The organism is Agromyces sp. GXQ0307 (assembly GCF_044769845.1).
GTDB lineage: Bacteria > Actinomycetota > Actinomycetes > Actinomycetales > Microbacteriaceae > Agromyces.
Genome location: NZ_JBIZVY010000004.1, coordinates 389,775 through 501,553, shown reverse-complemented (window position 1 = coordinate 501,553; position 111,779 = coordinate 389,775). Strand labels below are relative to the sequence as shown.

Here is a 111,779-nt window from a genome sequence, read left to right as displayed (position 1 = left end):
GCCGGCAATGGCGCAGGCTCTCGACGCCTCAGCCGCGCAAATGCAATGGACCCTCGCGGGAACGACTGTGGGCTTCGCCGCCGGGCAGGCTGTCGTCGGACCGTTAAGCGACCGCCATGGCCGACGGCGGCCACTCCTGGCTTCAATTACGCTTCATCTGTTCGCCAGCGCCCTGGTGGCTGCGTCGCCGACCATCACCCTCCTGCTCCTCGGGCGGGTGCTACAAGGCTTCGGCGCGGCCGCGGGCGTCGTGGTCGCTCTGGCCATAGCCAGAGACCTATACGGCGGCCCGCCGCTCGTCGTGCTGCTATCCAAGCTCGCGCTGGTTACCGGCCTCGCGCCCATCATCGCTCCCGTCGTCGGTGCCCAGATCCAGCAGTTGAGCGGATGGCGCGCCATCTTCGCCGTCCTCACCGGGTTCAGTCTTATCGTCCTCGTCGCGCTGGCAGCGACGGTGCCTGAAACATCGCGTCTGCGGTTCCCCGATGGCCACGCGGTCGTCCTTACGTACCGTGCACGATACATCGCCGTCTTCCGGGATCGACGCTTCTGGGGCGCGGCACTCATCGGTGGGATGAACTTCACCGCTCTGTTCGCCTACCTCGCCTCAAGCCCGTTCCTAGTGCAGACGGTGTTCGGATTCGCACCCGCGCAGTTCGGACTGGTCTTCGCCGCGAACTCGGTCGGCGTTGTCATTGGCATACAGTCCGCGGCACGCCTGGCACAGCGTATCGATCCGCAGAGAATCCTGCTCGTCGCACTGCCGCTCATGGCTGCAGCGCTGGTCTCCATCCTTGTCTGGGGCCATAACGACAATCCGGCATTCGTTCTCGGATCCGTCTTCCTGTACATCACGTTCGGAGGGCTCTGCGTTCCTTGTGTACAACTCATCGCCCTTCGAGATCACGCCCGACAGAGCGGAACCGCCGCATCCGTGCTCGGGATACTGAACTACGGGCTGGCGGGACTGCTTTCACCCATTCTGGGGCTCTTCCCCATCACCAGTGCTGCCCCAATGTCCGCGTACATGCTGACCGCAACGTGCGTGAGCATCGGGGCACTCATGTATCTCCTACGACCGTGGCAACCTGCTCAACGCCAATAGCGCCAGCCGGGACCGCGCATGTGAGCGCCGCAGGGTTTCTCAACCGGATGTCGCACCGAGGCCGAGGCCGAGGCCGTCAACCGCTACTACCGCACGTTCGACGCTGCGCCACTTCGACGTGCTCGGCATTAGCGAGTTCAGCCTCTGGAGGGACAACTGCGTGACCCATAGCGGACGAAGCGCGCGCTCGAGCTGTTCATCGAGCACGTGGTAAGGGCGTTCCGGGACTGACCGCGGCGGATATTCCCGGTGCCCGCGCTGACGCGCGTGCCGTTGGGCCGCGATCTGCGACGCGCTCTGGGTGCGGCTTGCCGACTGACGCGAGCCTGACTCTGGAGCGCGGTCGTGCATCGGGGTACAGAAGGTCCGCCTGCGCATCTCCTGGCGCCTGCAAAGACCTGCGCCGCTTCCCGGATACGAGACGGCGGGCGCCCCGCCAGGGCACCCGCAGCCTCAGGATGGCCGAACACTCGTCAGTCGGCGTAGCCGAGCCCGAAGCCGAAGGGGTAAAGCGCCGGCGCGATCGTGCCGGTGGACGGTGGCCAGCTGGTCAGCTGAGGTCCGGTCCCGCGGCAGCGCCAGCGCGGAACACGTCGATCGCGGTCCAGGCCATGAGCGTCGCGGCGTCGAGCAGGGCCCGCTCGGCCGTGGGCCCGATGCAGGCGGCCGCGAACTCCTTCTGATGGTTGCCGTAGGGCAGCGAGTCCAGGCCGATGTACGGATGGATCGCCGGCACCAGTTGCGACACGTTCCCCATGTCGGTCGAAGCTCGGTTCATGCGGCCGGCGGTCCGCGGGTCCGCGAACGCGCGACCGCGGGCGATCGCGCTGGCGCGGTATGCGGCGAGCGCGCGTTCGTCCGTGCGGAACTCGGCGTACGGCTTGCTCTCGGGGGTGATCGTGAGCGTCGCGCCCGACGCGAGCGCTCCGGCCTCGAAGCACCGGCGCACGCGGTTCTCGAGCGCCTCGAGCTCGGCCAGGGTTCCGGCGCGCACGTACCAGCGCCCCTCGGTGCGTTCGGGGATCGCGTTGGGCGCGAAGCCGCCGAGCGTCTGGATGCCGTGCACCCGGGTGTCCTCCGGCAGCTGCTGTCGGAGCAGGCCGAGCGCCACCTGCGCGACCACGAACGCGTCGTTGGCGTTCACGCCCTGGTCGGGATAGGCCGCGGCGTGCGCCGAGACGCCGTCGTAGGCGATGTGGCTGTGCGTGACGGCGAACGGTCGGGCCTCGGCGACGTCGACCGGCGCGGGGTGCACCATCATGGCGAGGTCCAGGTCGTGGAAGGCCCCCGCCTCGATCAGCTCGATCTTGCCGCCGCCCCCCTCCTCCGCCGGGGTGCCGTAGACGCGGACCGTGATCCCGAGCTCGTCGGCGACGCGGGCGAGGGCGAGGCCCGCGCCGACGGCGCTCGCGGCGATGAGGTTGTGCCCGCAGGCGTGGCCGAGCCCTGGCAGGGCGTCGTACTCGGCCATGATGCCGATGACCGTCGGCCCGCTTCCGGCCTCGGCCAGCAGCGCGGTATCGAATCCGAGGTAACCGGGGGTGACGCGGAAGCCCCCGACCGACAGCGCCTCGCCCACCCAGGCCGCCGCGCGGTGCTCCTCCCACGCCGTCTCGGGGTTGGCGTGCAGCACCTCGGAGAGCGCGATGAGGCGCGCGGCGGCTGCATCGACGACCTCCTCCGCTGCGGACTTCATCGTGCGCTCACTCATCGCCGGGCACGCCGTACGACGGCGCGGCCGCGGGGCTGAGCCCGCGGGAGACGTAGTCGTCGCGCTGCGGCATCCACAGGCCGAGCAGGTCGGCCAGTTCGCCGATCGGGTCCGCATCGGTCCAGTCCACGCGCAGGTCGGTGACCCGCCAGCCGGCGTCGCGCACGACGGACAGCCCGGCGGAGTGCACGTCGCCGGCCTCGCCGCCGGCATCCATCGCCGCGGTCATGGCGGCGAGCAGCCGCTCCTCGAGGTCGCCCTCGGTCGCGAGGAAGCGGTCGACCATGATCCGCGGGATGTCGGCCGAGGCGAGCAGGTTCCCGCCTGCGGCGACCCCCGGGCCGGTCGCGTCGGCGAACACGCCGAGCGCGCGCGCCCCGGAGAAGACGACGCCGTCGCCGACCCGGCCGACGACCAGCAGCTGGCGGTACTCGACATCCTCAGCGCGGTCGACGACGGCGCCGAGCGCGTCGGCAGCGGATCCCCCCTGCCGGAGCCGCTCCAGCACCGCGGTGCCGAGGCGCGGGTCGGTGACGTTCTGCGAGTTCACCGCGCCGGCGCCGTCGAGCAGGTGGGAGCAGCGGGCGGCAACGGCGGGCGAGGACGAGCACACCGCCGAGCCGAAGGCACCGGTGTCGTCGCGGGCCACGATCGAGAACGTCATCGGCCCCGCTCCGGTGCGGAGTCGCGACCGCTCCGGTCGCTGATCACCGCGGTCGCGTCGATTTCGACCAGCCATTCCGGTCGTGCCAGTGCGCTGACCACGAGGCCGGTCGAGACCGGGAACACGCCGGTGAGCCAGCGGCCCATGACGCGGTACACGGTCTCGCGGTAGCGCGGGTCGATGATGTAGACGACGACCTTCACGATGTCGTCGAGCGACGAGCCCGCCTCCTCGAGCAGCATCGCGATGTTCGCCATCGCCTGCTCCGCCTGGGCCTCGACGTCGCCGATGCCGACGGACTCGCGCGTGTCGAGGTCCTGGCCGATCTGGCCGCGCAGGTAGACGACGCCGCCGGCGACGACGGCCTGGCAGAGGTCGTTGTCGAGGTTCTGCTCCGGGTAGGTCTCACGCGTGTTGAACGGGCGGATCCGGGTGTGCGTGGGCATCAGGCGACCTTCGTCGCGAGGATCTCGCGTGCGGCGTCGTGCGCGAGGTAGTCGCGCTGGATGCCGATCTGGTCGGCGATGAACTTCGCGTCGTGCCAGACGCCCCAGATGAAGCTGGAACCGCGGCGCGACAGCCACGGCAGCCCGAGGAAGTAGACGCCGGGCTCGGACGAGATGCCGCGACGGTGGTCGGGGCGGCCGTCCTCGTCGAACGCGTCGACCTGCAGCCAGCCGTAGTCGGCGGCGTAGCCGGTCGCCCAGACGATCGACGTGATGCCCGCCTCGGCGAAGTCGATCTCGAGGATCGGGTCGGTGACGCAGTCGGGGTCGGGGCCGAACACGTGCGCCTCGGGCTCCTCCGGCAGGTCGAGTCCGTTCCTGGCGACGTACTCGTCGGCCTCGTTCAGCATCGCGAGGTAGTTCGCGTCGCCGTGGGCGATGCTCTCGGCGAGCCCCGGCTCGAAGCGCATCGCACCGCCTGCGAAGGCGCCGGCGCGCCCGACCAACGTGATGCCGGAGGCGGCGAGCTCGCGGAAGTCGACGGTCCGGCCGCCGTCGGCCCCGCTGACGGCGATCGTGACGTGCTCGGCGCCGGCCCGCGGCGTCGTGATCTCCCACTTGCCGAGGACGCCCAGCCACCAGCAGAAGTCGCGCTGGCGGTAGCTGCGCGGGGGTCGATCGTGCGGCCCCACGGCGAGCACGACCTCGCGCCCCGAACGACGGAGCTCATCGGCGATCTGAACACCGGACGAGCCGGCGCCGACGACGAGCACCGCCCCGTCGGGGAGCTGCCCGGGATTGCGGTACGACATCGAGTGGAGCTGGTGGATGCCGGCGTCCTCCGGCACGACGGCGGGGATCACCGGGCGCTGGAACGGGCCGGTGGCCGCGACGACGAATCGCGCGTCCCACGTCCCATCCGTGGTCTCGACGAGGAAGCCGGGGCGACCGTCGTGGCGACGCACCGAGGTCACCTCGACGCCGGTCCGCACCGGGGCGCCGATGTGCGCGGCGTAGCGCACGAAGTAGTCGGCGACCTGCTCCTTCGGTGCGAACGAGTCCGGGTCGAGGTCGAACTCGAGCTCGGGGAAGCGGTCGTGCCACGCGGGCCCGTTGGCCACGAGCGAGTCCCACCGCGCCGAACGCCAGCGTTCGGCGATGCGATCCCGCTCGATCACGACGTGCGACACGCCCTGAGCGCTCAGGTGTCCGCTCATCGCCAATCCGGCCTGGCCGCCGCCGACGACGACGACCTCGATCTCCTGGCTCGACATTCCCATACCTCCCGTGCGGCGATGACGACGCCGACAGGAGTCAGGCTATGAACGGCAGGCACATCCGTAAACCGTTGAGTTTCGCTGTAGTGCATCTAGAGAATTGATAAAATGGCGGGATGGCACGGTTCAACCGCCCCGACATGACACTGGTCCAGCTGCAGTACTTCGTCGCCGCGGCCTCGAAGCACTCGATGACCGAGGCCTCGATCGACCTCCACGTCGCGCAGTCCGCCGTCTCGACCGCCATCGGCCAGCTCGAACGATCGCTGGGCGTGCAGCTGTTCATCCGCCAGCGCAGCAAGGGACTCGCCCTGACGGATGCCGGGGAGCAGCTGCTGCGCGACTCGCGCGCGCTCCTCGCCCAGGTCGACGAGATGACCGACACGGTGCGCGGTCGCCACTACGACCTCCGCGGCACGCTCCGGATCGCCTGCTTCGTGACCCTGGCCCCGTTCGTCCTGCCGAAGCTGATCTCGCACGTCCAGGAGCAGCATCCCGCGCTCAGCATCGACGTGATCGAGGCCGATCTCGACGGCACGGTCGAACTGCTCATGACCGGTGCCGTCGAGGGGGCGATCGCGTACGACTTCGGCGAGTTGCACGACCTCACGTTCGACCACCTGTACACCGCGGCGCCGCACGTGATCCTGCCCGCCCACCACCCGCTCGCGCGCCGCAAGCGCCTGAAGCTCACCGAGCTCGCCGACCACGACTTCGTCCTGCTCGACATCCCGCATTCGCGCGAGTACTTCCTCGGCATGCTCCGCGAAGCCGGAATCGACCCTCGCATCCGCTACAGCTCGCGCAGCTACGAGACCGTGCGATCGCTCGTGGCCCGGGGCCACGGGTTCTCGATCCTCAACAACGTCCCGATGTCGCCGCGCACCTACGACGGCGGCGAGCTGCGCTCGATCGCCATCGCCCCACCCGCACCCGCGCTCGACGTGTCGTTCGTCCGGGTGTCGAACGTGCGACCGACCACCAGGACGCGGGTGTTCGCGACGCTCGCACGCGAGCTGTTCGGTGCCACGGCGACGGACGGCTGAGGCGCCGGCCCGGAGGCATCCGCTTCGGCGATGCGCGCCATCGCGCATCGAGACCCTCCCCTCCCACCGATCCCGGCACAATGGAGCCCTACCCGAAGGGACCCTCGCATGACCTCGCAGATCGCCGTCCTCGGCAGCGCCAACATGGACCTCGTGGTGACGCTCGCCCGGAGGCCCGAGCCTGGCGAGACGGTGTCCGGGACGCACTTCGCGATGGGGCCGGGCGGCAAGGGGCTGAACCAGGCCGCGGCCGCCGCCCGCGCAGGCGGGCGCGTCCGCATGCTCGCGGCCGTCGGCGACGACGACTTCGGCGCCGAGCTGGTGCGCCGCATGGCTGCCGAGGGCATCGACACGGGCGGGGTGACGCGCCGTTCGACCGCGACCGGGACCGCGCACATCGCGGTCACCGACGACGGGGAGAACAGCATCGTCGTCGTCCCCGGCGCGAACGCCGCGAACGAGTTGAGCGACGTCGACCGGGCGTCGATCGCGGGCTCCGCCTACCTCGTGGTCCAGCTGGAGCGGCCGTCCGCGCTGCTGCGGGAGGCGATGGGCTTCGCCCGGGCGAACGGCGTGGCCACCGTGCTCACGCCGGCACCCGTCGACGGGCACGCCGCCTCGCTCGTCGAGCTCGCCGACATCCTCGTCCCCAACGAGGGCGAGGCGAAGGAGCTCGCCGGAACGGACGACGCCGAATCGGCGGCGATCGCACTCAGCCGGACTGCGGGGACCGTGATCGTCACCCTCGGCGCCAGGGGCGCGATCGTCGCGCAACAGGGCCGGATCACCGGACACGTGCCGGCGCGACCGGTGACGCCGGTCGACACGACCGCCGCGGGCGACACGTTCGTGGGCGTGCTCGTCGCCGCGCTCGCCGACGGCGTCGAGCTCCTCGACGCGCTGTCGACGGCGACGGCCGCCGCCGCGATCACCGTCACGAGGAGCGGCGCGGTCGACGCGATGCCCTCGCTGGCGGAGATCCGGGCCATCACGGCCGGGAGGCGATAGCCCCCGTGCGACCAGCAAGACGCGACGCGACCGACGGTGCCTGGAGCTCATCCCCGCGCACCGTCAACGAGGTCGCCTTCGATCGGCTGCGCGAACTCATCTCCTCCGGAGAGATCGAGATGGGCTCACGCCTGGACGAACGCACGCTGTCCGACCGGATCGGCGTCAGCCGGACGCCGCTGCGCGACGCCATCGGCCATCTCGTCGCCCTCGGCGTCGCCGAGCACCGGGTGTACCGGGGGACCTTCCTGCGATCGTTCACGCCGAAGCAGGTCACCGAGCTGTACGAGGTGCGCACGGCGCTCGAGGGACTCGCCGCGTACACGGCCGCCGGGTCCGCCGAGCCGGCCGACTGCGATCGGCTCGAGGCGATCATCGAACGCGGGACCGACGCCTTCGAGCGCGTCGACCTGACCGCGTTCGAACGTGCGGACCGCGAGTTCCACGCACTCGTCGCCGAGCTGTCGGGCAACGACCTCCTCGTGGAGGAGCTCGATCGGCTCGCGCTGCGGATCCAGCTCGTGCGGCGGATCGCGAACCTCGAGGCCACGGTGGCCGCCGAGACGATCGGCGACCGTCGCGAGGTCCTCGACGCGATCCGCCGGCGCGACCCGGCCGCAGCCAGGGCGGCGATGGCACGGCACATCGGCGCCGTGCAGGATGTCGCGGTGCGCCGCCTTATCGCGCGCGACTGACGGTGGGCTCGCACCCACCGCCAGTCGTGCGATCAGGACTCGGCGCGTCGTGCGATCAGGACTCGGCGCCCTCGGCCGTGCGGTGCGCGCTCGAGAACGCGATGGCCAGTTCGGCCTGCGTGTCGCCGACGTTGCGGGCGTTGTGGATCACGCCGCGCGGGATGGAGATGACGTCGCCGGCCTCCATCGGGAACTCCTCGTCGTTCCAGGTGTGCACTATGCTGCCCGTGAGCACCATGAGGATCTCGTCGCAGTCCGGATGCCAGTGCCGGCCGTTCGCCTGCCCGGGATCGAGCACGCACTTGCCGGTGGTCATCGTCTCCGAGTTCCCGATCGCACCGGAGACATACCACTCCAGCCGGCCCCAGGGCTGGGGCTCGATGACGTGCTGCGCCGCGGTGCGGAGCGTGCGGGGTCGTGTGTTCTCGGTCATTCCTTCTCCTTCGTGATGTCGACCAGGTCGCCGTCGGAACGCACGGCGGCCTCGAATACCTGCATGACCTGACGGGCGAACGCCAGTCCGCTCACCTCGGCCGGCCGGCCGGCGAGCACGCAGTCGAGGAAGTACTTCAGCTCGCCGTACATGCCCTGTGTGAACACGGCCTTGTTCTCGAGCGTGTTCATGCCGTCCTGGGCCTCCCAGGTGATGCCGCCCGAGTCCAGGCCCTCGGGAGCGAACGTCGTCCCGGTGGCGTACGAGAACGGGATGCCGCGCTGGTACGTGATCGAGCGGGAGTTGCGGATCTCCACGCTCCTGCCCTGCCCGACCATGAAGTAGCGCTCGACGGGCTGGAACGCCGGAGCGCTGTCCGCGAGGTGCAGCGAGGTCACCGTGCCGCTCTCGTGGCGGATGACGAGCACGCCCGAGTCGTCGTCGGCGCGGTGCACGGCGACCTGGGCTGCCGGACCCGCGAGCGAGAGGAGGAGCGCGGTCGGGTGGCATCCGTCGATCAGCCAGCGGTTCTTCCCGCCACGGGCGATGGACTCGTCGTCGCCGCGCGGGATGTTCATCGGGTAGATCCCCGACATCGTGTGCAGCGGACCGAACTCGTCCAGCGCGAGCAGCTCGCGCGCCTTCGTCGCGGCGGGCATGAACACCTTCTTGTAGCCGACGACCGCGATCCGGTCGCCCTGCGCGGCGATCATCGAGTCGACGTCGGCGACGCTCGTGCCGACCGGCTTCTCGAGCCAGACGTGCAGCCCCGCGGCGAACGCCTCGCGCGCCAGTTGCGGATGCAGCTGCGGCGACACGCACAGCAGCACCGCGTCGAGCTCCTCGGCGGCGTACATCTCGGCGGCGCTGCGGTACGAACGCTGGAGCCCGTACTGCCGCGCGGTCGCGTCGCCGAGCTCGCGGTCGAGGTCGGCGATCGCGACGAGGTCCGCCGGAAGGTAGGTCAGGGTCGGCAGGAGGTTGCGGTAGGAGTGGGAGCCGACGCCCACGACGCCCAGGCGCACGCGCCGGTCGAAATCCCGCTGGTACGTCATCGGATGCTCCTCGAGAAGGTGGACTGCAGGTAGCGGAGGTCGCGCAGCGCGAGATCGGCGTAGTCGTAGCCGGGCTTGGGGCGACCGTGCTGCGACGGGTTCAGGCAGATGACCGGGGACACGCCGTCGTCGATCACGCGACGCGTGATCTCCTCGACGGCGAAGTCCGAGTCCTCCAGCGCGCTGTTCCACGCGAGCGCGTCGGAGCCCCCGTTGGTCTGCCCGCCCTTCAGGTGGTAGTAGCTGATCAGCGGTCGGAGCGCCTCGTAGTCGTCGATCGTCGGGAACACGCCCGTCGCCCACTGGTTGTTGACGTCCCACGTGAGCGTGACCGACGGGCGGTCCAGCCAGGCGAAGAAGTCGACGAAGTCGCGGGTCTCCGAGAGGAAGCAGCTGAAGGCCTCGTTCTCGATCGTCGGCGTCGCCCCGGAGGCCGCGACCCGGTCGATCGCCTCCCGGTAGACCTCGACGACCCACGGATACCGCTCCTTCAGGATCGCGACGGCGCTCCGTCCCTGCTCGCGCTCGGGCAGCTGCGCGGCGATGAGGCGGAAGAACCGGGGGCGCAGCACCGCTGAGATCTCGAGCAGGTGGTCGAGCCGACCGAGGTGGTCCCGGCGGAAGGCCTCCTCCCCGTTCGCGACGTCCTCGAAGAACACCCCCGTCGAGAGGCACACGACCTCGAGGCCGGCCTCGTCGATGGCGGCGCGCGCCCGGATCGCCTCCTCGATCGTCAGGTCCGCGATCCGCTTGCCGTAGATCTGGTCGCGCAGGTCGACCCAGCGGATCCCCCACTCGCGGTGACGTTCCAGCGCGGCGTCGAAGTCGGCGTCCGCCATCGAGTTGAGCATCGTGAAGTCCACGTCGGTCATGCCCCGCTCCCGACCTTCAGCTGCTTGAAGCTGCGCAGCTGCTCGGTGATCGCCTGCTCCGTCGGGAGCCGCTCCATGCTCGACGCGCCGAAGAAGCCGTCGACGCCGCGGGTGCGCTGCAGCACGAACTCGGCATCCGCCCGTTCGGCGATCGGGCCGCCGTGGCACAGCACGATGACGTCGTCGCGGACGCCGGCCGCGGCATCCCGGATCGACTGCACCCGGCCCACCGATTCCTCCAGGGTGATCGCGGTCCGGGCGCCGATCGACCCGTTGGTGGTGAGGCCGACGTGCACGACGATGATGTCGGCGCCGGCGTCGGTCATGGCCTGCGCCTGCTCCTCGTCGAACACGTACGGCGACGTGAGCAGGTCCTGCCGACGGGCCTCGCGCACGGCATCGACCTCGAGCGAGTAGCCCATCCCGGTCTCCTCGATGTTCTGCCGGAACACGCCGTCGTACAGGCCGACGGTGGGGAAGTTCTGGATGCCGGTGAACCCGAGCTCCTTCAGCTCGGCGATGAATCGCGGCATCGAGCGGAACGGGTCCGTGGCGCAGACGCCGGCGAGGACGGGCGTGTCCTCGACGATCGTGAGCACCTCGGCCGCCATGTCGACGACGATCGCGTTGGCGTCGCCGAACGGCAGCAGGCCCGCCAGGGATCCGCGCCCCGCCATCCGGAAGCGACCGGAGTTGTAGATGATGATGAGGTCGGCGCCGCCCGCTTCGGCGCACTTGGCGGAGAGTCCCGTCCCCGCCCCGGCGCCGATCACGGCCCGCCCTGATTCGACCTGTCCTCGGATGCGCTCGAGCGCTGTCTCCCGGTTCACCGGGTACCGCCTTTCTCCTGGGATGCGATGGCTTCGTGGAGGGCGTTCGCCATCGCGCGGGCGAAGTCCTCGTCGTTGACGGGCACGTCCCGGCGGACGACGGCGATGTCGTCGTGCAGCTCGTCGACGAGCGTGTCGATGAAGGCCCGGTCGGCCACCGGGTCGAAGAACGGGCCGCTCTCGACGTCGATGCCGGAGAATCCGGCCTCGGGGAGGAACACCATAGTGGTCGACCGGTCCTCCCGTGCGTTCAGGCGAGCCGCCATCCGTCGCGCGATCTCCGTCGACTCCTCGGGCGAGGTGCGCATGAGGGTCACCGAGTCGTTGTGGTGGTACAGCGTCCGGGTCCGGTACTCCTCGGGAACGGTGTCCGGCGCCCCGAAGTTGACCATGTCGAGCGCCCCGGCGCTCACGAGGTGCGGCACCCCCGCCCGGGCCGGCGCGGTCAGGCGCCTCGGGCCCGCGGCGAAGACCCCGCCGACCAGCTCGTCGGCGAGCTCGGTCGTGGTGATGTCGAGCACGCCCACCGTGAGGCCGGCGTCGATGATCGCCTCCATCGAGTCGCCGCCCGCGCCCGTGGCGTGGAACACGAGCACCTCGTATCCGTGCTCCTCCAGGACTTGGCGGGCGGCGGTGACCGCGGGCGTGGTGAGCCCGAACATCGTTGCCGCGATCACCGGCCTGGTCCGGATCGCCGGGACGGTGGCGTGGGCCATGCCGGCGATGGCGCCGGCGGCGTTGGTCAGGATGCGCGCGGAGATCGCGTTGATCCCGGCGATGTCGACGATCGAGTACATCATCGTGATGTCTGTCGAGCCGACGTACTGGCGGGTGTCTCCCGAGGCGACGGTCGAGACGATCAGCTTCGGGAAGCCGACCGGGAGCGCGCGCATGACCTGCGAGGCGAGCGTGGTGCCGCCGGTTCCGCCGAGGGCGAGGATGCCGTCGATCTCACCGGCTTCGACGAGTCGGGTGACGACGGCCGTGGCGCCCTGCGCCATCCGGGAGATCGCCGTGCCCCGATCGGGTTCGGCGCGGACGTCCTCGATGGTCATCCCGATCGCGCCGGCGACGGCCCCGTTCGAGACCGCGGCGACGGTCGGGCTCGAGCCGCGGACGCCGACGTCGATCAGGTACGGGGTGACCTCGAGCTCGGCGAGCGCTTCGGCGACGAACGCGTACTCGTCCGCCTTCGTGTCGAGGGTGCCCAGCAGGGCGACGGTCGGCATGTCGACTCCTAGATTGTTCGTTGTATACCAGAGTGAGGGAAGGGATGCGGCGCCCTCATGAGGGAGGGCGCCGCATCGGCGCGGGGTCACTTCATGCCGGTCGTGGCGAGACCCTTCACGAAGTAGCGCTGCAGGAACAGGAACAGGATCAGTACCGGGACCACCGCGACCGTCGCGCCGGCGAAGGTCAGACCCCAGTTGGGCAGCTCGTTCGGGGACACCTCGTGGGCGACCGCGACCTGGATGAGCTTGTTCTCGGGGCTCTGGATCGCCACCAGCGGCCACAGGAACGCGTTCCACGAGAACAGGAACTTGATCAGGATGAGGGTGGCGAGGGCGGTCTTCACGTTCGGCAGGATCACCGAGAAGAAGATCCGGAAGTGGCCGGCACCGTCCAGGCGGGCCGCCTCGTCGAGCTCTCGCGGGATGTCCTCGAACGCCTGCTTGAGCAGGAACAGCCCGAACACGCTCGCGACCCCGGGCAGTGCGACGCCCCACAGAGTGTCGCCGAGCCCGATGCCGGAGACGACGCGGTAGAGGGGGACGAACATGGCCTCGACCGGCAGCATGAACGTCGCGAGGATGATCGCGAAGACCGCACCGCGCCCCTTCCACTGCATGCGGGTCAGCGCGTAGGCGGCGAGCGAGCAGACGACCAGCGCCCCGGCGACCTCGATCGAGGCGACGATGAAGGAGTTCAGCAGGCTCTGCCCGACGCCCTTCTCGACGAAGAGCTGCTCGAAGTTCGACAGCGTGGGGTTCAGCGGGAAGAACGCCTCCCAGCTGAACGGGATCAGGCCGGCGAAGATGTCCTCGGCGTCCTTGAATCCCGAGGAGATGATCCACATGAACGGGAGGAGGAACACGATCGCGATGACGACGAGCATGAGCAGCCCGAAGATCCGGGCGACCCAGGTGCCGCCGGTGCGCTCGCGCTCGTCGGTCCCGTGCTGGATGAGTGCTTCGGTGGCGGTCATCAGTAGCTCCAGGTGGTTCGGAGGAGTCGCATCTCGATCCAGCTGATCAGCAGTGCGAACAGCAGCAGGATCACCGACAGCGCGGACGCGAATCCGGGCTGCTGCAGGAAGAACGCGGTCCGGTAGATGTCGAAGACGAACAGGTTCGTCGAGCCCTCGGGTCCGCCCGACGTGATGACGTAGGCCGGCGCGAAGGCCTGGATCGAGAAGACCGTCATCACCACGACGACCAGCACGGTCGTCCGCGACACGAGCGGGATGGTGATCGAGATCAGCCGGCGGAACGGGCCCGCCCCGTCGACGCTCGCCGCCTCCTTGATCTCCTCGGGGATCGCCTGCAGCCCGCCGAGGAAGATCACCGCCGCGAGACCGACCTGCTGCCAGACCGACAGCAGGATGATCGACGGCAGTGCGAGCGAGGTGTTGGTCAGGAAGTTGACCGGACCGAGCCCGGCCGATGCGAGCGCCGAGTTGAGCAGGCCGCTCTGGTTCAGGATGAAGCCCCACATGGTCGCCACCACGACCGCCGAGGTGACGACGGGCAGGAACACCATGGTGCGGATCAGTCCGCGGGCCGGGAGCTTCGCGTTCAGGTAGACCGCCAGCAGGAAGCCGAGCGGGACCGTGAACACCAGGAAGCCGGCCATGAAGACGAGCGTGACGAGCATCGACTGCAGCGTCGTCGGGTTCGTGAAGGCCCTGACGAAGTTCTCCCCGCCGACGAACCCCGCCATGTCCGGGTTGTAGAGCGTGAACTCGTACAGGCTGTCCCGCGCCATCACCGCGAGCGGGACGTACTGGAACAGGAGGATCAGCAGCATGAACGGCGCCAGGAAGATCGCGGCCGTCCGGATCTCGTGCCGTCCCCGCTTCCGCCTGGGTGCCCGCTGCGCCTGACCTGCCCGGATGCGGGCGGGCGCAGGGAGTCCTGCGCCCGCCCCGTCCGAGGCGCGATCGGTCAGCGTGTTCGTGACCGTCATCATGTGCCTACCTCGTGTGTCTTTCCGTGGATCGTTACTTCAGGTGATCCGCGAGCTGGTCGACCGCCTGGTTCAGCCGGTCCTCGGGGTCAGCGCCGTACGCGATGTCGGCGAGCGCGTCCGTCACGTACTGGTCGTACGCGAAGAACCCGGTGGTCTGCGGACGGGGCACGCCCCATTCGCGCAGCTGCTCGACCGCGACCGCCAGCGGGAACTCGTGCATGGCGGGCATCTCGTCGATGACCGAGTTCAGGACGGGGACGATGTTCGTCTCCTCCGCGTAGCGCATGAGCGCGTCGTGCTCGCTGATCGCGACCACGAACTCCGCAGCCGCGTCGGCGTGCTTGCTCTTGGACGCCACGCCGATCGTGATCGAGCCGGTGTGGACGGTCGGGGTCGTGAAGTACGGGACCGTGGTGACGCCCCACTCGAAGTCGACGTTCGCCTCGTTCAGGTCGTTCGCGAGGTACGGGATGTCGATGTCGAAGCACGCCGTCTGGTTGAGGAACGAGTCCGGGATCGGGGTCTGCGGGCTCACGGCCGTGTCGCCGTTGAACATCTTCTGGTAGAAGGTCGCCGCCTCGATCGCGCTCGGCGTGTTGAGGTAGCCGTCGGCGGTCGTGCCGTCCTCGGAGATGGCGTAGTAGGTGTTGTACGCCTCCGAGCCCTCCTTGGCGTCCGGGTCCCCGGCACTGCGCAGGATCGGGAGCGCGGTGTTGATGGCGCCGGTGCCGTAGCGCGTGCCGGCCAGACCCCAGACCGTCGGCGACGACGCCGGACCCTGCTGGCAGGTCTGGAACGCCTCGTACGCCTCCGGCCAGGTCCAGCCGTCCTCGAGGGTCTGCGGGACCTCGATGCCGGCGGCATCGGTCATCGTCTTGTTGTAGTACATCATCATCGCGCTGGTCTGGATGCCGGTCGAGTAGAGCGCGCCCTCCCAGCTGTGCTCGGTCAGCGTCGACTCGAGCACGTCGTCCAGCCACTCCTCGGACACGTAGTCGTCGAGGGGGAGCAGCACGCCCTGCGATGCGAGGTTCTTCGTCCACGGGCCGTCGTAGCCGATGAGGTCGAGCGGGGCGCTGCCCGACGCCTGCACCGAGATCGTCTCGGCCAGCTGGTCGAACGGCACCCGCTGGATCTCGACGTTGACGCAGGAGTGGGTCTCCTGGAACTCCGCGACCTGCGAGTCGGACGGGTAGCCGGCGGACGAGGAGATGCCGTTCAGCGTGATGACGCCGTCGGGGCATTCGTCGGTGACGGTGTCGGGGTCGGCGCCGCCGCCGGCCGCGCAGCCGCTGAGTGCGAGCGCGGCGACGAGCGGGATGCCGACGATGGCAGACCTCCGCCACCGGTTGCGAGGTGAGTTCATGTGATCGTTCCTTTCACTGCAGGGGAAGGTGCTCATGCTCGGAGGGACTCGAGCACGGTGCGGTCGAATCGCGCCTGATCGGCTGAGAATCCCCACCACACATTCGGTGCCGCGTTGCCGCGGTGGTTGACATCGACCGTGGTGCGGCCGAAGTTCTGGAAGCCCGTGGTGTCGACGCTGACGGCGACGTGACGGAGGTCGACGACCTCCGGGTCCATCAGGTACGACACGCAGAGCGCGTCATGGACCGGGGCCGATGCCGGCGAGTCCATCGGGTGCGATGCGTCGTGCCCGGCGATGTAGAAGTCGAGCACCGCGGCGACGGCGGCGGCGCCGTCCGTGCCGAGCGCGCGGATCTGCTCGATCATCGCCCGGTCCGTGACGACGTCGTGCGTGGCATCCAGCGGCATCACGGTGACCCGCTGGAACCCCGCCTGGAAGACCACGTCGGCGGCGATCGGGTCTGCGTAGATGTTGAACTCCGCCGCGGGGGTGCGGTTGCCGAACTCATGGCCGCCGCCCATGATCACGATCTCGTCGATCGCGTCGACGATCTCCGGCGCGGCGGTCGCGGCGGCCGCGATGTTGGTCAGCGGCGCCAGCGCGACGATCGTGATGGGCTGCGTGGTCGCGCGCAGCGTGGCGATGAGCCAGTCGATCGCCGAGGTGGACTCCGCGGTGCGGGTGCTCGGGGGCAGCGGCAGGACGGACTCGTGCATGAGCCCGGCGGAGCGCCCCGGCGCGAACGGGTACGGGCGAGGCGCGAAGGGGCGACCGAGTCCCGCGTACACGGGGATGTCCGGCCTGCCGATGGCACCCAGCATCCGCAGCGTGTTGTCGGTGGTCTCCTCCAGGGGGAGGTTCCCGCGCACGGTCGTGCACGCGAGCACGTCCAGCCCCGAGCGACCTGCTGCCATGGCGATGGCGACTGCGTCGTCATTGCCGGTGTCGACATCGAGCACGATCTGCCGGTTCATCATCACCATCGATTTCCTCGGGTTCCGGAGTGGTTCTTCGAGTTCCTGAGCGGTCCTCTCGAACCGATGCCGCTACCGTAAGCGCGCCGGTTCATGTTCCGCCAATAGAAGGATTGGGCCTAGCGCATCAAGAGAACTGATGCAGCGACCCGTTGCCGACCGGTGCGCAACGCCGATGTCACACTTCCCGTCCTGCGTCGACTTTCCCTCTAGAGACCCGCGATCGGCCGGCCTCGCAGCGAAACGTCACGGCCACCGCGGTCTTCTAGGATCGGCGACGCGGGGTCGGTTCGATCCGCCCAACATCACCGACATCGCGTAGGCAGTGGAGCACCTCCTTGGCCCAGATTTCACTCCGCTGGACGGGGAGACGCGGTCGTATTCGGACTGATCGGACTTTCACGCATAACGCCGGACACCCGGGCGTGCTCACGAACGCGTACTCCGCCACCCGTCGCCAACTCGCCGATCTCGTGGCACGTGCGCATCCGTGGGGAGCTATACCTGACAGGCGCCTACGGGGTTCACCGGTGAGGTGAGTGTCGGGTTCGCTCTTTCAGTTTGAGCCGGATCCGGCTCGACTGGCGCGGACGCACGCCGCCGCTGTCGAATCGTTGCTCGCCAGGCTCCGCCGGACGGGCCGGGGCGACCGCGCTGCTCACGATTAGCTCACGGTTTTGCCGAGTTCACCAGAACCCACTACGTTTCACATTCCGCGTGATCTCGCGGCTCGTGAACCCGAGTGAGCCACCGTGAACCGGCACTTAGGAACTTCTGCTTCCCAAGCAGACAGCGCGGGTTCGATTCCCGTCATCGGCTCTTCGCGAATTTTCCCTGATCAGGCCATGTTTTCGACGAAGTATCGACGTTCATGAATTCGATTTGTTTTCGTCGCGTCACGGTTAACTCACGGAAAATGATTCAACTTGCTTTCGTAAGCGGAACCGCGATGACCCCTGCCGCCGGGCACCCAAGTGTTCTGAGCCGGCCCTCGGACCGCGGCGGCCACGGCCAACGGTGAGTACGGAGCGTTGCGACGGCCCGTTCCCCGGCTCGCTGGCCGCGGCCTGCTTCGCATCCTCGACACTTCGGGCGACGGGGTCGAACTCGAACGTTTCATGGACGAGTGGCTCGGCGCGCTCGTCGAGCACCACGAGGATCACCGCTCCGAGGTTGTCTGCACGCTCGGCGATTGTCTCGACTCACGCGGCAACTACGATCACACGGCGGACGCGCTGATCATCCACCGGAGTGCGCTGCGGTACCTCTCGGCCGCATCCGCGAGGTGAGCGGCCGGGACCTCGCCGACCCGAACTCCCGGCTGATCTGCACATCGCCGCGCGGATCCGGTCAGCTCTGCAGGACAACCTCCGGTGAGGCCACCGCCCGCATCTCAGCGTGACCTGGCGAGCCGCGGATTCTGCCGGTTCGGCACTCCACGGGGCCAAGACTCGCGGACGCATACTTCTGCCAAATCGAGGCACCCGGGTGCGACCACGGCTCCACCCCGTGGCCGCATCCGGATGGTTCAGGGGAGCCCGCGGACGAGACTCCAGCCGCGAGTTCGCCTGCGACCCGGTCGGCCCGACCAACAGCGCTACGAATCGAGAACGGCGGACGGGTCGGGCACACCGGCGGCTTCCGCGAGGTCGAAGACCAGGGCGAGGCTACGGCTGTTGTCGGCAGGCGTCACCCCGGTGGCCTGGTCACCGTCCATCGCGCGTACGAAGTCGCGCCACGCGAGCGCGAGGTCCTCGTCCGCGACGGGCGGGTGGGTCGTCGCCACGCGGCGCGGGCCGTCGCCGGTGTCAACGTCTACCGCGAGGTCGCGCACTGTCAGGGTGCCGCGGTCGCCGACGAATACCCAGTCGCCATCCCATGGTGTGGTCGTTTCGCGTGCCGCCCAGGTCCCGTCGTACGTAACCTCGGCACCCCCCTCGAGCGACAGCTCGGCTTCGAGATCCGTTACGCCGGCATAGGACGTGTCCGGCCGGCGCATTGCGGACGCCCGGAGCACGGTGGCTTCCTGGCCGGTGAGGTGGCGCAGCAGGTCGACGTGGTGGATCGCCATGTCGGCGAGAAGCGGATGGGCCAGTCGGTCCCGGCCTCCATCGGGGAACTCGGGTTGCGCGAAGGCGACCTCGATTCGGCGAAGTCGGCCGATGCTCGGCAGGTGGGCGCGCACCGACTCGGCCCAGGGTCGGAGTCGGTAGTTCTGGTTGATGCGCACCACCGCGCCATCGCCGGCCAGCTGCTCGAGTTCGGACAGCTCGGACCGGGTCGCCACTGCGGGCTTCTCGCACAGCACGGCGACGCCGCGGCTCACGGCTGCCCGGATCGCGTCGAGATGCAGCCCGACCGGCAAGGTCACGATCGCCGCGTCGAGTCCGTCGACATCGAGAGCCGAACCGAGGTCGTCGACGACGTGCACATCCGGCAGGTCGACCGTCGTCCCGCCCGGCCGGACCGCGACCGTGACGACGTCGACGTCGGATTCGCCATCGAGGACGCGACACCACGTGCGTCCCCAGCGGCCCATTCCGAGTACCGCGACCTTTCGAGGCATCGGCATCCCCTTCCCTGTGTGCGTCCACCGCGGATCGGACGAGCGGCCGGGCCCCACCCGTGGGACGGTTCCCGGCCGCTCGGTCCGAGCGCGCGATCAGCCCTTGTAGCCGGAGGGCGCGGTGAGCACACCCCGCTCGATGAGCTTTCGGATGTTCGCCGCCCGCGTCGCGTCCTCCCGCGCCAGCCAGCCCTCAGCCGGAGGAGCGTCGAGGTACTGGTTCTTGGGATAGATCGGCTCGTCGTAGATCGCGCGGTACTGCTCGGTGCGCAGGTCCTTGAACTGGTTGTACAGACCGTTGGCCACACGCGCACGACGCAGGGCCTCGATGTCGATCGTCGTGCAGACGAACGAGTCGCCGGACGTCCAGCCGCGCTGCTGCGTGAGGATCTGGCCGCGCGGGCCGACGATCATCGACTGGCCGCCGAAGAGGTCCTGCATGCTGCCGTCTTCACGGACCTCGGGGCCGAGGTTCGGCGCCACGACATAGGCCGAGTTGAACATGGCGTGGGCGCGGTTCTGCAGCTCCCACATGCCGTTCTGCACGGCCGGCTCGATGAGCGTCGGGCGGATGATGATCTCGGCGCCGTTCATCGCGAGACCGCGGGCGATTTCGGGGTACACACCCTCGTGGCAGATCGCGATGCCGATGTTGCCGATCTCCGTCTTCGCGACCGGGAAGATCGCGTCCATGACGTTGCCGTTGGCCTTCTTCTCGATGAACTCGTCCCACACGTCGTGCGGGTTCATGTTCCCGAGCATGCCGCCCTCGTAGGCGTCGGACGTCGCCTTGTACCGCTTGTAGACGATCTCGCCCTTGGGGTCGATGATGAAGGCCACGTTGAAGTGGCGGTCCGGGAAGTCGTCGTCCTTGACCATGTACAGCTCGGCCGCAATGTAGGTGTCGAGCTCGATCGCCTTCTTCGCGAGCTCGTCGGTCTCGGGGCCGGGGATCGTGACGGCGAAGTGCGCCTCACGTTCGCGGTTGCCGGGCGTGTTCGCGATCATGCCCTGGATCGCCATCTCGGGGAGGACGACGAGCTTGACCGGAGAGCCCTCCCACCGGCCGACCATCACGGCGGTGTCGATGAACTCGTTGATGCGCTTGACGTTCGCCACGCCATCGCCGGGGTTCTTCACGTTGATGGTTCGCGGCGAAACGGCCACGACGACGAAGGGGTCGATCATTGCTGTTCTCATTTCTTCTCTTCGGTGAGCAGATGCGGCTGCGGAAACTGGCGTCTCTGCCATCCGGACGCTGAGTTAGCGCTAACTCAGCATAGGCACATGATGCGAAAACAAGCAAGCAGTTTCTAGAAATACCCTGATCAACCGTCTTTTTGTTGCGCGCATTCATGGTCAACGCACTGAGAGAGCGCACTACCAAATGTCCACGCATCGGGCTCGCCGAGGCTGGACGCGATGCGCGTCCTGCCGTGCTGGTCCGATTCAGTGCGCGGGAGCCGCAGTGGTGTCGCGGAGCACGAATTCGGGCTGGATGTAGGGGATGTCCCCGTGCGACTCTCCGCGGATCATCTCGAGGATCCTGGTGACGGCCACATGTCCGATCGCCTCGAAGTCGAGCGTCACGGTGGTGAGAGCCGGCCGATAGTACGGCGACTCCTTGACGTCGTCGAAGCCGACCACACTGACATCGCCGGGCACCTCGAGCCCGGCCTCATCGAGCGCCTTGATGACGCCCAGCGCGAAGGGGTCATTCGCGGCGAACACCGCCGTCACTCCGGGCGTGCGCGCGAGCTCGCGGCCGACCCGGTACCCCTCCGCCGCCGACCAGTCGGCTGTCTCGAGCGGTGGCGGGCCCACCCGCCCTGCCGCCGCGAGCTCTTCAGCCCAGCCGCGCCGGCGCGCAGTCGTCGCCATCCATCCCTCGGGGCCCTGTACATGCCAGACCGTCTCATGGCCCAGGTCGAGCAGGTGGCGGACGGCCACCCGTGCGCCACGCACCTCATCGATCGAAACGCTCGTCGAGCTCGGCGGTGTTCCCTGCTGGAAGGTCACCACCGGCACGTCGATGTCGAGGGCTTCGAGCACGGCGATCGCCTCGTGGAGCGGTGCGAGCACGATCACGCCGTCCACCGCGTCCGACCCGACCGAGTCGAACGCGGCGCGGATCGCGGCCCGGTCGAGCGAATCGATCGTCACGAGGCGCGTGGAGTATCCGTGCTGACGGGCCTCTTCGGAGATGCCGTAGAGCGCGACGGACGGACCGAGCACCGAGAGCTCGAAACTCACCACGCCAATGGTCATCGTCCGATTGCTCGCGAGCGCCGCTGCGGCGGGGTTCCGCCGGTACCGAAGCTGCGTGATCGCGAGTTCGACGCGCTCACGGATGTCCGGTGCCACGTTGGTGGCCCCCCGCACGACGCGCGAGACGGTCTGCTGCGAGACGCCGGCGAGCCGGGCCACATCCACCATGCGAGGGCCCTTGGACCTCGACGCGAGCCGCTCTCCCCGGCCGTTCCCCCTGGGCTCCGGAGCGGCAGGTGTCGACGGCATCCCATCATTATGCCCGGCCCGCTGCACCCGAACCGGGAGCAGCGGGCCGGCATTCCCCGTCTCGATCAGGGCCGCCGATAGCGCAGGACCTCGGGATGCCGGTCGTACGGCCACTCCGCCCCCTCGACCATGTACTTGCGCGTCGTGTAGCTGCCGTCCATGGTCGATGCGAGGGAGGGCGGGCCGTCGAAGCCGATGACCCCCCACCCGATCCGATTCTCGTTGCCGCCGTAGACGGGGTCGCCGTAGAAGCCCTGCCGGGTGTTGAGGACGAGCAGCGGGAAGAACTCGAGGAAGTCCTCGTTCACCGGCTGGTTCCCCGCGGGCGCGCCGCCGAGGCCACCACCCTCGTCGTCGAGCGTGAATCCGCCCGGCTTTGCGGCGCCCGACAGCTTCTCGAGCACCGCGTCCTGGTCAGCCTCGCCGAGCTCGAGGAACGTGCCGCCCCCGAACTCCTGAGCGAGCCGGTCCATTTCCTTGATGCCCTCGCGGTAGAACTGCCGGCGCTGCTCGATGCGCTCCTGCCACACCTCGGCCTCGCGGCCTTCCATCCTGAGGAAACCCACCCCATCGGCGGCGGGGAAGATGAACAGCGTGCCGGCGAGCATCCGGTCGATGAAGCGCACCACCTTCGCCTCGCGGGCGCCCGGGTGGTGGTCGGTGGGGATGATCCGCGCCGTCGCAGCCTCGATCGTGTCCCACTCGTGCTGAGAGAAGAAGGTCGGCCCCTCGACGTCGCGCGTCGATACGGGCACGGTGACCCATTCCGCTTGTCCCATGGATTCTGTCCTTTCGTGTCGTCCAGCGGCTTCGGCCGCGATCAGTCCTCGGTCCAGCCGTGGCGGTCGACGTGGAGGATCCGGTCGGAGCAGCGCCAGGCGTTGGCCATGATCGTGAGCGCCGGATTGATACCCGTCGCCGTGGGGAAGAAACTCGCGTCGAAGACGTAGAGGTTCGGAACCTCATGCGACCGGCACCAGCGATCGACGACGGATGTCGCGGGGTCGTCGCCCATCCGTGCGGTGCCGAGCTCGTGGGAGGTGTTGCCGGTGATCCTCTCCATGTTCACGGGGATCACCTTCCGTGCCCCCGCAGCCTCGAGGATCTCGCCGTTCTTCGCGACCTGCCAGCGCTCGTGCGCGAAGTCGTTGGAGTGCGGCGTGTGCGTGATCCGGGCGACCGGAAGTCCCCACGCGTCCTTGACGTTCGGGTCGAGGTCGACCCGGTTGTTCTCCACGGGCATGTCATGGAGAAGCATCCCGATCTTCATGCTGTGGTTGAAGAACTCCCGGTCCGCGTCCTTCGATGCCTGGCCCCACGTCGGCCGTCCGGGGAAGCTCCAGTTCACCGGGTGCCCGATCATCGAAGGGAAGATCAGCGAGCCGAGGATGTGGCCGCGACTCTCGTCGGTCTCGTAGAAGTCGAACGAGCACAGGCTCATGTAGTGGCCGGCCCAGCCGTAGAGCGGGTCGGTCACCTCTCGGTCGAACAGGCCCACCGAGAACGAGTACTGGTGGAACGTCGCGTTCTTGCCCACCATGCCGTTGCCGTTGCCCAACCCGTCGGGGAAGAGCGCCGACTTCGACATGAGCAGCAGCCGCGGAGTCTCGATGCCGCCGCCGCAGACGATCACGGCCTTCGCATGCTGGACGAACTCGTCGCCGTCCTCGTCCTGATAGCGAACGCCGGTGGCCCGGCCGTCGTTGCCCACGAGGATCTCGCTGACGTACGACTCGGGGCGCAGGTCGTAGCGGCCGGTCGCGACCGCATCCGGGATGAAGCTGATCAGCGTGGACGACTTGCCCGTGCCGGGGTCGGGATACTGCTGCCAGAATCCGTTCTCGCTGAAGGGCTGCCGGCCACGATACGGCTCGGTCACCATCCCCTGGGGCATGGGGAACGTGCTGTGCCCCAGCTTCGCCATCGCGGTCGAGAACGTCCGGCCGATCTGGCTGAGCGGCGACGGCTTGGTCGGGTACCCCCGGCTTCGCCACGCCTCCCACTTGTTGGCGCCGGCGAGGCCGGACGTACCGAACTCCCATTCGACCCGCGTGTAGTACGGCTCGAGCTCGTCGTAGGTGATCGGCCAGTCGACCAGGCTGGCGCCCGGCACGTCACCGTGCAGCGAGCGGAGCTTGAAGTCGCTCTCGGCCATGCGCGGCACCATGCCACCCCAGTGGGTCGTGCCTCCGCCGACGACCTGCGGCGTCGCCGAGAAGTTCGTGACGACCGCCTCCTCCTGATCGTTCGGCCGGTAGGTGCGCGGCTTCAGCTTCGGGTCCTGCCAGATGAAATTCCGGTTCAGGAACTTCAACTCGTCGCCGGACGCGTGTTCGGGCTTGAGCCACGGGCCGCGTTCCAGGCCGACGACCCGAAGGCCCGCCTCTGAGAGGACCTTCGCGGCCGTTGCGCCGCCGGCTCCGGCACCGACGATCACGACGTCGACGGGCTCTGGCTGCTTCTTCCGGTTCATGGGAGTTCCTTTCATCTTCTCGAGGCCCGGTCTCGCGCTCACGCGGCCGAGGCCTCGATGCCGTCGCGTCCGACCTGCGCCAGCGGCAGCAGCTCGGCCCAAAGCTCATCCGGGATGTCGTGTGCGAGGAGCGCGATGGTCTCCTCGATTCGGCTCGGCTGCGACATCCCGACGATCGTCGATGCGATGCGCTGGTCACGGACCGAGAACTGCAGGGCTGCGGCCGCCAGCGGCACGCCATGGCGCTCGCACAGCGCCTCCATCTTGAGGACCCGGTCGATGGTCGCCTGCGCCACCGGCGCATAGCAGTACCGGGGCACGGCGCGCGGGCCCTTGACGAGCATGCCCCCGCCGAAGGGAGCCGCGTTCACGAACGCGACACCGCGACGCGCGGCATCCTCGATGAGCGGCTCGGCCGTCTGTTCGACGAGGGTGTACCGGTTGTGGCTGATGACCGCGTCGAACGCGTCCGTGGCGAGGTACTGCAGCTCGAGGTCGATCGGACCGCCTGCCACGCCGAGGTGTTCGATGACCCCTTGGTCGCGCAGCTCGATCAGCGCCTCGAGCGGACCACCGGGAGCGGTGCCCTCCTCGAAAGAGATCTTCTCCGGGTCGTGCAGGTAAACGAGCTGGAGTCGGTCGAGACCGAGCCGTTCCAAGCTCTCCTCGACCGAGCGGCGGACGCGGTCGCCCGAGAAGTCGGTCGACCCCGGAAGCGGGTCGACCTTCGTGGCCACGACGTACCCGTCGGGGATGCCTCCGCGCTCGGCGATCGCGCGGCCGATGCGCTCCTCGCTCGCCCCGCCGCCGTACTCGTTCGACGTGTCGATGAAGGTGAACGGACTGTCGAAGACCTGTCGGATCGTGGCGACTGCGGTGTCTTCGTCCACCTCGTAGCCATACTGGGCCGGGAAGCTGCCGAGGGCACTCGTGCCGACGCAGACGCCGGAGACGGTCAGGCCGGTGCGGCCGAATGGGCGATCAGACATGGGGTTCCTGCTTTCTGTGTTCTGGTCGTGGCTGCAAGTCAGCGCGAGCGCTTTCGCGGAGGAGGAAGGTCGGCTCGACAGGTGGAACGGGACCGGGCTCCTGCCCTGTCATTCGGAGGAGCAGCTGGTCGACCGCCCGCCGTCCGACCTCAGCGAAGTCGAATCCGATGGTCGTGAGGCCAGGTCGGTAGTAGGCGGACTCGGGAACGCCGTCGAAGCCCACGACGGAAACCTCCCCGGGCACCCGTACGCCCTCGTCGGCGAGCGCCTTCATGACCCCGAGGGCCATCTGGTCGTTCGCGGCGAAGACCGCCGTGACGCGAGGGTCGGCAGCGAGTGCTCGCCCCGCCACGTAACCTGACTCCGTTGTCCAGTCCCCCACGAGCGGTGGAGGCGCGACGAGCCCGCGCTCGGAGAGCTCGCCGGTCCAGCCCGCGATCCGCGCGCTCGTGCCCAGCCAGCCTTGCGGCCCGCTCACGTGGTGGACGGTCCGATGCCCTGTATCGACGAGGTGCGCGGTCGCCATGCGTGCGCCGGCGACCTCGTCGGTCGCGACCCGATCGACAGCAGGTGCGGCTCCCGGGTGGAACACCACGAGGGGAGTATCCGTCTCGACGCCCTCGAGCGCGGTGAGCGCGCCCTCCACCGGGGCCAGCACGATGATTCCATCCACGGACTCGCCGACGAGATGGTCGAGTGCGCGGCTCATGTTCGCCCGATCCGCTTCTACCATGCTCACGATGCTCGTGGCGTATCCAGCCCGTCGGCCTTCGTCGGCGATGCCCGTCAGTGCGGCCGATGGGCCGTACTCCGCTAGTCCGAAACCGACGATGCCGATACTCATGCTGCGGCTCGTCGCCAGCGCCCGCGCGGCCGGGTTGCGACGATAGCGCAACTGCCGGATCGCCTGCTCGACGCGATCTGCCAACTCCGGGTTCACGCTATCTGAGCCGTTGACCACACGGGAGACGGTCTGGTGCGATACTCCGGCGAGGCGGGCGACGTCGATCATCCTGGGCCCACGCCCGGGTCCTGCTTCTCGGCGCACGACTGACCTCCCTCCTGTGCGGGTAGTGGTGATGGGACTGGGATCTGTCGGTGGCGGCTTCGCCACCTTCCTGAGCTACGCAGCTCGCGGTCTCCGGCGCCCGAAATGTCTCGAGAAGAACGAGGAGATGCGGTGCACGCCGCCGGCGCTGGAGAGGAAGACGGCGATCACGATCACCGCGCCCTTGATCACGAGCTGGGGCTCGGACGAGATGCCGACGAGGTTCATGATGTTGATGATCGTTGCGAGCACGAACACGCCGACCACCGCGCTGAGCGGGTCGCCCTTGCCGCCCATGAGCGACGCGCCGCCGACGACGACGGCCGCGATGGCATCGAGCTCGTAGCCGACGCCGATCAGCGAGCTGCCCTGGCGCAGCTGCGCCGCGGCGATGAGGCCGGCGAGCCCGGCGAGGAACCCGGACATCGTGTAGACGATGAGCAGGTTGCGCGCGACCGGGAGGCCGGACAGACGCGCCGCTTCGGGGTTGCCGCCGATGGCGTAGAGGGAACGGCCGAAGGTCGTGAACTTCGCCACGAACGCGGCGATGAGCGCGACGACGATGAAGATGAGCACCGGATTCCGGACGCCGAGGACCGTGCCCGCCGAGAACCACTCGATGAACTGCTGGTCGAGGATCTGGATGAGGCTCGTCGACTGGATGATGTAGCTGAACCCCTTGACCGCGCTCATCATCGCAAGCGTCGCGATGAAGGGCGGGATGCGAAGCCACACCACCAGCAGGCCGTTGATGAGCCCGGCGATCGCGCATGCGGTGAGCGTGAACGCGACCGACAGGCCGGCCGACATGCCCGATTGCAGGGTGAGCGCCACGATGACCGTCGACATCGCGAGGATCGAACCCACTGACAGGTCGATGCCGCCGGTGAGGATGACGAAGAACTGGCCGACAGCGAGCACGGCGACGATGGATGCCGCCGCGATGACGTTCTCGGCGTTGCGGATGGTGAGGAAGTCGGCCGAGGCGTAGTAGCCGACGACGATGATCGCGAGGAGCACCAGGAGGAGGTAGCTCTTCGGCAGGGCGCGGCGGAGTGCGTCGCCGATCCGGCTCCGGGTCGAGCTCGCGGTCGCCGACTTCGGGCCGCCGCTCTGCTCGGGCGGGGTCTTGAGGATGGTGTTGGACATGATGTTCTCCTGTGGTGGAAGCCCGGTCGCCTAGGTCGGCGCGTCTCAGGCGAATCGTTCGAGGATGGCGTGACCGTGCGGGTCGATCTCGTCGTGCGTCAGTTCGGCGACGACCTTCCCGCGGGCCATGACGAGCACGCGGTCGCACATCATCGCCTCGGTGATCTCCGAGCTCGCGACCACGACGGTTCCGCCTTGGCGGGCGAACTCGCGGAGGAGCTCGTACATGTCCTCCTTGGCGCCGACGTCGACGCCGCGCGTCGGCTCGTCGCACACGAGGATCCGCGCATCCCGTACGAGCCAGCGGGCGAGGATCGCCTTCTGCTGCGTGCCGCCGCTCAGCGTGCGCAGGGGCTGGTTCACGCCGGAGACCCGCATGCCCAGTCTGTCGACCATGTCGGAAGCGACACGCCGCTCGCGGTTGGAGTCGATGACGCTGAGTCGGCTGAACATCGGGAGGCTTGCGAGCGTGATGTTCGCGGCGACGCCCATCTCGGGCACGAATCCCGCGGCCTTGCGGTCCTGCGGGAGCAGACCGATGCCGCGGCGGATGGCGTCGCGGGGGGCGGTGAAGTCGACGCGTCGGCCGTCGATGCTCATCTCGCCGGAGGTGTGCCGGCGGGCCCCGGCGAGGAGGCTGGCGAGCTCCGACTGACCGCTGCCGATGAGGCCCGACAGGCCGAGCACCTCGCCTTCGCGAAGCTCGAACGAGACGTCGTCGACGCTGCCCTCCTCGTCGGAGACGTGATCGACGGTGAGGATGACGCGGTCCTTCGCGCCAGGGCCGAGGCGTGGCGACCGCTCGCCGCGCAGCGCGGCATCGGCGATCGAGCCCTCGAGGCTCTTGCCGACCATCGCGGTGACGACGTCGGCGGGACGAGAGGACGAAGTCGCGAGATCTGCGGCGTTGACGCCGTCCCGCAAGACGGTGACCGCATCGCAGAGCGAGTAGACCTCGTCCATGCGGTGCGAGATGTACATGAGCGTGACACCCTGTTCCGCCAGTGAGCGGAGCACGGTGAAGAGTCGGTCGACGTCAGGCTGCGGCAGCGTCGAAGTCGGTTCGTCGAGGAGCAGCACTCGGGCGTCCTTGTGCAACGCCTTCGCGAGCTCGACCGCCTGCTGCTCCGCGGTCGAGAAGCTTCCCACCGGCCGCCGGACATCAAGGTCGAACCCGACCCGGTCGAGCGCGTCGCGCGCCTCCGTCTGCATCCGGCGCCAGTCCACCGCGGTGCCGCCGCGTCGGGGTAGCCGCCCGAGGAAGATGTTCTCGGCCACCGACAACGACGGGACGAGCGAGAGCTCCTGGTAGATCGTGTGGATCCCGGCGTGCTGGGCATCGAGCGGCTCCCGGAACCGCTGCACCTCGCCGCCGAGCCGGATCGTGCCGGCATCCGGCGTTTCGGCGCCGGAGAGGATCTTGACGAGGGTCGACTTGCCAGCGCCGTTCTGTCCGGCGAGGGCGTGGATCGAGCCGCGGCGAACGTCGAAGCTGACGCCCTTCAGGGCGTGCACTCCGGGGTAGGACTTCGTGATGCCCTCGAGCTGCAGCTCTGGCATCCGCTCGTCGCTGCCGGCGGCAGCCACGGCCCCCGCCGGGGTTTGCTGGTTCGCGAGCATCGGTGCTCCTTCGTTTGGTGAGGGGTGTGGGCCGGCTCCGGAGCTGCCGGAGCCGGCCCGCCGGTTCAGTCCTGTGCGCGGACGTAGGTGTCTTCGGCCACGTAGTACTCGGCCGCGTTCTCGGGAGTCACGACCGTCGTCTCGATGAACAGCGTCTTGTCGGGGCACTGCGACTGATCGTCGTTGAAGGCGGCCAAGGCCATCCGGACCGCGGTTGCGCCCTGGTCCCACGGCTGGTTGGACGCCGTCGCCTGGAGCGGACCGTCAGGATCGTCCAACATCTGCTTGACCGAGACCATGCCGCCGTCGTAGCTGGAGAGGATGACGCCGTCGCCCCAGACGCCGGCCTGCTGGAGGCCCTGCACGACGCCGCCGTTCATGACATCGCTCATGCTGTACACGACCTTGAGGTCGGGATTGGCCGTCGCGACATCGCGAATGGGGGCGAGCGCCTTGTCGGGCTTCCATTCGCCGTACTTGGTGTCGAGCTTCACCGTGGATACGCCGGGGTGATCGGCCATCACGCCGTCCCAGCCCTCCATGAAGCCGTTGAATCGAAGATCGCTGAGCACGTCGCCCGGGAAGCCGCCGATGCCGACGACCTTCACCTCACCTGCGTCGCCGAACTTCTCGAGCGCCTTCGTCGCCGCGACCTCCCCGGCGAGTGACCCGGTGTACTCCTGGTCCTCGGCGACGTAGCAGAACATGTCGGGCACGAGGCTCTCGTCGAGGTTCGAGTTCACGGTGACCAGCGGAATGCCCGCATCCTTCAGCGCCGCGACGGACGGCGCGACGCCGATCGGGTCGTTCGCGTTCATGATGACCACGTCGACGCCCTTCGTGATGAGCGTCTGCACGTCGGCGTTCTGTCGCACCGTGTCGCCGTTCGCGTCGAGCAACTCGATCCGTGCGCCGATCTCCTCGGCCTCGGCCTGGCCTCCCTCGACGAGGGTCTTCCACCAGTCGCTGCCGCTGATGCCGCGCTGGCTCCAGCCGATAACCAGGCCTTCACCGGAAGCTTTGTCCTCAGCGCTTGCCGCGTCGCCGCCGGGGCGGCAGCCGGCAAGGGCTAGGGCAGCGACTGCGAGAGCGGCCGCGGCCGCAATCCGACGTCGCCGCCGGTCGAACCGTGCTGTGGGATTCGCCATTTCGAACACTCCTTCGTGCCTGTCCTGGACGGCCTTCGACGGCCGTGCGTAGTGCGACGGTAACGCAGAGTTAGCGCACTATCAAGTGCTGGAACCTATCGTTCTCAGGGTTTCGTCCAATTCGGACGTCATTCCCAACGGATTCTATTCGCCTTAGAATGGCTGATCAGACTGATTTTTGTGCCACTCTGGCATGACACACGTGCCGTGAGAATCAAGTAGTGACGACCGCGCGGGATCAAGATAGAGTGACCGCTAACTCCACGCTGCGGTGTGATGCTCCGGCCGCGCGGTTGCATACGACGGCCAGCGCGGGAGGGCGAGCGATGAGCTCGGCGTGGACAGAGAGGACGACGAATGGAACGGCAATCGCTGGGGCATCTCCGCAGGGACGCCGACTGGCCGGGCGCTTCCGGCCGCTGGGAGGTGCGTGCCTGGGCGGCTGTTACCTTCATCACGTCGGGGGCGCGATGATACGCCCCGGTACGTGTTCTCACCGGGGCGGACCGCAGATCGAGGTCGCCATCGCTCGCACGCGGGCCGACGTCGCCCGCCTGCACGGCGAGCTCACCCGCTACGGGCTCGTCGTGTGGACCGGCGGCAACGTCTCGGGCCGGGTGCCCGGCGCGGACCTCTTCGTCATCAAGCCGTCGGGCGTGAGCTACGACGACCTGGCGCCCGAGAACATGATCGTCTGCGACCTCGACGGCAACGTCATCCCCGGCACGCCGGGCGCCGACCGCACCCCGTCGAGCGACACGGCCGCGCACGCCTACGTGTACCGGAACATGCCCGAGGTCGGCGGCGTCGTGCACACGCACTCGACCTACGCGGTCGCCTGGGCGGCGCGCGGCGAGGAGATCCCGTGCGTGATCACCGCCATGGCCGACGAGTTCGGCGGACCGATCCCGATCGGCCCGTTCGCGATCATCGGGGACGACTCGATCGGCAAGGGCATCGTCGAGACGCTCCGCGGCCACCGGTCGCGCGCCGTGCTCATGCAGAACCACGGCCCGTTCACGATCGGCGCCAACGCCAAGGACGCGGTCAAGGCCGCCGTCATGGTCGAGGACGTCGCCCGCACCGTGCACCTCGCCCGCGAGGCCGGGCCACTGATCCCCATCCCGCAGGAGTCGATCGACCGGCTGTACGACCGGTACCAGAACGTCTACGGCCAGGCCTCCGACGCGCGTCGGACCGGTCAAGCCGGGCAGGCGGCATCCGTCGACACTGCCGTGGGCAGGGGTGCTCGTCACGGTTAACTCACGGTTTAGCCGAGTTCACCGGAACTCACTGCGTTTCACATTCCGCGGGATTCCACGGCTCGTGAGCCGGGGTGGAGGACAGTGAACCGGCACTTAGGAACTTCTGCTTCCCAAGCAGACAGCGCGGGTTCGATTCCCGTCATCGGCTCTTTGTGAAAATCTCCTGATCACGTGGTGTTTCTGTCGGTCAATCGACGCTCGTCGATTCGATTTGTTTTCGTCGCGTCACGGTTTACTCACGGTTAATGATTCAACTTGTTTTCGTGAGCGGACCCGGCTCAACTCTGCGGGAGCGCCTCTCCCACTGAGAGATGAAGCCGCAGCAGTGTGCCCTGGCCGAGGCCGGGGCCTCACCGCGAACGGGCGACGATGAGCCTCCGATGAACCCGGGGCGCAACAGCCGTTTCGCTGGTGGTGCCGTTGAAGGTCAGCCGATCGACGATCGCGGCGCAAGGCGCGGGTCGGTGAAGGTCTCGTCCGCCGCTGCAGGATTCGTTGGATGCGATCGCGACACGACTCTGCCGGTTCCAGAAACATGCCGCGGCTGCTGCACCTGGTTCCCCGTCAGGTGCAGCAGCCGCTGAAACGCATGCGCGCCAGGGATTCACTCGGCGTACGAGCGTTCAGCGCCCGCTACACCTCAACGTCGCGTCGGAAGGCCGAGAGCGCAGCTGCGTACCGTCCCGGTTCCTGGCGAGTTTCTTCGGTGACGAGCATCGCCGATTTCTCGAGCACACGCGTGTAGTCGCCTTCGCAGGGAATCGTGACTACTTTCGTCAAGCCGGCCTCCCATGCGGGCACTAGCGCGTCGAGCGCAAGACGCTCGGGCGTGGCGTCGACGGGAACCGCATTGCTCTTTCCCAATTCGTCGTAGAACGTCTGCTGCCACGCCGAGAACGACTCATCAAACGCTGCAACGCCAAATCGCTCACGCCAATTGGGCCCAGCCAACTCGCTGAGGATCTCGGCTCGCTCCGGTGAGCCATCCGCCGTCGTGTGGAGCCTTCGAAGCTCGCGTGGGTCCGCGCCGTGGGCGGTGAAGCGAAGGCACTCCTCCCAGATTCCTGGCCAGGCCTCCTCCCACACCGGCGCCTGTTCGGCCCGTCCAAGGAAGATCGGAGGGTTGGTCAGTGGTGGCGGGTTATCCCCCCTTGGGTGCAACCCCCATGCCTCGCGCACCCAGAGCAACTCAAGAAGCGAGTTGGCGCCGCTTTCCACCGAGATCGCCATTCCCGCCGGCCATGGGTTGTTCCGAGTCTCATCGAATGAGCGCATCGTCTCAGGTCCTTTCAAGCCAGTGCCATCGAGAAGCTGGGCAGGCAGCGGGGTCAATCAGCTGCCGTTCCTGGCCCCGCTGCCCACGCACTACGTTCTAGCCTTGCCTCATCCGAAATTGAAGCTCGGTCCACCCGAGTAGCAGGTGGCCCCGTCGACAAGCTTCACCATGGCGACCGGGCTGAAGCCGGGAACAATTGCATACCCGGGTCCGATCGCAGTGGTGGAGTCGGACTTGCTCCACACGGCGGGACCTGCGCCCTGAGCGTAGTTCTTCTCTCCGGTCGTGATGAACCCGTAGGCAGTCACGCGCCACTGATGCAACTGGACTGGGAGCCTCACTGAGTACCCGGTGGTGAAGCTCACGCGATCGTTCGCGCCCTTGCTCCCATTCAGCCACGCCTGACCACAGTCGCCCACGACTGTGTCGAACGTCGTGAAGTCCGCTGAATCCGCGGCAGCTTCGCGGACAAGAGCTTTGGCTTCGTCGGTCACGGGGACCGAGCGAGTTACTCCCGACTCGTCGGTGACGATCTCGAAGCCGTTGGCCTCCGCGATCGCCGCGTCGTAGCCGGCGATGGACATCGGCATGTTCTCGTTGATTATCGTGGGCGCTTCGTCTGGTGAATCCGCGAGCGCCGCTTGCGGCGCAAGAGCAATAGCGAGGGTCAGTGCCGCCGCGCCCGAGATAGATAAGGCTCGACGCGCAATCTTGCTGGTCATTGAATCTCCTTTGATGAGCCCAATCTGGGTCTCAAGAGGAGATGTCCGACACACCCCGAGTGGTTCCACACTCGTCCAGCTCACGAAGGGTCGTGGTCCGGGGTCCCCCGATTAAGTTGAGTCCCGCATAGTGGTGTAGCGCGATGATCGAGCTCGTTGCTACAGACGTGAGCGCGGTGACCGTGTGATCTGTGAGTGTTGATCTCGGGCGGTTCGGTGCGAATCGCCGCCATGATCGATGTCGACGCGTTCGCTTGACTCCCGTGTGATCTGGCCGCTCCCGCGTGCGCGCTGAGATAGCCCCGCGGGAGCGGCCAGAGCAGCGCCTACGCGGACCTCTCCGAGGGTTCGCGGCGCGACCATATTGCAGTCGCGATGACAGCGCCGACGACGATCGCCACAGCTGCACTATGACCGCCGTGGCGAAGAAGAGTCGTTGGAGCCGGACTGACGCTGCCGACTGCCGACGAATCAAGCCCGAACGCGAACGCCACAACAAACAGAGTCGCCAAGCTACCCGCGGTCGACCACGCCAGAACCCGGTCCGCTCGCCGAACGAACAACGCAACACCCGCTCCGGCAACGACTGCAAGCGCAATCGCAACCGTCGCGGCGTCCACCGTCGCCCAGAGGGAGATAATGCTGACGATTCCGAAGGTGACGGCACCGATCGCTATGCCTACGACTATTCGGCCGATAGTCACAGCCATGGTTCCATCCTTCACTCCTTGAACTGTTCGCGCGGTCATGTCGCTCGATCTAGTGTCCGCACGAGAGCGAGGTCGACGCGGAGTAGGTGACACTGCCGTTGTTGTACAGTCCGCCGGAACGCCAGCTCGTTGAATTGCTGTTCTGGCAAGTGTAGGAGACAGTAAGGACGACGTTGACGCCCGGGTTTACCGTCGTTGCCTTGCGGTTGTACTCGGTCCACCAGATGGTGTAGGAATCCAGCAGCGCCGTGCCGGTCTTGCTCCCTACACATCCGGAACTGCGCTGGAACTGGACATGCGCCACTGCCTTCCCGGATGACTTGTACGGGTTGTTCGCCGTCACTGACTCGGTGCAGCTTGCGGTAATCCCGTAGTAGGTCGTGACCCCGTCCACGCCGGCCACAGTGATCTCCTTGCCGGGGGCCGGCACCAGTGCCGGTTCCTCGTACGGCATGTACTGCGTCGTCACCTCAGGCGCCGGCGTCGGACCTGACCCGTCTCCTGGATCAGCCGCGAACGCGGGACCCGCCATCAACGAAGCGATTAGGCCGACCACTGCGCCTACGAATGTGATCGAAGTGGTGCGTCGCCGCACCTTCGCTTCTCGCACGGCGACGGGGGCGGGGACCTGCCGACTTCCTATCATCTCTGAGTCACTCCAATCGTGGCGAAAGGGCTCGCCTACGTATGGATGTCCGGCATCCGCCATTCGGTTCCATCGCAACGCAGATCGGGATGCTCGGCGGCCCTACCTTGGCTCGCTCGCGGGAATCCCCACTCGAACATGGAACCCGATGAGACCACCCGGACATCTCTCCGTGGACGCAGTAACAACACGAAGGAGCTTTCGATGCCAACGATCATGACCGCGGTTCTGGCTGCCGCACTAGCGCTTGGCGGCGGCGTAAGCGATGACGCTGAAAGTCATTGCGGCGCGTTGGCCGCTCCTGTCGGATCGAGCGACGTGCATGGCGAACTCGTCTGCTTCGATTCCATGGACGCTCTCGATGCGTACATGCAGGGCTCCTTGAGTCGTTCCGGAATCGAAGCAGCTGCGGCTGTCGCTCTCGGGACGCTGTATGAACACAGCGGGTATGGCGGGTCGAGCTTCACTCTCTATGGTTCCGGAGGCTGCTCGGGAACGAGCTACGGTTTCGCCTCGCTGGGCGGTGGGTGGGATTCTCGAGTCAGTTCAGCCCGTGGCTACAACGGGTGCTCGTTGGCTCTGTATACGGCAGTGAGCTACGGCGGAACCATGTGGGACTGCGGGTCCGCATGCAGCTCCCTCCCCGGGCTTCTGAACGATCAGGTGCGCTCCGTGATTGCTCGTTAGCTCAGTCGCGAAGAGGTGCCATTCCGAGACGGTTGCAGATGGTGGATTCGTTCGCGGGGACCACTGCCGCGGCACCGTCTGGCATGACGCAGACCACGAAGTGCTCCGGCACTTGGCCGGGAGGATTGCTCTCCGCGAGCGGGTCGTATCCCGGCTCGTGGAATCCGTCGAGCCACATCTGGGTGCAGAGAGCGATCGAGTCTTCGACGCGCCCTTGCCCGTCGTCTGAGGCAAGGGTGCCGCCGACCGCCCCAGGGAAGCCACCGTCAGGCCCTCTCACGTCGGACTTCAAGCAGAAGACGTACTGAGCGTTTGAAGCTCGCTGAGCCTCTAGGACGATTGCACCTGCGGCCGCCCCACTCCCGGCGACAACGAGGGCAACTCCGCCGGCGATCCACCAGTTTCGTCGCTTCCGGGCCTCACGGCGTTCGGGCTGGTCGCGGATTTCTCTCAGCAGCATTGCTCGGATCGCTGCGTCTCGCCTCGGATCCATTTCGGGGAGGTCGGTCTGTTCAGTCATGAGCTCACCCCGTCCAAGCTTGGCGCGTACTCGCGGAGGTCGGCCTGCAGACGTTGTCGAATTCGCGAGAGTCTTGATTTCACGGTCCCGACTGGAAGATTGAGCGCACTTGCAGCTGCGGCCATCGACAAGTTCTCGACGAGGCAGAGCTCAAAGACCTGACGGTCGCGGCTATTGAGCTTCCCGACTGAGGCGAGGAGCGCGGGCGTTGCGCTCTGGGCGTGCAACCGGTCGATGAGTCGGCGTGTGGGGTCCGGGACCGCGTCCACGGGTGACACCTTCGCGAGAAGACGTCGGTACCTGCGTGCCGAGCGCTGCTGGCTCAGCGTGACGTTCACCACAACCGCTAGGAGCCACGGGCGAAGCGATCCATCGACGAAACGCACGTCTTCTCGTTTCCGCCACGCTTCAAGAAACACGATGGCCACGACATCCTCCGCGTCACCTGCGCTCGCGAGCCGCGCAAGCGCAGCTCGGTAGATGACGTGCTTGTAGCGGTCGTAGAGGACCCCGAACGAGGCTTCGGTCCCCGCGACGGCTTCGAGCCAGAGTGAGGAATCGGATGGGATCTCTTGGCTCATACCTAGGCAATGAAAGCATGATCTTGCCGGTTTCCCGAAACCTGGACGCGGCTGCTGCACGTGGTTCCCCCTCACGTGCAGCAGCCACTCAGCTCAGGTTCGCCAGGCGTAGCCCGCGCCGGTCACCCCGGAGACGGACAAGCCCTTCACCTTGGTGTAGGCGAACGAGTTCCCCCAGGGGACGAGCGCGGTACCCCCGTCGTAGCTGCACCCCATCCCGTACCAAGTGAGCGAGGGGTTCCAACCGCGTGCTTGCATGCAGATGAGCACATCGGATCGGTTGTCCCACGAGTACTCACGCTTGTAGCCCGTGTACCCCGCTACGGCGCACCCGTCGACGCTCTCCCAGTAGATTCCGGGCCCAGCGACGCCGTTGAGCCACACGCCGCAGGCGGCCAGGATGCCGTCCTCGGCTTGGCTGAGTCGTCCCGACTCCGCGTCGGCAACACGCACGCCGGTCTCCTCGACGATCTGGGCTGCCTCGATCGGCAGTGATTCGAGCCTTCCGTCCGGGCGGTCGGTGAAGAGTGACCCTTCGCCTGCCTCGATCGAGACGACCACGTCGCCCTAATCGGTAGCGACGATCAGTTCGCCTTCGTACGTTGCCGGATCGAGTTGCCCTTCCTCGTTCACACTGGCATTCACGGTGGCCGGGGTAGCGGCCACAGGGTCGGCATTCGCAGGGGCCGCCACCCCGAGCCCGACCGCGACGGTGATCCCGGCGACCAGAGCGAGCCTTACGGCTCGCGAAATGGGTTGTAGCATTCTCATCCCTTCCGAGGACACGTACGTTCGCGGCCTCTGAAGGGAGATGTCCGACTGGCTATCGCGGTTCCATTTTCGCCCGGCCTTGTATGAATCCCATGACGAGGGCCGCCCCGATCAGCGCAGCCCCAATCGGTCCGGCAACCTCTCGCAGCACACGGACGACGAGTTCGATGGCGACCCGCGCCTCCTGGCCCTGAGAGGTTGCGCCGATTGCCGCCCAATCTGCCACTGCGGGAACGAGAACGATGAGTAGCGCGGCGCACACGGAGACAGCGATGCCCCAGATGATCACTGTTCGCGGGGCGCCGTCCATGGAAAAGGCCTTGCCCTTCTTCGCGACGTCCGACATATCAGCTTCCTTTCGAGAGGGTGGCACGCGTTCTACACAATGATGTCCGGCACGAACCGCCTGGTTCCGAATCGCGCGTGGCGACCTCGGTCATTCTCCGAATTGCGATCGTGCGTGGTTGAGCCGGTAGCTGGTGGTGCCGGTTTCGATGATGGTGCCGTTGAAGGTGAGCCGGTCGACGATCGCGGCGCACAGGCGCGGGTCGGTGAACGTCTTGGTCCACCCGGAGAAGGACTCGTTTGACGCGATCGCGACGGAGGCTTTCTCTTCGCGTTCGGTGAGGACTTGGAAGAGGAGTTCGGCGCCGCGGCGGTCGAGTTCCATGTAGCCGAGTTCGTCGATGCAGAGCAGGTCGACGCGGCCGTACCGTGCGATGGTGCGGGCGAGTTGTTTCTCGTCGGCGGCTTCGACGAGCTCGTTGACGAGCTTGGTCGCCAACGTGAACTTGACCCGGTACCCGCGTTCGGCGGCCGCGGTGCCGAGCCCGATGAGCAGGTGGCTCTTGCCGGTGCCGGAGTCGCCGATCAGGCAGAGTGGGTCGCCACGGCGGATCCAGTCCCCGGTCGCGAGGGTGTGGATGGTGGCGGGGTTGATGTTCGGGTTGGCGTCGAAGTCGAAGTCCCCGAGCCACTTCTGCCTGGGGAACCCGGCCGCCGCGACCCGGCGGATTACGGGGCGGCGGTCGCGGTCGTCGCACTCGGCCAGCAGCAGTTCGGCGAGGAAGCCTTGGTAGGTGAGCTGTTCGCGTTCGGCGATCTTCACGGCTTCGTCGATGACCGCGCGGATCGTCGGCAGGCGCAACCGTCGGCAGGCCTGATCGACGGCGGTGGCGGCGGCTTCCTCGGTCATGCCACGCTGCCGACGCAGCGTGCTCGTCACCTTGGTCGGTGTGCTCATGATCCCGTCGATCCTTCCCGTGCATTGGCGCCCGTCGTCGTGCGGCGGGTGAGGAGCTGGTCGTACTGCGCCATCGACGGCAGGGGCCGGGTGTCGGGTGGCAGCCCGGCGATCACTGCGGCCGGGTCGGCGAGCCGGCGTTGGGTGAGACTGACCACTCGTTGCTCAGGCCCTCGATCGTGTGCGACGGGCTGACGGTCTGATCCGGACCCAGCGGCGTGCAGGCGGGCTTCGACGGCGACGACGTCGGCGGATACCGCGCCGACGGTGAGCGCGGCGCGGACCCCGGCGGCGACGTCGTCGGGTCGCATGGTGCGGTGCAGCAGGAGCACATCGATCAACGCGCGGGTGCCGGCGGTGTCGCCGTCGACCTTGCGGGCGGCCTGCCAGAACGCCTCATGCGCCGCCGTGAACACCCCGATGCGCGGGCCCGGGCCAACGCCGTAGACCCGGGCAGGGCGCCGGGTTTGCGCTGGAGGACCTCGAGGTAGTGGTCCAGGTCGATCGACTCCCCACCGCGGGTCACGACCCGTTCGTGCCGGGCGACCGGTTCGTGCCCGTCGAACACGACGACCTCGGATGCTCGGAGCGAGACTCGCACCCGCCGGCCGATGAGGTGGGCGGGGACGGAGTACTTCGCCATCCGCACCGTGATCAGCGCCGACCGGTCCACCCTGGGGTGCAGGATCAGCCCGGGGTCGAACCGTTCGAACGGCAACGCCGCCAGCAGCGGTTGCTCGTCGGCGAAGGCCTGCCCCACGGTGCGGAGCCGGGTGCCGATCCGACGGGTGTTGTCGCGGGCGTCGTAGTCGCGGACCCGCTCGTTCAGTTCCGCGAGGGACTCCACGACGGGCATCGGGGTCAGCCAGGTGCGGCGGAACCGGCCCACTTCGCCTTCCACGCCGCCTTTCTCGTGGGCGCCGTCGATCCCGGGCTGGCAGTAGAACGCGTCAAACCCGTAGTGCGAGCGGAACAGCACCCACCGCTCGTTCTCTACCCGATTCCGGCCCTGCCCGAAGAGCACCATCTGCACCGCGGAGGTGAGGTTGTCGTACCGGATATGTCTCGTGGGGATGCCGCCGAGCTCCTCGAACGCGTCGACGTGGCCTTCCAGGAACGCTTCCTGCGACTGCGTCGAGTACACCCGATGCACCGACCTGCCCGAATGCGAGAGTCGGAACGTGAACAGGTGGCACTTCGTCTTCACCCCGGCCAGGACCACCCACACTTCGCCGAAGTCGACCTCAGCCTCCTCACCCGGCGCATGCTCCTGCGGCACGAACACCTCGACCCGGCGGCCGGCCTCACGATCGATCTGCGCCCGCCGAACCCGCACGTAGTCCCGCACCGTTGAGTACGACAGGTCCGTAGCCCCGTGTTCGTCGACCAGGCGCGCCAGGACCCTCGTCGCGGTGTGCCGCTGCTTGCGCGGGGCGTCAAGATCCTGTCGCAGCATGTCGTCGATCGCCGCCTTGAACGGGCCTAACCGCGGTGAGACTCGGACTGGGGTCTTCCGCGGCGGCGGATCCGGCCGCGACAGTGCGGTCCGGACGGTGTCGCGGCCGACGCCGTGCTTGCGGGCCAGAGCCCGGATCCCGAGCTCTTCCACGCGGGCATCACGGCGGATGCGGGCGAACAGGTCCACACGACTTCCCATCTGACCAGCCCTCCATTCCGCGCCCTCGTCATCGAGGCGCGGAACCACCGTCAGAGGTGGTCCTGAATCAAACCGTCACAACACACCGAGAAGCCCAAGGGTGGTCTCAGATCAAGCCGTCATCCCGGTCCCGAATCAAGCTGCCATAGTCGTCCGGGTTTCGGTGTAGATGATCATGGCTCGTCAGCTCGGTCGAGCCTCAGCTCGTCGTTCCGTTGTCGAGCGTGAAGATCGGGTCGAGCAGGGAAGCGACGATGCTGAGTTGCGCGTCGAGGCTCTCTTCGGAGATCGCCTCGAGCCGCTCCTTGCGTCGCCATGCCGCCCATCTCGCCTGCCCGACTTCGCCGTAGCCGACGATGAGCGGAGCGATCGGTTGAAGCTCGATTCCACGGTAGCGGGCGACTGCGCGTGCCGAGCCCAGCAGCTCCTCGGGCTCGATGCCCTGCCCGGCGAGTTGGACGATATCGACGTAATCGCGCCAGCGGGTGCTGGTGATGCCGCGTTCGAGGATGGTCACGCCCTTCTCGGCGATGGTCGTCTCGGGTGCGTAGCCGAGCAATTCGATCGGGTCGCCCAGCACCCGGTCGATCCGCACCCTGCGCGGTGCCGGGACGATCGGGTCGCCGGTGGAGACATCCCATGCCGCCGCACCCAGCCAGGGCCCGATCTCCGCGTCGACACGGACGCGCAGGCCGGGGTAGTCGGCGTGTTCGCGGATCTGCTGCACGGTGGTCGTGGCCGCGTCGAACGCGACGCCGTCTTCGACCGCGACGGCAGCGACGTCGCGGACCACCCTGGCGAGGTGGGCGGCAGTGACGTCGGCGTTGACCGCGTTCGCGTCGACGTCCTTCGTCGGACGGCGCGCACCGTACGCGGCGAGCAGGATGCCGCCCTTGAGGACGAAGTCCTCGGCGTGCCCAGTTCGGGTGAGCCGGTCCAGGAACGACTCCAGCGTGTGCCGGATCAGGTACTCCTGTGTCGGAGCAGGCGTGCCATGCTTCGCTGCGGTCGAGCGTGCCGCAGACTGCAGCCGGTGGAACACCTCGTCACCGGCGCTCACGCGAGCACGTCCAGCGCCTGCAGCACGGGGCCCTTCGCGCGCGGCAGGCGGGACGCGATCTCGATCAGCCGGGCCGGCTTGCCACCACGACGCAACCACTCCTTCAACGCGTCGCGACCGAGCTCGTATCCGGTCTCGCCACGGAGCCGGAACGCGTCGACGATCGACCGCTCCGGCGACGTGATGCCGATCATCAGGTCCGTACCAGGGATCGGGATCTCCTCTCGGCCGACCCCGAACGTGGCACGGTCGAACGAATGCCACGCGATCGACCCGCTGCCGGCCGGGATCCGGGACCCCCGCGGGATCGCGACATCCAACACCGTCGGGATCGCATCGGTCAGGTCGTGATGGGCCAACGCCGAAGCCAGGCAGATCATCGCATCCGGGCGACGGGTCGCGGCCTCGAGCAAATCCCAATCCGCCGCCGAAGCCTCGGCAGGCAGGTAGATGCCACGCGCGATCCGCTCATACTCGCCCGCCCGAGCGGCACGATAGAACCCGCTGCGGGACATGCCTTCACGCCCCGCAGCGCCAGGCGTCAGCGTTTCCACCGCAGGCCACCTCCTTTGCCGAGACATAATGTGTACAGTTGATAATAGCTGATGACGTTTAGTGCCAGCAAGGCTTCGGCGGCCGTGACCTCAGCGACGGGACCTCGGGCCCCGTGCTCACGGTTAACTCACGGTTTTGCCGAGTTCACGCGAACGCACCACGTTTCACGTTCCGCGTCATTCCGCGGCGGGTGAACCCGAGTGAACCAACGTGAAACGCCACTTAGGAACTTCTGCTTCCCAAGCAGACAGCGCGGGTTCGATCACCGTCATCGGCTCTTCGTGAATTCCCTGATCAGGCTCTGTTCCTGTGCACCTCGAGCGGGGTTCCATCTGATCTCCGAGCCGTCGCCGCACACCGGGGAGGAAACACCCGGCGGCTTCCCGTAGACTGCGCGGACCAGGGGGAGTACTCCGGCACGATCGCTCGTCATTACGGATGCACGTCGCATCCCGGGCCATCGGTTCCCGATCGAGGGGATGGAGAAGACCTTGGCGTCGATCCGTCCACGCCAGGTTTGGAGCCTCCCTTGAACGTCACCCCCCTCGTCTGGGTCGTCACCGTCGCCGTCACGGTGGCCTTCTTCGTCTACGAGTTCTTCGCGCACGTCCGCAAGCCCCACGAGCCGACGATCGGGGAGTCGGCTCGGTGGTCGGCGTTCTACATCGCGCTCGCCCTGCTGTTCGGCGTCGGGATCGGCGTCGTCTCCGGGTGGACGTACGGCGGCGAGTACTTCGCCGGCTACCTGACCGAGAAGGCGCTGTCCGTCGACAACCTGTTCGTCTTCCTCATCGTGATGTCGAGCTTCGCGGTGCCGAAGATCTACCAGCAGAAGGTGCTGATGATCGGCATCGTCATCGCGCTCATCCTGCGCGGTGTCTTCATCGCCGTCGGTGCCGCACTGATCGAGAACTTCTCCTGGGTGTTCTACTTGTTCGGCGCGCTGCTGCTGTTCCTCGCCTACCAGCAGGCGTTCTCCCACGGCGCCTCGAATCCGGTCGACAGCGGGTTCATGCGGTTCGTCCGCCGTCATCTCCGGGTGACGAACGAGTACCACGGGGACAGGCTCACGGTGCGGAGGGACGGCCGGCGATGGGCGACGCCGATGCTGCTGACCATCATCGCCATCGGTTTCGTGGACCTGATCTTCGCGGTCGACTCGATTCCGGCGATCTACGGGCTGACCGAGGAGGCGTACATCGTCTTCACGGCCAACATGTTCGCACTCATGGGGTTGCGTCAGCTCTTCTTCCTGATCGGCGGCCTGCTCGAACGGCTGGTCTACCTCGCGCAGGGGTTGGCCGTCATCCTGGCCTTCATCGGCGTGAAGCTGCTGATCCACGCCCTGCACAAGAACGAGCTGCCGTTCATCAACGGCGGCGAGCCGATCACGGTGATCCCCGAGATCCCGATCTGGCTGTCGCTGCTGTTCATTGCGGCGACGATCACCGTGGCCACCGTCGCCAGCCTCGCCAAGACCCGCGGCGACCGCGGCACGCCGGTCGCCGAGCAGTCGTCGACCTCCGTCGACGACGGACGCCCGTGACGCGAGCGGGGCTCACTCCGGCACGTCGTCCTCACCACGCAGGGTGGCGCATTCCGACTCCGACCCGCCCGGGATGTTCGTGGCGGAGACGACCGTCTCGGTCGTGGCGCCATCGACGGTGATCCCGAGCACGATGTTCGTGACACAGGACTGGACGTCCTCCAGCACCACGGTGAACGTCTCCCCCAGGGCGACGCACGTCGGCACGCCGACGACGTCGCCGATCGGTTGTCCGTTGGCCAACGCGTCGGGCGACGGGAGCGGATCGACGCCCATCCGGCGGTGACCTGCCAGCACTTGAATCGGCGGCCCGACGGGCGCACAGTGGAGAGAGCAGAGGGAGGTCCCATGCGAGACGCCACGCTTCACCCAGACCTCGTGCCGATCCTGTCGCCGGGGCGGCACCGCTCGCCGCGGCGCGGCGCCTGCTTCATGGAGTTCGCGTCGTACCTCGCGGGCGAGCGGTGGACCGACCACCCGAAGTGCACGCACGGCACGCTCGCGCACCTCGCGCGACTGGTGAACGACCGGACGACCGATGCCGGGCGCACCCGCCTCACCCCGCTCATCCCGTCGGTGATCGGCGTGACGAGCGATGATCCGCGACTCGACCTCCTGCTCGCCGTTCGAGCCGCCCACGCGGCCCTGCCGGTCGCCGCCGAGGAGCGCCAGCGGTCGCAGGCGGTGGGGCTCCGGGCGGCGCTCGCCGCGATCGGGGACCGCGACGACGCGTTCTCCGCGAATGCGCGCGAACTCGCCGAGTCCGCGCTGCGCTCCGCTCCGGCGGCCGACGCCTGGGCCATCCGGTTCATCGACGAGGTCGGTCGGGGCCGCCCGCGCACGTCGGTGAAGCAGTGCCGCGATGTCATCACGGGCGCCGTCGACGGAATCGCGACGGCCGTCGTGCCCGATCGCGACGAGCGGCTCGTCGCTCTGCTGGCTGCAGCGGTGTCGGATGCGCTCGAGTTCACCGGCCGGAACGCGGAGCCGGCGCACGCCGTCGGCGAGCGGCCTGCAGCGCGCGTCCTGCAGTAGCGTCGGGGAGCATCGGCGACCGCGGTGGCGAACGGCTCGACGGATGCCACGGGCGAGCCGGGAGCGCGTCCCCGGAGTCCCCACTCCTCGCACAACCCCGACTCGCCGGCGGATGGTCGAGGTCGCGCATCCCCCTGGTGGCCTGCCTCGACCTGACGAGTCTGCATGACGGATCGGGTTTCGATGAATCCCCGCCCGACCCTTGACTCAGCGGGCGAATGATGCAGCCGGGGGGAGGCCGGCGTTCGCGGGAGCGGTCAGGATGTCGCGACCGCGCGAAGCGCATCGACGCCGCCGGCGCGGTAGCTCTCCCAGTCGCGGCTCCCGCCGCCCGGGACCGGGCGTGCACCCCACACGTCGGCCAGCGACGCGGCGAGCGCGGCGATCCCGGGCCCCGACGCATCCGCCGGCAGCGCCCGCAGCAGTTCGCCGAGCGCCGCCGTGCGGCCCTCGTGGAACTTGCCCGCGGGGTGCGACCGGCCGTCCTTCGCGAGCGCGCACGAGGTGGCATCGCCCATCGTCTCGGACCAGGCCGTCGCCGCCGAGGCGCGGAGCGCGCGGACGTCGTCGCGCACGAGCACGGGCGACCGGCTCAGCGCCCGAAGAGCTTCGCGAAGAAGCCCGTCGAGGGCTCGTTCTCGTGGCCTGCGCAGCGCTGGTTGCGCGGCACGCCGCGCATGACCTGGTCGACGTGCTGGCCGCAACCGGCCCAGGTGGTCTTGCCGCACTTGCGGCACGTGACGGCTCGGCACATGTGGTGCTCCTCAGTTCGAAGGGTGGTGGGTGGGGCGGATGCCGCGGCTCAGCGGTCGCCGTGGTCGCCGTCGCACCAGCGGTCGGCCGGGACGACGTCCTTCACCGAGTCGATGTGCTGGCCGCAGCCGGACCAGGTGGTCTTGCCGCAGGAACAGGTGACGGGGCTGCACATGGTGGTTCTCCTTGGTTCGAGTGTGCGTGGTGGTGGTGGTGGATCGGAGTGTCAGGCCGCGGCCGCGGCCTCGCGGACCTCGGCGTGACGCCGGGCCGACTCGCCGGCCGACCACGTGAGGTAGCCGCCGTCGAGGTTCACGGCCTCGCGGCCGAGCTGGGCGAGCAGGCGCACCGCGGTGTGACCGCGCTGGCCGACCTTGCAGTGCACGATGAGACGCCCGGCGGGCAGCTCGTCGACGCGGTCGCGCAACGAGTCGAGCGGGATGTTCACCGAGCCCGGGATGGCGCCCGCGGCGACCTCGCCGGCCGTGCGGACGTCGACGAGCACGGCGCCATCCGCCATGGCTGCGTCGAGTTCGTGCCACTGGATCGACGGAGTGAGACCCTCGGCGGCGTTGAGCGCGACGTAACCGAGCATGTTCACCGGGTCCTTCGCCGACGAGAACTGCGGCGCGTACGCCAGCTCGAGGTCGGCGAGGTCTGAGGCGGTGAGGCCGCCGGCCATCGCGGTCGCGATGACGTCGATGCGCTTGTCGACGCCGTCGCCGCCGATGCCCTGCGCGCCGAGGATCTCGTCGGTCTCGGCATCGACGACGAGCTTCAGCGCCATCTGCTCGGCGCCCGGGTAGTACCCGGTGTGCGAGGCGGGGTGCGTGTGGATGACGCGGACGTCGCGCCCGACGCGGCGCAGCAGCTTCTCGGGCCAGCCGGTCGTGGCGATCGTGAGGCCCATGACGCCCACGACGGCCGTGCCGAGGGCGTCGCGCACGCGGATGTCGCGGCCCGCGATCGCGTCGGCGGCGAGCCGGCCGTGGCGGTTGGCGAGGCCCGCGAGCGCAACGAGCCGGTGCTCGCCGCTGATCGCATCGAGCTTCTCGACGGCGTCGCCGATGGCCCAGATGTGCGGGTCGCTGGTGCGCAGGTCGTCACCGACGCGGATGCCGCCGCGCTCGCCGATCTCCAGACCGGCCGCGGTGGCGAGCGAGGTGTCGGGCCGCACGCCGATCGAACCGAGCACGAACTCGGCGGGGACGGTGGTGCCGTCGCTGAGGAGCGCGGTGTCGGTGTGGAGCTCGGTCACCTGCGTGGCGAGGCGCACGTCGACGCCGGCGTCGCGCAGGCGGTCGGCCACGGGCGCGGCCATCTCGGGGTCGAGCGGCGGGAGGACCTGGTCGCCGAGTTCGACGAGCGTGACGTCGAGGCCGCGGTGCACGAGGTTCTCGACCATCTCGAGGCCGATGAAGCCGGCGCCGATGACGAGCGCGGTGCGCGGGGCGACCTCGAGCTCGGCCATCGCGCGGTCGACGTCGTCGATGTCGCGGAGAGTCAGCATGCGGTCGCCGCCCGGCATGGGCGGACGGACCGGGGTGGCACCGGGTGAGAGCACGAGCGCGTCGTACGCCTCGGTGGTCTCCTCGCCGGTGACGAGGTCGCGGACGCGAACGGTCTTCGCCTCACGGTCGATCGAGACGGCCTCGGTGCGGACGCGCACGTCGAGGTTGAACCGGCTGCCGAGCGAGGCGGGAGTCTGCAGGAGGAGGCTGGAGCGCTCCTCGATGACGCCGCCGAGGTAGTACGGCAGGCCGCAGTTGGCGAACGAGACGTGGCCGCCGCGCTCGAGCACGACGATGTCGGCGTGCTCGTCGAGGCGACGGAGTCGGGTCGCGGCGGACATGCCGCCGGCGACACCGCCGATGATGAGGTAGCGCTTGGAGGTCATGGCTCCACGGTAACAATACCCCCGGGGTATTGTCAAAATAGGTCACGGGTATCTCTCAGGCACCGTCCGCGGCACCGGCGACCCGATCACCGGCGCCGGCGCAACCCCGATCGCCGAGAGGTCCAGGCGAGGTAGCCGCCGAGCGAGCCGAGCACGCCGAGCCCCGTTCCGAGCATGACGCCCTCCCACGATCGCCACCTCCGCTCGCTCCGGACGATCCCGCCGACCCCGGTGATGAGTGCGGCGCTGATCATGCCGGCGACCAGCCGGTTGCCGATCCGCTCCGCGCGGCCCACGAGCGGCTCGAGCTCGGCCGCGCGCAGGTGCACCTGGATCCCGCCCTCGTCGGCGTGCTCGAGCAGTCGTCGCAGGCTGCCGGGCAGGTCGAGTGCGAGTTCGCCGAGGTCGGCCGTCGCCCGCGCGAGTCGCTTCGCGAGCACCATCGCGCTGAGCCGTTCCCGGGCCAGCCGCTGGGCGTACGGCCGGAGGGTCTCCCCGAGCCGGAACTCCGGGTCGAGCCGGATCGCGAGGCCCTCGATCACGAGCAGCGCCTTGAACAGCAGGGCCATCTCGCGCGGCAGGCGCAGCCGATGGCGGCGCAGGATCCCGAAGAGCTCGGCGATCATGCGCGCGAACGGGGTGTCGCGCAGGGAGTCGAGCCGGTACCTGGCGAGGAAGTCGGCGAGGTCGTCCTGCAGGAGCTCACGATCGACGCCGGCGGAGGTCGGCGACAGGACGATGAGTGCCGCCGCCAGCCGTTCGGGGTCGCCGCGGACGAGCGCGACGAACAGCGCGCCGAGCTGGTCGCGGAGCGACTCGTCGATCTCGCCGACCATGCCGAAGTCGATGAGCGCGATCGTGCCGTCGGGCTGCACGAACAGGTTGCCCGGGTGCGGGTCGGCGTGGAAGAAGCGGTCTTCGAAGGTCATCTTGAGGACGATCTCGGCGCCGCGACGGGCGACGCGCCTGCGATCGACGCCCGCCGCGTCGAGCGCAGCCGCATCGCCGACGTTGAGTCCCGTCATCCGCTCGAGGGTCAGCACGCGCGAGGTCGTGTAGTCCCAGTAGACGCGGGGGATCGCGACATCCGCCTCGAACTCGAAGTCCTCGGCGAAGCGCTCGGCGTTGCGCCCCTCCTTGAGGTAGTCGAGCTCGGCGAGCAGGGTCTGCGCGAACTCCTCCGCGAGGCCCCGCGCGTCGTGCTCGCGGGCCAGGCTCCACGTGCGGGTCGCTCGGTCGGCGAGGTTGCGGAGGATCTCGAGGTCCTGCTGCACCTGCGCGACGGCGCCGGGCCGGCGGACCTTCACGACGACCTCCGTGCCGTCGTGGAGCACCGCGACATGGGCCTGCCCGATGGAGGCGGACGCCAGCGGCGCGTCCTCGAACGAGGCGAACAGCTCCTCGGCCTCGGCGCCCAGCTCGCTGCGGATCACCGCCCGGATCTGCTCGACGGGCACGGGCGGCGCGGCGTCCTGCAGCTTCGCGAGCTCGTCGGCGTAGGCGGGCGGCACGAGGTCGGAACGCGTGGAGAGCAGCTGCCCGAACTTGATGAAGGTCGGGCCGAGTTCCTCGAGCGCGCGGCGCACGTGCTCCGGCGCGTCCGGAGCGACGGCGGCCTCCGCGTCGGCGTCCGTCGGCGCGCGACGGAACGGGTTGCGGCGGCCCGCGCCGAGCAGCCCGGCCAGGAAGCCGAAGCTGTGCCGGCGCAGGACCGCCCCGATCTCGCGGTACCGTGCCCGGTGCCGCGCGTCGGTCGCCCCGGCGCTCAGAACTTCGACCCCAGCGCCTTCGCCTTGATCGCCTCGAACTCGCCGTCGCTGATGACGCCCTGGTCGCGCAGCGCCTGCGCCTTCGCGATCTCCTCCGACGGGCTGGCGAACGAGATCTGCCGGTACTCCTCGGCCGTGTGCGTCTCGTACTCGACCTGCTGCCGCCCCGAACGCTCGGCCATGCCGCGCCCGCGCGCGATCAGGTAGACGAGCCCGGTGATCCAGGGCAGGAACACGAGGAAGATGATCCACACCGCCTTCAGCCAACCGTTCAGCGAGTGGTCGCGGAAGATGTCGATGACGATGTAGATCAGCACCATCAGGTACGCGACGTACGCGAAGATCCAGAAGAAGAACCAGAACCACTGCCAGAGATCCACGGGGGTGTCCTTTCGACGACGGCCTCGACGAATCACACGGTACTCGTGGCCCCCCGGAACCGATGGCCTTTGGTCCCGATTCCGGCATCCGGCGCGTCGGGAGGCGGGGCCGCCGTCAGGCGACGCGAATGGCGCCCATCATGCCGAGGTCCTCGTGGTCGAGGATGTGGCAGTGGTACACCGTGCGCCCGGTGATGCCCTCGAACGCGATCCGCACCACGACACGCCCGCCGGCCGGAACCGGCACCACGTCGCGCCGGTCCACGCCGTCCACCGGTCGCCCGTCGACCTCGACGAGCTGCATCGGCCACACGTGCAGGTGGAACGGATGGTCCATCGTGCTCGTGTTCTCGATCGTCCACTCCTCGATCGTGCCCGCCGGCTGCTCGATGTCCGTCCGGCCCTCGGCGAAGGTCCGCCCGTCGATCGTGAACCCCATCCCCTGACCCATGCCGCCGCCCATCCCGCCCATCGCGAGCGTAAGGGTCCGTCGCCCGGTGACCTCCTCGTCGCGCAGGTCTCGAAGCGCAGCGGATGGCGCGGGCAGCGGTGCGGCGGAGGCCGCACCATCCCCCGACACGACGAACCGCGCCAGGTCGGCGCCGGTCGTCGCGCTGCGCGGCGCGCCCATCATGCCCATGCTGCCGCGGTCGAACGGCAGGGTCTGCAGCACGGCCTCCCCCGCGGTCGCCTCGACGAGCACGTCGGCGCGATTGCCCGGCAGCAGCACGATCTCGTCGACCTCCCGCGCCTCGCGGAAGCGTCCCGCATCGATGCCGAGCAGCTGCATCCGCTGACCGTCGAGGCGCAGGCGCAGGTACCGCGAGGTGCAGGCGTTCACGATCCGCCAGCGCTCGCGCTCACCCCGCGCCGCGACCATCGTCGGGAGCAGCTGCCCGTTCACGAGCACGAGGTCGCCCTCGCGTCCGAGCATGCGGTCGACGCGTGTCGGGGCGGCCACGTCGCCGTTCGCGTCGAAGGCGATGTCGGCGATGACGAGCACGCGCTCGCGTGCGACGTCGATCGGCTCGGCATCCTCGACGATGATGGCGCCGTACAGCCCCGCGAACAGCTGGTCGGCGGTCGTGCCGTGGTGGTGCGGGTGGTACCAGAACACACCGGGCGGGTGGTCGTCGCCGAGCTCGTACGAGTAGTCGAACGTGCCGCCGGCCGGGATCATCACGAAGACGTTGTCGGAGTCGCCCTCGGGCGAGACCTCGAGGCCGTGCGTGTGCAGGTTCGTCGTCGCGCCGAGGTCGTTGCGGTACCGCACGGACATGCGGTCGCCCGGCCGCACCCGGAGCGTCGGGCCGGGCATGCCGCCCTCGAATCCGAGCACCCGCACCTGCCGGCCGTCGACCGTCACCGTGGTGAGCCCCGCCGCGAGCTCGACGTCGAGGCGCCCGTCGGAGCTCGTGCGGGCCTCGGGTTCGCGGAACGTCTCGCCGACGGTGCCGTCGGCCGCGTCCGGCGCATCACCGGGCGGGTCGGACGCGCCGGTGCCGCCACCGTCGAGCCGCGTCGAGGTCCACCACGCGAGCCCACCCGCACCGAGCGCGATCGCGCCGACCGCGGACGCGCCGCCGATCAGGAGCGCCCTCCGGCTCGGGCCGGACCCGCCCGGGTCCCGACCGCTCACTCGCCGAGCGCCGCGAAGAGCTCGTAGACCATGAACGCCGGCCAGAACAGGCCCTGGAAGATCGCCCAGACGTACTCCCAGAACGCGTCGGCCTGCTGCCAGAAGTACACCCAGGCCCCGAAGATCCCGAGACCGTAGATCGCGCCGCCGCCGGCGAGACCCGCGTTCGAACCGTTGCTCATCGCGCACCTCCCGCATCCGAGGCTATGCGGCGCACGGGATCCGCCACGGGCCCAACGGCCCGCGCGTTCGGCGCGCGGACGGGCAGGCTCGAGAGGGAGGCCGCACCGCGGCCACGCGCGTCGGAGGACCGCGCGACATCCGAATCGAACCCGGAGCAGCCATGCCACGCACTTACGTCATCACCGGAGCCGCGAGCGGCATCGGTCGCGCGACCGCCGACCTCCTCGTCGAACGCGGCGGCCGCGTCATCGGGGTCGACCTGCACGACGCCGACGTGAACGTCGACCTCACGACCGCCGAGGGCCGCGCCGACCTCGTCTCCGGGGTCGCCGAGGCGAGCGGCGGGCGCATCGATGCGATCATCGCCAACGCGGGCCTCGCACTCCCGATCGCGAAGACCGCCGCCGTGAACTACTTCGGAGCGCTCGCGACGCTCGACGGGCTCCGGCCGCTGCTCGCCGGCTCGCCCGCGCCGCGCGCGGTCGCGACGGCGTCGATGGCCTCGCTCTTCCCACCCGACGACGCATTGCTCGACGCGTTCCTCGAGGGCGATGAACCCGGTGCCATGGCGCGCGCGGCCGAGCTCGAGGCCGGGACGCCCGAGCAGGGGAGCCTCATCTACGGCACGACCAAGCGGGCGCTCGTGCGGTGGATCCGGCGCAACGCGCCCGGGGCCGACTGGGCCGGTGCGGGCATCCCGCTGAACGCGATCGCACCCGGCGTCGTCGAGACGCCGATGACCGAGGCGTACACGAGCACCGAGGAGGCGCGCGCCTCCATCCTCGAGATGGTGCCCATGCCGCTGAACGGCATCTTCCAGCCACGCGACGTCGCCTACCTGCTCGCGTGGCTCACGAGCGAGGAGAACGCGCACCTCTGCGGGCAGGTCGTCTTCATCGACGGCGGCTCCGACGCGATCATCCGCGGCGAATCGAACTGGTGAGTCTCAGCGGTCCGGCCCGGCCGGCCCGTCCGGCTGCGCCGGCCCGTCGGAATTCCCGGGTCGGTCGCCCTCCCACTTCGTGCCCTCCAGGTCGCCGCGGAGCGTACCCGTGATCTCGTCGACCGCCGCGCCGACCGTCGGCGCGAACCGGTCGGGCGTGAACCGGTCCTCCAGGCCGTAGCGTCGGAGCACGTCGACGACGGGATCCTTCATCTCCGCGATGACCAGGCGGATGCCGCGGCTCGCGAGCCAGTCGTCCAGCTCGACGAACTCGTCGATCGCGGTCGTGTCGATGTCGGTGATCGGCTCGGCGGCGAGGATCACGGTGCGGACCTCCGGCCCCGCCGCCTCGACGCGCGAGCGGACGAAGTCGTCGAACAGGCCGCCGTTCGCGAAGAACAGCGGGGCGTCGAAGCGCACGATCACGACGCCGGGGATCCGCTCGCCCTCCGGATTGCGCGACAGGTCGTGGTACCCGCGGAGCCCCGTGACGCGACCGAGCTCCGCACGGTAGGGCTGCCACGAGTGGTACACGAACGCCAGGAGGGACAGCCCGATCGTCACGGCGATGCCCTGGATGACGCCGAACACGAACACGCCCACGAACGCGGCCGCCGAGAGCGCGGCATCCACCCGGTCCATCCGGATGAGCCGCACGAACCCGCGCACGTCGATGAGCCGTGCCGCGGCCATCACGACCACCGCGGCGAGCGTCGCCGACGGAAGGAATGCCGTCACGCCGGGCGCGAGCAGGATGAACAGCACCAGGAGCACCGCGCCGATCACGCCCGTGAGCTGCGACTTCGACCCGGCCTGCTCGGCGACCGGCGTGCGCGACGACGATGCGGAGATCGGGAACCCGCCGAACAGTCCCGCGGCGACGTTCGCCGATCCGATCGCGGCCATCTCGGCGCTGCCGTCCACGGTCTCGCCCCGGCGCGCGGCGAGCGAACGCGAGAACACCGCCGTGTCGGTGAAGGCGACGAGCGCGATGCCGGCGGCAGGCAGCGCGAGCCCCGCGACATCCGACCATTCGAGTCCGGCGAGCGCGGGAGCGGGAAGGCCCTGCGGCAGCGCGCCGACCACCGGCAGCTGCTCGCCGAGACCGAGGATCCACGTCAGCAGGGTCGCGACGACGACCGCCACCAGCACGCCGGGCACGGGTGAGCGCAGCAGGGTGAGCCCGACGATCACCGCGAGCGAGCCGAGCCCGAAGGCCGTCGCGAGCGGTTCGACCTCACCGCCGACGAGCGCGGCCCCGATCGCGCCGACCTCGGCGACGGGCGAGTCCGCGTCCACCGAGAACCCGAGCAGCGGCGGCACCTGCGAGATGAGCACCAGCAGGGCGATCGCGTTCAGGTACCCGACCCGGATCGGCTTGGAGAGCAGGTCGGTGACGAAACCGAGGCGCAGCACGCCGCCGATGAGCAGGATCGCGCCGACCATGATCGCGAGCAGTCCGGCGAGCGCGACCGCCCGCTCGTCGTCGCCGATCGCGAGCGGCAGGATCGCCGCCGCGATGATCGGTGCGAGTGCCGAGTCGGGCCCGAGGACCAGGATGCGGCTCGGACCGAAGAGGGCGTACGCGAGCAGGGGGACGATGGTCGCGTACAGCCCGGTCTCCGGCGGGAGGCCGGCCACACGCGCATACCCCATGCCCGCCGGGATGAGCAGGGCCGTGACGACGATTCCAGCGCGCAGGTCGGGCACGAGCCAGTCACGGCGGTAGTGGCGCGCGACCTCGACGCCGGGCGGGACCCACCGCGGCATCCGTCGTCGCCCCTGCTCGTCGTTCGCGCCCATCCGGCCTCCGGTTCCGATGATGGCGGATGCCGCGGGCGCGCGTCAGGCCTTCGCCGACGTGTCGAGCGATCGCCAGATCGGGGGGTGCGGCAAGCGGTTCTCGCGATAGAGGCGGTACGCGAACGGCGCCCAGACGACGAGGGCGACACCCGCGCCGACGAGCGCGCCGCCGACGGTGTCGCTCAGCCAGTGCGCGCCGAGGTACATGCGGCTGAGCATCATCAGCACGGTCCACGCGACGCCCGCGACCCACACCCACGTGCGCATGAACACGAGGCCGAGCGCGGTCGCGATGAGTGCGGCGGCCGAGCTGTGCCCCGACGGGAACGAACCGAAGTCGGGGTGCACGAGGATGTCCTCGGGTCGGACGCGACCGACCGTGACCTTGACGAGCCGCGTGACCCCCGCGCTCGCGAGGGCGGCGATCCCGAAGTAGAGCGCCGCCCACGGCCGCCGCCAGACGAGGAGCGCGGCCGCGATGAGGATCGGGAAGACGACGTTCGACAGCACGCCCCCGCCCAGCACGTCGAGCGCGAGCGCCATCGTCGTCACCGCCGGCGTCCGCGCCGCCGCGAGCGCGGTCATCAGGTCGACCTCGAAGCCGAACGCCTGGCGCTCGGTGTGGACGATCACGATGCCGACGAGCGCGACCGCGACGAGCGCGATGATGCCCGCGACGAGCCACGGGCGGCGGCTCACGCGCAGCGGGGCGGGCGCGTGCGGGTGCGGGTGCCCGGAGTGTCCGGCCCGCCCGGTCGGCGGCGGCGTCGCGCGCGCGTCCTCCGCCGCGCGCGCGGCGTCGCCGCCCGACGGGCCGTGCCCCGCGTCAGCGCCGTTCATCGCGCCCCCACGCCTCGGGCCGCCGGTCGGACTCGGCGATCTGCTCGGCCGTGCCGACGCGCACCGTGCGCCACGTGTCGACCGCGATCACGAGGCCGAGCACGACGAGCGAGAGGAAGATCGACCCGAGCGCGTCGGTCGCCCAGTGGTAGCCGAGGTAGATGCGGCACGCCGCAGTGAGCAGCACGACGACCGCGGCCGCCACGAACGCCAACGTCGTGATGACCGGCCGCCGGTGCCGGGAGAAGACCAGGTAGGTGCCGATGAAGAGGAAGTCGGCGACGCCCATGACGTGCCCCGACGGGAACGACGAACTCGGATCGTAGCCGAAGAGCATCTCGTCGGCGGGCGGCCGGTCGCGTGCGATGAGCGGTGCGAGCAGTTGGACGGTGATCACGCCGAGGATCATGCCGCCCGCGAGCAGGAGCGGGCGCCACGCGTGCTTCGCGAACACGCCCCATGCGACCGTGGTGACGAGGATGATGATGGGCATCGCGATCGGACCGAAGCCGACGGCGAGCACGATCATGAACACCGTCAGCCAGTCGTCGCGGCCGGAGTCGAACCACGCCTCGACGGGTGCGTCGATGTAGGAGAGGTCGTCGGACTCGAGGATCGAGTCGAGCACGACGAAGAATCCGACGAGTCCGACCACGACGAGCGCCGCCGCGGTGACGTAGAGGTTCCGGCGCGCGCGCGCGGAGAGGTACCGCTCCTCGACGATGAACCGCTCGTGGAATCGCCGCCAGCGGCCCGGACGGGCCTCTCCGTCCGCACCCGCCTCGGTCGACGCCGTGCCCTGCGCCCCGCTCCCCTGCATGCCGGCCTCGGGTTCGGCCATGGCGCACCTCCTCTCCGCCTCCGCACCCGCGGAGGTCACCACAGTATGCCGCGCGCGAGCCCGGCGGGTCGGGGGGTTGCGGCCCCGACGCTCAGGTGTCCCGCTCGACGGGCCCGATGTCCTCGCGGTGGTCGTCCTCCCCGCCGGGCGGGAAGTCGTGTCGGTCCGGCTTGCGGCTGAGCGCGAGCACGCTCACCGTGAACCCGCCCCACACGAGCACGATCGCGAGCACGAGGAAGAAGATCGCCGTCCCGGTCATGACCGGCCTCCCTCGGCCGTCGTGGTGGCATCAGCCTGCGACATCCGCTCGGGCAGTGGCGGCCACGGTCGGAACGCATCCGGGCTCCGCCGCCATCGGACGCCCGTCAGCACGAGCGCCGCCACGGCGAAGAACACGACCGTGCCCCAGCCCATCACGGCGAGGTACCACTCCGGGTAGCCGGCGTAGCCCTCGACGATGAGCGAGACGATGCGCTGGACCAGCATGTAGCCGAGCACGATCGGGGCGAGGACGCCCGCCAGCAGCGTCCACACGCCGCCGACCCGGAACGTCGAGACCGCGTTCAGGTGGTACCGCAGCTCGGGGCCCTTCCGCAGCACCCAGAACGCGAAGATCCCGGCGAGCACGGCCGAGAGGACGATGCCGATGTTGTTCGCCCAGTTGTCGACCGTGTCGAGCGCGATGAGCCCCGTCGTCGTCGAGAACAACAGCACCGAGAGGACCATCGACACGATGCCGACGCGGACGGCGGCCTGCCGGGGCGTGAGGCCGAACTTCTCCTGGAAGCCGGCCGAGACCACCTGCAGCACCGAGAGCAGGGAGGTGAACCCGGCCATGGCCAGCGAGCCGAAGAACAGGACGCCGAAGATCGGGCCGCCCGGCATCTGCGAGACGATCGCGGGGAACGTGATGAACGAGAGCCCGACGCCCGTCAGGCCCTCGAGCTCGGCGACGTCGACACCCTGCTGGAACGCGAAGAAGCCGAGGGTCGCGAACACTCCGATGCCCGCGAGGATCTCGAACGACGAGTTCGCGAACGCCACCACGAGACCCGGTGTCGTGAGGTTCGCGCGCCGCTTGCGGTACGAGGCGTACGTGATCATGATGCCGAAGGCGATCGAGAGCGAGAAGAAGATCTGGCTGTAGGCCGCGATCCAGACGTTCGGGTCCGCGAGCGCCGAGAAGTCGGGCGTGAACAGCGCGTTCAGCCCGTCGACGGCGCCGTCGAGGAAGAGCGAGCGGACGACGAGCGCGGCGAACGCGACGACCAGCAGCGGTAGGAAGATCACGTTGATGCGCTGGACGCCCCGCGCGACCCCGAACGCGAGGACGACGATCGCGGCGATCCAGATGATCACCAGCGGGATGAGCACGGCCGGCACGAACGTGAACGAGAACCCCGGGTCGCCGACCTGCAGGTACTCGCCGGTCAGGAAGCCCGCGGTGTCGTCGCCCCAGCGGAGGTCGAACGAGAACACGAAGTAGCTCGCCGCCCAGGCGATCACGACCGTGTAGTACAGCGCGATCACGAAGCAGATCATGACCTGGAACCAGCCGAGGCTCTCGAGCCACTTCAGGCGCCCGCCGCCGAGACGGCGGAACGCGGTCGGCGCCGCGCCGCGGAATCGGTGCCCGAGCGCGTAGTCGAGGAACAGGATCGGGATCCCCGCCGTCACGAGCGCCACGAGGTAGGGGATCAGGAACGCGCCGCCGCCGTTCTCGTACGCCACCCCGGGGAATCGCCAGATGTTGCCGAGGCCGACGGCCGACCCGATCGCCGACAGGATGAAGCCGACCTGCCCCGTCCACATCTCGCGCGGCTGCGCCGCCCCGTGCTCGCCTGCGGTTGCCGACATTCGCGCCTCCCCGGCCCGTCGCCTGCGGTCGCGGCACCATCGCCGTGCGACCCGAACGACTGAACGCTACCAAGGGCGGGGCGGATGCCGCAGCCTCCGTTCGGCGCGCGCCGCCGCGCCATCCGCCCCCCGTTCCGGTCCTCGGAACTCAGTACCGATCGGCGACCGGCAGGCGACCGGATGCCACGGCCGCCGTGAACGCGGCGAAGTCGCGGTCGTTCTGGTCGGCGTAGTCGGAGGCGAACTCCGCGATCGCCCGATCGAATCGGTCCGAGGCGCCGAGGTACTCGGCGATCGCGACGCGGTCGCCGGCGCGGGCATGGGCGCGGGCGAGCGTCTCGCCGCAGGCCTCGGCGTAGAGCTTCGCGCCGCGCGGCTGCATGACCTCGATGTCGGCCGAACCCTTCCAGTCGTGCAGCTGCCGGATGTAGAAGTCGCGCTCCACGCCGTCGACGCCCACGACCCGCTGCCAGCCGAGGAACAGGTCGCTCGCGGACTGCATGAGCCGCTGGCCCTGCACGACCCGTTCGCCGTGCTGCTCGTAGCGGCTCGCCGGGAGGAAGCGCTCGAGCACCGACGCCTCCGCCTCCTTCGCCTGCAGGATGAGCGGGTCGTCGTCGCCACGCCCGCGCAGCAGCACGATCCAGGCCCGCGTGCCGACGCTGCCGACGCCGACGACCTTCCGCGCCATGTGCACGTACTCGTACTCGTCGACCGGATGCCGCGGCAGCCGGAGCGTCGTGCGGTACTGCCGCAGGATTCCGCGCATGATCCGCGGGATGTCCTCCTCGACGAGGCCCCGCTCGATCAGGTCCTCGACCGGGACGATGAGCGGCGGGTCGGCCATGATCCGCATCCGACCGCCCTCGATCGTGACGAGCTTGGAGAACGCCCGCACGCTGTCGCGCGTGCGCGACTTCGCGAGCGCCGCCTCCGTGCGCTTCACCTGCGCCTTGCCGACGCGGTTCGACTCCCGCTCCCGACGGAGCCTCGCACGGATCTCGTCGGCGTCGAGCCGGTCGTACCAGGCGTCGAGCACGCGCGCCCTCGCCGATCGCCGCATCTGCTCGCGGTAGGCACGGACCGCGGCGAGCACCGCGTCCCGGCGCTCCCCCACCGTGAAGCCGCGGTGGCGGCCCGCGACCTCGAGGCTCGCCGCGAGCCGCTTCACGTCCCACTCCCACGGCCCCGGCAGCGTCTCGTCGAAGTCGTTGATGTCGAAGACGAGATCGCGCTCGGGCGAGGCGAACACCCCGAAGTTCGACAGGTGCGCGTCGCCGCAGATCTGCGCCGTGATGCCCGAGACCGGGGTGGTGGCCAGGTCGGCGGCCATGATGAGCGCCGCACCGCGGAAGAAGTCGAACGGCGTGCGGCCCATGCGGGCGTATCGGATCGGGACGAGCTCCGGTACGCGCGTCGTCGCCTGCTCCTCGAGCAGGGCGACGGGATCGGCCCGGTCGGGCGACGGCGTCCAGCCGGCGTGCGAGGTACGCGGCGCCCGGGCGCGCGCCGCCCGGCCCGCGGAGGCGCGCGCGCCGAAGTCGTCGCGTGGCGCGAGCTCCTCGATGCCCGTCGGATGCGGGCCCGTCTCCGCGTCGGGGTCGGTCACCCGCCCGTCGAAGCCCACCGTCGTGCTCATGGCCGCTCCTCTCCTGCCCCTGCGAGGTCGTCCTGCTCGGCGGCGGGATCGGGGTCCTCCTGCTCGGCGCCCGGATCGGCGGCGTCGCGCCGACCGCGCGTGCTCGCGCCCTCCACGACGTTCGGGATGCCGCGGGAGAACAGGAGCGCGAGCAGGGCGATGCCGATCAGCCCGACGAACGCGACCCGCAGCGACTGGAGCTGCGCCTGCCCGTACGTCTCGCTCAACTCCTCAGCGTCGGCGCTCGAGAGCCCCGCGTCCTCGGCGATCCCCTGGACCGTCGAGGCCGGCACCAGCTCGACGCCCTCCGCCGTCGCCTCGGCCACGGCGTCCCGGACCTCGGCCGGCAGGTCGCTCGTGGCGACCCCGGACGCGAACGAGGTCGCGAGCGCCCCGATGAGCACCGACCCGATGAGAGCGGTGCCGAGCGAGGATCCGAGGTTCTGGAACACGCCCTGCATGCCGCCGACCTCGCTCGACTTCTCGGGCCCGACGCTCGACATGTTCACGTTGCCGAGCTGCGATGCGAGCAGGCCGAGCGCGGCGCCGGCGATGAACATGCCGATGCTGAAGGCCACCTGGCGCAGCTCCTCGTCGACCGAGGCGAGCAGCAGCACGGCGGAGCCGACGAGCACGACCTGCCCGACGCGGACGATGCGTCGCGGCGACCAGATGCGGGAGAGACGCGTCCCGGCGAACGAGAAGATGATGAGCGACACGGAGAGCGGGAAGATCCGGATGCCGGTCTGCAGCGCGTCGAGCCCGAGCGTCATCTGCAGGTAGACGGGCACCATGAAGAACAGGCCCGCCGTCACGGCGTACTGCGCCCCGAGCGCCGACAGTCCGCTCCGCAGGCGGTCGATGCGCAGCAGCGACACGTCGAGGAACGCCTCGCGGCCCCGGTCGAGCAGTCCACGCTGCCGACCCGCGAACCAGGCGAGCAGCACCCCGCCGACGATGATCAGCCAGGTCGTGAGCGAGATGCCGAGCGGCTCGACCGGCACGCCGTTGATCTCCGGCGAGTCCAGCGGCACGATCCAGCCCCAGGTCTTGCTCTGCAGCATCCCCAGCACGATCGCGATGAGCCCCGCCGACGAGAGCACGACGCTGAGCGGGTCGATGTGCAGCCTCGCCGGTTCGTGCCGGTCCACGATCCGACGCGAGAAGAGCACCACGACGGCCATCACCACGACCTCGCCGATGAAGACGTACCGCCACGAGGCGTAGGTGGTCAGGAAGCCGCCGATGAGCGGTCCGGCTGCGACCGCGGCGCCGGACGCCGCCCCGATCATCGCGTACGCGGTCACCCGCGCCCGGCCCTCGTAGTTGTCGGCGATCAGCGCCGCGATCGCGGGGATGACGAGCACCGCGCCGACGCCCTCGATCACGCTCCAACCGGTGAAGAGCACGACGATGTTCGGGCTGAGCGCCGTCGTCAGCGACCCGATCGCGTAGATGATCGCACCGATGACGAACGCTCGGAGCCGCCCCCACACGTCGCCGAGCTTCGCGCCGACGAGCATGAGGGCGGCCATCGTCAACGTGTAGAACGTGATCGCGGCCTGCATCGCGGAGACGGTCGTGTCGAGGTCCTCGACGACCTGCGAGATCGACACGTTCATGACGGTGCTGTCGAGCACCATCACGAACTGCGCCGCGGAGAGGGCCGCGACGACCACCCACGACGTCCGCGCGGGTGCGCCGGCCGAGGACTCCCCCTCCGCCGGCGCAGTCTCGCCGGCGGGCTCAGGCTGCGCTTCGGAAGGGCTCATGGTGGTATCCCTCTCGGTCGAGGACGGCGATGGTGGACTCCGGGACCTCGACGAAGATGCCCGGCAGATCGTTCAACGGCTCCGAGACGACGACGTGCGCGCGCTCGCCGAACTGCGTGAGCCGCTCGGCATCCGGGTACATCTCGCGGATCGTGGGGATGTCGACCGAGTGGAAGAGCGTCCGGGAACGACCCTGGGTGGAATAGCGCAGCGCCCAGATCGTCGCGCCGTCGGCCACGGCGACGGTGCCCTGCATCGGGAACATCACGCCGTGGTCGCGACCGACGCGTTCGACGAGATCGACCGTCGCCCGCAGTGCCGCGACGGGGTCGTCGGCCAGCCCGTTCGTGATCGCGAGGTGGAACAGCACCTCGGAATCGGTCGTCCCCCGCACGTGCGGGTAGAGGGACGGGTCGATCGCGAACGTGAGGTCGCGCTTGACCTTCGCGAACTCCGACAGGAAGCCGTTGTGCATGAACAGCCAGTTCTCCCAGCGGAACGGATGGCAGTTCGTCCGCTGGATCGGCGGCCCCGCCGCCGCCCGCACGTGACTGAAGAACAGGGGGCTCTCGATCGCCCGGGAGAGCTCGCGCACGTTGTCGTCGTTCCACGCGGGTTCGGTGCTGTGGAACACGGCCGGGATGCTCCCCGCGACGGCGCCCGCCGGATACCACCCGATCCCGAACCCGTCGCCGTTCACCGTCTCCGCGCCGAGCGGCGAGTCGAGCGACTGGGCGACCAGCGAGTGCTTCGCATCGAGCAGGACCGCCGAGGTCCTCAGCGGCTCACCCGAGTACGCCAACCATCGGCACATGCGAACGCCTCCCCCCGGCGCGGAGCCCGCTCCCCGTCGGCGCCATTCTGGACCCGTCCGAACGCTCGCGGCGGGCCCAAAGTCTCATTCCCCGGCTTCGGCCGGTTCGGCCGGGATGGGGCACGGCGCGGCGTCCGTCATGCGCTGCGTCGCCTGCTCGAGCGACCACGGAAGCTCGACGAGCGGCAGGTCGCGGCCCTCTTCGGGCGACGCCTTCGAGGCGATCGACGCGAGCGCGAACGCCGCCTCGCGCACGAGCACCTCGCCGCCGGTGGAGTTGTTCAGCGCGAGGATCACGGTCAGCCCGGTCTCCGGGTCGGTGAACATCGCGGAGAGCGCGCCGGTCGACTCGCCGGCGACGCCGCGCAGCGGCCCGAACTGCTGGGCGCCGATCCCCTGCGCCTGCCATCCGGGTGCGTCGCCGCCGAGCGGGGTCAGGGTCCACACGTCGCGTGCGGTGCCCTCCTGGAACATGGCCCCGGTCGCGAACGACTCGCTGATGGCCTTCGCGTCCGCGAGCGTCGTGCGCGCTCCGGATGCGGTGCCGCCGATCGAGCTGGAGCGCCGGGAGACGTCGACGATCGCGTCGCAGGCCGGCTCGGCCCCCGAGTACGAGGCGGCGTAGCCGCCCAGTGCACCCGCATACGAGACGTCGGTCGGGGCGGGCAACGAGGTGCCCTCGAGTTCCAGGGGATCGAGCACGTACTGCTCCGCGAGGTCGCTCCAGGTGCGCCCCGTCTTCTCCTCGAGCGCCGCGGTCAGCAGCAGGATGCCCGTGCGCGACTCGACCCAGATCGTGCCCGGGTCTCCCTTCCGACCCGCGGCGAGGCCGCTCGCGAGCAGTTCGTTGGCGGGCCAGATCCGCTCGGGGTTCTTGACGAAGTGCGCCCGGAGCGGGGCGTAGTAGTCGGCCAGGCCCGAGCGATTGCGGCACAGCTGCTCGAGCGTGATGCCCTCGAGTCCGGGGATGCCCTTCACCATCTCGGACACCCGGTCGTCGAGCTTCACGACGCCCGCGTCGACGAGCCTCAGCATCACGGCGCAGGTGAGCTCGCCGGTTCCGTCGGCGAGCTGGAAGCGGGTGTCGGTCGTGACCCGCGCGGCGCCGTCGGCGAAGTCGACCGTGCCCGTGCCGACGGCCCAGCTGCCCGCCCACGGGGCCCAGACGCCGGCGACCGCTCCACTCGACCCGCTGAGCCGGACGGCTTCGGCGAGCGTGGCATCGAGCTGCTCCACGACCGAGTCGTCGAACGCCCCCTCGACCTGGTCGAAGTCGGCGGCGGGACTCTCCGACGACGTGCAGGATGCGAGCCCGGCGATCACGAACACGGGCGCCAGCGCAGCGGCGATCAGCCGACGCATCCGCCATGTCCGTGCAGCCACCGTGCCCCCCGCCGTGTGTCCGCTGCGATTGTAACCCGATCGCCGCCGCCTTCCGCACGGCGCTCCGCCGCGCCCCGGCGGCTCACTCGCGCGCGCCCGACGCCGGTGTCCCCCGATCGACGGGACCGCCGATCCAATCCGGCTCAGACGTCGTGCCGAACCCCTCCCAGCACGGCGTCCGCCGCGCGACGACAAGGAGGCATCGCCATGAAGAACTCACCCAACCGCATCGCCGCGACCGTGTTCGGCGCGGTCTACGTCCTCGTCGGCCTGCTCGGCTTCGCCGTGACCGGCGGCGTCGGGTTCATCGCGACCGAGGGCGGACTGCTGCTCGGCGTGTTCGCCGTGAACCCGCTCCACAACATCGCGCACCTCGCCATCGGCGCGGCCCTGCTGATCGCGGGCCTGTCGAACGTCGCGGCGGCGAAGACCGTGAACGCGGTGGTCGGCGCGGCGTACCTGCTGCTCGGAGTCGTCGGCTTCTTCATCGCCGGCACGCCGGCGAACATCCTCGCGCTCAACACGCCCGACCACTTCCTGCACTTGGCCAGCGCGATCGTGCTGCTGGGCGTGGGCGTCGGCGCGGAGCGCTCCGCACGCGTGGCGACGGCGTAGGGAGCCGGCCATGCGCGCACCGGCGACGATGACCCGGACCTGGCCCATGCTCGCCGCACTCGGCGGCGGGCTGGTCGGCACCGCCCTCGCCGCCGGTGCCGGGGGTGCAACGCAGGTCGTCCTGGCCGGGCTCGGCGTCGCCGCGCTCGGCTGGGGCGTCCTGTCCCTCCGCGCGGGGCGTGAACTCGCCCCGCGCACCGTGCTCGCGGTCTCCGTCGCGACGCTGCTCCTGGCCGGCGCGGCCGTGGCGTCCGGCTCGATGACGGATGTCCCGGGCCTGCCGCTCGCGGCGGCCTGCGTGTTCCTCGCCGCGGTCGCACTGTCGGTCGCCCCCGCCGCACGACGGGCTCGGGCCGCGCAGGCGGAGCCGGAGGCATCCGCCCCCTCGCCCACCCCCACCCACGCGGTGCCGGCCCAGCCGGAGGCATCCGCCGTCTCACGCACCACCGCCGCCCGGCGAACGCCGGCACGCCCCTCCCCCACCGCCGAGGCCCGGCGTTCACTCGCAGGTCTCGCGATCGGCGCCGTACTGGTCTCCGCGCTCGCCACGCCGGCGCTCGCCGCCACCGAGGCCGGCCGCTCGGCCGTTCCGCACGGCGAGCACGGCACGCAGACCGTCGACGCGCCGACCGAGCCGGCCCACCACCACTGAACCCACCGACCGCGGCCGGGGGCGCGTGGCGATGACGCCCCCGGCCGCTTCCTGTTCAGGAGCACCCGTCGATCGCTGCGTTCCACAGGAGAATCTGCGATCCGCAGGATCGGAACCGGAGCGGGCTCCTGTGCATCGCGGATTCTCCTGTGAATCGCGGGGGCGTCGGCGCGGGCCTCCGCGAGACCGTCCGCGCGAGCGCCGCCCTCGCGGACGCGCTCAGGCGGGCAGCTCGTCGGCCGTTCCGAGGTCGCGCGATGCGCCCGACATGAACCGCTCCACGTCGCGATCGACGATGATGTCGCGCGGCACGAGCGGCCTCGCGAGGTAGAGGCCCTCGAGACTCGTCAGCCGCGACAGCGCCACGTAGGTCTGTCCGGGGCTGAACACCCTCGAGCCGAGGTCGACGATCGCCGTGTCGTAGCTGGCGCCCTGCGACTTGTGGATCGTGACCGCCCACGCGAGCCGCAGCGGGAACTGCGTGAACTCGGCGACGATGTCGCGTGCGAGCTTCTTCGCCACCGGGTCCCACGAGTACCGGTACTTCTCCCACGTCGCCGGCTCGACCTCGTGCTCCTCGCCGTCGACCTCGACGCGCACCTCGCGCTCGAGCGAGGTGACCGTGCCGATCGTGCCGTTCACCCAGCGCGGTGCCTCCCCCCACCCCGCGGTGTCGTTGCGCAGGAACATGACCTGCGCCCCGACCTTCAGCTCGAGCCGCTCGTCGGCCGGGTAGCCGCGACCGCCGAACTCGCCGTTCACGTCGGCCTCGTTCGCGATCGAGTGGCCGGGCAGTCGGTGCAGCGCCGCACGGTTGATGCGGTTCACCGTCTCGTTCGTCGTCGCGAGCGTGATCGCGCCCTGTTCGGGCAACGGCCGCCGCGCGCCGGTGTCGTTCAGCACGCCGGCGATCTCGGCGGTCACCATCCCGTGCCGCACCGCGTTCAGCATGTGCTTGAACGCGTCGTCGTGCTGCCGGTGGATCTCGCCGAGCTCGTAGATCCGCAGGGACGCCTCCTGCCAGACCTTCGCATCGAAGAACCACATCGACCGGTAGGTGTCGGCGAAGTAGCGGCGCTCGTCTCCCGATCCGGGCACCGGGGCGAGCTGGTATGGGTCACCGAAGAGCACGACCTGCACGCCGCCGAACGGCTCGTGCGGGCGCTGGCGAGCCTGCCGGAGCGACCGGTCCATCGCATCCATCAGGTCGGCGTTGACCATCGAGACCTCGTCGACGACGAGCGTGTCCATGGCGTTCAGGATCTTCCGGACCGCGTCGTTCTGGTCGATCTCGTGATCGGCGACGACGCCGATCGGGAGGCGGAACAGCGAGTGGATCGTCTGCCCGCCGACGTTGAGGGCCGCGACCCCCGTCGGCGCGCAGATCACGATCTGCTTGCCCGTGTTCCAGTTCAGGTGGTTCAACAGCGTCGACTTGCCCGTGCCCGCTCGGCCGGTCACGAACACGTGCTCGCGCGTGTGCTCGATCGCCCGGAACACCGCCTGCTGCTCGGCGGTGAGAGTCACGTGCTGCAACGTCGGGCCTTCGGTTCGCGGTGATGACGGGTTCGGGCGGCGCGCGCGAGGCGCTTCGTGGGCGGATGTCGCGTCGCGGGCGTCTTCACTGTAGACCGCGATGCTGCGGGTCGGAGCGCGGGCGCGACATCCGTCGACGCGTCACGCGGCGTTGTGGAGAAACCGTTCCGTCACACCGCCCTGTCTAGACTTGCCGGGTGGGGAGCTCGGGTCGACGTGACGGACGCCTGTCGCCCGTTGCGATCGCCGGGTGGACGGGCCTGGCCGTCATGCTCGTCGGGGCGTTCCTCGCCGCCCTCGCCGGACTGAACCAGAGCCTGTACGGGGCCCCCGCGTTCGTCGAGCGCTACCTCGACGCCATCGCGCGCGACGACATCGTGAGCGCCGCGGCGACGCCGGGCGTCCGCCTCGACGAGGGCGACCTCGCCGGCGCAGGCCTCCCCGCCGACATCTCCACCGCGATGCTGCGCTCGAACGTCGTCGACGCCGGCCCCGAAGACGTCCGCGTCATCTCCGACGAGGCCCACGACGACGGCGGGCACACGGTCACCGTGAGCTACCGCCTCGACACGGCGATCGTGCAGACCGCGTTCGACGTGAACCCGATCGAACCGCTCTACGGCGTACTGCACCGGTGGGAGTTCGCGTCGAGCCCGCTCGCCGTGGTCGAGGTCACCGCCGCCCAGAGCCCGCTGTTCACGGTCGGGTCGCTCACGCTCGACGCGCGCGCCACGAAGACCGGCGACGAGCTGTCGGCGTTCTCGCAGACGACGCAGTACCTCGCGATCGCGCCCGCCGTGTACGAGTTCGGCTACCAGTCGACGCTCCTCGAGGCCGTGCCCGTCCAGGCGATCGTCGAACCCGGTGCGCGGGCCGAGGTGAGGGTCGACGCCCTCCCGACCCCGGCGTTCGTCGAACGCGTGCAGGCGAAGGTCGACGAGTACCTCGTCGACCAGTGCGCGAGCCAGCCCGTGCTGCAGCCGGCGGGGTGCCCGTTCGGCGTGGTGGTCGACGACCGCATCGTGGGCGAACCGGCGTGGAGCATCGTCGAGTCGCCGGCGGTCACCCTGGTCCCCGGCGAGACGACGTTCGAGATGCCCCCGACGCCCGGCCTCGCGCACATCTCGGTCGAGGTGCAGTCCCTGTTCGACGGCACGTTCTCGACACTCGAACAGGACGAGTCGTTCACGCTCGCACTCGACGCGACCGTGAGGCCCGACGGGTCGATCTCGATCCAGCTGCGCTGACGCGCTCAGCGCACGCCGTCACGCTCGGCGAGCGCCGCCAGCCGAGCGTTGTACTCCTCCAGTTCGGCCTCGCCGGTCCGGTCGGCGTGCCGATCGCGACGCCTGGTCTCCTTGGCGTCCGACCGCGACCACTGCACGGCGACCGTGATCGCGAGCGCGACCGTCGGGATCTCGCCGATCGACCACGCGATGCCGCCGCCGACCTGCTGGTCGGCGAGCGCGTCGGTGCCCCACCCCATCGCGCCGTACCAGTCGGCGAGCATCAGTCCGGTGCCCATCATGATCGCGAGGCCGAAGAACGCGTGGAATGCCATCGTGCCGAGCAGGAGCAGCAGTCGGAACGGGTACTGCAGGCGGTACGGCACCGGATCGATGCCGATGAGCGACTGGACGAAGAGGTACCCCGTGATGAGGAAGTGGGTGATCATCCACTCGTGCCCGATGTGGTCCTCCATCGACCACCGGAACAGCGGCGAGTAGTAGAACACCCACAGCGATCCCGCGAACAGCACGGCCGCGACGATCGGGTTGGCGATGATCGACGCGAAGCGCGAGTGCACCGCGAGGAGGATCCACTCGCGGCCGCCGCGGCTGCCGTCCTTCCTGGGGCGGATGGCTCGTGCCGCGAGCGTCACGGGCGCGCCGGGCACGAGCAGCACCGGCACCGCCATCGTGAGCGCCATGTGGCCGAGCATGTGCGCCGAGAAGAGGTACTGCTCGTACGCGGCGACGCCGCCGCTCGTGATCCAGGCGAGCAGCAGCAGCCCCGCGACCCACAGCACCGTGCGGTAGATCGGCCAGCGGTCGCCGCGGCGGCGGAGGCGCAGCACGCCTGCGACGTAGAAGAAGATGCCGAACCCGCAGGCGATCAGCCACAGCAGGTCGGGGCTCCACTCGGTGAAGTACCGCAGCGCGTCGGGCGCCGGCGGGAGCGGCTCCCCCGTGAGGATCTCGGCGGGCGTTCGAGCGAGTCCGCCCGAGACGTCCTCGTTCACCGGTGTCGCCGTCCGCGCGAGCGCGGCCGCCACACCCGAGGCGATGCCCATGAACGCGAGTTCGACGACGACGAGCAGCCAGAACGTGCGGTCGGCCGGACTGCCCGTCGCTCCGCGACTCGTCGCCGCGCTACCTGCACGGAGCATCCGCCCGATCATCACGCGCCGTTGCGCGGCCCCGAAGAGGCCGAGCGCGACGAGGGCTGCGACCTTCATCGCCACGAGCACGCCGTACTGCGTGGCGAGCTGGTCCCAGGTGCCGATGCGCAGCGCGGCGCTCGCATAGCCCGAGATCGCGACGACGATGAAGGCGATGAGCGCGACCGTCGAGTATCGCGAGAGCACGACCGCGAGGCGGTCGCCGTCGAGGGCCGGCTTCAGCAGCACGATCGTGAGGAGGCCGCCGAGCCAGGCGGCGGCGAACACGAGGTGGAGGCCGAGGGCCGTGATCGCCTCGTTGTGCCCGGTCGCGCCGGCCGCGTGGCCCTGCTGCGCCATGGGCACCAGTGCGACGACCGCGAGCACGGCGACGAAGACGAGCGCGGTGTGGTTGCGCACCGCGAAGCAGAGCACGGTCACGGCCGCGGCGATGAGCGTCGTCGCGAGCCACGCCTGTCCGAGCTCGATCGAGGTCACGAACTGGCCGAGCTGCTGACCGAACCGGTCGTCGAGCGAGAACTCGGCGCCGGTGACGAGCATGAAGGTCAGGACGCCGGTCGCAGCGCTCGCGACCGTCACCACGGCAGCGGATGCCGCGGCCACGTCGAGTGCGAGGTCGAACTCGCGCCGCGCGGGGCTCAGCGCCCAGACGGCGAGGACCAGCGCGCCGATCATGCCGGCGGCACCGACGTTCACGAACAGCTTCGCGACGGGGACGCCCCAGCGGGCGACGGGCCCGGGGTCCTGGATCGGGTACGGCTCCGCGCCGCCGCCGTACGCGAGCGCGACGATCATCGCGGCGAGCGCGACGGCGACGAGGGCGGCTGGGCCCAGTACGCGGGCGGAACGGATCACCGTACGAGCCTAGGCGAGCCGGCTGGGAGCGGACGCCGCCGCCGGGCTCCGCCGGTGCGCGGTGCGAGCACGACGAAGGGGCGCACCGGATCGACCGGGCGCCCCTTCGGGAGTCGCGGAGTGCGTCTGCGGACGCGCGCGGTTACTTCGCGGCGGCCTTGAGCTTCGAGCCCGCGGTCACCTTGACCGAGTTGCCGGCGGCGATCTGGATGGTCTCACCGGTCTGCGGGTTGCGGCCCGTGCGGGCGGCGCGGTGGGTGCGCTCGACGGCGAGCCAGCCCGGGATGGACACCTTGGTGCCCGAGCCGACCGACTCGGCGAGGGTGTCGAAGAAGCCGTTGAGCACGGCGTCGACGGCCGTCTGGCTCTGGCCCGTCGACGCGGCGATCTTGGCAACGAGCTCCGACTTGTTGAGCGACTTGTCAGCCATTGAATGTCCTCCTCGGACCTTCGCTGTTGGTACAGCTGTCGTGTGGAAACACGAGAACGGATCGTATCGATCGCCCCCGTAGCCGTTCAGGCCGCCTCGAATGTAGCAGAGTCCCGCGGAAACACGCGGATTTCCGGCCCTCGAACGGCGGTTCGGGTGCCGACGTCCGGGGGGCTTGACGGATGCCGCGCACGCCCTTGCACGCGCGACGGGGTCGCTTCGCGACATCCCGAGCACGTGCGGTCCGTGCGGATGTCGCGGAACGACCCCCGCACTCGGGGTGCATCGGCGCAGACGACGAGAGGGGCGCCCCGGAACACCGGGACGCCCCTCTCGGGAAGCTCTACTGGATCACCAGGACGACTTCGTGATGCCGGGCAGCTCGCCGCGGTGCGCCATGTCACGGAAGCGGACGCGCGAGACGCCGAACTTCGTGAGCACGCCGCGGGGGCGGCCGTCGATGGCGTCGCGCGAGCGGACGCGCACCGGCGAGGCGTTGCGGGGCAGCTTCTGCAGGCCCACGCGCGCGGCCTCACGGGCCTCGTCGGTCGCGTTCGGGTCGACGAGCGTCTTCTTCAGCTCGGCGCGCTTCGCGGCGTAGCGGTCGACGACCACCTTGCGCTGCTCGTTGCGCGCGATCTTGCTCTTCTTGGCCATGTCTTAGCGCTCCTCTCGGAAGTCGACGTGCTTGCGCACCACGGGGTCGTACTTCTTGAGCACGAGACGGTCGGGGTTGTTGCGACGGTTCTTGCGGGTCACGTAGGTGTACCCGGTGCCGGCCGTCGAACGGAGCTTGATGATCGGACGGATGTCCTGCTGCTTCGCCATCAGAGCTTCACCCCACGAGCCTGGATGTCCTTGATGACGGCCTCGATGCCACGGGCATCGATCACCTTGATGCCCTTGGCGGACACGTTCAGGGTGACGTTACGACGAAGCGACGGCACGTAGTAGGTCTTCTTCTGCACGTTCGGGTCGAAGCGGCGCTTCGTCCGGCGGTGCGAGTGCGAGATGTTGTGGCCGAAGCCGGGGACGGCTCCGGTCACCTGGCACACTGCTGCCATTGGTCTTTCCTCCAATACCGAGGGGCCGGACGGCCCCTCCCAAGGTCTCTTGTCTGCAGGCGGATCCCCTCCGCGCGAGCGGGAGATACAGGGGATTCGTCCCACGGTCCGGGCGGTGGAAGCGCCCAGCCAAACGTCGAGTCTACCAGACGGGCTGGTCGCGGCCGAATTCGAGCGGATGCCGCGGGGGGGGGGGGGGGGGGCACGTACCGGCACCTCGCAGTCGGGCGGGCGGCTCAGCCCGTCGGGATCGTGCGCCGCGACAGCAGCGCCGCGACGAGGAAGCAGAGGGCGCCGAGCATCGTGCCGAGGTTCGCCCAGAGGAGGCTGGCGAGCGTCCCCGTCTCGGGGAGCACGTACGCACCGATGGCGGAGAGGGCGAAGAACACCGAGCCGAGCATGTTCAGCCAGGTGCCGTGCCAGGTTCGGGCGTCGGTGTCCCACAGCTCGCCGCGGCGACCCGTGGCGACGATCGCGAAGGAGCTCGCCGCGAGGAACGCGAGCGAGCCCCAGGCGTCGGGCTTCCAGCCGGCGCCGACGTAGTCGGGATCGGCGATCGCCGCGACGAGGGCGAGGCTCGTGCTGAGGTTGAACAGGAGCGTGCCGGCGAACTGCACCGCCGCCGCCCACCAGTCCCAGCGGTCCGCGAGGTTCGTGTCCTTCCGCGGCACGTGCCGCCCGCTGAGGCTCAGCTGGATGAACGCGGCGAGCGTGAAGAACACCGACCCGGTGACGAACGTGATGTTGACCCCCACCGTGCCGAGCCACTGGGCGTAGAACGGGAACGCCGCGACGAGGAAGCAGAGCGAGCCGACCGCGAAGCCCCACGCCTCGCGGCGGAGCCGCCGGACGGTGCCGGTGTCCTCCCCCACGGCTCAGTGGTGGAACGTCTGGACGAGGCCCTCGTGCGGCATCGGCCCCTCGAGTCCGTCGAGGAACTCGGTCTCCTCGCGGATGTCGCGCAGGAGGTCCTCGGCGAGGTCGCGGCTGAGGCCGTTCCGGCACACGATGCGCATCACCGTCTGGTCGGACTGGTCGCCCGAGAGCGGGTAGGCCGGCACGAGCCATCCCTTGATCCGCAGCCGCTCGGCGAGGTGGTACAGCGTCCACTTGTCGGTGTACCCGGGCGTCTGCCGCCAGGCGAAGACCGGGATGTCGGTGCCGTCGGTCAGCAGTTCGTACGCGTCGAGCGAGGCGATCTCGCCGGAGAGGAACACCGCGACATCCTGCGAGGCCTGCTGGATCGCGCGGTAGCCCTCGCGCCCCAGCCGGAGGAAGCGGTAGTACTGCAGGAGCACCTGGGCGCCCGGGCGGGAGAAGTTGATGGCGAACGTCGGCATCGAGCCGCCGAGGTAGCTCACCCGGAACACCAGGTCCTCGGGCAGCGCCGCCGTGCTCCGCCACACGACCCAGCCGACGCCCGGGTAGACGAGCCCGTACTTGTGGCCCGACGTGTTGATCGACTGCACGCGCTCGACGCGGAAGTCCCACTCGAGGTCGGGCTGGAGGAACGGCGCGACCATCGCACCCGAGGCACCGTCGACGTGGATCGGGATGTCCAGGCCGGTCGAGGCCTGGATCTCGTCGAGCTTCGCCGCGACCTTCGTCACGGGCTCGTAGGAGCCCGTGTAGGTGACGCCCATGATCACGACGACGCCGATGGTGTTCTCGTCGACCACGTCCTCGAGCCCGGTGCCGTCCATCAGCGGGTGCTCGTCGCTCGTCGGGATGAAGCGCATCTCGATGTCGAAGAAGTTGCAGAACTTCTCCCAGCAGACCTGCACGGCGCTCGACATGATGAGGTTCGGCGTCTCGGTCGACTTGCCGGCCGCGCGACGCGCGTGCTGCCAGCGCCGCTTCAGCGCGAGGCCGCCGAGCATGCACGCCTCGGACGAGCCGATCGTCGACGTGCCGATGGCGTCATCGGGGTCGGGCGCGTTCCACAGGTCGGCGAGGATCCGCCAGCAGTACTCCTCGATCGCGGCGGTCGCCGGGTACTCGTCCTTGTCGATCATGTTCTTGTCGAACGCGTCGTGGTAGAGCCGATCGCCGTGCTCGTCCATCCACGTCGTCACGAACGTCGCCAGGTTCAGCCGGGCGTTGCCGTCGAGCATCGACTCGTCGTGGATGATGCGGTACGCGGTCTCGGGCAGCATCTCGCCGTCCGGGATCTTCGTGTACCTCGCGGTGGTCGCCTCCCCCGGCCGTGTGAACGTCGGCTCGAGTGCATCGTCCTGCAGCATGGTTCCCCCTCGGATTCCGTCGGATCGGGGCCGCGGTCCGGACGCCGTCACGCGACGGACGCGCGTCGGCGGGTCCACGGCGGCCACCCCTCCGGGGCCGAGGCTACGCCGGTCCCGCGTCCGGCGCCTCACCTGTTCTGGGTGACGTCGCGGCATCCGAAGGCCCCCCGGCAGCGCCCGACGTCCTTGAGGCACGCGGCGGGCCGCCCATAGGATGCGACGCGTGGTGGGGGACACGCGCAAGGACGTCATGCCTGCACTCGAGCTGGACCGCGTCCTGCTCCGGACGAAGCTGAGCGCCCCGCGGCCGCCTGCGGAGTTCGCCAGCCGTCGTGACGTCATCGACCGCGCTCGCACGAGCGGCGCCGGCATCGTCGGCATCAGCGCCCCGGCCGGATACGGCAAGACCACCCTGCTCGCGGAGTGGGCCGCGACCGAGACCCGCCCGGTCGCCTGGGTGTCCCTCGATCGCTTCGACGACGATCCGGCCGCCCTGCTCGCGCTGATCGCCACCGCCCTCTCCCCCGTCGTCCCGGAGATGGCCGCGATCGTCCCCGAGATGGGCGGCATGAACCTCGGCCCGCTCGCCCGTTCCGCCCCGCTCCTGGCCTCGACCATGACGAACGCGCCGACGCCGTTCGTGCTCCTCGTCGACGATCTCCACGAGGTCGACTCGCCAGCCTGCCAGGACGTCCTCGAGGTGGCGCTCTCGGGCGTCCCCGCCGGTTCCCAGGCCGTGCTCGCGGGTCGGCACGAGCAGGCGCACCTCGTCCGTCGGCGCGCGGAGGGCCAGACATGGGAGGTCGGCGCCGCCGACCTGCGAGCGGATGTCGCGGCGGCCCGGGTCATCTTCGAGACGGTCGGCGTCTCGCGAACCGACGCGGAACTCGGCGCGCTCGTGGAGCGGAGCGAGGGGTGGCTCGTCGGCCTCGTCCTCGCGGCGATGGTCGCGCGTGACGGCGGCCCCGGCGCGTCGATCGCCGGCGACGACCGATTCGTCGCCGACTACCTGTACCGGGAATGCGTGCGGAGCCTGTCGGAGGACGCGCAGCGCTTCCTCCGTCGCACCTCGATCCTCGAGCAGATGTCCGGTGCCGTGTGCGACGCGGTCCTCGAACGCTCGGACTCGACCGCGATGCTCCGAGAACTCGAGGCCGCCGGGCTCTTCCTCGTCCCGCTCGATCATCGACGCGGGTGGTACCGGTACCACGGGCTCTTCCGCGAATTCCTGCGCGCCGAGCTCGACCGCACCGAGGCGGCGCTCGCCGGGGACCTCGACCGCCGTGCCGCGGGCTGGTACGAACGGAACGGACTGCCCGCCCGGGCCATCGAGCACCTCCTCGCCGCGGGCGACCGCTCGCGCGCGGTGCACCTCGTCGCAGAACGCTCGCTGCCCACCTACCAGGCCGGTCAGGTGACCGTCGTGAACCGGTGGCTCACCGAGCTCGGCGAGCACGCGGTCTCGTCCTACCCGCCCCTGGCGGTGCTCGCCGCCTGGGAGGCGGTGCTCACGGGCCGGACGGCGGATGCCGAGCGCTGGGCGGATGTCGTCGAGCGCGCGTCGTACGACGCGATGCCCGCCGACGACCAGCCCGAGTTCGAGTCGGCCCGCGCGATGCTCCGCTCGGCCATGCTGGCCGACGGCCCGGACCGAGCCGCCGCCGACGCGGAGTTCGCCGTCGAGACCGAACCGGTGTGGAGCCCGTGGCGCGACCAGGCGCTGCACCTCGCCGGCGTGGCGGGCCTGCTCACCGATCGCACCGCGCACGCCGCCAGCGCGTTCGCCGAGGCCCTCGAGCAGGCGACCTCGATGGGCAATGCCGACTCGGTCGTGCTCAGCGCGCCCGAGCTCGCGCTCATGGCGCTCGACAAGGGCCGAGAAGAGGAGTCCGAACGGTGGTCGGCCGTGGCCCTCGAGGCGATCGACGCCCACCACATGGACGGCTACCCGACGGCGGCGCTCGCGCAGGCCGTCGGTGCCCGCCTCGCCATGCGTCGCGGTCACGACGAGACGGCCGACCGGCTGCTGGCGCGCGCGATGCGCGCCAGAGTCGGCTGCACGTACGTCCTGCCCTACCTGGCCGTCAAGGTCCGCCTCCAGCTCGCGATGGCCTACCGCGAGCTGGACCAGCGCACGACGGCCATGCACCTCCTCCGTGAGATCGAGGACGTGCTGGCGCACCGACCGCGGATGGGCCGCCTGGTCGACGAGGTCGCCGAGTTCCGTCGCCGATCGGAGGGGTCCGCCGGGGCGAGCGGAGGGACGCCGTTGACGCCGGCCGAGCTCCGCCTCCTGCCGTACCTCCAGACGCACCTCACGCTCGCCGAGATCGGCCGGCGCCTGTTCATCTCACGGAACACGGTCAGCTCCGAGGTCGGTTCCATCTACCGCAAGCTGCGGGTCACGACGCGCGGCGACGCCGTGGCGCGGGCGGTCTCGCTCGGCCTGCTCGGCGCCTGAGGAGCGCCGACTCGCGCCGACGCCGGGCGGCGCGACCCAGCGGCACGCGAGCCGGCCCGGGCGATCAGTACTCGTCCCCCACTGCGAGTCCGACGTCGCAGCCCAGTGCGAGCGCCAGCTTCGGGGCGGCCGCGACGACCCGGGCCAGCCCGACGACGGGCGCGACCGCGACCAGCACGTCGACGATCTCGGTCGGGCTCGCCCCGGCGCCGACGGCGGCGTCGGCCTCCGCACCGAACGAGGGCTCCGCTCCGCCGACGGCCACGAGGGCCGCGATGCGGGCGAGTGCGAACGTCTTCCCATCGAGCGCCGCCGCGTCCGCGAACTCGGCGTCGATGCGTTCGTCGTTGAAGGTGAACCGGCGCAATCGTTCGGCGTAGTCCACGGCACCACCCCTCTCCGGGTCGGGCACTCGCGTGCGTCGGCACAGTCCACCGCTCCGGTCGGCGCGCCGCATCACCCGAAACGCGTGAACCCGGCGTCGGCGGTCGGTTCACCCGATTCGGGTGATGCGGTCCGGCGATGCGCCGCCGTAGCGTGCCCGCGACGGGGGCGCGAGCGTGGATCGCGGCCGTCGCAGACCACTGGGAGACGTCGCCGCAGGACTCGGGTCCGTCGCGGCGCGGAGGGGACGACACCATGACCGACGACGCACGCGACCCGGTGATCGGCCCGCCGCTCCCGCCGGCACGGACGCTGCCGTTCCCGCCGCCGAAGTCCGGCAGCGTCGCCGGCCGCACGATGCAGGAGTCGACGTACAGCCCGCGGCCGCCCGAACGGCACCTGCCGGCCGACGCACCGAACATCCTCGTCATCCTGATCGACGACGCCGGACCGGCGCTGCCCACGACGCTCGGCGGCGCGGTGCGCACTCCGACGCTCGACCGCATCCGCGCGGGCGGCGTCGGCTACAACCGCTTCCACACGACGGCGATGTGCTCGCCGACGCGCGCCTCGCTGCTGACCGGTCGCAACCACCACCGCGTCGGCAACGGCCAGATCGCCGAGCTCGCGAACGACTGGGACGGCTATTCGGGCCACATCCCGAAGAGCAGCGCGACGATCGCCGAGGTGCTGCGCCAGTACGGCTACTCGACGGGCGCGTGGGGCAAGTGGCACAACACGCCCGCCGAGGAGACGACGATCGCCGGTCCGTACGACCGCTGGCCGACCGGGTACGGATTCGAGTACTTCTACGGGTTCCTCGCCGGCGAGGCCTCCCAGTACGAACCGAACCTCGTGCGCAACACGACCTCGGTGCTGCCGCCCAAGTCGCCCGAGGAGGGCTACCACCTCAGCGAGGACATCGCCGACGACGCGATGTCGTGGCTGCGCGACCACAAGGCGCTGAAGCCTGACCAGCCCTTCTTCATGTACTGGGCGACGGGCGCGCTGCACGGCCCGCACCACATCATGAAGGAGTGGGCGGACCGGTACGCCGGGGCGTTCGACGACGGCTGGGACGCCTACCGCGAGCGGGCGCACGAGGGGGCGAAGGCGGCCGGATGGATCCCGGAGGACGCCGAACTCACGCCGCGCCCGGAGAGCCTGGCCGCGTGGGACGACATCCCCGAGCACCAGAAGCCCTTCCAGCGCCGTCTCATGGAGGTCGCGGCCGGCTTCGGCGAGCACGCCGACGTGCAGGCGGGCCGGCTCATCGACGAGGTCGAGCGGCTCGGCTACGGCGACGACACGATCATCATCTACATCTGGGGCGACAACGGCTCGTCGGGTGAGGGCCAGAACGGCACGATCAGCGAGCTGCTCGCGCAGAACATGATCCCGTCGACGGTCGACCAGCACCTCGCGGCGCTCGACGAGCTCGGCGGCCTCGACGTGCTCGGCTCCCCGCTGACCGACAACCAGTACCACGCCGCGTGGGCGTGGGCCGGCTCCTCCCCGTACCAGGGCATGAAGCTGCTGGCCTCGCACCTCGGCGGCACGCGCAACCCGATGTTCGTGCAGTGGCCGGCGCGCATCGAGCCCGACGCCGTGCCGCGCACGCAGTTCCACCACGTCGTGGACGTCGTGCCGACGATCTACGAGATCCTCGGCATCTCGCATCCCGAGGTCGTCAACGGCATCCCGCAGGACCCGATCGACGGCATCAGCCTCGCGTACTCGATCGACGACGCGGATGCCGCGGGCCGCCGCCGCACCCAGTACTTCGAGATCATGGGCAGCCGTTCCATCTACGCCGACGGCTGGATGGCGTCGGCCCTCGGCCCGCGCCTGCCGTGGGTGCAGGGCGCGCCTCCCGGCATCCGCACCTGGACGCCCGACCAGGACCGCTGGGAGCTCTACGACCTCGAGCACGACTGGAGCCAGGCCCGCGACGTCGCCGCGCAGCATCCGGAGAAGCTCGCCGAACTCAGGGAGCTATTCGCCATCGAGGCGGCGCGCAACGACGCGCTCCCGATCGGCGGCGGGCTCTGGGTCGTCGCACTGCACCCGGAGGATCGGATCGCGCCGCCGTACACGGAGTGGGAGTTCAGCGGCGACACCGTGCGCGTGCCGGAGTTCTGCGCACCGGCCCTCGGCAACCGGCCCAACACGGTGACCATGCAGCTGCACCTGCCGGAGCGCGCCGACGGCGTGCTCTACAAGCTCGGCGGCACCGGCGGCGGGCTCACGTGCTTCCTGGTCGACGGCGTGCTGACCTACGAGTACAACCTCTTCCTGGTCCAGCGCACGGTGATCGCGTCGGCCTCGCCGCTTCCCGCGGGCGACGTGACGCTCGAGGTCGAGACCTCGTACGTCGAGCCGCGGCCGGGCGGACCGCTGAAGGTCGTGCTCCGCGTGGACGGCAGCGAGGTGGCGTCGGGCACCGTGCCCGTGAGCGCGCCGCTGCTCTTCTCGGCGAACGACTGCCTCGACATCGGTCGCGCGTACGGCGGCCCCGTGTCGCGGCAGTACGCCGACCGGATGCCGTTCGCGTTCGAGGGCCGCATCGACCGGGTCCACGTCGCCTACCCGCAGCCGTCGGGGGCGTGATCCCGCCATGAGGTGGAGACGGGATCGGGCGTCGTCGTCGGCCGAGCGCGGCCCGAACCCGGGTGCGGTCGCCGGCGCGGTCGCCGCAGGCGACGGCAGCGGGACCGGCGAGGAGGTCGCCCCGCCGACGCCTCCGGTCCCGGTGCACCGCAACGCGTTCATCATGATGGGCATCGGCGGGGCGGTGCTCGCGGCCTTCGGGCTCGCGGCGATCGCGCCGATCTTCGCCCCGGTGTTCTTCGCAGTGGTGCTGACGATCTGCGTGCACCCGCTGCGCGACGCGATCGAGCGCCGAGGCATCCCGAGGGGCATCGCGACGGGATCGGTGATCCTGGCCGTCCTGGCGATCCTCGTCGTCTTCGGGTACGCCGTCCTCGTGGCCTTCGGCCAGTTCGGCGCGCTGCTCCCGCAGTTCGAGCCCGAGATCGAGGACTGGCTCGGCGATGTCGCGACGTGGCTGGCATCGATCGGCATCACCGCGGACCAGATCGCCGCGCTGGGTGCGGACTTCGATCCCTCCGCGCTCGTCGGGTTCATCGGTGGGCTGGTCGGCGGGCTCACCGGCTCGTTCACGCTGCTCGTGATCGTCTTCACGATGCTGCTCCTGCTCGCGATGGATGCCGCGTTCCTCCCGACCCTGCTCCGGCAGCTGCGGCCGCACCGCCCGATCGTCGTGGAGGCGTTGGCCGGCTACGCGTCCGGAGTTCGGCGGTACATGGTCGTGACGACCCTCCTCGGCCTGGTGCAGGGCTTCCTGAACTGGGTGGCGCTCCTCCTGCTCGGGGTTCCCGGGGCGTTCATCTGGGGCCTGCTGTCGTTCCTCTGCAGCTTCATCCCGAACATCGGCTACTTCATCGCGATCATCCCGCCCGTCATCTTCGGAGGCCTGGTGGGCGGATGGCCCATCGTGATCGCCGTCGTCGTGATTTACGGCCTCGTGAACGCCGTCGTGCAATCCGTCGTCCAGCCGCGCGTCGTCGGCAACGCGGTGTCCCTGAGCCAGGGCATCACGTTCTTCTCGGTGCTGTTCTGGGCGCTCGTCATCGGCCCGATCGGCGCCGTCCTCGCCATCCCGCTGACGCTGCTCGTTCGCGTGCTGCTCATCGACACGAATCCCTCGATGGCCTGGATGCGCCCGCTCCTCGGCGATCTCGGCGAGGCCAAGGACGCCATGGCGGCATCCGACGCCGAACTCAAGGCGGCTCGCGCCGCCCGGCGCGCCGAACGGTCGCAGTCCGCGCGGCCCGGCGAGCGCGGCTGAACACGCCGGCAGCGGCGGTCGACGATGCAGACGCTGCCGGCGATCGGGCACCGGCTCCAGGTCGCCGACGCTCAGGCCGCGGTCGGTCGGTCGGTACCGGTCTCCTCCGGTTCGGCCTTCCGTGGCGCGAGGAAGAGATTCGCGAGGTAGCCGGTGAAGGTGCCGAAGATGCCCACGCCGACGACGATCATCAGGGCGCCGGCGAATCGACCCGCGTTCGTGACGGGGTACTCGTCGCCGTATCCGACCGTCGAGATGGTGACGATGGTGTACCACAGAGCGTCCGACGCCGAGGTGATGTTCGCACCGGGAGCGCGCTGTTCGAGGTAGAGCATCGTGAGGCTGCCGAACTGCAGTACCAGCACGCCCATGAGGAGGAGTGCGTAGAGTGCGCTTCCCGCCCGGTCCCGAACGAGCGTGCGCCAGATCGTGCGGGCACCGAGCTCTCGGAACAGGCGCACGACCCGCACGATCCGGAACAGCCGGAGGATCTTGAGCTGTGCGAACGGCAGGCTCGCGAGCAGGTCCGCCCATCCGAAGTGACGGAAGAAGTAGGCGCCTCGCTGCGGAGCGGTCGCCAGCCGGTACACGAAGTCGATGAGGAAGATCGCGCTGAACAGCGCGTTCATCACCTGGAGCACAGTGTCGAGCGCGTCGTCGGCCAGCGCGTACATCAGGACGAGGTTGACGATCGAGAGCACGGAGAGCGCCCCGACGAAGATCTCGTATCCCGTGCTCTTCAGCTCGCTGCGCGGCTTCGCCATGCACGGAGTGTGGCACGGGTTCGCCGGTCGGCATGGGAGCCACGTGGGGCGCGCGCCACCGATTCGGCTCGGCGATGGGCCCACGCCCCGCTCGAGGGTCATTCCACGCGGGTGATCTCCCCGGCGCGCCAGCTCTTGTCGAAGAAGGCCGCCGTCGGACTGTAGAACCGCAGGATCGCGAAGAACCCCCTGGAGGGATCGGTCTGCAGCCAGTTCGATGCCCGCCCCTCCGGCTCGTCAGGTCCGAGGTGGATCACCGTCGAACCGTCCTCCTCTTCCCGGACGTCGCCGACCTGGCTGCCGATGTCGGGGTACCGCTGACCGGTCTGCAGCATCGAGCGTGTCTGGCGGTCGTAGATCATGATCGACCAGAACCGGGCCTGCGGAATGCCGGCCGGCAGGGTCAGCCGATAGGTGCGGGACCCGTCGAGGTACTCGCCGTCGGCGTCGCGCACCGCGATCAGGTACTGCGATCCGATGCCGGTCAGCCGCATGCACATCGCCGGGGTAATGCCGGTGTAGGGATAGAAGAAGGCGATGCGCGCGTTCAGCTTCCGGGCGCCGTCGTCCGGCACGGCAACCACGCCCTCGGGCGTGATCTCCGGCGGCGGGGCGAGGAACTCGTACCCTCCGAGGAAGAGCATGTTCATCCACTGCGACCCCTCGTAGTAGGCGAACCCCTCCTCCTCACGCGGGGCGAACGACACCGTCCTCGCCGTGGCGTTCCCCACGGCGACCGCCTCGTCGAGCACGCGACGCATCCGCTCGTCGGGAGCGAAGGGCGATCCCTTCGAGATTCCGAGCGCGGCGAACAGTCCGAGGACATCCGGGTCGCCGGCACCCGAGGGCTGCGACTGGATGAAGTCGTGCATGTGCTCCCAGTACGATGCGTCGTTCGGCGGCACGGTGTTGAACGCCACCCCGGAACCTTCGACGAACGTCGTCTCGGTCGGCGGTTCGACCGGCGTGAGCGGGGCTCCGCCTCCGAGGAACGTCGCCACCGACGTCCCGGCACCTCCGGGCCGGTACGGGCTGATGCGCAGGCCCTCTCGGATGGCGGCCGCCGGACGCTCGGGATCACCGTCGATCATGAACGCGCGCAGCAGCGCGATCACGTGCGTGGTCCGGGCGTGCGAGACGTGGAACCCGCTGTCCGGGAGTACGCCGTCGTGGCCGGGACCGACGATGAGGTAGCGTCCCCCGGTCCCCCGGTCGGGCCCGGGCACGCCGACATCCGTGACCCACCGGAACCACAGGTCGTCGATGGTGCCGAGGATGGCCGAACCCTCGGGCATCCTCGGCACGTCGAGGATCATCGGTCCGTCCGTCAGGTCGAGGAAGCTGAGCGCGTACACCGTGTCGCAGTTCGCAGTCAGGAACACGGACTGCGAATCCATCAGCTCCGAGAAGAGGAGCACCGAGTGGTCCTCGACGCCGATCGAGCGGAGACCCCGGTGGATGGCATGCATCGACGCTCCCGGATAGCCGCTCAGGAACGCCTGGACCCCGTACACGAAGTCGAGGTGGTCGTAGACCCGGCCCGCGGTCTCCGCGGTGGGCGCACCGTCCACGAACTCGAGCCGCCCGATGCGGCTCTCCACGTGGTCCGGGGTGGAGATGGAGTCGCGGAACGCGTCGGTTCCGTGCTGGTCGTTGGTGGTCATCGCGTCCCCCTCGGCGCGAGCCGCCGGCCGGTTTGCAGGGCTCGCGCATGTCGCACGGTACGACCGGTGCCGAGGACCGGCATCATGCGATGTGCGTGAATGAGCCGGCTCCGGACTCCGGCAGGGGGACGACGAAGCGGATGCCGCGGGCACGACGTGCGCCCGCGGCATCCGCTCTTCGTCTCATCGCGCCGTCACGGCGCGACCCGGCCTCCCGAGGCCGGCCGACCTCAGGAGGTCAGGGAGTCGACGTACTCCTGGTTGTCGGCGATCCACTGCTCCACGATGGGGCCGTAGTCGTCGGTGTCGTTCTCGTTGAACATGGCGTTCTCGAGCGAGTAGAGCAGCTCGCTGTCCATCTGGAAGTCCTTCAGCCAGCCGCTGAGCGTCGGGAAGTTCTCCTCGAAGCTCTTGCCGCCGAACGAGTGGATGCCCTCGGCGTCGCCGAGCATGCCCTCGGGGTCCTCGAGGTCCTTGATGGGGAACGCGTCGTAGGCCCAGTGCGGGCGCCACAGCGTCACGGCGATGTTCTCGCCCGCGTCGGTCGCGGCGGTGAGCTCGGCGAGCATGGCCGGGGTCGACGAGGTGAGGTACTCCATGCCGTCGAGGCCGTAGGTCGGGATGACGCTCTCGGTCGTGACGCGGTTGAGACCCGAGCCCGGCTCGATGCCGACGAGGCGGTTGCCGAAGGCGTCGGCGTTCGCGGCGAGGTCGGCGAGGGAGTCGACGGGCGCGTCCTCGTTCACGGCGATGGTGAGCTTGGCGTCCTCGTTCCAGGCGCCGAGGTCGACGAGCTCGTCGCCGTACTCGTCGATGTAGTCCTGGTGCGTGATCGGCAGCCAGGTGTCGAGCACGACGTCGTAGTCGTCGTCGCTCAGGCCCTGGTAGACGGGGGCGACGTCGGCGTACTCGAGCTCGACGTCGTAGCCCTGCTCCTCGAGCACGGCCTTCCAGAGCTCGCTCGCGGCGATGCCCTCGTCCCAGCCGTTGAACACGGCGATCGTGAGGTCTTGCCGGTCGCCGTTGTCGAGCGTCTCGGCGTCGGCGTCGGCACCGGAGGCGCAGCCGGAGAGCACGAGGGCCGCGGCGCCGCCGAGGGCGAGCGTGGGGATCAGGTGACGCTTGGTCATTGCAGGGTGTTTCCTTTCCTCCCGTGTGCTGTGGCACGGGTGTTGGGGATGGTTCCGCGCGCGGGTCCGCGCGGGCATGCCGGACACCGCGGCATCGCCGGAGCGGGCGCCGTGGTGACCGGATGGTCTGGTTACGTGGTCGCCACGGGCGCCGGCTCGTCGGCGGGGCGCGCCGCCGCGACATCCGCTCGCTTCGATCGGAACGACCGCTTCGTGCGGCCACCCCCGAACGCGCCCGTGATGCGATCGAGCACGATCGCGAGGATCACGACCGACAGGCCGGCCTCGAAGCCGAGCCCGACGTCGATGCGCGTGAGCGACTGCACGACGTCGCCACCGAGCCCGCCCGCACCGACCATGCCGGCGATGACGACCATCGAGAGCGAGAGCATGATCACCTGATTCACGCCCGCCATGATCGACGGCATCGCGAGCGGCAGCTGGATCTGCCGGAGGATGCGCGACGGCGAGGAGCCGAACGCGTGCCCGGCCTCGACGACCTCGCGGTCGACGCCGCGGATGCCGAGCTCGGTGAGGCGCACGCCGGGGGCCATCGCGAACACGATCGTCGCGACGATGCCGGGCACGACGCCGACGCGGAACAGGATCAGCGCAGGGATCAGGTAGACGAAGGCCGGCATCGTCTGCATGAAGTCGAGGATCGGGCGGATGACGCGGCTCGCCACGTCGTTCCGTGCGGCGAGGATGCCGAGCGGGATCGCGATCACGACGGCGATCGCACTCGAGACGAGCACGAGCGCGAGGGTGTCCATCGCGTTCGCCCACTGGTCGACGCCCACGATCACGAGGAGGCCGACGAGCGTGCCGACGGCGAGCTTCCAGCCCTTCGCGAACCAGGCGATCGCAGCGATCACGACGATCACCGCCCAGAAGGGCGGGGTCGACAGGATGACGTCGACGAGGTCGTAGAACCCGGCGAAGATCGCGCGGATGACGTCGAACAACGCGCCGAGCGCGTCGGTGAGGACGTCGATGACCGCCTCGGCGACGTCTCCCAGGGGGAGGCGGAACTCGTTCATGCGCGGCTCCCCTCGGTCGCGGCGTGGTGGTGGTCTGCGGGGAGCTCGCTCTCGCCCGGGTCCGTCCCGTGCAGCGTGGCCGTGATGACCTCGACGGGCACGGTCGCGGGCGGATCGACGACCGTGATCTCGCCGGTCGAGGGCGCGACGTTGCCGAGCGCCGCGAGCAGCGTCACGCGCGGAACGGCGCCGAGCAGCCGGTGGCGCTCGTCGACGACGGCGAGCGGGAGCTCCTGCTCGACCGAGCTGCCGAGCAGGTCGGCGAGGTGGACGTCGGGGCCGACGGTCGCGATGTCGTCGCGGATCGCGGAGTCGAGGCTGCGCTCGCCGCGCTGGACGAGGCGGAGCACCTCGCGGTCGTGCGCGACGCCGAGCAGGCGCCGGCCGGGGGCGACGACGAGGACCGTCGACGTCTGCAGGTCGCGCATCGCGCGCAGCGCTGCGCGCGGTCCGGCGCTCGACGACACGATCGCGCGAGGCGCCTCCATCACGTTCCCGGCCGTGAGCACGCGGGCGCGGTCGACGTCCTGCACGAACTGCGCGACGTAGTCGTCGGCGGGATCGGTGAGGATCTCCTCGGCCGTGCCGAGCTGCACGATCCGGCCGTCGCGCATGACGGCGATGCGGTCGCCGAGGAACATGGCCTCGTTGAGGTCGTGCGTGATGAAGACGATCGTCTTGCCGAGCTCCTGCTGCAGCTCGACGAGCTGCTCCTGCATCTCGCGGCGGATGAGCGGGTCGAGGGCGGAGAACGCCTCGTCCATGAGCAGGATGTCGGTGTCCGCGGCGAGCGCGCGGGCGAGCCCCACGCGCTGCTGCATGCCGCCCGAGAGCTCCGACGGCAGCTTGTCGCCCCAACCGCCCAGGCCGACGCGGTCGAGCACGCGCGTGGCGCGCTCTCGACGTTCGTCGGCCGGTACGCCCTGGATCTCGAGGCCGTAGGCGGCGTTGTCGAGCACCGTGCGGTGCGGCAGCAGGGCGAAGTGCTGGAAGACCATCGAGACGTGGTCCCGGCGGATGGCACGCAGTCGCTTCGGCGAGACGCCGGTGATCCGCTCCCCCATGACCTCGACCGATCCGGCGGTGGGTTCGAGCAGGCCGTTGAGCATACGGATCAGCGTCGACTTGCCGGAACCGGAGAGGCCCATGACGACGAAGATCTCGCCTCGGCGGACGTCGAACTCGGCGTCGACGACCGCAGCGGTGCCGAGGTGGGCGACGTCATCACGAGTCGCCCCGTCGGCGAGGCGCCGGAGGGCCTCGGACGGCCGACGGCCGAAGAAGCGGGTGAGGCCGCGCACCTCGAGCGCGGGCGGCGCGTGGCGCGCGGCGGCCGCGGCGGCGGGGTCGGAGGACGTGGCGGACTTCGCCGCCGCCGTGGTGTCGGCGGGCGCGTCCGGGGAGGTGCCGGGCGGCGCGGCGACATCCGTGGTCGCGACGCCGTCCTCGGGGGGAACGGATGATTCGAGCATGTGTGCGGGCACTCCGAGGCGCGCTCGACGCGCCGGCCATGGTGCGCTGCGGCCGACGAGCAGGAGCGTACTCAGGGTCACGGCCGGGTTCCGCGCGATCCGGGAGACGGGGCTCGAGCCGCGGCGTTGCTGTGCACCGGGCGAGCACCGAATCCAGCGCATCCGGCCGTCCGGGCCGGATACCACGCAAGGAACCGTACGACCCCGGCGGGCACTCGAGGGAGTGCCGGGCGGCGGGGGCGCGGACTGGGCGGGCTGGTCCACGTGGACCGTCGTCAACCGTATCCACGTGTTCGACGTGTTGTCGAATCGTGGCAACCGAAACGGTGCTGACCGGGACTTTCGCGGTCGACCTGGGCGGACCTCGGCGGGCGGCGCCCGTGGGACCTCAGACCCATGGAATACCCCATGGGTATAGCTAGGATCGAAGTGCGGCACGATCATCGGGCCGCGGTCGCCGGACCGACGAGGTCCCCACACAGGAAGGCATCGCCATGCCCAGCCGCAGGCCCACCATCATCGGCGCCGTCACCGCGCTCCTGCTCGCCGGCTCGGCCCTGTCCCTCACGGCCTGCACGCCGGCACCGACCGGCACCGCACCCGAGCCGACCACGGAGACCTCGGCGGCGCCCACGAGCCCTGCCCCCGAGGCATCCGCCCACGACCGGGCCGCGGCGTACGACACCGCGGCGACCCTCACGTACCTCATCGAGGAGGAGAAGCTCGCCCACGACGTGTACGTCGTGCTCGGCGACCTCTGGGGTGCGCAGGTGTTCTCCAACATCGTGGAGAGCGAAACGACCCACCAGGCGCTCGTCGCTCCCCTGCTCTCCGCGCGCGGCCTCGACGACCCGCGCTCCTCAGAGGTCGGCGTGTTCACCGATCCCGACCTGCAGGCGCTCTACGACGAGCTGATCGCGCGGGGATCCACCAGTCTCGACGAGGCCATCCGGGTCGGCATCGCGATCGAGGAGAAGGACCTCGCCGACCTCGGCTCCGCGCTCGAGCACGAGGACGAGGCCGACGTGGTCAGCGTGCTCGAACGGCTCTACGCCGGTTCCGAGAACCACCTGGCCTCGTTCCAGCGCCTCGCCTGACCGCGCGCCGGTCGCGGAGCGGGGCGTCAGGCGCGCGGACCCTCCGCGCCCTGGCGCGAACACTCCGCGCAGAGTCCGAACACGTCGACGACGTGCGCCGGCGCGGTGAAACCCTGCTCCGCCGCGACGCGCTGCGCCCAGGTCTCGACCTCGTCGGCCGCGATCTCCACGGTCAGGCCGCAGTTGCGGCAGATGAGGTGATGGTGGTGGCCGGTGCTGCACGCGCGGTAGATCGCCTCACCCTCGGGCGACTGCAGGCAATCGGCATCGCCGCTCGCGGCGAGATCGCCGAGCGCGCGGTACACGGTCGCCAACCCGATCGGGGACCCGCTCGCGTGCAGCGCCGAGTGGAGCGCCTGCGCGCTGATGAAGCCCTCGGTGCCGTCGAGTGCGTCGCGCACCGCTTCGCGTTGCCAGGTGTTCCGTTTCATGCGATCCGTGCGTCCTCCGCGGTCTCCACGGGTATCGGAGCCCGCCTCGAGGGTAGTCGTCGCAGCTGGGAGCCGCCGAGCGCGACGAGGAAGAACGCGGTCGCCGAGAGCGCGATCGCCGGCCCGGCCGCGACCGCGAGCGCACGGGAGGCGAGCACGCCGACGACCCCGGACGCCGCCCCGATGACGGGTGCCGCGAACAGCACGCCCCGGTAGGTGGACACCACCGCGCGCGCGGCCGCCGCGGGTGCGGCGATGAGCGCGATGGCGAGGATCGCCCCGACGGCGGGAAGCGAACTGACGACGGATGCCGCGGTGAGTCCGAGCACGAGCAGTTCCACCGGCCACTCCCGGAAGCCGGCCGCTCGGAACCCTCCCGGGTCGAACGTCGAGAACGCGATGCGCGGACCGAACGCCCCGACAAGGACGACCGCCCCGACGAGCACCACCGTCGCGAGGAGGATGTCGGCGTCGCTCACGGTGAGGATCGAACCGACGAGCAGCGACTCCGGGCGCACCGGGATCCCCGGGATGACGGCCTGCAGGAGGGCGCCCGCGGCGAAGCCGCCCGTCAGCACGATGCCTGCGGCGACCTGTGCGCCCTGATGCCGCACGCGTGCGATCGCCGCCATGACGCCGACGATGGCCACGGATGCCACGGCTGCGCCGAGCGGGACGCTGAGTCCGAGCGCAGCCGCCACGACCGCACCGGGGTAGGTCGCGTGGGTCAGCGCCTGTGCGAAGAACGTTCGGCGTCGGAGCACGACCAGGGCACCGACGAATCCGGCACCGGCACCGATCACCACGGCGGCGACGAGGGCGCGCTCGAAGTACCCCATCAGCGACCCTCCGGCACGTCGGACCGGCGAGCGGACTCGGTCCGCGCCTGCGCGCGCGACATCCGGTCGCGCACGAGTCGGACGCCGAGCATGACCGCGTACACCACGACGAAGACCGCCACGACGGTGCTACCGGCCGGCAGGTCGATGCCGGCCCCGACGGACACGCCGAACCCGACCGCGAGGCCGAGCCAGGCGCTCACGGCACCGACGGCCGCGGCCACCGGGAACAGCCCCCAGAGTCGCACGGTCGCGAGACGAGCGGACGCGCCGGGAACGATGAGCAGCGCGAGCACGAGGAGGGTCCCGACCGTGCTCGCCCCCGCGACCACGACCAGGGCGATCGACGCGTTGAGCACGAGGTCGAGGGCGATGCCGCGGTCGCCCGCGGCCCGGCTGCCCTGCGGATCGAACGCGCGGAAGACCTGCTGCTTCAGCGTCGCGCCGACCGCGGCGGCGGCGATCAGCGAGACGACGAGCAGCGGAACGACGTCGTCGGGAGCGATGGTGAGCACACGCCCGAAGAGCAGCGCCTCCAGCTCGCCGGCGTAGTCGTCGCTCCGCGAGACCACGATCACGCCCACGCTGAAGGTCGCGGTCAGCACGACCGCCACGGCCGCGTCGGACGTGACCCCGGCCCGGACGAACAGGGTGAGGAGCACCGCGCCGATGAGTGCGGCGATCGCCGCCCCCGGCACGAGGCCGGCCGTTCCCCCGATCGCCAGTCCGATCGCCAGGCCGGGGAAGACCGCGTGCGTGAGCCCGTCGCTGATGAACTCGAGCCCGCGGAGGTTCACCAGCACGCCGACGACCCCCGCCACGACCGACAGCACCAACAGGACGAGCAGCGCGCGCCCCATGAACGGCAGCGCGAACGCGCCGAACAGCACGTCGCCGAGGCTCATCGCGCACCACTCCCCCGGTCGCATGCCCGTTTCGGCATCAATGCCCCTCGTGCCCGGGCACGACCACCGTGTGCTCGTCGATCTCGACCTCGACGCCCTCGAAGCACTCCTGCACGTTCTCGAGCGTGAGCACCTCGTCGACCGGGCCGCAGCCGATCTGGCTCCCGTTCACGAGGAGCACGGAATCGCACACCTGGCGCGCCAACTCGAGGTCGTGGGTCGAGACGATGATCGCGACGCCGCGCGCCTTGAGGGTGCGAATCGTCTCGATGAGCGCGTCGCGATTGACCTGGTCGAGACCGTTGAACGGCTCGTCGAGGAGCAGCAGGGCGGGCTCTGACGCCAGGGCCCGGGCCAGCATCCCCCGCTGCCGCTGGCCGCCGGAGAGTTCGCCGAACCGCGTGCGGGCCCGGTCCGCGAGTCCGACCGTCTCGAGCGCGCCGCGCACGACCTCCCGGTCGCGCCGACCCGGCCAGCGCAGGAACCCGAGCCGGCGGTACCGACCCTGCATCACGACCTGCTCGAGGCTGATCGGGAAGTCGGGATCGAGATCCGACGACTGCGGCAGGAACCCGATCATGCCGTCTGGGGCATGTTCGGCGCCGCCGACCCGCATCGAGCCCTCCACGAGCGGCACGAGGCCGAGGAGTCCTCGCAGCAGCGTCGACTTGCCGGCACCGTTCGGCCCGATGACGGCGACGGCTCGACCGGGGTCGACCGAGAGTCGGAGACCGGTGACGCCCGCCCCGCCGGGGTGCCGGAACGCGGCATCCTGCAGTACGAGGACGGGTCCGGATTCGGTCATGCGGTCATCCTCCCAGCACTGCAGGCGCCGGGGAAGGCTCGACGCCCCACGACTCGAGGATCAGCTCGACGTTGTGCACCTGGCTGCCGAGATAGGTCTCACCGTCGGAACCCGGCTGGCCGAGCGAGTCTCCGTAGAGCGCGTCCTCACCCGAGTAGACGGCGACGCCCGCCTCGTCGGCGATCGTCTCGGCCGCCTTCGGCGAGATCGAGGCCTCCGAGAACACGGCCCGTACGCCGGTCTCGGCGATCCGCTCCACGAGCGCATCGATCTCGGCCGCGCTCGGCTCGGCGTTGTCGTCGAAGCTCGGGATCACGCTGCCCACGAAGGTGATGTCGTAGGCGTGGAGGAAGTAGGTGAACGCGTCGTGGTTCGTCACGAGGAGGCGCTCCTCGACGGGCACCGTCGCGACGTTCTCCTCGATCCACGCGTCGAGTGCCTGGAGCCGCTCGGTGTAGTCGGCGGCGTTCTCGTCGATCGCGTCGGCGTCGATGCCCGGCACCGTCTCGAGGCCGTCGGCGATGTTCGCGACCATCCGCTCGGCGAGCGCCGGATCGGTCCAGATGTGCGGATTGCCGTCGGCGTGCTCGTCGGCGTGCTCGTCGGCCTGCTCGCCGCCCGCCTCGGCCTCGTGGTCCCCGGCGTGATCGTCATCGGTCGCCTCGAGTTCGATGCCGGTGCTCGCATCGACGAGCACGCCGTCGAATCCCGACGCCGCGACGGCGTCGTCGATCCACGACTCGAGTCCGGCCCCGTTCACGACGAGCGCATCGGCGGAGCCGAGCGCGAGCAGCTGCGCGGCCGAGGGGTCGAACGAATGCGCGCTCTGCCCCGGCTCGAGGAGGCCCGTCACCTCGGCCGCCTCCCCCGCGACCTCGCGGGTGAAGTCGGCGACCTGCGTGGTCGTCGCGACCACCTGCACACCATCGGACTCGGAGGACCCGGCCGTCGCGCACCCCGCGAGCAGGGTGACGGATGCCGCGCCGAGGGCGAGCGCGGACAGGCGGAGGTGTCGGTGCGATGCGGTGGGCATGGCACGATGCTACGCGTTATTGATAATGATTGTCAAAACCACGAACCGGCGACCGTTCGCGTGACGTTCTGTGGACTGGGGCTGTCGTTCGTCGGACGTCCGTGCGAGAGTGTCAGCCGTGGAAACCACCACGAGCCCCATCACCCTGCACCCGTTCACCCCCTCCGACGCCGAGCGCCTGCTCGGCGGCCACGTCGACCCGCTCGACGGCTGGGAGGGCGGCTATTCGTTCACCGACGAGCCCGAACTCCTCGCCGACTACGTCCGCGCAGCGCAGCGCGACGGCGATCCGGCGCCCTTCGGCCCGTACCTCGTCCGCCGACTCGGCGCCGACGGAGAAGACGGCGCCGCCGTCGGCGGCGTCAACCTGTTCGGCCCGCCCGACGAGCGCGGCGCGGTCGAGTTCGCGTTCGGGCTCGTGCCCGCCGCGCGCGGGTCCGGCCTCGCCCATCACGTCGTCGACGCCGCGATCGCGGCGCTCCGCGAGGCCGGCGCGCTCGTCGCCCGTGCCGAGTGCGAGATCGCGAACCTCCCGGCGCGACGGGTCCTCGAGCAGGCCGGGCTCGTCGAGGTCGGTCGAACCGACGACGCGGTCGCCTACGAGATCCGCCTCTGAGGCGGCCCGCGGGCCGCCCGCCCGTCGGCCGATCGGCCGGCGCGGCACCCGCTACTCGAGCAGGAGCGCCGGCTCCTCGATGATCGAGGCCACGTCGGCGACGAACCGCGAGACGACGTCGCCGTCGACGACGCGGTGATCGAAGGAGCCGCCGATCGTCGTCACGAAACGCGGGCGCACCTCGCCGTCGACCACCCACGGCTTCTGCTTGATCGTGCCCAGGGCGACGATTCCCACCTCGCCGGGATTGAGGATCGGTGTCCCGGTGTCCATGCCGAACACGCCGATGTTCGTGATCGTGATCGTGCCGCCCTGCATCTCGGCGGGCTGCGTCTTGCCCTCACGCGCCGTGAGCGTCAGCTGCTCGAGCGCTGTGGCGAGCTCGACCATCGACATGTCCTGCGCATCCTTCACGTTCGGAACGATGAGTCCGCGCGGCGTCGCCGCGGCGATGCCGAGGTTGACGTAGTGCTTCACGATGATCTCGTCGTCGGTCCACTGGGCGTTCACGGTGGGATTGCGGCGCACCGCCCACAGCATGGCCTTCGCCATGATGAGCAGCGGCGAGATCTTGATGCCCGCATAGTCCGGGGACGCCTTGAGTCGCTTGAGGTACTCCATCGTCCGCGTTGCGTCGACGTCGACGAACACCGATACATGCGGCGCGGAGTATGCACTCTGCACCATGGCGGCGGCGATCGCCTTGCGCACTCCCTTGACCGGGATCCGCGTCTCGCGGTCGGAGGGCGCCTCGGGCGTCTGGATGTTGCGGAAGACGCTCGCCTGGCTCGCCTCGCGGATGACATCGTCGCGCGTGACGTCACCGAGTGGGCCGGTCGGCGCGACCCGAGACAGGTCGACGCCCAGATCCTTCGCGAGCTTCCGGATCGGAGGCTTCGCGATCACGGGAACGCCGTCGTCGTGGCGTTCGGCGGGCCGCGCGGCCTCCGATGAGCCGGCCTGCGCACCGGGCCTCGCTGCGGTCGCGGTGGCGGGCGCAGCCGCAGCGGAGGGAGCCGGCGGAGGCGGCGGCGCCGCGAGGTGCTCATGCGCCCCGCCGGGGGCGGGGTGCCGACGGCGACGGCTCCGACCCGGTCCGCTGCTGCCGTGCCCGACGAGCACGGCGCCGCCGCCGTCACCGGACGGCGCCGATGAGGTCGCGGGCTCTGCCGGGGCCGCCGGCGCGGCGACCGGCGCCTCGCTCGGCTCGGGCGCCGGCGAAGACATGCCGGATGCGGCATCCGTCTCGATCACGAGGATCGGCGTGCCCACGTCGACCGTGCGGCCCTCCTCGACGAGCAGCTCGCTCACGGTGCCCTCGAACGCGCTGGGCAGCTCGACGAGCGACTTCGCCGTCTCGATCTCGACGAAGACCTGGTCGAGCGAGATGCGGTCGCCGGGCGCGACGCGCCACTGCACGATCTCGGCCTCGGTCAGGCCCTCGCCCACGTCGGGAAGCGGGAATCGGATCTCGCTCATCGTGCTCCTCAGGTTCGTCGGTGCGGTCGGGGACGTCGGCGGGTTCGCCCGTGGGTCGGTCAGTACGCCAGTGAGCGGTCGACGGCCTCGAGCACCCGGTCGGCGCTCGGCAGGTACTCGGTCTCGAGCGCTGCGGGCGGGAAGGGCGTGTCGAAGCTCGAGACCCGGAGCACCGGCGCCTCGAGCGAGTAGAACGCACGCTCGGCGACCGTGGCGGCGATCTCGGAGCCGACGCTCACGAAGCCGTACGCCTCCTGCGCGACCACGAGCCGGCCGGTGCGCTGCACCGAGTCGACGATCGGGCCGAAGTCGATGGGGGAGAGGGAGCGCAGGTCGACGACCTCGAGGCTGCGGCCCTCCCCGGCTGCGATGTCGGCGGCCTGGAGCAGCGTGGCGACCATCGCGCCGTGCCCGACGACCGTGACGTCGTCGCCCCGACGGACGACCCTGCTCGCGTGCAGCGGCAGCCCGGCATGGTCGTGGTCCACCGGGCCCTTCGGCCAGTAGCGGCTCTTCGGCTCGAAGAACAGCACCGGGTCGTTCGACGCGATCGCCTCCTGGATCATCCAGTACGCGTCGTGCGGCGACGAGGGGCTCACCACGCGGAGGCCCGGGGTGTGCGCGAAGTACGCCTCGGGGCTCTCCTGATGGTGCTCGATCGACCCGATGTGGCCGCCGTACGGCACGCGGATCACGACCGGCATCGGCATGCCGCCGTCGTGCCGGAGGTTCATGCGTGCGAGCTGGGTGGTGATCTGGTCGAACGCCGGGAAGATGAACCCGTCGAACTGGATCTCGAGGACGGGTCGGTAGCCGCGCATCGCCATGCCGATCGCGGTGCCCACTATGCCCGACTCGGCCAGCGGGCTGTCGAGCACGCGGCGGTCGCCGAACTCCGCCAGCAGGCCCTCGGTGACACGGAACACGCCGCCGAGCGCGCCGATGTCCTCGCCCATGAGCAGGACCTTCGGGTCGTTGCGCATCGCCTCGGCCAGGCCCGCGTTGATGGCCTTGGCCATCGACAGCGTGTGCACGCCGCGGAGCTCGCCCGCCTCCGCCGACGCATCGGCGATCGTCTCGACCGTCATGCCTGGTCTCCTTCGAACGAGTTCTCGTACTCTTCGAGCCATGCGGCCTGGGCCTCGATGAGCGGGTGCGGCTCGCTGTACACGTGGGCGAAGATGTCGCTGCGCGGGGGAGCGGTGAGCTCGAGCGCGCGCGTGCGGACGCCGGCCGCGACCTCCGCGGCCTCCTCGTCGACGCCCTCGAAGAACTCGGCCGACGCCCCGCGGCCCTCGAGCCACGTGCGGAACCGGACGATCGGATCGCGAGCGGTCCAGTACGCGACCTCGTCGTCGGTGCGGTACTTGGTCGGGTCGTCGGCGGTCGTGTGCGCGCCCATCCGGTAGGTCACGGCCTCGATGAACGACGGGCCCTCGCCCGCGCGTGCCTCCTCGAGCGCCCGCCGGGTCACCGCGTAGCTCGCGAGCACGTCGTTGCCGTCGATCCGGATGCCGGGCATGCCGAAGCCGCCGCCGCGGAGCGAGAGCGGGCTGCGCGACTGCCGCGAGACCGGCACCGAGATCGCCCACTGGTTGTTCTGCACGAAGAACACCTGCGGGGTGTTGTAGCTCGAGGCGAAGACGAGCGCCTCGTTCGCGTCGCCCTGCGAGGTCGAGCCGTCGCCGTAGTAGACGAGCACCGCGGCATCCGCCTCGGGGTCGCCCGTCGCGGTCGCGCCGTCGAACTGCAGGCCCATCGCGTACCCGGTCGCGTGCAGCGTCTGCGACGCGAGCACGAGCGTGTAGAGGTGGAAGTTGCCGTTCTCCTCCGGCTTCCAGCCGCCGAGGGTCACGCCGCGGAGGAGCTTCAGGATGGCGACCGGGTCGAGGCCGCGGATCATGCCGACGACGTGCTCGCGGTAGGAGGGGAAGATATGGTCCTGCGGCCGCGCGGCGCGCGCGGAGCCGACCTGCGCCGCCTCCTGTCCGTGGCTCGGCACCCAGAGCGCGAGCTGGCCCTGGCGCTGGAGGTTCGCGCCGGTGACGTCGACCCGACGCGAGATGACCATGTCGCGGTAGAACTGCTCGAGCGCGGCATCCGGCAGCGCCTCGACCACGGGGAGGTAGGCCTCCGCCTCGGGCGTCGGACGCAGGTCGCCCTCGGGCGTCAGGAGCTGGACCGTCGGAGCGGTGAAGTCGCGTGAGGGGGCTGCCACCGTTCCACGGTACCCGCTCGGTAGGGGCCCCTTCTTGTGGAGGTCAGACAAGCTCCTTCAGAAGCCTTAGGAGTACGTCCACAGACTCCGGCTCGCCGACCGAGACCCGGATGCCGTCTCCCGGGAAGGCGCGCGCGACGACGCCGCCCGCGAAGAGCGCCTCGGCGACCTCGACCGTTCGCTCGCCGGTCGGCAGCCAGACGAAGTTGCCCTGCGCCGCCGGGATCGCCCAGCCCTGCTCGATGAGCGCCTCGCGCAGCGCGTCGCGCCGCTCGGCGAGCTGGTCGACACGACGCAGCAGCTCGGCCTCGTTGGCCGGCTCGAGCGCGGCGAGCGCACCCGCGGTCGCGACGGCGGTCACGCCGAGGGGGATCGCGGTCGCGCGCGCGGCGTCGAGGATCGGTACGGGCCCGATCGCGTAGCCCACGCGCACGCCCGCGAGGCCGTAGGCCTTCGAGAACGTGCGGAGCACGACGAGGTTCGGGTAGCGCCCGATGAGCGAGCTGCCGTCGACGGATGCCTCGTCGCGCACGAACTCCGCGTACGCCTCGTCGAGCAGCACGAGCCGATCGCCCGGGACGGCGGCCATGAACCGCTCGAACTCGTCGGCGGTGACGGGCACGCCGGTCGGGTTGTTGGGTGAGCACACGATCACCACGCGCGTGCGGTCGGTGACGGCCGCCGCCATCGCCTCGAGGTCGTGGCCGTGGTCGGGGCGGTTCGGCACCTGCACGCTCGTCGCGCCGGCGACGGTCACGAGCCCGGGGTAGGCCTCGAAGGAGCGCCACGAGTACACGACCTCGTCGCCGGGGGAGGCCGCGGCGAGCACGAACTGCGCGAGGAGCGAGACCGATCCCGCACCGACGAGCACCTCGTCGGCGGTGACGCCGTATCGTCCGGCGAGTCGCTCGCGGAGCGCGAGCGCCGTGGCATCCGGATAGCGGTTGACCTCGTTCGCGGCGGCGGAGATCGCCTGCGCGACGCCCGCGACGGGCGGCCACGGGTTCTCGTTGCTCGACAGCTTGAAGCCGTCCGCCGGGGCCGGCCGGCCCTGTCGATACGGCGGAAGCGAGGCGATCTCGGGGCGCAGGCGCACCTGCGTGGTCGTGGGCTCCGATGCGGTCACGGCATCCACCGTACCCCTTCGCCCGCGCGTGCCCCGCTGCCATAGTTGGGGGATGCGCTTCCTCCTGAAGGTCATCGTCATCGCGTTCGCACTCTGGCTCACGACCCTCATCGTCGCCGGCGTCAGCGTCGTCCCCTACGAGGACACGGACATCGCGACCGTGCTCACCTACCTCCTCGTCGCCGCGATCTTCGGCATCGTCAATGCGACGATCGGCACGTTCGTCCGGATCGTCGGGTTCCCCCTCTACGTACTCACGCTCGGCCTCATCTCGTTCATCGTGAACGGGCTGCTGCTGCTGCTCGTGGACTGGATCAGCGGCCTCATGGGCTTCGGTCTCGAGGTGGACGGATTCTGGTGGGGCGTCCTCGGTGCGCTGGTCCTCGGTTTCATCAGCTGGTTGATCGGGCTGGTGGTCCGGCCGACCGACTGAACTGCGCCGGCGACGGGCTCCGGCCCCGCGGCCGCACCGGTCACCGCCGCACCCGGTCGCTCCGCCAGTACGACACGTCGACGGGTGCCGACCCGCCGGTGAAGCCGGTCACGAGGTCGCGGAACTCCACGAGGCGCGGATCATCGTCGCGATCGATCAGGCGAGCGGTCTCGCGGTAGCGGTCGATCGCGTGCGCCGGGACGCTGTCGCCCGATGCGGGCACGACCGCGCCCAGGCTGCGACCGACCTCCACGCGCGCCGTCGCCGCGACACCGGACCCTGCGGTCGCGGGCACGAGATCCTCGGCGTGCGCCACCGAGAGCACGGGGACGTCGCCGGTCGCCACCTGCGCGACCGGACCGCCGAGGCTGATCGCGGCGACCACGTCGAGGTCGGGGTCGGCCGCCAGGTTCGCCGCGACCATGCCGCCCGCCGAGTGGCCGACCACGATCACGGGATCGCCGGCCTCGACGCCGGCCTGCGCCATCGAGGCGCGGAGGGCTCGCTCCGATGCGGCCGCCTCCGACGGCAGGCCGATGAGGTCGTGCAGCACGGATGCCCCGGCCACCCCGTGGAGGTTGGCCGTCATGTCGTACGGTTCCTCGGCGGGGGTCGCACCGAAGTCGGCCGTTCCGGCCGAGTACACGATCCAGCGGGGCCCGTCGTCCGATTCGTACCGCTCGATCCGAACCTGCGGCCCGCCCGCCTCGGACGGCGGGATGCGGTCGGCCAGGTCGGCGATGCCGTCGACCGCGCCGGCGTCGGGACCGGACCGGCCGGTCGCGGCGGATATGCGCGCGGGCGCATCGCCCCCACTGCCGCCGAGGGCGGCGACCTCGGGCGCCGCGACGCGGACCGGGTCGGAGATCGGCGTCTCGCGAAGCCCGCGCCCGCCCGTCGCGAGTGCGACGACGCCCGCCGCGGCGAGCAGGAGACCCGCGTTCTCCGGGGCGTCGAGCTCCGACCCGATCGCGAAGAGGCCCTGCGCGCGGAAGAGCCCCGCCAGGAACTCGTCGGCCTGGTCCGCCGCGGCACGGACGAACCCGACGAACCCGGGATCGGACAGGATCGGCAGCCCGTGCTCCGTGATCAGCGCCTCGACCGCCTCGGCGTAGCGACCCCGGTCGAAGACGAGCGGGAGGATGCTCGCCGCCGCGACCGGGGCGAGCGCGAGCGCGGCCGCCGACGCGACGGGCAGTGCCACGCTCGACGCGGCGATCCCCAGGAGCCCGGCGCCGATCCGCCGGCCGGCGTCGGCGAGTCCCGCGACGACGCCCTCCACCATCACGTACCTCGTCGCGCTCAGCCCGAGCGCGGTGGACAGATCGGATGCCGCCCGTCCGGCGGACCCGAAACCGGCATGCGCGGTGTCGAGGTCGATCGCGGCGGCCCACGCACGATCGGCGGGATCCCGAGTCGCGACCTGGTGCGCCTCCGCGAGCAGCGCGGCCGACCGGGCCGACCATCCGTCGGCCAGGTGCGCGACCGCCGCCAACCGAAGGGCCTCGGCGATGAGCGACTCCGTCTCGACCGAATGCGGACCGCCGCTCCGGACTTCGAGCCCGCTCACCAGCGGCCGCCCGCGCCCGTCACCGGTCGATCCGGTGTCGCGATCGCGAGCGCGGCGGCGTGGGCCTCCCGTGCCCGCTCGCGTTCGGCGACGAGCCCGTGCTCCGCGTCGAGCAGGCCCTGCTCGGCGCCCGCGAGCGCGAAGCGGAGCTCGCGGGCACGGTGGGCGTAGAGCTCGGCCGCGTCGTCGTGCCATCCGTCGAGCCGCTCGAGCACCAACCCCGGCCTGATCTGCTCGACCTCGACCCGAAGCCGCCGGAGGGCGGCGAGCGCCTGCTCAATCGCTGCGAGCCGAAGCGCGGCGGAGGCGGGGGAGAGGGACGTCGAGGGGATCACCCCACGAGCCTCGGCGCTCGGGCGAGGCGGGGCATCCGGACCACGCGACCGCGTGGGTGGATCGGCGGATGCCCGGCCGGGGGAGGACGGCACGCCCTCTCCCGCGTGGCCGAGCCACCGGCGCGCCGCGCGGACTCCGCGACCGGCCGTCAGTCGAGCCGGACCTGCTCGAGGGCGTACGCGGCGACACGCCCGAACGGTCCCGACGGTCCGAGGCGGTCGACGACCGCCGACGCGATCATGAGCGCCCAGCCGCGAGCGCGATCCCACGTCGCCTCGTCGACGCCGCGTCGGGCGTCGAGCTCTGCGCGGAAGATGCGGCGCGCGCGAGTGTCGAACGTCAGCCACGCCGTGGCGAGGTCCGTCGCCGGATCACCGGCGGTGACGTCGCCGAAGTCGACGACCGCCACGAGCGCGCCCGACGGGGCGAGCAGCACGTTGTGCGGGTGCAGGTCGCCGTGCAGCCAGACTGGTGGGCCGGCCCACGCGGATGCCGCGAGCGCCCGCTCCCACACCGGCAGCAGCCGCGCGGCATCCGGGATCCGCCCGCTGCCGAGCCGGACGCGCACATCGTCGTCCCGGTGCGCGAGCGGCACCCCGCGCCAGGCGCTGCGCGGCGCCTCGGCCGGTGCCGGCGTCGCGCCGAGTTCGGCGACGAACGCCGCGAGGCCGTTCACGGCGACGCCCCGCGTCTCAGCATCGAACGCGAGCCCGCTCGCGCCACGGAACCACGGCACGATGCTCCACGGCGCGTCGTACCCGAGCTCGGGCGCCGGCCGGCCGTTGCGGACCGGCGCGGGCACGGCCACGGGCAGGTGCGGGGCGAGCTCGGGAAGCCATCGCTGCTCGTTCCACGTGAGGCCCACCGCCTGGCGGCGCCGCGGCATCCGGATCGCCAGGTCGTCGCCGAGACGGAACATGATGTTGTCCCACCCGTTGGCCGCGAGCCGGACCTCGCCCGCGAGGTCGGGATGCTGCGCGTCCACGAGCTGCGCCGCACGGGCCTCGTTGACGTCGAAGTCGGGTGGCGGAGCATCCGTCACGGCCATCTCCCTCCCCGCTGACCGAGGAGCCGATACCCGCACCCGATCCCGCTCTGTTCGGAACCCCCGATTCGGTCCAGAATAGGGTTTCATGACGCCTGCGGACCCGGCCGGGGATTCCGCGCAGCGCTTCCGTGTCTCATTCGTCTGCACCGGCAACATCTGCCGGTCGCCGATGGCGGAGGTCGTGCTGCGCGAGCTCGCTGAACGTGCGGGGATCGCCGACCGCCTCGAGATCGTCTCCGCAGCGACCGGGGACTGGCACGTGGGCGAGCAGGCCGACCATCGCACGCTCGAGGCGCTCGCGCGCGCCGGGTACGACGGCAGCCGACACCGCGCGCGCCAGTTCGACCCCGAGGACTTCCCGGCGCTCGACCTCGTGGTCGCGTTCGACCGCGGCCAGTCGCGCGTGCTGCGGAACTGGGCGCGCACCCCGGTCGACGCGCACAAGGTGCGACTGCTGCTCGAGTTCGACCCCGAGCTGGCCCCGCTGCAGGACGTGCCCGACCCCTACTACAGCGACGATGCGACCTTCGACCGGGTTCTTGGGATGATAGAGCGGTCGACTCAGGCGCTCTTCCGGCAACTCGCGCCGGCTCTCAGACAAGGAAACCGATGACTTCGCTGCCTCCCCAGCCGCTCAGCCCGCTCGACGGGCGCTACCGCGCCGCCGTCGGCGAACTCGGCGAGCACCTCTCCGAGGCGGGGCTGAACCGCGCGCGCGTGCATGTCGAGATCGAGTGGCTCATCGCGCAGACCGATCGCGGCTTCTTCGGCACGAGTCCGCTGGCGGATGACGCGAAGGAGGCGCTGCGCGCGGTCGTCGCCGACTTCGGCCAGGCCGACATCGACGAGCTCGCGCGCGTCGAGGCGACCACGCGACACGACGTGAAGGCCGTGGAGTACTTCGTGCGCGGCAAGCTCGACGAGCTCGGCCTGTCGAACCTCGCCGAACTCACGCACTTCGCCTGCACGAGCGAGGACATCAACAACCTCTCCTATGCGTTGACCGTGCGCGACGCGGTCGCCCAAGTGTGGCTGCCGAAGTACCGGGCCGTGATCGCCAAGCTCGTCGGCCTCGCCGAGCAGCACCGCGACGCCGCGATGCTCTCACGCACCCACGGCCAACCGGCGACGCCGACCACCATGGGCAAGGAGCTCGCGGTCGTCGCGTACCGACTCGAGCGGATCCTCCGCCAGGTCGAGGCGACCGAGTACCTCGGCAAGTTCTCTGGCGCGACCGGCACCTTCTCGGCGCACGTCGTGGCCGCGCCATCCGTCGACTGGCCCACGGTCTCGCGCGAGTTCGTCGAGGGCCTCGGGCTCACCTGGAATCCGCTCACCACGCAGATCGAGTCCCACGACTGGCAGGCCGAGCTCTACGGCCGCATCTCGCACGCGAACCGCGTGCTGCACAACCTCGCGACCGACATCTGGACGTACATCTCGCTCGGCTACTTCCGGCAGATCCCCGCCGCCGGTGCGACGGGCTCGTCCACCATGCCGCACAAGGTGAACCCGATCCGCTTCGAGAACGCCGAGGCGAACCTCGAGCTGTCGTCGGCGATCCTCGACTCGCTCGCCGCGACGCTCGTCACCTCGCGCCTCCAGCGCGACCTCACCGACTCGAGCTCGCAGCGCAACATCGGCGTCGGCTTCGGGCACTCGGTGCTCGCGCTCGACAACATCCTGCGCGGGCTCGGCGAGATCGACCTCGACCGGGCGTTGCTGCTCGAGGACCTCGACGGCAACTGGGAGGTGCTCGGCGAGGCGATCCAGACGGTGATCCGGGCCGAGGTGGCCGCCGGTCGTTCCTCGATCGCCGACCCGTACGCCCTGCTCAAGGAGCTCACGCGCGGCAAGCGCGTCGGGGCGGCCGAGCTGGCCGAGTTCGTCGGCGGCCTCGACATCTCGGACGACGCGAAGCAGCGCCTGCTCGCGCTCACCCCGGCGACGTACACGGGCATCGCCGACCCGCTGGTCGACCGCCTGCGCGGCTGACGCGCGCTCCATTCGAGTGCGGTTTCTGCGGTGGAGTGCGGGGTGATCCTGCACTCCACCGCAGAAATCGCACTCCGTCGGGCGCCCGCGCGCCGCGCGCGCCGAGCGGGTGCGCGGGCGCGCGGGCTAGTGCGCCGAGTCGTCGCCCTGCCGGCGCCCGGGGTCGCCGCCGGTGCCGTCGCCGTGCTCGCCCGCATTGGGCTTCACGGCCATCGAGAGCAGCGCGAGCACCATCAGCACGATGATGAACACCCCGCCGAGGGTGATCAGCGTGATGGTCCAGTCGCGCGTCGCGAAGAGCACGATGACGGCGGTGAACACCGCCGCGATGGCGGCGCCGCCGACGTACTCGACGGGCCGCAGCACGTCGCGTCGGCTGGGGCGGTACCCGCCGTCGGGGGAGTTGGTCACGATCGCTCCGATCCGGATGCCGCGTCGCTCGAGCCCGTTCGCTCGGTCGCGGCCCACTTCAACGACAACCCGCCGATCACGAGCAGCACGCCGGCCACGACGAGGTACGCGCCGAGGAGGCCGACCGCCGTGACGGGATCGAGCGGGAGCAGGACGAACGCGAGGGCGAGCACGGCGGTCAGCCCGCCGACGGTCAGCCAGTCTCGCGCGGCGGCGACGCGACCGCGGCCGCGGACGCCGACGAAGAGCTCGAGGATGCCGGTGAGGGCCGCCCAGACCGCCACCGTGTAGGTGAACACGGCGACACCGGACGACGGGGTTCCAGCCAGCTGGAGTGCGACCAGGCCCGCGGCGGCCGTGATCACGCCGTTCCCCACGAAGACCCATCGCGACGTGCGATCGGCCACGAGGCGTGCGGACAGCGCGCCGACGACGACGCCCGCCACGAGCGCCCACCAGCCGAAGACCGCGAGGCCGAACCCGGCGGAGTGGTCCTGCGAGAACGTGATCACCACGGACGGGACGATGGCGAGCGCTCCACGGGTCACCGGGAGCAGCCAGGCGCCTGCGCGCTCGGGCGCGGCATCGCGGGCATCGGCCACGGCGACCTCTTTCGGCTGGGGAACCGTTCAATCCTACGCTCGCCCCGTTCGAGAGGATGCTGGGCGCCGCCGTCGCCGAGCATGGTGCAACGGATGCCGCGGCCCGAGCCGCGGCATCCGTCACCGTCTCAGCCGGTCACCGAGCGGCAGCGCGCCCGACCGGCGTCAGAGCGCCTTGAGGATGTCCTCGACCCGTTCCTTCGCATCGCCGAAGAGCATCTGGGCGTTGTCGCGGAAGAACAACGGGTTCTGCACGCCCGCGTACCCGGAGGCCATGGAGCGCTTGAACACGATCACGTTGTCGGCCTCCCAGACGCGGAGCACGGGCATCCCGGCGATGGGGCTCCCGGGGTCCTCGGCGGCGGCGGGGTTCACTGTGTCGTTCGCGCCGATGACGAGCACGACGGACGTCGATCCGAGGTCGTCGTTGATCTCGTCCATCTCCTCCACGATGTCGTAGGGCACCTTCGCCTCGGCGAGGAGGACGTTCATGTGCCCGGGCAGGCGGCCGGCGACGGGGTGGATGCCGAAGCGCACGTCGATGCCGCGTTCGCGGAGCTTCGCGGTCAGCTCGGCGACGGGGTACTGCGCCTGCGCGACCGCCATCCCGTACCCGGGCGTGATGACCACGCTCGAGGCGTTCTTCAGCAGCTCCGCGGCATCCTCGGCCACGATCTCGCGGTGCTCGCCGAGGTCGTCGTCGCCCTTCTTCGGCGCCTCGATGCCGAAGCCGCCCGCGATGACCGAGATGAAGGATCGGTTCATGGCGCGGCACATGATGTACGACAGGTACGCACCCGAGGAGCCGACGAGCGCACCGGTGACGATGAGCAGGTCGTTGTTGAGCAGGAAGCCCGCGGCGGCCGCGGCCCAACCGGAGTAGCTGTTCAGCATCGACACGACCACGGGCATGTCGCCGCCGCCGATCGAGGCGACCAGGTGCCAGCCGAGCGCGAGCGCGAGCGCGGTGACGACCACGAGCAGCCACAGCTCGGGCGTGATCACGTACCAGACCGTGAGCCCCACGAATGCGACCAGGGCGCCGAGGTTCAGGGCGTTCTTGCCGGGCAGCACGAGCGGGGCCGACTTCATGCGGGCGGACAGCTTGAGGAACGCCACGATCGAGCCGGTGAAGGTGACCGCGCCGATGAAGACGCCGATGAAGACCTCGGCGTGGTGGATGTCGAGCAGTGCGCCCTCGAGGTGCGGTTCGGCGAGCGCGCCGTTCCAGCCGACGAGCACGGCGGCGAGGCCGACGAAGCTGTGCAGCAGGGCGATCAGCTGCGGCATGCCGGTCATCTGCACGACGCGGGCCCGCCACAGGCCGATCGCGCCGCCGACGATCACCGTCACGACGAGCAGGATCAGCCCGGTCATCGCGGCCGGTTCGCCCCAGGCGCCCTGGAACGTCAGCCAGATCGTCGCGACCAGCGCGATCGCCATGCCGGCGATGCCGTAGCCGACACCGGCCCTGGCGGTTTCATGCTTGGACAGACCGGCCAGGGAGAGGATGAACAGCAGGGCCGCCACGAGGTACGCGGCGCCCGCGATGGATTCGGGGGTGATCAGGGTCTCAGGCACGCTCGGGGCTCCTCGGGAACGTCGTCGTCAGGGTCGCGGTGATGGCGGCGGCGCTCACGTCGTCGTCCGCTCGTCCTTGGCGAACATGCCGAGCATGCGCCGGGTGACCGCGAAGCCACCGAAGATGTTGATGCTCGCGATCAGGATCGCGATCGCCGAGAGCACCTGCACGACGACCACGTCGCTCGTGACCTGGAGGATGGCGCCGACGATGATGATGCCCGAGATCGCGTTCGTCACGCTCATCAGCGGCGTGTGCAGCGCGTGCGCGACCTTCCCGATCACGTAGAACCCGACCACGATCGAGAGTGCGAGCACCGTGAAGTGCTGCGGCAGCGGCGCCGGCGCGATCGCGTTCACCAGGAACAGCACCGCGATGCCGACGCCGATCAGCGCCGCGCGTCCGCCCTTGGAGAGCGTGCGCTTCGGCTTCTTCGCGACGGATGCCGCGCCCGCGCCATCCGTTGCGGACTGCGCCGGGGCGGGGGCCGCCGAGACTTGCACGGGCGGCGGCGGCCACGTCGTCTCGCCGTCGCGGACGACCGTCACCGCACGCTGCACGACGTCGTCGAAGTCGATGACGAGCCGCCCGTCCTTGCCGGGAGTGAGGAGCTTCACGAGGTTCACGAGGTTGGTGCCGTACAGCTGCGACGCCTGCGCGGGCAGCCGCGAGGCGAGGTCGGTGTAGCCGAGGATGATCACGCCGTTCGGCGTCACCGTCCGCTCGCCCGCGACCGAGCCCTCGACGTTGCCGCCCATCCCGGCGGCCATGTCGACGATCACGCTGCCGGGCTTCATCGCCGCGACATCCGCCGCCGTGATCAGCCGGGGCGCCGGCCGCCCCGGGATCAGCGCGGTCGTGATGATGATGTCGACGTCGCGCGCCTGCTCGGAGTAGATCTCCGCCGCGCGCCGGTCGTACGCCTCGCTCGTCGCCTTCGCGTACCCGTCGGTCGACTGCTCGACCTCGACCTCGACCTTCAGGTACTCGCCGCCGATCGACTTGACCTGGTCCGCGACCTCCGGCCGAGGGTCGGTCGCGCGCACGATCGCGCCGAGGCTGGATGCCGCGCCGATCGCCGCGAGGCCGGCCACGCCGGCGCCGGCGACGAGCACCTTCGCCGGCGGCACCTTGCCCGCCGCGGTGACCTGGCCTGTGAAGAACCGGCCGAACTCGTGCGCGGCCTCCACGACCGCCCGGTAGCCGGCGATGTTCGCCATCGAGCTCAGCACGTCCATCGACTGCGCCCGCGAGATGCGGGGCACGGCGTCGAGCGCGAGCGCCGTGACGCCCTGTGCCGACAGCGCCTCGAGGAGGTCGGGCCGGAGCGCGGGGCTCAGCAGGCCGATCAGCGTCGTCCCGGGCGAGAGCGCCGCGATCTCCTCCGGAGTCGGCTGGTTCACCTTGAGCACGATGTCGCTCGCGAACGCGGCCTCGCGCGTGACGAGCCCCGCGCCAGCGAGATCGTACGCCTCATCCGGGAACGACGAGCCGACGCCCGCGCCCGTCTCGACGACGACCTCGTAGCCCAGGCCGATCAACTGCTTCACGGTCGCCGGTGTGGCGGCGACCCGGGTCTCCGAGCCCTGCTCGGTGACGACGCCGATGCGCGTCATGCGTACTCCCTCTCGTCGCTCGACCCTCGTCGGTCGATGCGATGCGGCACCTCGTGGACGGGTCGGTGCGAGCCCGTCGTCCGGTGGGGGCCGGAGCGGCGACGGTGCTGCACGCGATCACTTTAGGTGCACGGATGTCGGTGACTCCATGTTTCGCGGCGCATGACATCGAAAGAGCGGTGATTCTTTCGCGAATCGGAAAGCGGGCGGCCCCGCCGGACGACCTCAGGCGAACTCGGCTCGGAAGAGCTCCATGGGCCCGGACATGCCCTTGAGCTCCGCCGGGCCGACATCGCGGAAGACGATCCCCTGCTCGTCACCCGCCTGGGCGACCGCCTGCGTCACGAGCACCTCGCCCGGTCGCGCGTAGTCGGCGATGCGCGACGCGAGGTTCACGGTCTGCCCGAAGTAGTCGCCCTGCTGGTAGAGGACCGGCCCGGTGTGCAGCCCGACGTGCGCCGGCGGCAGGCCGGCGGTCGTCAGCTCGTCGACCATCTCGAGCCCCGCCCTGACGGCCGGACCCGGGTCGCGGAAGTGGAACATCACCCCGTCGCCCAGCCACTTGATGGGCTTGCCGCCGTGCCGGACCGAGCCCCGCTGGACGAGCCGCGCCAGCGTGGCGGCGAGATCGGCCGCGGCCTCGTCACCGCGTTCCTGGGTGAGCCTGGTGTAGCCCGTGATGTCGAAGAAGCAGATCGCCGGCGGGCGCTCGAGGTGACTGTGGATGCCGGCCTTCGCCATGAGCACTTCGAAGCCCTCGATGATGTTCGACGTCCACGCGCGCGCCTGCTGCGCGTGGTACAGCCCGAGCATCGCCCGCTCCGCGAGCGGCGCGCTCCGATCGGCGAACTCCGGGTTGGCGATGTCGTCGGCCGACTTCCCGGCCGCCATCGCGGGCTCGACCACCTCGGAGTTCCACCACGCCGCCTCGGCCTCGGCCATTCGGCGGGTGCTCTCGCCCTGGACCCGGAGCAGGCGCTCGATGGCCGCCGGACGGAAGCCCTCGGCGATCTGCAGTTCCAGGAAGGGCACGACGGCCAACTCGTCCTCGCGGATCAGGTCGTCGGGTGACGGCAGCGGCGAGCCGATCGCCTCCCGGATCGTCGTGAGGAGGTCGAGCGGCACGCCCGTGCGCTCGCTGACCTGCTGGAAGGTCTCGCCGGCCAGCGGCGCGAACCGCTCGTACGCCTCGGCATCGAAGAATCCGAGCGAGAGCGCACCGTGGTCGAGTGCGACGGCGAGCCGCTCGAGCGGGATGGCGGCCTCCTCGAGCGAACGTGCCATCAGCATGCGCCGCACGTCGCCGGCCGAGAAGCGATCCCGGTCGGGCACCACGATGCCGAGTTGCACCAGACGATCGACGTAGGTCACGTCGACCCCGGCGCGCTCGGCCGCCTCCGTGCGTGAGAACCCGCTCACGCCGGTCAGCCTACTCGCGAGTCGCCCGACGTTGTTCGGATTCCGTTCGACGCGTTCTACTATCGACCGAGTGGCCGCGGCATCCGCCCCGGCCCCGATTCGGCGGGAGGTCGGCCGTGGACGCAGCCAAGCCGGCCCCACCGGCAGGATCGCAGACGCTGAGCCGCGGCATCCGCGTGCTCGAGGTCCTCGCCGACGCCGACCGGAACCTGACGATCGACGAGGTCGCCGCCGCGCTGCACGTGCACCGATCGGTCGCGTACCGCCTCGTCCGCACGCTCGAGGAGCACACGCTCGTCACGCGCGACGCGGCCGGTCGCCTTGCGCTCGGCACCGGTCTCGCGGCCCTCGCGGCGGGGGTCGCCCGCGACCTGCAGCAGGTCGCACTGCCCGAGCTGACCGAGGTCGCGAACGAGCTCGGCATGACCTGCCTCATCGCCGTGCTGGCCGACAACGAGGAGGCGGTGACGCTGCTCAGCGCCGCGCCGCGCCAGACCATGACGGTCGTGTCGTACCGCCCCGGGCACCGGCATCCGATCACGCGAGGCGGCCCGGGCAAGGCGATCCTGCTCGCCATGCCCGAGAGCTCCTGGCCTGTCGACGTTCCCGAGGCGCTGCGCGCCGAGATCGCCGAGAGCCGCGCGCGCGGGTACGCGCTGAGCCACGACGAGGTCGTGCCGTCGCTCCGGTCGGTCGCGGTGCCGCTCACCCTGCCCGGCCAGCCCCCGGCCGCCATCGCGGTGATCCACGTGTCCCTGCCGCGACCCGAGGAGGAGATCGCCGAGCGGCTCGCCGCCGCGGCGCGCGCGGTGTCCCGGAGCTACGGGGCCTGAACGCGCCGGGGCCGCGACGGGACGACCGCCCGCGGCGGGGCCCGTCGTCAGCGGCTGACGAGGTCCCCTTCGAGGGTGGCGTCGGCAGACGCCTCCACCGCCGCGCGCTGCGGCAGCAGGTTCCGCCGGAAGAACGCCGCGAGCTCGTCGGTCGCCGTGAGCGGCAGGACGTGCGCCACGTACTGGTCGGGCCGCACGATGACGACGGCGCCGTCGCGTGAGATGCCCCGCTCCTCGAAGATGTCGGTCGGGCACCACGCGCTCGGCCCGGCCGCGAACACCTTCTCCCAGTCCATGAGCGCGAGCGGCCCGGTCCTCGGGCGGAACAGCTCAGGGGCGGCCATGATGTCGACGTCCTCGTGCGGCTGCTGGTAGATCGCCTTGACGTCGAACACGGCGTCGGCGTCGAGTCCGTCCGGCGTGTACCGCGCCGGCGGGGCGTCGGGCGACGACATCCACTCGGCCCAGTCCGCGAGAGCGGATGCCTCACCGGCAGCGGGCGCATCGGCGAAGGCGTAGATCCGCCACCGCCCGTCGGCCCTGGCGTGGTGGCCCAGGTGCACGACGTTCCCGTCGCACACGAGCGACACCGGCGACGACTTGAAGCGCATGCCGATCGGGAATCCGGTGGCGAGCGCCTGGTGCTCCGCGTCGCCGGTGATCATCGACGGGCCGTAGTGCGTCATGAAGCCCGACGGGAACTCGGCGGTGCCGAGGTAGTGCTTGGCCAGTTCCTGCGGGTCCGAGATCTCCTCCGGCTTGCGGGCCATGAGCGAGGACCATTCGCGGTCGAAGTCGATCAGCTGCTGCGCGACCGGCTGCCGTTCCGACGAGTAGGTCGCGAGCAGGTCGGCGGGGGCCCGGCCGGTGACGACCGAGCCGAGCTTCCACCCCAGGTTGAACCCGTCCTGCATCGAGACGTTCATGCCCTGCCCGGCCTTCGCGCTGTGCGTGTGGCATGCGTCACCGGTGAGGAAGACCCGCGGAGCGACATCCGCCCCCTCGTCGCGGTCGTCGAAGTGGTCGGTGACCCGGTGGCCGACCTCGTAGACGCTGGACCAGGCGACATCGCGCACGTCGAGCGTGTACGGGTGCAGGATGTCGTTCGCCTTGGCGATGATCGTCTCGATCGGGGTCTTGCGCACCTCGTGGTGATCGTCCTCGGCCACCTCGCCGAGGTCGATGTACATGCGGGAGAGGTACCCGCCCTCACGGGGGATGTGCAGGATGTTGCCGGCGGCCGAGTTGATCGCGCACTTCGTGCGCCAGTCGGGGAAGTCGGTGTTCACGACCACGTCCATGACGCCCCACGCGTGCGCCGAGATGCCGCCGACGTGCTTGCGGCCGATCGCCTCGCGGACTCGGCTGCGCGCGCCGTCGCTGCCCACGACGTACTTGGCGCGCACCGTGCGCTCCTCTCCCTCGCGCGCGCCGGCCGTGTGGCGCACGCGCACCTCGACGGGGTACTCGCCCGCGGATGCGGAGCCCTCGTCGTGCACGGTGAGTCCGATGAACTCGATGCCGTAGTCGGGCACGATCCGGCCCGGCCCGTTGGCGGCGGCCTCGGCGAAGTAGTCGAGCACGCGCGCCTGATTGACGATGAGGTGCGGGAACTCGCTGATCTTGAACCCGTAGTCCTCGGTCCGGGAGGTCCGGATGATCTTCCTCGGGTCGGCCGGGTCGGGTCCCCAGAAGTTCATGTAGCCGATGTTGTAGGCCTCGGCGATGATGCGTTCGGCGAACCCGAAGGCCTGGAACGTCTCGACGCTGCGCGGCTGGATGCCGTCGGCCTGACCGAGCACGAGTCGCCCGTCACGACGTTCGATGACTCGGGTGACGACATCGGGGTACTGGGAGAGCTGCGCGCCGAGCAGCATGCCGGCCGGGCCCGAGCCGACGACGAGCACGTCGACCTCGTCGGGCAGTTCCTCGGGGCGGTCGATGCCGATGCCGGCGGCGGGCTGCACCCGGGGATCGCCGGACACGTAACCGTGGTGGTGGAACTGCACGTCGTGCTCCTCACGTCGTCGTGGTGCGAGTCGTTGCGTTCGATAATCGAATGTGGCTTTCGATTATCGCGCGAGGACATGCTAGGACGTCTTCGCACAGCGCACAAGCGCGCCCTCTACCGCTCGAGCCACCGAAAGCGGATGATTGCCTCATCTGGTTCCGTGGAGGGCGAATGGAACTGCGACACCTGCGCTGGTTCACCACCGTGGTGGAGGCCGGCTCGTTCTCGGCCGCCGCGCGGAGCGGCCACATCACGCAACCCGCGCTCAGCACGATGATCGCCCAGCTCGAGCGCGATCTCGGTGCGCGCCTGCTCGAGCGGGGCCGGGACGGCGTGCGCACCACGCCGGCCGGTTCCGCCGTGCTCGCCATCGCCCGACGGATGGTCGAAGACGCCGAACTGGCCAGGATCGCGGCTCGCGCCGCCGACGCCGCCGACGCCGGGGCGGCGGAGGTCGGTCTCGCGGTCGCGGACCCGAGCCTGCTGCCGCTCGTGGCTGCGCCGGTCGCCGCCGCTCGCGCCGCGGGAGCTCGGGTTCGGCTGGTCGTCGGCCGGCACCGGCCGTGGGACGTGGAAGGCGTGCTCCGACGCGAGGTCGACCTCGCCGTCGTGACCGCGCCGCTCGTCGAGCGCCGCGTCAGTACGACCGTGTTGGCGACGGAGCGGCGCGGCATCCTCGTCGGCCCCCGCAACCACTTCTTCACGGCCGACGAGCGCGACGTGACCTACGTCGAGCTGTCCCGACACATGACCGTCGATCCGCTCGGCACGCCGTCGGCATGGACCGACGAGTGGTCGTACCGCCCTTGGATGAACGGGGAACGCATGCGACGCGGCGGTCCGCCGGTCGACTCGATGGGTGCGACGTTCCTCTCGGCGCTCACGACCGAATCGATCGCGTTCGTCCCGCGTCGCGTGGGGCGCATGGGGGAGGTGCTCGGCCTCCGCTACCTCGAACCCGTCGACGGCCCCCCGTGCGAGCACCTGCTGGCCTGGCGGACTCCGCTGTCGTCCGCCGCACGACTCGTCGTGGCGGCGGTGACCGAGATCGGCGTCGCGACGGCTGGTGCCGATGCGCAGCCCGCGTGACGCCGCGGTACAGCCCCATTCCGATTCGTTATGGCAGCCTCCCGCGTCACCGTTGCCGACGCGACGGGCGGCAGCGCACGATGAGCCTGTCGCGCCCCGACTGGTGCGGTGCGACATCGCCGCGAATCGAGGGGGACACGTTGAACCGACCGAACCGGGCCACGCCGCACGGGCGCCCCATGACGAACGAGATCGATCCGGGCACCGCGGCCCGCACGACGACCTCCGGCAGGACGAAGGTGCGGCGCGCCGTCGCCGCGGCATCCGCTCTGACCACCGCCGCGGCACTCGCGCTGTGCGCCGCGCCGGCCGCTCATGCGGCACCCGGGAACGGCAACGGCGGCGGGAACCGTGTGGACATCGGCGACCACGACGGCATCGTCGTCGCGACCTGCGCCGACGGCGGCATCGTGTCGGGTCCCCTCGAGGGCTACGCGTCGTTCCACGAGCGGACGGACCGGGACGGGAACGTCGTCTCGCTCGCCATCGCGATGGAGTACAAGATGACCTGGACGCTCTCCACCACGGGCGAGTCCGTGTACCCGCACGGCACCCGGCGCCTGCTCATCGAGTTCGACGAGGGCACGATCACCGATACGGGTGCCTACCGCACGCTCACACTCGCCGGACAGGGCGCCGTGCTCAACTACGCGGGGATCTCCGTCTACGACCTGGCAACGGACGACGTGCTGTACCACCGGGGACCCGCAGTGGCCGACTCCGCCGACGAGG

Annotated in this window: 107 protein-coding genes and 1 pseudogene (2 of these 108 cut by a window edge); 23 read left to right on the top strand and 85 right to left on the bottom strand. The window is 70.1% G+C overall.

The window, feature by feature from the left end:
• On the top strand, positions 1 to 1,105 hold the 3' portion of the coding sequence (locus ACIQH8_RS16815; protein WP_401000748.1) for a multidrug effflux MFS transporter. Its footprint begins 134 nt before the window's first position; 1,105 of the gene's 1,239 nt are visible here — the last part of the coding sequence; the start codon falls outside the window, past its left edge; its stop codon occupies positions 1,103 to 1,105.
• 550 nt (positions 1,106 to 1,655) lie between these two features.
• Here the strand turns inward: ACIQH8_RS16815 and ACIQH8_RS16810 are convergent.
• From ACIQH8_RS16810 to ACIQH8_RS16795, 4 genes are read right to left on the bottom strand one after another with little or no spacing between them, the layout of a single operon-like run.
• Positions 1,656 to 2,801: a M20 family metallopeptidase gene (locus ACIQH8_RS16810; RefSeq protein ID WP_401000746.1), complete on the bottom strand. Its 1,146-nt coding sequence runs from the start codon at positions 2,799 to 2,801 to the stop codon at positions 1,656 to 1,658.
• Between the two features lie 7 nt (positions 2,802 to 2,808).
• A complete protein-coding gene (locus ACIQH8_RS16805; RefSeq protein ID WP_401000744.1) occupies positions 2,809 to 3,480 on the bottom strand; it encodes a DUF1028 domain-containing protein in 672 nt (223 codons plus the stop codon).
• Complete coding sequence (locus ACIQH8_RS16800) at positions 3,477 to 3,926, bottom strand: RidA family protein (protein ID WP_401000742.1); 450 nt, start codon at positions 3,924 to 3,926, stop codon at positions 3,477 to 3,479. The genes ACIQH8_RS16805 and ACIQH8_RS16800 overlap by 4 nt, the downstream gene beginning before the upstream one ends.
• The gene (locus ACIQH8_RS16795; RefSeq protein ID WP_401000740.1) at positions 3,926 to 5,200 is read right to left on the bottom strand and encodes a flavin-containing monooxygenase; all 1,275 of its coding nucleotides are present in this window, start codon (positions 5,198 to 5,200) and stop codon (positions 3,926 to 3,928) included. The genes ACIQH8_RS16800 and ACIQH8_RS16795 overlap by 1 nt, the downstream gene beginning before the upstream one ends.
• Positions 5,201 to 5,319: 119 nt before the next feature.
• On the opposite strand from ACIQH8_RS16795, the gene ACIQH8_RS16790 reads away from it, so the two are divergent.
• The 3 genes from ACIQH8_RS16790 (at position 5,320) to ACIQH8_RS16780 (ending at position 7,952) form a co-directional block, all read left to right on the top strand.
• Entirely contained in the window at positions 5,320 to 6,249 is a 930-nt protein-coding gene (locus ACIQH8_RS16790; protein WP_401000738.1) for a LysR family transcriptional regulator, read from the top strand.
• A 108-nt stretch (positions 6,250 to 6,357) separates the two neighbouring features.
• Positions 6,358 to 7,257 carry a ribokinase gene (locus tag ACIQH8_RS16785; RefSeq protein ID WP_401000736.1) on the top strand — a complete coding sequence of 300 codons (900 nt, stop codon included), beginning with the start codon at positions 6,358 to 6,360 and terminating at the stop codon, positions 7,255 to 7,257.
• A gap of 5 nt (positions 7,258 to 7,262) precedes the next feature.
• Complete coding sequence (locus tag ACIQH8_RS16780) at positions 7,263 to 7,952, top strand: GntR family transcriptional regulator (RefSeq protein WP_401000735.1); 690 nt, start codon at positions 7,263 to 7,265, stop codon at positions 7,950 to 7,952.
• Between the two features lie 55 nt (positions 7,953 to 8,007).
• Here the strand turns inward: ACIQH8_RS16780 and ACIQH8_RS16775 are convergent, their stop codons facing one another.
• The 9 genes from ACIQH8_RS16775 to ACIQH8_RS16735 all read right to left on the bottom strand — a co-directional run bounded on the left by ACIQH8_RS16775 (position 8,008) and on the right by ACIQH8_RS16735 (position 16,683).
• Entirely contained in the window at positions 8,008 to 8,385 is a 378-nt protein-coding gene (locus tag ACIQH8_RS16775; protein WP_401000734.1) for a cupin domain-containing protein, read from the bottom strand.
• A complete protein-coding gene (locus tag ACIQH8_RS16770) occupies positions 8,382 to 9,440 on the bottom strand; it encodes a Gfo/Idh/MocA family protein (RefSeq protein WP_401000733.1) in 1,059 nt (352 codons plus the stop codon). The genes ACIQH8_RS16775 and ACIQH8_RS16770 overlap by 4 nt, the downstream gene beginning before the upstream one ends.
• Positions 9,437 to 10,312, bottom strand: a complete 876-nt coding sequence (locus ACIQH8_RS16765) for a sugar phosphate isomerase/epimerase family protein (RefSeq protein WP_401000731.1) — start codon at positions 10,310 to 10,312, stop codon at positions 9,437 to 9,439. The genes ACIQH8_RS16770 and ACIQH8_RS16765 overlap by 4 nt, the downstream gene beginning before the upstream one ends.
• Complete coding sequence (locus tag ACIQH8_RS16760; RefSeq protein ID WP_401000729.1) at positions 10,309 to 11,142, bottom strand: phosphoenolpyruvate hydrolase family protein; 834 nt, start codon at positions 11,140 to 11,142, stop codon at positions 10,309 to 10,311. The genes ACIQH8_RS16765 and ACIQH8_RS16760 overlap by 4 nt, the downstream gene beginning before the upstream one ends.
• A complete protein-coding gene (locus ACIQH8_RS16755; RefSeq protein WP_401000727.1) occupies positions 11,139 to 12,371 on the bottom strand; it encodes a Tm-1-like ATP-binding domain-containing protein in 1,233 nt (410 codons plus the stop codon). The genes ACIQH8_RS16760 and ACIQH8_RS16755 overlap by 4 nt, the downstream gene beginning before the upstream one ends.
• An 86-nt stretch (positions 12,372 to 12,457) precedes the next feature.
• Positions 12,458 to 13,348: a carbohydrate ABC transporter permease gene (locus tag ACIQH8_RS16750; RefSeq protein ID WP_401000725.1), complete on the bottom strand. Its 891-nt coding sequence runs from the start codon at positions 13,346 to 13,348 to the stop codon at positions 12,458 to 12,460.
• Complete coding sequence (locus ACIQH8_RS16745) at positions 13,348 to 14,331, bottom strand: carbohydrate ABC transporter permease (RefSeq protein ID WP_401000723.1); 984 nt, start codon at positions 14,329 to 14,331, stop codon at positions 13,348 to 13,350. The genes ACIQH8_RS16750 and ACIQH8_RS16745 overlap by 1 nt, the downstream gene beginning before the upstream one ends.
• Before the next feature lie 31 nt (positions 14,332 to 14,362).
• A complete protein-coding gene (locus tag ACIQH8_RS16740; RefSeq protein ID WP_401000721.1) occupies positions 14,363 to 15,697 on the bottom strand; it encodes an extracellular solute-binding protein in 1,335 nt (444 codons plus the stop codon).
• A gap of 32 nt (positions 15,698 to 15,729) precedes the next feature.
• A complete protein-coding gene (locus tag ACIQH8_RS16735; protein WP_401000719.1) occupies positions 15,730 to 16,683 on the bottom strand; it encodes a nucleoside hydrolase in 954 nt (317 codons plus the stop codon).
• Between the two features lie 1,109 nt (positions 16,684 to 17,792).
• Between ACIQH8_RS16735 and ACIQH8_RS16730 the strand changes: the two genes are divergently transcribed.
• On the top strand, positions 17,793 to 17,963 hold the full coding sequence (locus tag ACIQH8_RS16730; protein WP_401000717.1) for a hypothetical protein: 171 nt from the start codon (positions 17,793 to 17,795) through the stop codon (positions 17,961 to 17,963).
• A 308-nt stretch (positions 17,964 to 18,271) separates the two neighbouring features.
• On the opposite strand, the gene ACIQH8_RS16725 is transcribed toward ACIQH8_RS16730, so the two are convergent.
• The 10 genes from ACIQH8_RS16725 to ACIQH8_RS16680 all read right to left on the bottom strand — a co-directional run bounded on the left by ACIQH8_RS16725 (position 18,272) and on the right by ACIQH8_RS16680 (position 30,184).
• The gene (locus ACIQH8_RS16725; protein WP_401000715.1) at positions 18,272 to 19,297 is read right to left on the bottom strand and encodes a Gfo/Idh/MocA family protein; all 1,026 of its coding nucleotides are present in this window, start codon (positions 19,295 to 19,297) and stop codon (positions 18,272 to 18,274) included.
• A 39-nt stretch (positions 19,298 to 19,336) separates the two neighbouring features.
• Positions 19,337 to 20,428, bottom strand: coding sequence for a nitrilase-related carbon-nitrogen hydrolase (locus ACIQH8_RS16720; protein WP_401000713.1), 1,092 nt, complete (start codon positions 20,426 to 20,428; stop codon positions 19,337 to 19,339).
• Positions 20,429 to 20,689: 261 nt separating this feature from the next.
• Entirely contained in the window at positions 20,690 to 21,676 is a 987-nt protein-coding gene (locus ACIQH8_RS16715; RefSeq protein WP_401000711.1) for a LacI family DNA-binding transcriptional regulator, read from the bottom strand.
• Positions 21,677 to 21,822: 146 nt separating this feature from the next.
• Complete coding sequence (locus tag ACIQH8_RS16710) at positions 21,823 to 22,536, bottom strand: gluconate 2-dehydrogenase subunit 3 family protein (protein WP_401000709.1); 714 nt, start codon at positions 22,534 to 22,536, stop codon at positions 21,823 to 21,825.
• A 41-nt stretch (positions 22,537 to 22,577) separates the two neighbouring features.
• On the bottom strand, positions 22,578 to 24,230 hold the full coding sequence (locus ACIQH8_RS16705; protein WP_401000707.1) for a GMC family oxidoreductase: 1,653 nt from the start codon (positions 24,228 to 24,230) through the stop codon (positions 22,578 to 22,580).
• A gap of 38 nt (positions 24,231 to 24,268) precedes the next feature.
• Complete coding sequence (locus tag ACIQH8_RS16700) at positions 24,269 to 25,219, bottom strand: aldo/keto reductase (protein WP_401000705.1); 951 nt, start codon at positions 25,217 to 25,219, stop codon at positions 24,269 to 24,271.
• Complete coding sequence (locus ACIQH8_RS16695) at positions 25,212 to 26,231, bottom strand: LacI family DNA-binding transcriptional regulator (RefSeq protein ID WP_401000703.1); 1,020 nt, start codon at positions 26,229 to 26,231, stop codon at positions 25,212 to 25,214. The genes ACIQH8_RS16700 and ACIQH8_RS16695 overlap by 8 nt, the downstream gene beginning before the upstream one ends.
• A gap of 111 nt (positions 26,232 to 26,342) precedes the next feature.
• A complete protein-coding gene (locus tag ACIQH8_RS16690) occupies positions 26,343 to 27,416 on the bottom strand; it encodes an ABC transporter permease (protein ID WP_401000701.1) in 1,074 nt (357 codons plus the stop codon).
• 45 nt (positions 27,417 to 27,461) lie between these two features.
• Positions 27,462 to 29,036 carry a sugar ABC transporter ATP-binding protein gene (locus ACIQH8_RS16685; RefSeq protein ID WP_401000699.1) on the bottom strand — a complete coding sequence of 525 codons (1,575 nt, stop codon included), beginning with the start codon at positions 29,034 to 29,036 and terminating at the stop codon, positions 27,462 to 27,464.
• Between the two features lie 65 nt (positions 29,037 to 29,101).
• Positions 29,102 to 30,184, bottom strand: a complete 1,083-nt coding sequence (locus ACIQH8_RS16680; RefSeq protein WP_401000697.1) for a sugar ABC transporter substrate-binding protein — start codon at positions 30,182 to 30,184, stop codon at positions 29,102 to 29,104.
• Positions 30,185 to 30,654: 470 nt separating this feature from the next.
• Between ACIQH8_RS16680 and ACIQH8_RS16675 the strand changes: the two genes are divergently transcribed.
• Positions 30,655 to 31,446 carry an L-ribulose-5-phosphate 4-epimerase gene (locus ACIQH8_RS16675; RefSeq protein WP_401000695.1) on the top strand — a complete coding sequence of 264 codons (792 nt, stop codon included), beginning with the start codon at positions 30,655 to 30,657 and terminating at the stop codon, positions 31,444 to 31,446.
• A gap of 636 nt (positions 31,447 to 32,082) precedes the next feature.
• Here the strand turns inward: ACIQH8_RS16675 and ACIQH8_RS16670 are convergent.
• The 12 genes and pseudogenes from ACIQH8_RS16670 to ACIQH8_RS16615 all read right to left on the bottom strand — a co-directional run bounded on the left by ACIQH8_RS16670 (position 32,083) and on the right by ACIQH8_RS16615 (position 41,876).
• Positions 32,083 to 32,679, bottom strand: coding sequence for a hypothetical protein (locus ACIQH8_RS16670; protein ID WP_401000693.1), 597 nt, complete (start codon positions 32,677 to 32,679; stop codon positions 32,083 to 32,085).
• 153 nt (positions 32,680 to 32,832) lie between these two features.
• Positions 32,833 to 33,447: a hypothetical protein gene (locus ACIQH8_RS16665; protein ID WP_401000691.1), complete on the bottom strand. Its 615-nt coding sequence runs from the start codon at positions 33,445 to 33,447 to the stop codon at positions 32,833 to 32,835.
• 326 nt (positions 33,448 to 33,773) lie between these two features.
• On the bottom strand, positions 33,774 to 34,157 hold the full coding sequence (locus tag ACIQH8_RS16660) for a hypothetical protein (RefSeq protein ID WP_401000689.1): 384 nt from the start codon (positions 34,155 to 34,157) through the stop codon (positions 33,774 to 33,776).
• A gap of 49 nt (positions 34,158 to 34,206) precedes the next feature.
• Entirely contained in the window at positions 34,207 to 34,626 is a 420-nt protein-coding gene (locus ACIQH8_RS16655; protein ID WP_401000687.1) for a hypothetical protein, read from the bottom strand.
• A gap of 865 nt (positions 34,627 to 35,491) precedes the next feature.
• Positions 35,492 to 36,010 carry a hypothetical protein gene (locus tag ACIQH8_RS16650; protein WP_401000685.1) on the bottom strand — a complete coding sequence of 173 codons (519 nt, stop codon included), beginning with the start codon at positions 36,008 to 36,010 and terminating at the stop codon, positions 35,492 to 35,494.
• Positions 36,007 to 36,591 (bottom strand): RNA polymerase sigma factor, encoded by a 585-nt coding sequence (locus ACIQH8_RS16645; RefSeq protein WP_401000683.1) that lies wholly within the window; start codon positions 36,589 to 36,591, stop codon positions 36,007 to 36,009. The genes ACIQH8_RS16650 and ACIQH8_RS16645 overlap by 4 nt, the downstream gene beginning before the upstream one ends.
• A 93-nt stretch (positions 36,592 to 36,684) precedes the next feature.
• Positions 36,685 to 37,152, bottom strand: a complete 468-nt coding sequence (locus ACIQH8_RS16640) for a hypothetical protein (RefSeq protein ID WP_401000681.1) — start codon at positions 37,150 to 37,152, stop codon at positions 36,685 to 36,687.
• Positions 37,153 to 37,414: 262 nt separating this feature from the next.
• Positions 37,415 to 37,708, bottom strand: a complete 294-nt coding sequence (locus ACIQH8_RS16635; protein WP_401000679.1) for a hypothetical protein — start codon at positions 37,706 to 37,708, stop codon at positions 37,415 to 37,417.
• Between the two features lie 90 nt (positions 37,709 to 37,798).
• Positions 37,799 to 38,605: an IS21-like element helper ATPase IstB gene (gene istB / locus ACIQH8_RS16630; protein WP_401000677.1), complete on the bottom strand. Its 807-nt coding sequence runs from the start codon at positions 38,603 to 38,605 to the stop codon at positions 37,799 to 37,801.
• Positions 38,602 to 40,262 (bottom strand): annotated as a pseudogene (gene istA, locus ACIQH8_RS16625) (IS21 family transposase). Before istA ends, istB begins: the two are co-directional and overlap by 4 nt.
• 199 nt (positions 40,263 to 40,461) lie before the next feature.
• The gene (locus ACIQH8_RS16620) at positions 40,462 to 41,322 is read right to left on the bottom strand and encodes a nucleotidyl transferase AbiEii/AbiGii toxin family protein (RefSeq protein WP_401000675.1); all 861 of its coding nucleotides are present in this window, start codon (positions 41,320 to 41,322) and stop codon (positions 40,462 to 40,464) included.
• A complete protein-coding gene (locus ACIQH8_RS16615; protein ID WP_401000673.1) occupies positions 41,319 to 41,876 on the bottom strand; it encodes a type IV toxin-antitoxin system AbiEi family antitoxin domain-containing protein in 558 nt (185 codons plus the stop codon). Before ACIQH8_RS16615 ends, ACIQH8_RS16620 begins: the two co-directional genes overlap by 4 nt.
• A 530-nt stretch (positions 41,877 to 42,406) precedes the next feature.
• Between ACIQH8_RS16615 and ACIQH8_RS16610 the strand changes: the two genes are divergently transcribed.
• Positions 42,407 to 43,423: a TerC family protein gene (locus ACIQH8_RS16610; RefSeq protein WP_401000671.1), complete on the top strand. Its 1,017-nt coding sequence runs from the start codon at positions 42,407 to 42,409 to the stop codon at positions 43,421 to 43,423.
• A 12-nt stretch (positions 43,424 to 43,435) separates the two neighbouring features.
• On the opposite strand, the gene ACIQH8_RS16605 is transcribed toward ACIQH8_RS16610, so the two are convergent.
• On the bottom strand, positions 43,436 to 43,699 hold the full coding sequence (locus ACIQH8_RS16605) for a hypothetical protein (protein ID WP_401000669.1): 264 nt from the start codon (positions 43,697 to 43,699) through the stop codon (positions 43,436 to 43,438).
• A gap of 72 nt (positions 43,700 to 43,771) precedes the next feature.
• On the opposite strand from ACIQH8_RS16605, the gene ACIQH8_RS16600 reads away from it, so the two are divergent.
• Positions 43,772 to 44,458, top strand: a complete 687-nt coding sequence (locus ACIQH8_RS16600; protein WP_401000667.1) for a hypothetical protein — start codon at positions 43,772 to 43,774, stop codon at positions 44,456 to 44,458.
• Positions 44,459 to 44,715: 257 nt separating this feature from the next.
• On the opposite strand, the gene ACIQH8_RS16595 is transcribed toward ACIQH8_RS16600, so the two are convergent.
• The 8 genes from ACIQH8_RS16595 to ACIQH8_RS16560 form a co-directional block, all read right to left on the bottom strand.
• On the bottom strand, positions 44,716 to 45,039 hold the full coding sequence (locus ACIQH8_RS16595; RefSeq protein ID WP_401000665.1) for a hypothetical protein: 324 nt from the start codon (positions 45,037 to 45,039) through the stop codon (positions 44,716 to 44,718).
• Between the two features lie 11 nt (positions 45,040 to 45,050).
• Positions 45,051 to 45,212, bottom strand: coding sequence for a hypothetical protein (locus tag ACIQH8_RS16590; RefSeq protein ID WP_155053029.1), 162 nt, complete (start codon positions 45,210 to 45,212; stop codon positions 45,051 to 45,053).
• Between the two features lie 48 nt (positions 45,213 to 45,260).
• Complete coding sequence (locus tag ACIQH8_RS16585; protein ID WP_268865831.1) at positions 45,261 to 45,386, bottom strand: hypothetical protein; 126 nt, start codon at positions 45,384 to 45,386, stop codon at positions 45,261 to 45,263.
• Between the two features lie 51 nt (positions 45,387 to 45,437).
• On the bottom strand, positions 45,438 to 47,108 hold the full coding sequence (locus tag ACIQH8_RS16580; RefSeq protein ID WP_401000662.1) for an FAD-dependent oxidoreductase: 1,671 nt from the start codon (positions 47,106 to 47,108) through the stop codon (positions 45,438 to 45,440).
• An 86-nt stretch (positions 47,109 to 47,194) separates the two neighbouring features.
• Positions 47,195 to 48,694 carry an ABC1 kinase family protein gene (locus ACIQH8_RS16575; RefSeq protein ID WP_401000660.1) on the bottom strand — a complete coding sequence of 500 codons (1,500 nt, stop codon included), beginning with the start codon at positions 48,692 to 48,694 and terminating at the stop codon, positions 47,195 to 47,197.
• 179 nt (positions 48,695 to 48,873) lie between these two features.
• Positions 48,874 to 49,257: an SHOCT domain-containing protein gene (locus tag ACIQH8_RS16570; RefSeq protein ID WP_401000658.1), complete on the bottom strand. Its 384-nt coding sequence runs from the start codon at positions 49,255 to 49,257 to the stop codon at positions 48,874 to 48,876.
• Between the two features lie 115 nt (positions 49,258 to 49,372).
• A complete protein-coding gene (locus ACIQH8_RS16565; RefSeq protein WP_401000656.1) occupies positions 49,373 to 50,896 on the bottom strand; it encodes a multicopper oxidase family protein in 1,524 nt (507 codons plus the stop codon).
• Positions 50,893 to 51,078 carry a hypothetical protein gene (locus ACIQH8_RS16560; RefSeq protein ID WP_155053041.1) on the bottom strand — a complete coding sequence of 62 codons (186 nt, stop codon included), beginning with the start codon at positions 51,076 to 51,078 and terminating at the stop codon, positions 50,893 to 50,895. The genes ACIQH8_RS16565 and ACIQH8_RS16560 overlap by 4 nt, the downstream gene beginning before the upstream one ends.
• Positions 51,079 to 51,239: 161 nt before the next feature.
• On the opposite strand from ACIQH8_RS16560, the gene ACIQH8_RS16555 reads away from it, so the two are divergent.
• A complete protein-coding gene (locus ACIQH8_RS16555) occupies positions 51,240 to 52,022 on the top strand; it encodes an SDR family oxidoreductase (RefSeq protein ID WP_401000654.1) in 783 nt (260 codons plus the stop codon).
• A gap of 3 nt (positions 52,023 to 52,025) precedes the next feature.
• Here the strand turns inward: ACIQH8_RS16555 and ACIQH8_RS16550 are convergent, their stop codons facing one another.
• From ACIQH8_RS16550 to ACIQH8_RS16510, 9 genes are all read right to left on the bottom strand, one after another.
• Positions 52,026 to 53,825, bottom strand: a complete 1,800-nt coding sequence (locus tag ACIQH8_RS16550) for a SulP family inorganic anion transporter (RefSeq protein WP_401000652.1) — start codon at positions 53,823 to 53,825, stop codon at positions 52,026 to 52,028.
• Positions 53,826 to 53,867: 42 nt separating this feature from the next.
• Positions 53,868 to 54,665: a phosphatase PAP2 family protein gene (locus ACIQH8_RS16545; protein ID WP_401000650.1), complete on the bottom strand. Its 798-nt coding sequence runs from the start codon at positions 54,663 to 54,665 to the stop codon at positions 53,868 to 53,870.
• A complete protein-coding gene (locus ACIQH8_RS16540) occupies positions 54,652 to 55,506 on the bottom strand; it encodes a phosphatase PAP2 family protein (RefSeq protein WP_401000648.1) in 855 nt (284 codons plus the stop codon). Before ACIQH8_RS16540 ends, ACIQH8_RS16545 begins: the two co-directional genes overlap by 14 nt.
• Before the next feature lie 91 nt (positions 55,507 to 55,597).
• The gene (locus ACIQH8_RS16535; RefSeq protein WP_155053021.1) at positions 55,598 to 55,765 is read right to left on the bottom strand and encodes a methionine/alanine import family NSS transporter small subunit; all 168 of its coding nucleotides are present in this window, start codon (positions 55,763 to 55,765) and stop codon (positions 55,598 to 55,600) included.
• Positions 55,762 to 57,363, bottom strand: a complete 1,602-nt coding sequence (locus tag ACIQH8_RS16530; protein ID WP_401000646.1) for a sodium-dependent transporter — start codon at positions 57,361 to 57,363, stop codon at positions 55,762 to 55,764. The genes ACIQH8_RS16535 and ACIQH8_RS16530 overlap by 4 nt, the downstream gene beginning before the upstream one ends.
• Positions 57,364 to 57,511: 148 nt before the next feature.
• Positions 57,512 to 59,002 (bottom strand): DUF2252 domain-containing protein, encoded by a 1,491-nt coding sequence (locus tag ACIQH8_RS16525; protein ID WP_401000644.1) that lies wholly within the window; start codon positions 59,000 to 59,002, stop codon positions 57,512 to 57,514.
• Entirely contained in the window at positions 58,999 to 60,774 is a 1,776-nt protein-coding gene (locus ACIQH8_RS16520) for an MFS transporter (RefSeq protein WP_401000642.1), read from the bottom strand. The genes ACIQH8_RS16525 and ACIQH8_RS16520 overlap by 4 nt, the downstream gene beginning before the upstream one ends.
• On the bottom strand, positions 60,749 to 61,588 hold the full coding sequence (locus tag ACIQH8_RS16515) for a class II glutamine amidotransferase (protein WP_401000640.1): 840 nt from the start codon (positions 61,586 to 61,588) through the stop codon (positions 60,749 to 60,751). Before ACIQH8_RS16515 ends, ACIQH8_RS16520 begins: the two co-directional genes overlap by 26 nt.
• Before the next feature lie 84 nt (positions 61,589 to 61,672).
• Entirely contained in the window at positions 61,673 to 62,971 is a 1,299-nt protein-coding gene (locus tag ACIQH8_RS16510; protein ID WP_401000638.1) for a serine hydrolase domain-containing protein, read from the bottom strand.
• Positions 62,972 to 63,178: 207 nt separating this feature from the next.
• Between ACIQH8_RS16510 and ACIQH8_RS16505 the strand changes: the two genes are divergently transcribed.
• A complete protein-coding gene (locus ACIQH8_RS16505; protein WP_401000636.1) occupies positions 63,179 to 63,586 on the top strand; it encodes a DUF4383 domain-containing protein in 408 nt (135 codons plus the stop codon).
• 10 nt (positions 63,587 to 63,596) lie between these two features.
• On the top strand, positions 63,597 to 64,238 hold the full coding sequence (locus tag ACIQH8_RS16500) for a hypothetical protein (protein WP_401000634.1): 642 nt from the start codon (positions 63,597 to 63,599) through the stop codon (positions 64,236 to 64,238).
• A gap of 219 nt (positions 64,239 to 64,457) precedes the next feature.
• On the opposite strand, the gene ACIQH8_RS16495 is transcribed toward ACIQH8_RS16500, so the two are convergent.
• Positions 64,458 to 65,774, bottom strand: a complete 1,317-nt coding sequence (locus tag ACIQH8_RS16495; protein WP_401000632.1) for an ATP-dependent RecD-like DNA helicase — start codon at positions 65,772 to 65,774, stop codon at positions 64,458 to 64,460.
• Positions 65,775 to 65,971: 197 nt separating this feature from the next.
• Between ACIQH8_RS16495 and ACIQH8_RS16490 the strand changes: the two genes are divergently transcribed.
• Entirely contained in the window at positions 65,972 to 67,021 is a 1,050-nt protein-coding gene (locus tag ACIQH8_RS16490; protein WP_401000630.1) for a hypothetical protein, read from the top strand.
• A 5-nt stretch (positions 67,022 to 67,026) separates the two neighbouring features.
• Here the strand turns inward: ACIQH8_RS16490 and ACIQH8_RS16485 are convergent, their stop codons facing one another.
• From ACIQH8_RS16485 to ACIQH8_RS16455, 7 genes are all read right to left on the bottom strand, one after another.
• Entirely contained in the window at positions 67,027 to 68,970 is a 1,944-nt protein-coding gene (locus ACIQH8_RS16485; protein WP_401000786.1) for a cytochrome c oxidase assembly protein, read from the bottom strand.
• A 202-nt stretch (positions 68,971 to 69,172) separates the two neighbouring features.
• Positions 69,173 to 69,460: an HU family DNA-binding protein gene (locus tag ACIQH8_RS16480; RefSeq protein WP_129233735.1), complete on the bottom strand. Its 288-nt coding sequence runs from the start codon at positions 69,458 to 69,460 to the stop codon at positions 69,173 to 69,175.
• 351 nt (positions 69,461 to 69,811) lie between these two features.
• The gene (gene rpsN / locus ACIQH8_RS16475; protein WP_155053011.1) at positions 69,812 to 70,117 is read right to left on the bottom strand and encodes a 30S ribosomal protein S14; all 306 of its coding nucleotides are present in this window, start codon (positions 70,115 to 70,117) and stop codon (positions 69,812 to 69,814) included.
• A gap of 3 nt (positions 70,118 to 70,120) precedes the next feature.
• Positions 70,121 to 70,288: a 50S ribosomal protein L33 gene (rpmG, locus tag ACIQH8_RS16470; RefSeq protein WP_021760158.1), complete on the bottom strand. Its 168-nt coding sequence runs from the start codon at positions 70,286 to 70,288 to the stop codon at positions 70,121 to 70,123.
• Positions 70,288 to 70,524 (bottom strand): 50S ribosomal protein L28, encoded by a 237-nt coding sequence (gene rpmB / locus ACIQH8_RS16465; RefSeq protein ID WP_056727420.1) that lies wholly within the window; start codon positions 70,522 to 70,524, stop codon positions 70,288 to 70,290. The genes rpmG and rpmB overlap by 1 nt, the downstream gene beginning before the upstream one ends.
• A 236-nt stretch (positions 70,525 to 70,760) precedes the next feature.
• Positions 70,761 to 71,396, bottom strand: a complete 636-nt coding sequence (locus ACIQH8_RS16460; protein WP_401000627.1) for a hypothetical protein — start codon at positions 71,394 to 71,396, stop codon at positions 70,761 to 70,763.
• Positions 71,397 to 71,399: 3 nt separating this feature from the next.
• Complete coding sequence (locus tag ACIQH8_RS16455) at positions 71,400 to 72,767, bottom strand: glutamate decarboxylase (RefSeq protein WP_401000625.1); 1,368 nt, start codon at positions 72,765 to 72,767, stop codon at positions 71,400 to 71,402.
• Between the two features lie 223 nt (positions 72,768 to 72,990).
• On the opposite strand from ACIQH8_RS16455, the gene ACIQH8_RS16450 reads away from it, so the two are divergent.
• Positions 72,991 to 75,228: a LuxR C-terminal-related transcriptional regulator gene (locus ACIQH8_RS16450; protein WP_401000623.1), complete on the top strand. Its 2,238-nt coding sequence runs from the start codon at positions 72,991 to 72,993 to the stop codon at positions 75,226 to 75,228.
• A 64-nt stretch (positions 75,229 to 75,292) separates the two neighbouring features.
• Here the strand turns inward: ACIQH8_RS16450 and ACIQH8_RS16445 are convergent, their stop codons facing one another.
• Positions 75,293 to 75,613: a carboxymuconolactone decarboxylase family protein gene (locus ACIQH8_RS16445; protein WP_401000621.1), complete on the bottom strand. Its 321-nt coding sequence runs from the start codon at positions 75,611 to 75,613 to the stop codon at positions 75,293 to 75,295.
• A 254-nt stretch (positions 75,614 to 75,867) separates the two neighbouring features.
• Here ACIQH8_RS16445 and ACIQH8_RS16440 point away from each other — a divergent pair, with 254 nt between their 5' ends.
• Positions 75,868 to 78,222, top strand: a complete 2,355-nt coding sequence (locus ACIQH8_RS16440) for an arylsulfatase (protein ID WP_401000619.1) — start codon at positions 75,868 to 75,870, stop codon at positions 78,220 to 78,222.
• A 7-nt stretch (positions 78,223 to 78,229) separates the two neighbouring features.
• Complete coding sequence (locus ACIQH8_RS16435; RefSeq protein WP_401000617.1) at positions 78,230 to 79,483, top strand: AI-2E family transporter; 1,254 nt, start codon at positions 78,230 to 78,232, stop codon at positions 79,481 to 79,483.
• A gap of 71 nt (positions 79,484 to 79,554) precedes the next feature.
• On the opposite strand, the gene ACIQH8_RS16430 is transcribed toward ACIQH8_RS16435, so the two are convergent.
• From ACIQH8_RS16430 to ACIQH8_RS16410, 5 genes are all read right to left on the bottom strand, one after another.
• The gene (locus tag ACIQH8_RS16430) at positions 79,555 to 80,247 is read right to left on the bottom strand and encodes an ion transporter (RefSeq protein WP_401000615.1); all 693 of its coding nucleotides are present in this window, start codon (positions 80,245 to 80,247) and stop codon (positions 79,555 to 79,557) included.
• A gap of 98 nt (positions 80,248 to 80,345) precedes the next feature.
• Positions 80,346 to 81,911: a DUF1254 domain-containing protein gene (locus ACIQH8_RS16425; protein WP_401000613.1), complete on the bottom strand. Its 1,566-nt coding sequence runs from the start codon at positions 81,909 to 81,911 to the stop codon at positions 80,346 to 80,348.
• Between the two features lie 230 nt (positions 81,912 to 82,141).
• Positions 82,142 to 83,041 carry a glycine betaine ABC transporter substrate-binding protein gene (locus tag ACIQH8_RS16420; protein ID WP_401000611.1) on the bottom strand — a complete coding sequence of 300 codons (900 nt, stop codon included), beginning with the start codon at positions 83,039 to 83,041 and terminating at the stop codon, positions 82,142 to 82,144.
• Between the two features lie 131 nt (positions 83,042 to 83,172).
• Positions 83,173 to 84,081 (bottom strand): ABC transporter permease, encoded by a 909-nt coding sequence (locus ACIQH8_RS16415; protein WP_401000609.1) that lies wholly within the window; start codon positions 84,079 to 84,081, stop codon positions 83,173 to 83,175.
• The gene (locus tag ACIQH8_RS16410; RefSeq protein ID WP_401000607.1) at positions 84,078 to 85,553 is read right to left on the bottom strand and encodes a glycine betaine/L-proline ABC transporter ATP-binding protein; all 1,476 of its coding nucleotides are present in this window, start codon (positions 85,551 to 85,553) and stop codon (positions 84,078 to 84,080) included. Before ACIQH8_RS16410 ends, ACIQH8_RS16415 begins: the two co-directional genes overlap by 4 nt.
• Before the next feature lie 494 nt (positions 85,554 to 86,047).
• On the opposite strand from ACIQH8_RS16410, the gene ACIQH8_RS16405 reads away from it, so the two are divergent.
• Entirely contained in the window at positions 86,048 to 86,650 is a 603-nt protein-coding gene (locus ACIQH8_RS16405; RefSeq protein ID WP_401000605.1) for a DUF2202 domain-containing protein, read from the top strand.
• A 26-nt stretch (positions 86,651 to 86,676) separates the two neighbouring features.
• Here ACIQH8_RS16405 and ACIQH8_RS16400 read toward each other — a convergent pair whose 3' ends face one another.
• The 5 genes from ACIQH8_RS16400 to ACIQH8_RS16380 are packed head-to-tail and all read right to left on the bottom strand — an operon-like array spanning position 86,677 to position 90,663.
• A complete protein-coding gene (locus ACIQH8_RS16400) occupies positions 86,677 to 87,081 on the bottom strand; it encodes a Fur family transcriptional regulator (protein ID WP_401000603.1) in 405 nt (134 codons plus the stop codon).
• A complete protein-coding gene (locus tag ACIQH8_RS16395; protein ID WP_401000601.1) occupies positions 87,078 to 87,920 on the bottom strand; it encodes a metal ABC transporter permease in 843 nt (280 codons plus the stop codon). Before ACIQH8_RS16395 ends, ACIQH8_RS16400 begins: the two co-directional genes overlap by 4 nt.
• Positions 87,920 to 88,825 (bottom strand): metal ABC transporter permease, encoded by a 906-nt coding sequence (locus ACIQH8_RS16390; protein ID WP_401000599.1) that lies wholly within the window; start codon positions 88,823 to 88,825, stop codon positions 87,920 to 87,922. The genes ACIQH8_RS16395 and ACIQH8_RS16390 overlap by 1 nt, the downstream gene beginning before the upstream one ends.
• A 37-nt stretch (positions 88,826 to 88,862) precedes the next feature.
• Positions 88,863 to 89,630: a metal ABC transporter ATP-binding protein gene (locus ACIQH8_RS16385; RefSeq protein ID WP_401000597.1), complete on the bottom strand. Its 768-nt coding sequence runs from the start codon at positions 89,628 to 89,630 to the stop codon at positions 88,863 to 88,865.
• A 4-nt stretch (positions 89,631 to 89,634) separates the two neighbouring features.
• Positions 89,635 to 90,663, bottom strand: coding sequence for a metal ABC transporter substrate-binding protein (locus ACIQH8_RS16380; RefSeq protein WP_401000595.1), 1,029 nt, complete (start codon positions 90,661 to 90,663; stop codon positions 89,635 to 89,637).
• A gap of 118 nt (positions 90,664 to 90,781) precedes the next feature.
• Between ACIQH8_RS16380 and ACIQH8_RS16375 the strand changes: the two genes are divergently transcribed.
• Entirely contained in the window at positions 90,782 to 91,279 is a 498-nt protein-coding gene (locus tag ACIQH8_RS16375; protein WP_401000593.1) for a GNAT family N-acetyltransferase, read from the top strand.
• Positions 91,280 to 91,330: 51 nt separating this feature from the next.
• Here ACIQH8_RS16375 and ACIQH8_RS16370 read toward each other — a convergent pair whose 3' ends face one another.
• The 4 genes from ACIQH8_RS16370 to ACIQH8_RS16355 all read right to left on the bottom strand — a co-directional run bounded on the left by ACIQH8_RS16370 (position 91,331) and on the right by ACIQH8_RS16355 (position 96,102).
• Complete coding sequence (locus tag ACIQH8_RS16370; RefSeq protein WP_401000591.1) at positions 91,331 to 92,758, bottom strand: dihydrolipoamide acetyltransferase family protein; 1,428 nt, start codon at positions 92,756 to 92,758, stop codon at positions 91,331 to 91,333.
• A gap of 59 nt (positions 92,759 to 92,817) precedes the next feature.
• Positions 92,818 to 93,777, bottom strand: coding sequence for an alpha-ketoacid dehydrogenase subunit beta (locus tag ACIQH8_RS16365; protein ID WP_376862087.1), 960 nt, complete (start codon positions 93,775 to 93,777; stop codon positions 92,818 to 92,820).
• Between the two features lie 65 nt (positions 93,778 to 93,842).
• Positions 93,843 to 94,976 (bottom strand): thiamine pyrophosphate-dependent dehydrogenase E1 component subunit alpha, encoded by a 1,134-nt coding sequence (locus ACIQH8_RS16360; RefSeq protein ID WP_401000589.1) that lies wholly within the window; start codon positions 94,974 to 94,976, stop codon positions 93,843 to 93,845.
• A 43-nt stretch (positions 94,977 to 95,019) separates the two neighbouring features.
• Positions 95,020 to 96,102, bottom strand: a complete 1,083-nt coding sequence (locus ACIQH8_RS16355) for a histidinol-phosphate transaminase (RefSeq protein ID WP_401000587.1) — start codon at positions 96,100 to 96,102, stop codon at positions 95,020 to 95,022.
• A gap of 52 nt (positions 96,103 to 96,154) precedes the next feature.
• On the opposite strand from ACIQH8_RS16355, the gene ACIQH8_RS16350 reads away from it, so the two are divergent.
• Entirely contained in the window at positions 96,155 to 96,535 is a 381-nt protein-coding gene (locus ACIQH8_RS16350; protein WP_401000586.1) for a phage holin family protein, read from the top strand.
• A 40-nt stretch (positions 96,536 to 96,575) separates the two neighbouring features.
• Here ACIQH8_RS16350 and ACIQH8_RS16345 read toward each other — a convergent pair whose 3' ends face one another.
• From ACIQH8_RS16345 to ACIQH8_RS16335, 3 genes are all read right to left on the bottom strand, one after another.
• Positions 96,576 to 98,105, bottom strand: a complete 1,530-nt coding sequence (locus ACIQH8_RS16345) for a hypothetical protein (RefSeq protein WP_401000584.1) — start codon at positions 98,103 to 98,105, stop codon at positions 96,576 to 96,578.
• Positions 98,102 to 98,440: a hypothetical protein gene (locus ACIQH8_RS16340; protein ID WP_401000582.1), complete on the bottom strand. Its 339-nt coding sequence runs from the start codon at positions 98,438 to 98,440 to the stop codon at positions 98,102 to 98,104. Before ACIQH8_RS16340 ends, ACIQH8_RS16345 begins: the two co-directional genes overlap by 4 nt.
• Positions 98,441 to 98,589: 149 nt before the next feature.
• Positions 98,590 to 99,483 carry an aminoglycoside phosphotransferase family protein gene (locus ACIQH8_RS16335; RefSeq protein ID WP_401000580.1) on the bottom strand — a complete coding sequence of 298 codons (894 nt, stop codon included), beginning with the start codon at positions 99,481 to 99,483 and terminating at the stop codon, positions 98,590 to 98,592.
• 91 nt (positions 99,484 to 99,574) lie between these two features.
• Between ACIQH8_RS16335 and ACIQH8_RS16330 the strand changes: the two genes are divergently transcribed.
• The gene (locus ACIQH8_RS16330) at positions 99,575 to 100,102 is read left to right on the top strand and encodes a low molecular weight protein-tyrosine-phosphatase (RefSeq protein ID WP_401000578.1); all 528 of its coding nucleotides are present in this window, start codon (positions 99,575 to 99,577) and stop codon (positions 100,100 to 100,102) included.
• Positions 100,099 to 101,484 (top strand): adenylosuccinate lyase, encoded by a 1,386-nt coding sequence (gene purB, locus ACIQH8_RS16325; RefSeq protein WP_401000576.1) that lies wholly within the window; start codon positions 100,099 to 100,101, stop codon positions 101,482 to 101,484. The genes ACIQH8_RS16330 and purB overlap by 4 nt, the downstream gene beginning before the upstream one ends.
• A gap of 126 nt (positions 101,485 to 101,610) precedes the next feature.
• On the opposite strand, the gene ACIQH8_RS16320 is transcribed toward purB, so the two are convergent.
• The 5 genes from ACIQH8_RS16320 to ACIQH8_RS16300 all read right to left on the bottom strand — a co-directional run bounded on the left by ACIQH8_RS16320 (position 101,611) and on the right by ACIQH8_RS16300 (position 107,114).
• A complete protein-coding gene (locus tag ACIQH8_RS16320; protein ID WP_401000574.1) occupies positions 101,611 to 101,895 on the bottom strand; it encodes a hypothetical protein in 285 nt (94 codons plus the stop codon).
• Positions 101,892 to 102,497 (bottom strand): HdeD family acid-resistance protein, encoded by a 606-nt coding sequence (locus tag ACIQH8_RS16315; protein ID WP_401000572.1) that lies wholly within the window; start codon positions 102,495 to 102,497, stop codon positions 101,892 to 101,894. Before ACIQH8_RS16315 ends, ACIQH8_RS16320 begins: the two co-directional genes overlap by 4 nt.
• Positions 102,498 to 102,662: 165 nt before the next feature.
• Positions 102,663 to 104,078, bottom strand: coding sequence for a Re/Si-specific NAD(P)(+) transhydrogenase subunit beta (pntB, locus tag ACIQH8_RS16310; RefSeq protein ID WP_401000570.1), 1,416 nt, complete (start codon positions 104,076 to 104,078; stop codon positions 102,663 to 102,665).
• Between the two features lie 54 nt (positions 104,079 to 104,132).
• Positions 104,133 to 105,695 (bottom strand): Re/Si-specific NAD(P)(+) transhydrogenase subunit alpha, encoded by a 1,563-nt coding sequence (locus ACIQH8_RS16305; RefSeq protein WP_401000568.1) that lies wholly within the window; start codon positions 105,693 to 105,695, stop codon positions 104,133 to 104,135.
• A 225-nt stretch (positions 105,696 to 105,920) separates the two neighbouring features.
• Positions 105,921 to 107,114, bottom strand: a complete 1,194-nt coding sequence (locus ACIQH8_RS16300) for an adenylate/guanylate cyclase domain-containing protein (RefSeq protein WP_401000566.1) — start codon at positions 107,112 to 107,114, stop codon at positions 105,921 to 105,923.
• A gap of 116 nt (positions 107,115 to 107,230) precedes the next feature.
• Here ACIQH8_RS16300 and ACIQH8_RS16295 point away from each other — a divergent pair, with 116 nt between their 5' ends.
• Positions 107,231 to 107,947 (top strand): IclR family transcriptional regulator, encoded by a 717-nt coding sequence (locus ACIQH8_RS16295; protein WP_401000564.1) that lies wholly within the window; start codon positions 107,231 to 107,233, stop codon positions 107,945 to 107,947.
• A gap of 47 nt (positions 107,948 to 107,994) precedes the next feature.
• On the opposite strand, the gene ACIQH8_RS16290 is transcribed toward ACIQH8_RS16295, so the two are convergent.
• The gene (locus ACIQH8_RS16290; protein WP_401000562.1) at positions 107,995 to 109,956 is read right to left on the bottom strand and encodes an FAD-dependent monooxygenase; all 1,962 of its coding nucleotides are present in this window, start codon (positions 109,954 to 109,956) and stop codon (positions 107,995 to 107,997) included.
• Positions 109,957 to 110,129: 173 nt separating this feature from the next.
• Here ACIQH8_RS16290 and ACIQH8_RS16285 point away from each other — a divergent pair, with 173 nt between their 5' ends.
• Positions 110,130 to 111,047 carry a LysR family transcriptional regulator gene (locus ACIQH8_RS16285; RefSeq protein WP_401000560.1) on the top strand — a complete coding sequence of 306 codons (918 nt, stop codon included), beginning with the start codon at positions 110,130 to 110,132 and terminating at the stop codon, positions 111,045 to 111,047.
• A 179-nt stretch (positions 111,048 to 111,226) separates the two neighbouring features.
• Positions 111,227 to 111,779, top strand: the 5' portion of a protein-coding gene (locus ACIQH8_RS16280; protein WP_401000558.1) for a hypothetical protein. It continues 50 nt past the right edge of the window; the window shows 553 of its 603 coding nt (coding positions 1–553); its start codon is at positions 111,227 to 111,229; its stop codon lies off the right edge, out of view.

What these genes read in the sequence shown, in the direction of transcription:
- ACIQH8_RS16755 (WP_401000727.1), bottom strand. Translation starts at nt 12,371, where the DNA reads ATGCCGACCGTCGCCCTGCTGGGCACCCTCGACACGAAGGCGGACGAG.
- ACIQH8_RS16650 (WP_401000685.1), bottom strand. Translation starts at nt 36,010, where the DNA reads ATGACTGAACAGACCGACCTCCCCGAAATGGATCCGAGGCGAGACGCA.
- ACIQH8_RS16720 (WP_401000713.1), bottom strand. Translation starts at nt 20,428, where the DNA reads ATGATCGACCCCTTCGTCGTCGTGGCCGTTTCGCCGCGAACCATCAAC.
- ACIQH8_RS16560 (WP_155053041.1), bottom strand. Translation starts at nt 51,078, where the DNA reads ATGAGCAACGGTTCGAACGCGGGTCTCGCCGGCGGCGGCGCGATCTAC.
- ACIQH8_RS16770 (WP_401000733.1), bottom strand. Translation starts at nt 9,440, where the DNA reads ATGACGTACCAGCGGGATTTCGACCGGCGCGTGCGCCTGGGCGTCGTG.
- ACIQH8_RS16705 (WP_401000707.1), bottom strand. Translation starts at nt 24,230, where the DNA reads ATGAACCGGAAGAAGCAGCCAGAGCCCGTCGACGTCGTGATCGTCGGT.
- ACIQH8_RS16540 (WP_401000648.1), bottom strand. Translation starts at nt 55,506, where the DNA reads ATGGCCGAACCCGAGGCCGGCATGCAGGGGAGCGGGGCGCAGGGCACG.
- ACIQH8_RS16350 (WP_401000586.1), top strand. Translation starts at nt 96,155, where the DNA reads ATGCGCTTCCTCCTGAAGGTCATCGTCATCGCGTTCGCACTCTGGCTC.
- ACIQH8_RS16435 (WP_401000617.1), top strand. Translation starts at nt 78,230, where the DNA reads ATGAGGTGGAGACGGGATCGGGCGTCGTCGTCGGCCGAGCGCGGCCCG.
- ACIQH8_RS16605 (WP_401000669.1), bottom strand. Translation starts at nt 43,699, where the DNA reads ATGGGCGTCGATCCGCTCCCGTCGCCCGACGCGTTGGCCAACGGACAA.
- ACIQH8_RS16775 (WP_401000734.1), bottom strand. Translation starts at nt 8,385, where the DNA reads ATGACCGAGAACACACGACCCCGCACGCTCCGCACCGCGGCGCAGCAC.
- ACIQH8_RS16410 (WP_401000607.1), bottom strand. Translation starts at nt 85,553, where the DNA reads ATGCTCGAATCATCCGTTCCCCCCGAGGACGGCGTCGCGACCACGGAT.
- ACIQH8_RS16305 (WP_401000568.1), bottom strand. Translation starts at nt 105,695, where the DNA reads ATGACGCGCATCGGCGTCGTCACCGAGCAGGGCTCGGAGACCCGGGTC.
- ACIQH8_RS16535 (WP_155053021.1), bottom strand. Translation starts at nt 55,765, where the DNA reads ATGACCGGGACGGCGATCTTCTTCCTCGTGCTCGCGATCGTGCTCGTG.
- rpsN (WP_155053011.1), bottom strand. Translation starts at nt 70,117, where the DNA reads ATGGCCAAGAAGAGCAAGATCGCGCGCAACGAGCAGCGCAAGGTGGTC.
- rpmG (WP_021760158.1), bottom strand. Translation starts at nt 70,288, where the DNA reads ATGGCGAAGCAGCAGGACATCCGTCCGATCATCAAGCTCCGTTCGACG.
- ACIQH8_RS16505 (WP_401000636.1), top strand. Translation starts at nt 63,179, where the DNA reads ATGAAGAACTCACCCAACCGCATCGCCGCGACCGTGTTCGGCGCGGTC.
- rpmB (WP_056727420.1), bottom strand. Translation starts at nt 70,524, where the DNA reads ATGGCAGCAGTGTGCCAGGTGACCGGAGCCGTCCCCGGCTTCGGCCAC.
- ACIQH8_RS16730 (WP_401000717.1), top strand. Translation starts at nt 17,793, where the DNA reads ATGGACGAGTGGCTCGGCGCGCTCGTCGAGCACCACGAGGATCACCGC.
- ACIQH8_RS16805 (WP_401000744.1), bottom strand. Translation starts at nt 3,480, where the DNA reads ATGACGTTCTCGATCGTGGCCCGCGACGACACCGGTGCCTTCGGCTCG.
- ACIQH8_RS16455 (WP_401000625.1), bottom strand. Translation starts at nt 72,767, where the DNA reads ATGCTGCAGGACGATGCACTCGAGCCGACGTTCACACGGCCGGGGGAG.
- ACIQH8_RS16425 (WP_401000613.1), bottom strand. Translation starts at nt 81,911, where the DNA reads ATGACCACCAACGACCAGCACGGAACCGACGCGTTCCGCGACTCCATC.
- ACIQH8_RS16765 (WP_401000731.1), bottom strand. Translation starts at nt 10,312, where the DNA reads ATGACCGACGTGGACTTCACGATGCTCAACTCGATGGCGGACGCCGAC.
- ACIQH8_RS16700 (WP_401000705.1), bottom strand. Translation starts at nt 25,219, where the DNA reads ATGTCTGATCGCCCATTCGGCCGCACCGGCCTGACCGTCTCCGGCGTC.
- ACIQH8_RS16395 (WP_401000601.1), bottom strand. Translation starts at nt 87,920, where the DNA reads ATGGGGTACTTCGAGCGCGCCCTCGTCGCCGCCGTGGTGATCGGTGCC.
- ACIQH8_RS16380 (WP_401000595.1), bottom strand. Translation starts at nt 90,663, where the DNA reads ATGCCCACCGCATCGCACCGACACCTCCGCCTGTCCGCGCTCGCCCTC.
- ACIQH8_RS16685 (WP_401000699.1), bottom strand. Translation starts at nt 29,036, where the DNA reads ATGCTCGCGAACCAGCAAACCCCGGCGGGGGCCGTGGCTGCCGCCGGC.
- istB (WP_401000677.1), bottom strand. Translation starts at nt 38,605, where the DNA reads ATGAGCACACCGACCAAGGTGACGAGCACGCTGCGTCGGCAGCGTGGC.
- ACIQH8_RS16580 (WP_401000662.1), bottom strand. Translation starts at nt 47,108, where the DNA reads ATGACCTCCAAGCGCTACCTCATCATCGGCGGTGTCGCCGGCGGCATG.
- ACIQH8_RS16695 (WP_401000703.1), bottom strand. Translation starts at nt 26,231, where the DNA reads ATGATCGACGTCGCCCGCCTCGCCGGAGTATCGCACCAGACCGTCTCC.
- ACIQH8_RS16420 (WP_401000611.1), bottom strand. Translation starts at nt 83,041, where the DNA reads ATGACCAAGCGTCACCTGATCCCCACGCTCGCCCTCGGCGGCGCCGCG.
- ACIQH8_RS16645 (WP_401000683.1), bottom strand. Translation starts at nt 36,591, where the DNA reads ATGAGCCAAGAGATCCCATCCGATTCCTCACTCTGGCTCGAAGCCGTC.
- ACIQH8_RS16590 (WP_155053029.1), bottom strand. Translation starts at nt 45,212, where the DNA reads ATGTGCCGAGCCGTCACGTGCCGCAAGTGCGGCAAGACCACCTGGGCC.
- ACIQH8_RS16715 (WP_401000711.1), bottom strand. Translation starts at nt 21,676, where the DNA reads ATGGTGGATGTGGCCCGGCTCGCCGGCGTCTCGCAGCAGACCGTCTCG.
- ACIQH8_RS16585 (WP_268865831.1), bottom strand. Translation starts at nt 45,386, where the DNA reads ATGTGCAGCCCCGTCACCTGTTCCTGCGGCAAGACCACCTGGTCCGGC.
- ACIQH8_RS16750 (WP_401000725.1), bottom strand. Translation starts at nt 13,348, where the DNA reads ATGACCGCCACCGAAGCACTCATCCAGCACGGGACCGACGAGCGCGAG.
- ACIQH8_RS16735 (WP_401000719.1), bottom strand. Translation starts at nt 16,683, where the DNA reads ATGGTGATGATGAACCGGCAGATCGTGCTCGATGTCGACACCGGCAAT.
- ACIQH8_RS16795 (WP_401000740.1), bottom strand. Translation starts at nt 5,200, where the DNA reads ATGTCGAGCCAGGAGATCGAGGTCGTCGTCGTCGGCGGCGGCCAGGCC.
- ACIQH8_RS16740 (WP_401000721.1), bottom strand. Translation starts at nt 15,697, where the DNA reads ATGAACTCACCTCGCAACCGGTGGCGGAGGTCTGCCATCGTCGGCATC.
- ACIQH8_RS16515 (WP_401000640.1), bottom strand. Translation starts at nt 61,588, where the DNA reads ATGTGCCGATGGTTGGCGTACTCGGGTGAGCCGCTGAGGACCTCGGCG.
- ACIQH8_RS16635 (WP_401000679.1), bottom strand. Translation starts at nt 37,708, where the DNA reads ATGTCGGACGTCGCGAAGAAGGGCAAGGCCTTTTCCATGGACGGCGCC.
- ACIQH8_RS16285 (WP_401000560.1), top strand. Translation starts at nt 110,130, where the DNA reads ATGGAACTGCGACACCTGCGCTGGTTCACCACCGTGGTGGAGGCCGGC.
- ACIQH8_RS16485 (WP_401000786.1), bottom strand. Translation starts at nt 68,970, where the DNA reads ATGATCGTCGCGCTCGCGTACGGCGGCGGCGCGGAGCCGTACCCGATC.
- ACIQH8_RS16525 (WP_401000644.1), bottom strand. Translation starts at nt 59,002, where the DNA reads ATGAGCACGACGGTGGGCTTCGACGGGCGGGTGACCGACCCCGACGCG.
- ACIQH8_RS16370 (WP_401000591.1), bottom strand. Translation starts at nt 92,758, where the DNA reads ATGAGCGAGATCCGATTCCCGCTTCCCGACGTGGGCGAGGGCCTGACC.
- ACIQH8_RS16530 (WP_401000646.1), bottom strand. Translation starts at nt 57,363, where the DNA reads ATGTCGGCAACCGCAGGCGAGCACGGGGCGGCGCAGCCGCGCGAGATG.
- ACIQH8_RS16785 (WP_401000736.1), top strand. Translation starts at nt 6,358, where the DNA reads ATGACCTCGCAGATCGCCGTCCTCGGCAGCGCCAACATGGACCTCGTG.
- ACIQH8_RS16675 (WP_401000695.1), top strand. Translation starts at nt 30,655, where the DNA reads ATGATACGCCCCGGTACGTGTTCTCACCGGGGCGGACCGCAGATCGAG.
- ACIQH8_RS16660 (WP_401000689.1), bottom strand. Translation starts at nt 34,157, where the DNA reads ATGGCTGTGACTATCGGCCGAATAGTCGTAGGCATAGCGATCGGTGCC.
- ACIQH8_RS16680 (WP_401000697.1), bottom strand. Translation starts at nt 30,184, where the DNA reads ATGGCGAATCCCACAGCACGGTTCGACCGGCGGCGACGTCGGATTGCG.
- ACIQH8_RS16415 (WP_401000609.1), bottom strand. Translation starts at nt 84,081, where the DNA reads ATGAACGAGTTCCGCCTCCCCCTGGGAGACGTCGCCGAGGCGGTCATC.
- ACIQH8_RS16520 (WP_401000642.1), bottom strand. Translation starts at nt 60,774, where the DNA reads ATGAGCCCTTCCGAAGCGCAGCCTGAGCCCGCCGGCGAGACTGCGCCG.
- ACIQH8_RS16790 (WP_401000738.1), top strand. Translation starts at nt 5,320, where the DNA reads ATGGCACGGTTCAACCGCCCCGACATGACACTGGTCCAGCTGCAGTAC.
- ACIQH8_RS16710 (WP_401000709.1), bottom strand. Translation starts at nt 22,536, where the DNA reads ATGGGACAAGCGGAATGGGTCACCGTGCCCGTATCGACGCGCGACGTC.
- ACIQH8_RS16810 (WP_401000746.1), bottom strand. Translation starts at nt 2,801, where the DNA reads ATGAAGTCCGCAGCGGAGGAGGTCGTCGATGCAGCCGCCGCGCGCCTC.
- ACIQH8_RS16500 (WP_401000634.1), top strand. Translation starts at nt 63,597, where the DNA reads ATGCGCGCACCGGCGACGATGACCCGGACCTGGCCCATGCTCGCCGCA.
- ACIQH8_RS16440 (WP_401000619.1), top strand. Translation starts at nt 75,868, where the DNA reads ATGACCGACGACGCACGCGACCCGGTGATCGGCCCGCCGCTCCCGCCG.
- ACIQH8_RS16555 (WP_401000654.1), top strand. Translation starts at nt 51,240, where the DNA reads ATGCCACGCACTTACGTCATCACCGGAGCCGCGAGCGGCATCGGTCGC.
- ACIQH8_RS16690 (WP_401000701.1), bottom strand. Translation starts at nt 27,416, where the DNA reads ATGTCCAACACCATCCTCAAGACCCCGCCCGAGCAGAGCGGCGGCCCG.
- ACIQH8_RS16745 (WP_401000723.1), bottom strand. Translation starts at nt 14,331, where the DNA reads ATGATGACGGTCACGAACACGCTGACCGATCGCGCCTCGGACGGGGCG.
- ACIQH8_RS16600 (WP_401000667.1), top strand. Translation starts at nt 43,772, where the DNA reads ATGCGAGACGCCACGCTTCACCCAGACCTCGTGCCGATCCTGTCGCCG.
- ACIQH8_RS16670 (WP_401000693.1), bottom strand. Translation starts at nt 32,679, where the DNA reads ATGGCGATCTCGGTGGAAAGCGGCGCCAACTCGCTTCTTGAGTTGCTC.
- ACIQH8_RS16665 (WP_401000691.1), bottom strand. Translation starts at nt 33,447, where the DNA reads ATGACCAGCAAGATTGCGCGTCGAGCCTTATCTATCTCGGGCGCGGCG.
- ACIQH8_RS16545 (WP_401000650.1), bottom strand. Translation starts at nt 54,665, where the DNA reads ATGAACGGCGCTGACGCGGGGCACGGCCCGTCGGGCGGCGACGCCGCG.
- ACIQH8_RS16480 (WP_129233735.1), bottom strand. Translation starts at nt 69,460, where the DNA reads ATGGCTGACAAGTCGCTCAACAAGTCGGAGCTCGTTGCCAAGATCGCC.
- ACIQH8_RS16550 (WP_401000652.1), bottom strand. Translation starts at nt 53,825, where the DNA reads ATGGGCGCGAACGACGAGCAGGGGCGACGACGGATGCCGCGGTGGGTC.
- ACIQH8_RS16430 (WP_401000615.1), bottom strand. Translation starts at nt 80,247, where the DNA reads ATGGCGAAGCCGCGCAGCGAGCTGAAGAGCACGGGATACGAGATCTTC.
- ACIQH8_RS16365 (WP_376862087.1), bottom strand. Translation starts at nt 93,777, where the DNA reads ATGGCCAAGGCCATCAACGCGGGCCTGGCCGAGGCGATGCGCAACGAC.
- ACIQH8_RS16385 (WP_401000597.1), bottom strand. Translation starts at nt 89,630, where the DNA reads ATGACCGAATCCGGACCCGTCCTCGTACTGCAGGATGCCGCGTTCCGG.
- ACIQH8_RS16330 (WP_401000578.1), top strand. Translation starts at nt 99,575, where the DNA reads ATGACGCCTGCGGACCCGGCCGGGGATTCCGCGCAGCGCTTCCGTGTC.
- ACIQH8_RS16800 (WP_401000742.1), bottom strand. Translation starts at nt 3,926, where the DNA reads ATGCCCACGCACACCCGGATCCGCCCGTTCAACACGCGTGAGACCTAC.
- ACIQH8_RS16390 (WP_401000599.1), bottom strand. Translation starts at nt 88,825, where the DNA reads ATGAGCCTCGGCGACGTGCTGTTCGGCGCGTTCGCGCTGCCGTTCATG.
- ACIQH8_RS16405 (WP_401000605.1), top strand. Translation starts at nt 86,048, where the DNA reads ATGCCCAGCCGCAGGCCCACCATCATCGGCGCCGTCACCGCGCTCCTG.
- purB (WP_401000576.1), top strand. Translation starts at nt 100,099, where the DNA reads ATGACTTCGCTGCCTCCCCAGCCGCTCAGCCCGCTCGACGGGCGCTAC.
- ACIQH8_RS16400 (WP_401000603.1), bottom strand. Translation starts at nt 87,081, where the DNA reads ATGAAACGGAACACCTGGCAACGCGAAGCGGTGCGCGACGCACTCGAC.